This is a genomic window from Sphingobium sp. LMA1-1-1.1 (assembly GCF_040676365.1).
In the GTDB taxonomy this organism is placed as follows: domain Bacteria; phylum Pseudomonadota; class Alphaproteobacteria; order Sphingomonadales; family Sphingomonadaceae; genus Sphingobium.
In genome coordinates this window covers 225,116-334,961 of the sequence record NZ_JBEGHS010000045.1, presented here as the reverse complement: position 1 = coordinate 334,961, position 109,846 = coordinate 225,116, and the positions used below count along the sequence as shown (strand labels likewise).

Genomic DNA, 109,846 nt, shown 5'->3' with positions numbered 1-109,846 from the left:
CTTCGGGGTCAAGGCCGTGGTGAAGCGAAAGCTGGGCGACGGGAATGTCGGCCTGCGGCAACGCCACCTTCATCGGGATGAAGACGCCATGGTCCCAGCCGCGCGCTTCCTCCGTGCCGGTCTGGAAACCCGCCTGTTCCAGCAGATCGGCTGCGCGGCGGGCCAATGCGGGCGCGCCCGGCGCATCCCAGTGGAGCGTATAGGTGTGCGGCGGGAAGCCGTAATAGTCGAACAGCAGGCCGGGCCTTTCCCCGTCATGGACCGTGAAGCGGCTTTCCTCCCAATGGCCGGAGACCAGCAGGATCGCGCGAGGACGTTCCGGCAGGTTGGCGATGATGCCCGCCAGATAATCCTGCATCGGCTGCCACATCGGGTCGCAATGCGGCGTTTCAGGGTCGGCGGGGTCCATGAAGAAGCAGGGGCCGCCGCCATGGGGAATGAACAATGTTGGTTGTCTCATCCCCGATAGATCGGATGGACGCAGCCGCGACGCAAGCGGAACCGGGGAAACGCATTGTTTCGGGCGGATGCCAGGGCAGCCTCTGTACGAAACGGTTAAAGGACGGGGGCGATGGCCTGGGCCAGGGTCGCGCCGGAATAGGGCTTTTTGAGCAGCGTCACGTCGTCGAAGCGATCGGGCAGCTCCAGCCCATCGCCATAGCCGGTGGCGAAGAGGAAGGAGATGCCCTTTTCCGCCAGCAGTTCCGCCACGGGAAGGCTGGTTTCATTGCCCAGGTTGAAGTCCAGCACGGCCAGGTCGACCTCATGGTTCGCGATCGCCTCCCGCGCGCGGCTCACGCTGGCGGCGGTGATCACCTCGGCCCCCAGGTCGCGCAACGCATCCTCGCCGTCCATGGCGATGATCATATTGTCTTCGACGAGCAGCACATTGCGGCCCTTGAGCAGGGTCGGCGCGGGCGCGTGAACAATGCCGGCGCGTTCGGCGCCGATGACGTCGGGCAGGACCGAGGCGACATGGGCGGAGGGGATGCAGAAGTGCGCCTCCAGCCCGGAAAGGCGGTAATGCACCTCCACCCGGCCATCGAGATCATAGGGGATGGACCGTTCGATCACGGTCGATCCGAAACCCCGGCGCGTGGGCGCGAGCACGGCGGGCCCGCCGCTTTCCCGCCAATCGAGCAGCAGGCTGCCATCGGCATCGACGGTCCAGTCGATGGTGACGCTGCCATTGTCCGACAGCGCGCCATATTTGGCGGCGTTGGTCAGCAATTCGTGAATCACCAGCGCCAGCACCGTGAAGGCGGCAGGCGTCAGCAGGACGTTGGGGCCGGTCAGCGTCACCCGGTCGCGCCGCGCACCCAGATAGGCTGCCGATTCCACCTCGATAAGATCGTAAAGCCGGGCGGGCGCCCAGCGGTCCGCAGTGATCTGGTCGTGCGCCCGGGCCAGGGCATGGACGCGGCTTTCCAGCGTGTCGATGAACTGGTCGATCGACTGGGCGCTGTCGCGGGTCTGGGACAGCAGGCCCCGAATCAGCGAGAGGATGTTGCGCACGCGATGGTTGAGTTCCGCGATCAGCAATTCCTGCTTTTCATGCGCCTTCCGCCGATCCTCATGCGCGGAATCGGACAGGCGCAATATGACCTCCAGCAGCGCGGTACGCAGAGCCTCCGCGACGCGCAGTTCGGCGGCGGTGAAGGGCGTCGCCGTGCCGCGCACCAGTTCCGACCACTCCTCGAAGCTCTTGCGCGGCGTCAGGCGCGGGCCGTTGGGGCCATATTCGACATGCTTTTCAGGACTGCCCGCCCAGCGTACCGAGCGAAGCTGTTCCGCCCGGAAAAGCACCACATAGTCGCGCGGGCGGCGCGAAAGCGGGATGGCGAGCAGGCCGGCCGCACGATCGGCATGGGCAGCCGCTTCAGGCAACAGGCGCGACAGATTTTCGGTGGCGAAGACCTGGCCAGCCGCCGCCCGGTTCAGCATGGCGACGATGGCGGCGAAGCTCCGCTGGTCGGGGGCAAGGCCGGAAAAGGCCATCTGGCCGTCGATATATACGCCCACGCCGTCCGCCGGGATGGTGTCGAAGATCACGTCGCCCAACCAGCGGGCGTTGGAGAGCAGGTCATGGTCCTGCGCCACCGCCGACATCAGCCTGTCAGCGACCTGCCGCGCCTTGCCCTCATAGGCGGCGGTTTCGCTCCGTTCCCGATTTTCGAGCATCATCGAGAAAATCTGGCCGAACAATTCGGCCGCGCTGCGCTGCGCGAAACTGGGCAGGCGGGGACCATAATGGTGGCAGGCGAAAAGACCCCAGAGCCGCCCTTCGACGACGATCGAGATGGAGAGCGAGGCCCCCACCCCCATATTGCCGAGATATTCGATATGAATCGGCGAAACCGCCCGCGTCAGGCAGAGCGACATGTCCAGCGCCGCGCCCGACGGATCGAGCTGCGGCACGATGGGAACCGGCTTTGCCCGGACGTCCGCGATTACCCGGAAGATGTTGCGCAGGTAGAGCGCCCGCGCCTGCGCTGGTATGTCGGACGCGGGATAATGCAGGCCGAAAAAGCTCTCGACGCCCGGACGCAGAGCTTCGGCGACCACTTCCCCATCGCCACCGTCCGCGAAGCGATAGACCATGACCCGGTCGAAGCCGGTCAGCGCCCGCACCTGGCGCGCGCCGTCCCGCAGGAAGGCCGCCATGCCCTGCGTCTGGCCAAGCCGCGACACCATGGAGCGGACCGTGCTGCTCGCCTCCATCTCGTCGCGGGACGCCGGTTCCGCCTCGATCACGACCAGCGAGCCGGAGAAATGGACGGCCACGTCGAAGGGCGCGATGCCGTCTATCAGCGTGAGCGAGAAGATGCGCTCGACCGCGTCGGGACCGCGCAACAGGGTGATTCGGTTGCGCAGGGAGTGGACCGCCTCCCCGCTGAAGATCGCGCTGATCGGCTGGCCCAGCATCTGCTCTGGCGAAAGGCCGATATGGTCGGCGCTGTTGGCGGATACGCGCGACACCAGCCAGTCGGCGGTCAGCGCGATCAGGAAACCGAAGGGCTGGACCGTACCGAGCACATGGATCGGTTCCCGGTCGCAATTGTCGAGGTCGACGGCGAAATCCTGAGCCAGAATATCGCCATCAGCCATGAAGCGGCGCCATTTCGAGGGCCGCCGCCGCGAACAGATCGAATGCCGCACTGGCACCGCGAATCGCCTCGTCGATCCATGTCCTGCCGCCCTTGGCAGCGGCGGCGTCCAGCCGGCGCTGGAAGGCCGCCCAGCCGCCCTTTTCATGCGCCGCGCTCAGATAGGCGCGGGGCAGGCCGGAGCCGACGCGGCGGGCGAGCATGGCCCCGCCTAGCCGTGATCCTTCCAGCGTATAGCGGACGCCCCAGCGATAGGCATCGGAAGGGGGTGTCGGCGCAGCAAGCGGCGCGGGCAGCGTTTCGTTCAGAGTCGCAAGATCCTGCGCCAGTTGCGGCAGGCGCGGCGCGTCCGGCCGGATCATGGCCTCCAGTGGGGCCAGCGCGCGGGCATGCGCCCTCAAAAAAGCGGCATAGCCGGGCTGGTCGTCCAGCGAAAAGCGCGAGAACAGATCATCGACTCGCTGATGGCTTTCCATCGTCGCTTGACGCAGGGCCTGTCGAGCGCTGCCGGCAGTGGGCGTTATCGTCACCCCGCATCCCTAAGGGGGTTTATCGAGCACCGCACTGATCTGGATCAGCTTTCCTTATAACATTGGTTATATTTCCCGGCAGTTCGGCGCAGAGTGCGTCCCGCCGCAGGCTGCGGATTCTTTCAGATCGCTGACAGTCAAGTTCAGCATCACGACATCGCCCCCCGTTTAAAAGCGGATTATGAGGGGCGAATGGCCCCGCAAGATGAAGGCGAACGGCATGTTGAGGAAAATGATGCTGGCGGGCTTGATGACCGCGACGGTTCTGGGCGGGATCGCCCCGGCCTATGCCCAACGGGGCGATGATGGCGGCTGGCGCGGCCGCGGCGGCGAACGGGCGGGACGCCCGGAAGGCGGCCGTGGCGGATCCGGCAATGGACAGGCGCAGCGCCAGTGGCAAGGTGGCGGCGAGATGCGGCAGCAGCGCTGGCAGCAACAGCAGGCGCCGGCCGCCCCGTCGCCGGCACCGGCCGCGCAGCCGCAATGGCGTGGCAACAATGCGCGGCCGAACGCGCAAGGGCCGGCCACGGTCACCCGCTGGAACCGCGACCAGCAGCGGTTCGAGACATCCCCGCGCGGCGACGACAGGAACGGCCGCGACTGGAACGACCGCGATCGGCGCAACGGGCAGGACGGTCGGCGGGATTGGGACCGGAATGATCGGGACCGGAATGATCGGGACCGGCGCGACGACCGGCGCTGGAACAATGGCGACCGGCGTTGGAACGGCGGCAACCCGGGCTGGAACAGCGGGGCGCGCTTTGACGACCGTACACGGTGGCAGGGGCAGAGGCGCTGGGACAATGGCTGGCGCAACAACCGCCGCTATGACTGGTACAGCTATCGCTCCCGCTATGGCGACCGTTACCGGATCGGCCGCTATTATGCGCCAAGCGGCTGGGGCTATGGCTATTCGCGCTTTTCGATCGGGATCTACCTGAACAGCCTGCTCTATTCGAACAGCTACTGGATCGACGATCCCTATTATTACCGCCTGCCGCCTGCCTACGGCTCGCTGCGCTGGGTCCGCTATTATGACGATGCGCTGCTGGTCGACATACGCGACGGCTATGTGGTCGACGTGATCCACGATTTCTTCTGGTAACGCCGGAAGACAGGCGCTCCTGAACTGGCCTTCAGGAAACACTGGGTCCGGAGCCGGGAGGTTCCGGGCCCTTTTCATTTGCGCCGAACGCCCGCACGGTGGCAGGAGAGCGGCATGAGCGAGATTGTTGACGATGGCGGGGTCGCCTCCGCAGCACGGGCGCGGATCGGAGAGATGGTGCGGGCGCGGCTGGACCGTAATCCGATGGTCAGCCGGATCGATACGCCAAGACTCGAAATCTATGGACGGCAGGAATTTCTGAGCGCGGAGGAATGCGCCGGCCTGCGGGAACTGATCGATGCGGGCGCGCAGCCCTCCACCCTGTTTTCAGGCAGCGCCAATGCCGATTACCGCACCAGCGCAAGCTGCCATCTCAGCCCCTGGAGCCCGCTGGTCAGCGGGATCAGCGACCGGATCTGCGCGCTGATGGGCCTGGCCGGAGAGCATGGCGAAACCCTGCAGGGGCAACGCTATCAGCCCGGGCAGGAATATAAGGCGCATTGCGACTATTTCCCGGTGACCGCCAGTTACTGGCCGGCCATGATGAAATCCGGCGGGCAGCGGAGCTGGACGGCGATGATCTACCTGTCGCCGGTGGAGGCGGGCGGGGAAACGCATTTCCCCCATTGCGAATTCATGGTCCCGCCTGTCGAGGGCATGCTGCTGATGTGGAACAATATGGAGCGGGATGGATCGCCCAACCTCCTCAGCCTGCACGCCGCGCGTCCGGTGGAGCGAGGCGTCAAATATGTCGCCACCAAATGGTTTCGCGAGCGTCCCTGGAAGCCCTGAGTGCCACGGATGCTGATACAAAGTGCGACATAAATGACTGATTCCTGACCGTTTCATTCCCGACATGTTCAGGTGACCGGGTGCATATCTGTCTTCGTGGTCGGCGGAACCGGCGGGGCGCGGGAAAGTTACCCTCTCCCCACCGGACTTCAGCCACCAGGCAATGGGAGAAGACCTATGCGTAAATTCATTATCTTGGGCCTGATGGCCGCAACAGTGATGCCGGGCGCCGCCATGGCCCAGTCTCGCGCCGAGGTGCGCGACAGCGCCCGTGATCTGCGCCACGAACAGCGCGACCTGCGCGATGCCGAGCGCTATGGCAGCCGGCACGACGTGCGGGAAGAGCGGCGCGACGTGCGCGAGGCGCGGCAGGAATTGCGGGAGGATTGGCGCGACTACCGCCGTTCGCACCGTGACGTCTATCGCGGCGGCAACTGGCGCGCTCCGTTCCGCTACAACCGCTGGGAGGTCGGCGCGCGGCTTCGGCCGACCTATTACAGCTCGCGGTACTATATCGCCGATCCCTATCGCTATCGCCTGCCGCGCCCCGGCGTGAACCTGCGGTGGGTGAGGCATTATAACGACGTGCTGCTGGTCAATGTGCGGACCGGCAGGGTGATGGAAGTGCATCGCGGCTTCTTCTGGTAAGCAGCAGAGCGGTTTCCAGGCACGCGAACTGATCGCTGATCAGGAACCGCGGAAAGCAGGGAAGCTGGAGCGGCGATCTGGATCGATCAGATCGCCGCTCCAAAGCTCAATCCGAGCCTGCCCAATCCAAGCCTGAATGACGAAACGGCCCCCGACGAATGTCGAGAGGCCGTTTCCTTTGGCGCCAAGGCGCCGATGGTCCAGCCTGCACCCCTTGGCCGCGCCGCTCGTTTCCGGGCGGGCGCGGCCGATGGCACGCGCCAGGCGCGCCATCAGTCCGAAAGGGGGTGGACCATATGCCGAAACGCCCGGCGCCCCGTTATGTTCCGCCGTCCCCCGTTCAGGCGGCCAGCGCCTCCCCGATCAGCCGGCGGCTGTTTTCCACGCCGTATAGCGCGATGAAGCTGCCCATGCGCGGCCCCTGGTCGGCACCCAGCAGTGTCTGGTATAGCGCCTTGAACCAGTCGCGCAGCTCGGCAAAGCCATAGGCTTCGTCCTTGCCGATAGCATAGACGATATTCTGGATATCCTCCGCCGTGGCGCCTTCGGGCAGGGCGGCGAGTTCCGCGTCCAGCTTGCGCAGGGCGGCGGCTTCGCTCTGGGTGGGCGCGCGGCGCTTGAGCGTCGGGGCGACGAAATCCCGGTGATAGGCCAGCGCGTGGCCGATCAGCGCGTCCAGCTCCGGATAGCTTTCGGCATTGGCATCCGCGACATAATTCTGGAGATAGCCCCAGACCTGTTCGCGGCTGGCGTCGCCCATCACGCCGACCAGGTTCAGCAGCAGGCCGAAGGTCACCGGCAGGCGACCCTGCGGCAGCTTGCCATCATGGATATGGTGGACCGGATTGCCGAGCTGCTGCTCCACCGGCTGGCCCGGATAATTGCCGCGGAACTGCCAATATTCGTCGACCGCGCGGGGGATGACGCCCATGTGGAGCTGCTTCGCCTTCTTCGGCTCGCGATAGGCGTAGAAGGCCAGGCTCTCCTGCGGGCCATAGGTCAGCCATTGCTCGAGGCTGAGGCCGTTGCCCTTGGACTTGGAGATTTTCTCGCCCTTTTCGTCGAGGAACATCTCGTAATTGAAGCCTTCGGGCGGGCGGGCACCCAGGGCGCGGCAGATCTTCGAGCTTTGCGTGACGGAATCGATCAGATCCTTGCCCGCCATCTCATAATCGACGCCCAGTGCGACCCAACGCATCGCCCAGTCGACCTTCCATTGCAGCTTGGCGGCGCCGGACAGGATCGACTGCTCGATCACCTCGCCCCCCGGAACAGAGTTGTCCTCGAAGCGGACCAAGCCCTTGTCGGCATCGATCACCTCGACCGGCACCTGAAGCACGATGCCGCTGCTGGGCGAGATCGGCAGGACCGGCGAATAGGTCGCCTGCCGTTCCTTGCGCAGCGTCGGCAGCATGATGTCCATGATATCCTGATAATGGCGCAGGACATTCTTCAGTGCGTCGTCAAAAACCCCGGACCTGTAGCGCTCCGTCGCGGAGACGAATTCATAGTCGAAGCCGAAGCGGTCGAGAAATTCCCGCAACATCGCATTGTTGTGATGCGCGAAGCTTTCATATTTCCCGAACGGATCGGGCACCTGCGTCAGCGGCTTGCCCAGATGCTGCGCCAGCATCGCCTGGTTGGGCACATTGTCCGGAACCTTGCGCAGGCCGTCCATATCGTCGCTGAACGCAATCAGGCGGGTCGGCACGTCCGACAGCGCATGAAAGGCGTTGCGCACCATGGTGGTGCGCAGCACTTCGTTGAACGTGCCGATATGCGGCAGGCCCGAGGGGCCATACCCCGTTTCGAACAGCACATGGCCTTTTTCAGGCGCGCCGTTCTGATAGCGCTTCAGGAGCTTGCGGGCTTCCTCATAGGGCCAGGCCTTGGACGCCTGCGCGGCGGTGCGGATGTTTTCGGACACGGTCATGATGCGTCCCCCTAAGCATTTTCGCGGCCGTTGGAAACATCTGACGAATCGGAAAACAACATGATGGAAAGCAGGTCGGCAAAGCCGGCGTTAACGTCGATCAATGTCCAGACCGGATGCAAGGCAGCGGTTCCAGGTGCCGAAATGGAGATGAACGGCGCTTTTCGAGACCCGATGTTTAACTTTGATTAACCCTGATGACCTATATTTATCGGGAGCTTAGAGCTGGTGTGACCATGACGCGGTTGCGGAACGGCAAGGCTTGTCGGGTACTGGCCAGGTCGCGACAGACCGCCCGACCGATCCGCCTCATGGTCAGGCCAGCCCTTCACACAGCTCAGGAGGGACCATGCAGCCGCGCAGCCGTCAAAGAATAGCCGTCGATATACCCGTCGTCGTGACGACCGTGCTCGACAGCCTTGAAGGAACCATCGTCGACCTGAGCGAAGGCGGCGCCCAGATTGCGGGCTGCGGCTTGCCGGTGCGCAGCCAGTGCCAGATCGACTATGACGGCCATATCGTTTTCGCCACGGTGCAATGGTCCGAAGAGGATCGTATGGGCATCCGCTTTCCCTATGAGCTGACGGACGGACCGCTGTTCGACCGGCTGGAGATTGCACGGGCGGCGCGGCTTGCCCCGACGGCCTTTGCGCCGCGTTCGCCGGCACCGCGACCGGCGGGCGGTTTTGGCCGTCGCTTCAGCTGAATTCCGCGCTTTTCAGGTTTCCCTTTTGTTCCCGTTGTCCTAAGCGGGACGGGTGATCGATCCCGCCGCCCTGCCCGCCCTGCATGCCAGCCATGGCGGCATCTGGATCAGGGAGGGGGATCGGACCGCGGCCGTTCCCAAGGGCACGGCCATTGCGCGGACGGCCGAGACGCCGACGCTGCTGCTGAACGCGCCGCTGACCGGACAACGGCTGGGTTATCCCGATCTCAATGGCCTGGACCTGCTGGAACTATGGGCCTTCATCCATCCCGCGCGCTTTCTGGTGCCGACGCCCAAGGGACTCGCGGAAGCGTTGAACCTGCCTCGTCCGGCCAGTGAATCGGATATTCCCGCATTGTTGCAGGCGGCGACCGGCGCGCTGCTGGCGATGCTGGAATCCCCGGCATGGATCGAGCGCGAGGGCGGCTGGACGGCGGCGCAATCGCTGCACCGGCTGCGCTGGCCCTGGGCGCCGCTGGTGGCGCCGCGCATTGCCCGGCCGAAGGAAGCGGAGCGCTGGCTCTTTTCCAAGCTGCCCGAATGGGAGGAAAGCCCGCCCCGCCCCGCCCCGCGCACCATATCGCTGCAATCCGATGCAGTGGTGGCGCGGTTGCAGCAATTGACCGGCACTGGCGCCGAGGCGCGGCCGGGGCAACAGGCCTATGCCGCCGCAGCGGTGGAGGTGTTCCACCCCAGGGCGCATCGCGACCAGCCCAACATGCTGCTGGCGGAAGCCGGAACGGGGATCGGCAAGACGCTGGGCTATCTCGCCCCTGCATCGCTCTGGGCCGGGGAAGCGCAGGGCACGGTATGGATTTCAACCTATACCAAGGCCTTGCAGCGGCAACTGGACCGGGAAAGCCTGCGCCTGTTCCCCGATCCCGCCGTGGCGGCGAAGCGGGTGGTGGTGCGCAAGGGGCGGGAAAATTATCTTTGCCTGCTGAACCTGGAGGATGCGCTGCAGGGCGGCTTTGCGGGGCGGGCGGCGATATTGGCGCATCTGGTCGCGCGCTGGGCGGCGTTCACCAAGGATGGCGACATGATCGGCGGCGACCTGCCGGGATGGTTGCCGACGCTGTTCCGGCGCAACGGATCGACGGCGCTGACCGACCGGCGCGGCGAGTGCATCTATGCGGGCTGCCCCCATTATCGGAAATGCTTCATCGAGCGATCGGCGCGGGCATCGGCGGATGCCGACATCGTGATCGCCAATCATGCGCTGGTGATGATCAATGCGGCGCGAGGGCGCGAGACCGGACAGGCGCCGCAGCGCATCGTGTTCGACGAGGGCCATCATCTGTTCGATGCGGCTGATTCGACCTTCTCCGTCGCGCTTTCCGGGCAGGAGGCGATCGAACTGCGCCGCTGGGTCATGGGGCCGGAGGGTAATTCGCGCGGGCGGCGGCGCGGACTGGCGGCGCGCCTGTCCGACCTTGCCAGCTATGACGAACAGGGCGGCGAGGCGATCAGGGCGGCGGCGGACGCGGCACGGGCGCTCCCGGCCGATGAATGGCTGAAACGGGTCGTCGCCGGGGAACCCTTCGGGCCGGTCGAGGCGCTGCTCGCTGCGGTGCGCGGCACTGTCTATGCGCGGGCGGCCGACGGCGGCGAGGCGGATGCCGGCTATGGGCTGGAGACGGAACTGGCCGAACCGGACGGGACGCTGGTCGAGGCAGCACAGGAGGCGGCTCGGGCGCTCGACAGTCTGCTGCGCCCCCTGACCCATCTGGGCAAGCGGATGGAGGCGGTGATCGAGGAAGCGCCCGACTGGCTGGACGGCGCGGCGCGGGCGCGGGTCGAGGGGGCGATCGCCTCGCTTGGCTGGCGGCGCGATCTGGTGACGGCCTGGCTGGCGCTGCTGGCGCGGATCGGTGGACCGGCGGACGCGGATTATGTCGACTGGCTGGCGGTGGAGCGGATCGAGGGTCGCGAATATGACATCGGCATCCATCGCCACTGGCTGGACCCGACCCGCCCGCTGGCGCAGGCGGTGCTGAAGCCGGCGCAGGGCGTGCTGATCACCTCGGCCACGCTGAAGGGCGGCGGCGACTGGGACAATGCGATGAGCCGGAGCGGCGCCAACCACCTGCCGCGAGGGGCCGGGCGGTTCGAGGCGAACAGCCCCTTCGATTATCCGGGCCGGTCGGAAGTGCTGATCGTCACCGATATCAAGCGCGGCGACATTGCGGCGCTGTCCGGCGCCTATGCCCGGCTGATCGAGGCGGCGGGCGGCGGAACGCTTGGCCTGTTCACCGCGATCCGGCGGCTGCGCGCCGTGCATGCGCGGATCGCGGACCGGCTGGCGCGGGCGGGGTTGCCGCTTTACGCGCAGCATGTGGACCCGATGGATACGGGCACGCTGATCGACATTTTCCGCGACGATCCCCGCGCCTCCCTGCTTGGTACCGACGCGCTGCGCGACGGCGTGGATGTGCCCGGCCATTCGCTGCGGCTGGTGGTGATGGAGGGGGTGCCCTGGTCCAAGCCGACCGTCCTGCATGCCGCGCGCAAGCTGGCGGCCAGCAATCAGGGCGGCGGCGGCAGCGCCTATGACGATCGGCTGATCCGGGCGCGAATGGCGCAGGCCTTCGGCCGGCTGATCCGGCGGGCGGAGGACCGGGGAAGCTTCGTCATCCTGTCCGCGGCCATGCCCAGCCGATTGTTGAGCGCCTTCCCCCCCGGCACGCCGATCCGCCGCCTGACGCTGGACGAGGCCATCATATCCGTCAGCGGCCAATCCCGCGCTGGTCTTAACGGGAATGCAACGCTAGGGCTTCAGGGACTCGACGCCGGCACCCACGACCTGGAGCAAAAATGAAGCGGTTGATCCTGTTCCGTCACGCCAAGTCCGATTGGGACGATCCGGTTGCGCGGGATTTCGACCGGCCGCTGAACAGCCGGGGGGAAAAGGCGGCCCTGGTGATGGGCCAATTCGCCAGGGCGCAGAATATCCGTTTCGACATGGTGGTCGCTTCCCCGGCGGTGCGGGTGGTGGAAACGCTCAATGTCTTCTTCACCGGCTATGGCGAGGTGATCGATCCGCATTGGGACCGGCGCATCTATCTTGCCTCCACCCCCACCCTGTTCGACGTGATCCGCGACCTGCCGGACGATGTCGACAGCGTGCTGATGTCGGGGCATAATCCGGGGCTGGAGGAACTGGTCCTCGACCTTGTCCCCGATGATGGCGCCAGCCCGCTGCGCGAGGATGTGGAGGTGAAGTTCCCGACCGCCTCCATCGCCGTCATGGACCTGCCCATCGCGCATTGGAGCGAGGCAAAGCCCAACATCGCCACCCTGGCCCGCTTCACGCGGCCGCGCGACCTGGACCCGGCACTGGGGCCGGGGTCGCGCTGAGCAGCGCCGATGACGCCGATCCACTGGCGATGGGCGGAGCCGCGCGATGCCGCGGCGCTGTCGCTGCTGGGCGGCGCAACCTTCCTCGCCAGCTTTGCCTATGATCATCCGGGCGACGCCCTGATTGCCCATGTCCGGACCGCCCATGGGGAGGATTTCTATGCCGCGGCGCTGGCCGATGCGGATCAGGCGGTGCTGATTGGGGAAACCCCGCTGGGCGCGCCGGTGGGCTATGCGCTGCTGGCGCCGCCCAGGCTGCCGATCGAAACGCGGCAGGACGATCTCGAACTCAAGCGCATCTATCTCCTCTCCGGCTGGCAGGGCGGCGGCAATGGCGATGCTCTTCTGGCACGGGTGATGGAGGAAGCGCGGCAACGCGGCGCAAGGCGCATGTTGCTCGCGGTCTATACCGACAATGCGCGGGCGCAGCGCTTCTATGCCCGGCATGGATTCGTGGAGATAGGCGAGACCGTCTTCATGGTCGGCAACGTGCCGTTTCGCGACCTGATCTACGCAGCGCCGGTGGTTTGATCACCACCGGCATAGAGCTATTCGCCTATCGCCCTGGCCAGCGTTGCGCGGATGGCCTCCAACCGGGGAAGCAGATCGGCGCCCCGGGTCGATTCGGCATGGCCTGCCCGGGGCGGCGCGGATGATGTCCGCACCGAATCGCCGCCGCCTTCGCCCAGCGCCTTTTGCGCACCCTTCACGGTGAAGCCCTCGACATTCAGCAGATGGTTGATGCGCCGCACCAAGGCCACGTCGGCGGGCCGGTAATAGCGGCGATTGCCCGATCGCTGGAGCGGGCGCAACTGGGTGAAGCGGGTTTCCCAATAGCGCAATATATGCTGCGGCAGATCAAGTTCGCTTGCCAGCTCGCTGATCGTCAGAAATGCGCCCTCTGCCTTTTCCATGGTCATGATGTTGCACCCTTAGCGGCGCAAAGGTCAACCTTCGGGAAAATAGCCGTTTTGGCGGGCCGTTTTCAGGCCGAGGCGACGCGGTCCCGCATCGTCTGGCTGGCGCGGAAGGTCAGCACCCGGCGCGGTTCGATCGGCACTTCGACACCCGTCTTCGGGTTGCGGCCCATGCGTTGCGTCTTGTCGCGCAGGACAAAGGTGCCGAAGCTGGAAATCTTCACATTTTCCCCGCGTTCCAGCGCGGCGGACATATGCTCCAAAATGGATTCGATCAGGGTTGCCGCTTCTGCCCGCGAAAGGCCAATATGACGGTTCACGCTCTCCGCGAGATCCGCGCGCGTCAGAGTTCCGTTACCGCTCATCCTATGTCCCCACCATGACACCCGTCGAGCCTAAACGCGGGTGATCACTCGATAATGTGCGCGATTCCTAATGATTCGGCAAGATGATCGATCGCCGAAATCCTTAAAAAACCGTGAAAAATCGACATGGTAACGGTCCCAAAAGGGAGCTTGGCGGAATGGGGGACGCAGATGCGGTCCATCGGGGGCGGAATCAGGCACGTGGCGGTCGTTGCGGCAGTGATCGGCAGGTGGATCGGGACAAAGGAACGAAGCTTTTCCATCCCCTTATCCGCGACATGGCAACGCGGTGCCAGGCGGCCCTTTACACCCGCAGGACGCAGGCGCCCCAGGTGAAGCCGCCGCCCATCGCCTCCAGCACCAGCAGCTGGCCGGGCTGGATGCGGCCATCGCGCATGGCAAGGTCCAGCGCCAGGGGTACCGACGCGGCGGAGGTGTTCGCATGGCGATCGACCGTCATCACCACCCTTTCCGGCGAGAGCTTCAGCTTGCGCGCGGTCGCGTCAAGGATGCGGGCATTGGCCTGATGCGGCACCAGCCAGTCGATCTCCGACGTTGCAAGGCCGGCAGCCTCCATCACTTCGGTCAGGACCGAGGCAAGATTGGTGACGGCGTGGCGGAACACCTCCTGCCCCTTCATCCGCAGCTTGCCGACGGTCTGCGTCGTCGAGGGGCCGCCATCGACATAGAGAAGCTGGTTGTGCCGGCCATCGGCATGGAGTTTCGAGGCTAGGATGCCGCGCTTGCCGTCGGCGCTTTCCTCCGCGCCCAGCACCACCGCCCCCGCTCCGTCGCCGAAGAGCACGCAGGTGGTGCGATCTTCCCAGTCCAGGATGCGACTGAAGGTTTCCGAGCCGATGACGATCGCGTTCCGGGCCGTGCCCGACCGGATCATGCTGTCCGCGACGGTGATGGCATAGAGGAAGCCGGAGCAGACCGCCGCCACGTCGAACGCGACGCAGTCATCGATGCCGAGCGCCGCCTGCACGATGGTGGCCGTGGCCGGGAAGGTCTGATCGGGCGTGGCCGTCGCCAGGACGATGAGGTCGATGTCCTGCGCCGACAGGCGGGCAGCCTCCAGCGCCGCCTTCGCCGCGTCGGTGGCAAGGCTGGCGGTGGTTTCGCCCTCTCCCGCGATGTAGCGCATGCGGATGCCGGTGCGCTCCACGATCCATTCGTCGCTCGTGTCCACGGTCCTGGCCAGTTCGGCATTGCTGACGGAGCGGACCGGCAGGGCGGAACCCGTGCCCAGGAGAACGGATCGGCGAATCACTTTGCGGGCAGCTCCATCCTGGATGCGGGGGCAGTCAACCCCTCGATCCCGTGCATGTCGGCGGCGATGCGCCGGGTGATGTCTTCCTCCAGCAGCCGGGCGGCGACATGGACGGCATTGGCGACGCCCTTGTCATTGGCGCTGCCATGGCTTTTCACGACCACGCCATTGAGGCCGAGGAAAACCGCGCCATTATGGTTGTTCGGGTCGAGATGATGGCGCAGCAGGTGCATTGCGGGCTTGGATATCAGGAAGCCGAGCTTCGAGCGAATCGAACTGGTGAAGGCCGTGCGCAGCAGGTCGGTGACGAAGCGGGCGGTGCCCTCCGCCGTCTTGAGCGCCACATTGCCGGAAAAGCCGTCCGACACGATGACGTCGACATCGCCCCGGCCGATCTTGTCGCCTTCGGTGAAGCCCTCGAATGACAGCGGCAGGCTGGTCGCGGCGCGCAGGATCGCGGCGGCGTCGCGGATCTCCTCCGTGCCCTTCATCTCTTCCGTGCCGATGTTCATCAGGCGAACGCGAGGACGCTCAAGGTCGAGGGCGATGCGAGCGTAGGCGGCGCCCATCACCGCGAACTGGACGAGATTGCGGGCGTCGCATTCGGTGTTGGCGCCCAGGTCCAGCATGACCACGTCATTGTCGCCCAGCGTCGGCAGCATGGCGGCCAGCGCAGGCCGGTCCACGCCCTTCATGGTACGGAGCGCCAGCTTCGCCATCGCCATCAGCGCGCCGGTATTGCCCGAAGAGACGGCCGCGCCGCAGGTTCCCGCCTTCACCGCCGCGATCGCCATGCTCATGGAGCTGGTCTTCTTTCGGATGGCGACGCTGGGTTTGTCCCCTGCATCCACGACATCGGGCGCGTGGACGATTTCCGACGCGGCGCGCAGATTGGGATGACTGTCAAGCGCAGACTTGATCCGCACCTCGTCTCCGAAAAGGGTGAAGCGCAGCCCTTCGTGACGGCGACGGGCGAGCGCCACGCCCGCCATCATCACGCGCACGCCTTCATCCCCGCCCATCGCGTCTATTGCGATTCGCGGCTGGCTGGACAAGTTAACGCACCCTTTTCAGGAGAAATGCTTGAGCGTCAGGCCCCGACCGCGACAACTTCACGGCCGTTATAATGGCCGCAGGCGTCGCAGAGATTGTGCGGGCGCTTGAGTTCGCCGCAGTTCGAGCATTCCTGATAGGCCTCGACGCGCAGCGAGTCATGGCTGCGGCGCATGCCGCGGCGGGACGGGGACGTTTTCCTCTTGGGGACAGCCATGTCGGCACCTTATTCCATAAATTGATCTGTTAGTGCGACTGGCCGTATCCGATGGATGTCGACGCCAACGGCGCCGCAGACCCATGCGGCCCGGATGATCGCGAAGCCCTGCGCCTATAGCGTTTTTTGGCCCATGCGCAAGTCCTTCTTGCCCCGGCGGGCCGCCGCCCTATTCTGGCGGGCGTCTCGACAAAAGGGGGTAAATCCGATGTTGCTGCCGATAACGCTGACGCTGGCCGCGGCCTGCGCGCTGCTCAACATGTGGCTGGGCGTGCGCTGCGCGCGAATCCGGATTTCCGACCGGGTGATGCATGGCGACGGCGGCAGTGGGCTGCTGGCCAAGCGGATGCGGGCGCATGCCAATTTCATCGAATATGTGCCGGTGACGCTGATCCTCTTCGGCCTGGTGGAACTGGCGGTCGGGGCGTCGATCTGGCTTTGGATCGCGGCGCTGGTGCTGGTGCTGGCGCGAATCGCCCATGGATTTGGGATGGATGCGGACAAGCCCACCGTCTGGCGTGCGGGCGGGGCGCTGCTGACCTGGGCGGTGATGGTCGGCATGGCGGTGACGGCACTCTATGTCGCCTATGGCGCGACCCGCGCAATGCCGGCGCCGCCCGCCATGGCGATGATCCGGTAGGGATCAGGCCAGCACGGCATCCCCGACAAAGGGGTTGGTGCGTCGTTCATGGGCGAAGTTGCTCATCGGCCCATGTCCGGGGACGAAAGCCGTGTCGTTGCCCAGCGGCCATAGCTTGCCCGTGATCGCGTCGATCAGATCCTGATGATTGCCCATCGGAAAGTCCGTGCGCCCGATCGAACCCTGGAACAGCACGTCGCCGACGATGGCGAGCTTGCTGGGGGCGTGGTGGAAGACGACGTGCCCCGGCGTATGGCCGGGACAGTGATAGACGTCGAGCGTGAGATTGCCGACCGTGACGCGGTCACCATCCTTCAGCCAGCGATCAGGTTCGAAACTCTCGCCATTGATGCCATATTTGCGACCGTCCTCATCGAGCCGGTCGATCCAGAAACGGTCGGCCTCATGCGGACCTTCGATCGGCACGCCCAGGTCGCGAGCCAGCATGCCCGCCTGACCGCAATGGTCGATATGGCCATGGGTGACGAGGATCTTCTCTATGGTGACGCCTTGCTGCTCGGCCGCCCTCTTGAGCACCGGCAGGTCGCCGCCAGGATCGACGAAGGCGCCGCGATTGGTCGCCGTGCACCAAAACAGCGTGCAATTCTGCTGGAGCGGAGTGACCGGGATCAGGGTGGCTTTGAGGGGTGGAGTCGTCATGGCGTTGATGTGGCGAAGCTGCGCGTCCGGCGCAAGGCTTTGGGCAGGAGCCGGGCATTCGCATCCGGCGGGAGGAACGGAAATGGCTCGGATCGAGCCTCTTACCCCATTTCCTCCGTCGCGAAGGGTTCGGCCAGGCTGATGCTGTCCAGCACCTTGGCGGTCTCGTCGCGTACGCGAAGCATCACGCGGTGCAGGCGGCATTCCGATTCGGGCAGGCAGTTGGTGCAGGTTTCATGCGCGAAGCGGCTGGCGCAGGGCGTGAGCGCGAGCGATCCGCGCGTCAGCCGGACGATGTCGCCATAGCTGATGTCGACCGGGGCCAGCGCCAGCCAGTAGCCGCCATCGCGCCCCCGCTGCGTGGCGACCAACCCTTCGCGCGACAGTTCCGACAGGATCACGGTCAGGAATTTGGAGGGGATATTCTGGCGCGTGGCAATCTCACCCAAGGGCACCGGACCCTGGCGATAGCGGTCTGCGAGATGTTGGAGAGCGCGGATAGCGTAACGGGTCTTCTGCGAAAGCATAAGGCTGTTATTCGCTTCCGCCGCAGGTTTGACAAGTCATCAGCGAGAATGAACCATCAGGGCGCGGGCTTCAGCGCCTCGCGTGCCTGCCTGGGAAAATCGCTGAACATGCCGTCGACGCCCGTGCCGGCGACTGCCCTTGCATAGCCGGCAAAATCGCCCCGGCCCTGCGGATCGTCGGGACGCTGGAAGGCCGTGGGCAGGAAGCTGTTTTCCATGCGCAGCGTCCACACATGGACCTGCAGCCCGGCCTGATGGGCGCGATCGACAAGGCCGGTCGGCCCCTCCGGCGCCAGCACCATGGCTGTGGGCGGGCCGATGCCGTCGGCATAGTCGGCGATCTGCTCCAACCCCCTGGTCGTCATCATGTCGGCATAGGTCGTGCCCGGCGCATCGGCCGGACCACCCTCCCCATCCACAAGCTGGATCAGGCGCAGGCGGGTCGCTGCGCGCAGGGCCTTGAGGTTCCCGACCTCAAAGGACTGGATGAAGACCGGATCGGCCTCCGTCTGATAGCCATATTGGCTGAGCAGAGCGAGCAAGGGCGCCTGATGGGGCAGGCCGATGCCGGCGAAATAGCTCGGATGCTTGGTTTCGGGATAGACGCCGATGCGGCGGCCGGTCTCCGCCTCCTTGGCTCGCACCAGCTTCAATATCTCCTCGAAGGTCGGTATCGGATAGAGGTCATTGAAGCGGCTGTTGGCGGGACGGAGCGCGGCCAGGCGCTCGCGGGCGCGCAGCGTGCGCAATTCCGCCAGCGTGAAATCCTCGGTGAACCAGCCGGTCACCTGTTGCCCGTCGATCGTCCTGGTGGCCTTGCGGGCGGCGAATTCCGGATGGTCCGCGACGTCGGTCGTGCCGCCTATCTCATTTTCATGCCGGGCGACGAGGACGCCATCCCGCGTCAGCACCAGGTCCGGCTCGATATAGTCGGCGCCCTGATCGATCGCGCGCTCATAGGCGGCGAGCGTATGTTCGGGCCGCTCGCCGCTGGCGCCGCGATGGGCGATGATGAGGGGTTCTGCCCCGGTCTCTGCCATCACAGGCGCCGCCATCAACAGGGTGAGGAGGAGGATGGCGGTCCGATGGATGACCGGCCGCAGCATCCTCCCCAGGATCATGCCTTCACGCCCTCCAGCGCATCCTCATAGGTGGTCGCCTTGAAGCCGACGACGGTGCGGTCGCCCAGGTCCAGGATCGGTCGCTTGATCATAGAGGGGTTGCTCATCATCAGCAGCACCGCCTTTTCCGCGTCGATATGCGCCTTGTCACCCGCATCCAGCGCCTTGAAGGTGGTGCCGGAACGGTTGAGGATGGTTTCCCATCCATGCTCCATCACCCATTCCTCCAGCTTTGCCTTGTCGACGCCCGACACCTTGTAGTCGTGGAAGCCGTAGGCCTTGCCGCTATTGTCGAGGAAATTGCGCGCCTTCTTGATCGTGTCGCAATTCTTGATGCCGTACATGGTCAGCATGGCCATTATCCCCCAAATTACCCGCGATATGCGGTGACTTCGATCTCGATCTTCATCTCCGGCTTGATGAGGCCGGTGACGATGCAGCTCGCGGCGGGGCGGAGGTCGCCGAAGACCGGCGCGGTCGCCTCCCCCAGCACGTCCCAATAGGCCGGGTCCGTGATGTAATAGGTGACGCGTACCACGTCCGCGAAGGAAAAGCCCGCCTCCTCCAGCGCCCGGCCGATGACCTTCAGCGCGTTCCGGCCCTGGTCGACGACGGATTCGGGCATGGCCCTGGTTTCGGGATCGGTGCCGGTAGTGCCGGCGACGAAGCACCAGTCGCCCTGTACGACGGCGCGCGAATAGCCGACCTGCGCCTCGAAAGGCGAGCCGGAGGAAATGAGCTGGCGGGGCATGGAAGTTCCTTGTGCAGAACGAGGCGAAAAGGATCGTGGCGGCTCTTGCCCCGTTCGCAGGATGCTGTCCAGCGCCTTTTGCCGGGCGGGAACGGGGCGGGCCGCCGGCCGTTGGAGCGGGGAAGGAGACAGAGCATGAACCGACCCGACAACAGCCCCTTCCCCGATACGGGCGAGGAGAATGGCGAACAGGACGAAGCGGGTTCGCAGGCGCAGGACGTGGCCCATGAGGCGCGGGCGCGATCGACGGATCTGGCCGAGGACAGTGAGCGCGGCGGCCGGCCCAATCCGGCCCAGATCCTGCCCGACGACACGCCCGATCTGGTCGAGAGGATGGAGGAGATGAACCAATCCGGCCGGATCGACAATGACGCCTTCGCCGGCGAACCGCAGATGGACGATGAGGAGGATATATTGGGGCCAACCGAAGACGAGGATTAGGGTTCGGTTCGGGATGCGGCATAGGCGGGGTCAGCAAGGGTCCTGCTGATCAGGCCAACGGTTTGCGCGAATGATCTTTGATCCCGGTCGGATCGGACGATTTTCGCACGAGACGGGAAGCGCGCTCCCCGTTATGGGCGCGTCATGGGTAAAAGGTCGGGGAAGGCGCGCGGGGAGCGAATCTGGCTGGCGGAGGCTGGCCGCGCTGGTCGAGGGCGCCTGCGACCCAGGAAGCGGGGATATCCGTCCATTGCCGTCCTGGTCGTCGGCGGGGTGCTGGTCGGCGCGGCGCTGGGCTGGTTCGGGCCGGATCTGCTGCAACGCGTCCAGCAGCATTGGCATGAACCCGCCTCGCCTGCCTCAAGGGACAGCCTGTCGGCGCAATTCGGTTTCTGCCATGTCGGCGGCGGCGTCAATTGCGTTGTCGATGGGGACACCTTCTGGTTCCATGGCGAAAAGGTGCGGGTCATGGACATCGATGCGCCGGAAACGCACGGGCCGCGCTGTGCCGAGGAAGCCGCGCTAGGTGTGCGGGCAACGCAGAGACTGCAACAGTTGATGAATGCCGGCCCTTTTTCTCTGGAGAGTGGAGACCGGGAGACCGACCGCTATGGGCGCGCATTGCGGGTAGTGACGCGGGGCGGTCAATCGATCGGCGAGGTGCTGGTGGCCGAAGGGCTGGCGCGCGAATGGGACGGTGCGCGGCATCCATGGTGTTGAGGGCCTGATGTTGACGGCCTGATTTCGGGCGGTTCGTTGAGGGAGGGCCTTCGCCCTCCCCCGCGGTTTAGCGGCAGTTCAGATTGCCGCGATCGACTTCCCGACCCAGTAGCGCGCCAGCGCCTGCACCGATCAGGATGCCTGCCGTGTTCGAACGGCCGCGGTCGAGCTGACCACCAAGCAGGCCGCCCAGCGCCGCGCCGACGATCAGGCCGGTGGTGCCGTCCGAACGGCGGCAATAATAGCGGTCGTCATAGCCGCGATAGATGCGGGTGGAACGGGTCACGCGGATCGGCTCATAGCCGTCGCGATAATAGCGATCGGGCCGATAATAGCGGCCATAGCGCGGGTCCGGCCGGTTCCAGTCATAGCTGTAGATCACGCCGCCAGGACGGCGCCAGCCTTCGTGCCGGCCATTGTCGTGACGCCCTCCATGCTTCCAGTCGTCGCGGCCATGACCGCGCTCCCCACCGCGACCATGCCCCGCCCATGGCGGCGGATCAGCGGCTGCCGGAGCAGCGCTCAAGGTTACCGCGCCAAGCGACAGGGCGGCGAAAGCGGCTTTCAGGTTGAATCTCATCTCTGGTTCCCACGGTCCAATTATCGATGGGAGCACAACAAACCAAGGCGGATAAATGTTTCATGAACGGAACAAAACGCAGCGTTCATATAGGGGTCAGTTTGCCGGCCGGCGGCTGTCAGGAAAGCATTCCCTTGGTCGAAGGGCGACACCGCTGTCGCGGCGCCGCCTTTCCCGTTTCGCGATTACTCCGCCGCGATTCCCGCCGCCTTGAACATGTCCGGATCGCCCGCCTCGTCGGCATTGGCGGCAGTGCCGCCCTTGAGCTTCGTGCGGCGGTCGAAGGCATCCCATACGTCGTTCCACTGGCCGCGGGTCGCCGCCTTCGAATATTCCGTCGCGCGGGTTTCGAAGAAATTGGCATGCTCCACGCCGTTGAGCAGCGGGGTCAACCAGGGGAGCGGGTGCTCGTCGATCATGTAGATGGGCTTGAGGCCCAGCTGCCCCAGCCGCCAATCCGCGATGTAGCGGACATATTTCTTGATGTCCTTGGGCGTCATGCCGGGGACCGGGCCCATTTCGAAGACCAGGTCGACGAAGGCGTCCTCGATGCGGACGGTCTTCTGGCACATGTCCATGATGTCGTCCTTGACCGACGCGGTCAGGCAGTCGCGTTCCTTCACGAAGGCATGGAAGAGGCGGACAATGCCCTCGCAATGCAGCGTCTCGTCCCGGACGGACCAGCTTACGATCTGGCCCATGCCCTTCATCTTGTTGAAGCGCGGGAAGTTCATCAGCATCGCGAAGGAGGCGAAGAGCTGGAGCCCCTCTGTAAAGCCGCCGAACATGGCCAGCGTCTTGGCGATATCCTCGTCCGTGTCGACGCCGAACTGCTGGAGATAGTCGTGTTTGTCCTTCATCTCCTTATATTGCATGAAGGCGCTATATTCGCTTTCGGGCATGCCGATGGTGTCGAGCAGGTGCGAATAGGCGGCGATGTGGACCGTTTCCATGTTGCTGAAGGCGGTCAGCATCATCTTGACTTCGGTCGGCTTGAACACGCGGCCATATTTTTCGTGGTAGCAGTCCTGCACCTCCACGTCGGCCTGGGTGAAGAAGCGGAAGATCTGCGTCAGCAGATTGCGCTCATGGTCGGAAAGCTTCTGCGCCCAATCACGGCAATCCTCGCCCAGCGGCACTTCCTCCGGCAGCCAGTGAAGCTGCTGCTGGCGCTTCCAGAACTCATAGGCCCAGGGATATTCGAAGGGCTTGTAGACCTTGCTGGCTTGAAGAAGAGGCATGGTGGTTACTCCGGGCGATCAGGTGAGCGCAGCGGCAAGGCCAATCAGCGCAATAATAAATCCAATTACGGTCAGAAGCCACGCATGAACGCGGTTCATGATCCGATCAAACGCGGTCAATGGAAGCGGCTCGGTTCCGGCCGCTTTGAGGATCGCAGCTTCAGCCAATGAAATGCTTTCATCAGGCTTCCGTCGCAAACTGGAAATGCCCAGGAGAAGCATTCCCATCCCTATGGCAGCCATGACGACCAACTGCGTCACCACGATCCTCCTGCTCGGTCAAAGTACCACTTTGACCGAAAATCATCACTGGCAGGCGAGGCACTCGTCATAGTCGGTGGTCTCGCCAATTTCGAATTTCGGGGCGTCGATGGTGTTGTCGGCCTCCACGCCGCCTGCGAAGCCAGCGCGTTGGACCGACTTGGAGCGCAGATAATAAAGCGACTTGATGCCCAGTTCCCACGCTCGGTAGTGGAGCATGAGGAGGTCCCATTTTTCCACGTCCGCCGGGATGAACAGGTTCAGCGACTGGGCCTGGTCGATATAGGGCGTGCGGTCGGCGGCCAGTTCGAGCAGCCAGCGCTGGTCGATCTCGAAGCTGGTCTTGAACGTGTCCTTTTCTTCCTGGCTGAGGAAGTCGAGATGCTGGACGCTGCCGCCCTTTTCCAGGATCGAATTCCAGACGGCGGTCGAATCCTTCGCCTTTTCGACCAGCAGCTTTTCCAGATAGGGATTCTTGACCGAGAAGCTGCCGGACAGCGTCTTGTGCGTGTAGATGTTCGCCGGAATAGGCTCGATACAGGCGGACACGCCGCCGCAGATGATGCTGATCGACGCCGTGGGCGCGATCGCCATCTTGCAGCTGAACCGCTCCATCACGCCCATGTCGGCGGCGTCCGGGCACGGGCCGCGCTCGACCGCGAGCTGCATCGAGGCCTCGTTCACCTTCTCGTTGATATGCTTGAAGATGCGCAGGTTCCAGCTTTTCGCCATGGCGCCTTCAAAGGGAAGCCCCCGGGCCTGGAGGAAGGAGTGGAACCCCATCACCCCCAGGCCCACTGACCGTTCACGGCTCGCACTATATTTCGCCCGCGCCATTTCCGGCGGCGCGCGGTCAATATAGTCCTGCAGCACATTGTCGAGGAAGCGCATGACATCCTCGACAAAGCGCCCGTCGTCCTTCCACTCATCCCATGTTTCGAGATTGAGCGAGGAGAGACAGCAGACAGCCGTGCGGTCATTGCCGATATGGTCGCGACCCGTCGGCAAAGTGATTTCGGAACACAGGTTCGATGTCGACACCTTGAGGCCCAGATCGCGATGATGCTTGGGCATCGTGCGATTCACGGTGTCGTTGAAGACGATATAGGGTTCGCCGGTGGCGAGGCGGACCTCCACCAGTTTCTGGAACAGCGCACGGGCGTTGACGCTGCCACGCACCGACTGGTCCTTCGGGCTGCGCAGGGCGAAATCCTTGCCGTCGCGCACCGCTTCCATGAACTCGTCGGTCAGGAGGACGCCGTGGTGCAGGTTCAGCGCCTTGCGGTTGAAGTCGCCGCTGGTCTTGCGGATTTCCAGGAACTCCTCGATCTCCGGATGGGAGATGTCGAGATAGCAGGCGGCCGAACCGCGGCGCAGGCTGCCCTGGCTGATGGCGAGGGTGAGCGAGTCCATCACCCGGACGAAGGGAATGATGCCGCTGGTCTTGCCGTTGAGGCCGACCGGCTCGCCAATGCCGCGCACATTGCCCCAATAGGTACCGATGCCGCCGCCGCGCGAGGCGAGCCAGACATTCTCGTTCCAGGTGTTGACGATACCTTCCAGGCTGTCGTCGACGCTGTTCAGATAGCAACTGATGGGCAGGCCGCGGCCGGTGCCGCCGTTGGAGAGGACAGGCGTGGCGGGCATGAACCAGAGGCGCGAGATATAGTCGTAGACGCGCTGGGCATGGTCGGCATCGTCGGCATAGGCGGCCGCGACGCGGGCGAACAGATCCTGATAGGACTCGCCGGGCAGCAGATAGCGGTCCTGCAGCGTATCCTTGCCGAATTCGGTCAGCAGAGCGTCGCGGCCAGCATCGGTCACGACATGGAAACGCCGCTCCAGCACGGTGGACGAGCCGGGCGTGGGATCGGCCTTGGGCGCCGGCGCCTGATCCACCGGTGCCTGTTCCGAAGGAACTGGGGCCTTCTTCTTGTCCGCCACGGTTTCGACCACTTCGTCAATCACGGTTGCCACGTCGCCTGCACTCACCTGTTCGCTGTCTCGAAAATCCATGACCAACTCCCCCGAATGTTCCTGTTTCGTTCGATTCGGTCAAGCCGGTGCCGGCCGGGCCGAACGAATGTAGCATTATCGACCCGGTCAGGCACGGAGATGGGGCCAGCAGAGCGGATCGCAAGGCAAAAACAGCCTCCCTCCGGGAAGGAGCCCGGCCGGTGCAATCACAATCTGTTGGGTAACCCCCGTTAACCCGATACAAGGGATAGTGCCACAGCTTCATTTCCTTTCAAGGGGGTAAATGACAGTTCGGGGACTCAGCTCATCGACGCCGGGAGTCATCTCGTCGACGGTTCGGCACGTCGCAGCGCAGCGACGCGCCGACTTTCCTCGGCTTTGCAAAAGACAAGAGGGACAATTGGGGGACGAAAATAAATTTGGCTTGCCACGCAATTGCGCGGGCCGGCCGATTCTGCCCATGGCGCTTCATGACGGACGCATGACAGGTTATGGCGGAGGGGGCGGCAAAAGCATTGCGACATGAGAGGAGCCAACATGATTCTCTACTATCACCCCCTCTCCTCCTGCAGCTGGAAGGTGCTGATAGCGCTTTACGAAAACGGCACGGCCTTCGAACCGCGCGCACTCGACGATGCGGCGGCGGCGCAGTCCTGGCTGGCGCTGTGGCCGCTTGGCAAGTTCCCCGTGCTGCGCGACGAGGCGCGGGACAGGACGATCGCCGAAACCAGCATCATCGTCGAATATCTGGGGCAGCATCATCCAGGGCCGTTCCGCCCGATCCCGCAGGAAGGCGATGCGGCGCTGGAGGTGCGGCTGACGGACCGGCTGTTCGACATCTATGTCATGACGCCGATGCAGGCGATCGTCGCGGACAAGATCCGGCCGGAGGGCGTTGCCCATGACACCCACGGCGTCGGGGAAGCGCGGCGGATGCTGGGCAAGGCCTATGCCCTGCTGGAGGACAGGATGGCGGGGCGGCGATGGGCGGCGGGGGACGACTTCACCCTCGCCGACTGCGCGGCGGCGCCTGCGCTCTTCTATGCGGACAGGATCGAGCCCATGCGGGGCGGCTTTCCCCGACTGCGCGCCTATCTGGAACGGCTGGAGGCGCGGGAGAGCTTTGCGCGGGTGCTGCGCGAAAAGGAACCATGGTGGCATATGTTCCCCTTTGCCGATTAGGGATTGCCAGGCGACCGGAACCGATCGCTGGTCAGGAAGTCGCGGAAAGCAGGGAATCCAGCGCATCGGCGCCGTGAGTCTTCGCCTGCCCAGGCCTTGAGCGGCCGCTCATAGCGCCTGGCGGCCGGCAGTCAGCGCCGGATCGGTCACGACCTCCACTGCGCCGCAGGCGAAGAAACCGGCATCGGCGCCCCACGCCTTCAGGGCGGCCGCCCGTTCCCTGCCGCTACTGGACTCGGGCGCGATTCCCTACTAGCCGCTCCCCTGCATGGACCCGCCGTGCAGGGCGGGCCTTAGACTAGGGACCAGGGTAGATGACCGTCATCAAGACCGCCGATCTGATCGAGAGCGTTGCCGACGCGCTTCAGTTCATCAGTTACTATCATCCGATGGATTATATCCGCGCGCTGGGCAAAGCCTATGAAGCGGAGGCCAATCCGGCGGCCAAGGACGCCATCGCCCAGATCCTTACCAACAGCCGCATGTGCGCCGAAGGCCATCGCCCGATCTGCCAGGACACCGGCATCGTCAATGTGTTTATCAAATGGGGCATGGACTGCCGCCTGGACGACAATAGCCGATCCATGCAGGACGTGGTCGATGAAGGCGTGCGCCGCGCCTATCTCAACCCTGAAAACCGCTTGCGCGCCTCGATCCTGAAGGATCCCGCCTTCAGCCGCGTCAACACGAAGGACAATACGCCCTGCGTGCTGAACGTCGAGATGGTGCCCGGCGACAAGGTGATCGTCGATGTCGCGGCCAAGGGCGGCGGGTCGGAGAACAAGACCAAGTTCAAGATGATGAACCCCAGCGATTCGATCGTCGACTGGGTACTGGAAATGGTGCCGCAGATGGGCGCGGGCTGGTGCCCGCCCGGCATGCTGGGCATCGGCATCGGCGGCACCGCGGAAAAGGCGGTGGCGTTGGCCAAGGAATCGCTGATGGACCCCATCGACATGGGCGAATTGAAGGCGCGCGGACCACAGAACGAGATCGAAAAGCTGCGCATCGAGATTTTCGACAAGGTCAATGCGCTGGGCATCGGCGCGCAGGGCCTGGGCGGCTTGGCGACCGTGCTGGACATCAAGATCTACGACTATCCCTGCCATGCGGCGGGCAAGCCGGTGGCGATGATCCCGAACTGCGCGGCCACCCGGCATGCGCATTTCACGCTGGACGGTTCAGGCCCGGCCTATCTGGAAGCGCCGAAGATCAGCGAATGGCCGCAGGTCGACTGGAAACCGAGCAAGGAAGCGATCCGCGTCGATCTGGATAGGCTGACGCCGGAAGTGGTGCAGAGCTGGAAGCATGGCGACCGCCTGCTGCTCAACGGCAAGATGCTGACCGGACGCGACGCGGCGCACAAGCGCATCCAGGACATGTTGAGCCGTGGCGAGGAGCTGCCGGTCGATTTCAAGGGCCGCGTCATCTATTATGTCGGTCCGGTCGATCCGGTGCGCGACGAGGTGGTCGGCCCCGCCGGTCCCACGACCGCGACCCGCATGGACAAGTTCATGGACATGATGCTGGAACAGGGCCTCGCCGCCTGCGTCGGCAAGGCCGAGCGTGGTCCCGCCGCGACGGACTCGATCGCCAGGCACAAGAGCGCCTATCTGATGGCGGTCGGCGGCGCCGCCTATCTGGTCGCCCGCGCGATCAAGGCGGCCAAGGTGGTCGGCTTTGAGGATCTGGGCATGGAGGCGATCTACGAGTTCGAGGTGCAGGACATGCCCGTCACGGTCGCCGTCGACAGCGAAGGCCAGAATGTCCACCGCCTCGCTCCGCTGGTGTGGCAGGAGAAGATCAGGAAGGAAGGCCTTCTCGAAGGGGCATGAGCTTCGCCTTGTCCTCCCCGTCACAGGACGGGGACGGGGGGAAGGATAGATGATCTGGCTTCCGGCGACATTGCTGGCGGGCGCGATCCAGGCGTGGCGGACCGCGGTGCAGCGCCGCGTGAGCAGGGAGATGTCCGTCAACGCGGCGGGACTGGTGCGCTATCTCTATGGCCTGCCGTTCACGATGCTGCTGCTGGCGGGTCATCGACTGATCTTTCCCGGGCCCCTCCCCTCGCCCGATCCGTCCTTCCTGCTGTTCTGCCTGGGCGGCGGGCTGGCGCAGATCATCGCGACCAATCTGCTGATCATGGCCTTTGCCCATCGCAATTTCGTCGTCGGCACCGCTTATTCCAAAACGGAGGCGGTGCAGGGGGCCATCCTGTCCTTCCTGCTGATGGGGGAGCGCCTGCCCCCCCTGGCCTGGGTGGGGATAGGCTGCGGCGTGGCGGGCATCATGCTGTTGTCGATCGGAGGTGAAAGACCCGGCTTCATCAGCGCTTTGGGACAGCCGGCGGCCCTGTGCGGGATCGCATCCGGCTTCTTCTTCGCCCTGACCGCGATCGCCATCCGGCGGGCGACGCAGGAAGTGGGGGGCAGCGCGGACGCGGACCCGATCCTGGCCGCGCTGATCGTGCTGGTCGTCACCGTGGCGATGCAGACGATGATGCAGGGCGGCTTCCTGCTGCTGCGCGAACCTGGCGAAATGCGCAAGGTGCTGCGCGGCTGGCGCATTTCCGGACAGGTGGGGCTGTTGTCCGCGCTGGGTTCGGCCTGCTGGTTCACCGGCTTTGCCACGGCGCCGGTCGCGCTGGTGCGGATCGTCGGGCAGGTGGAGGTCGCCTTCACGCTGGGCTTCGGCCATTTCTATCTGGGCGAGCGGATGAAGCGCAGCGAGGCGATGGGACTGATCCTGGTGGCCACCGGCGTCGTGCTGGCGCTGGCGGGCGCGCTGTAACGGCCCGCCGCATCGCTAACGGATATTTTACCAACGTCCGATAGCTCGACCGGCGTGGAAAACCAGGCAAGAAACCGGAATATCGAGCAGGCGGTGATGAAGGTGGCCAGGCTGTCGGGCGACCTGGGCATCCGTACGCTCGACCTGCAGGCAGACATCAGCGAACTGGCGGAGCGCGTCACCAACCAGGCGCGCACCATAGAGGCGATCAGCGGCGCGGCGGCGCAGCTTTCCCGCGACGGCGAAAGCGTGTCGTTGGCAGGGCAGGATGCGCGCGAAAAGGCCGTGGCCGCGCGCAGCATCATCCAGGATTCCGGACGCCAATTGTCGGACGCCAACGGCAATTTCGTCGACCTGATCGAGCGGGTGAGCAGCGTTCATGCCCAGCTGGACGGTTTTCGCGAGGCGCTGAAGACCGTCGCCCATGTCACCAGCGTGATCAGCGGCATTGCCAGCCAGACCAATTTGCTGGCGCTGAACGCCACCATAGAAGCGGCGCGCGCGGGCGACGCCGGGCGCGGCTTTGCCGTGGTGGCGGCGGAGGTCAAGAAACTGGCGCAGGAAACCGCGACCGCCACCCAGACGATCGATCGGTCGATCGGCGCGTTGACCGGCGAGGCGGGCAAGATGCTGGAAGGCATTGTCCACAGCGCGGAAACGGCGCGTACCGCTCTCAACGACACCAAGAATATCGAACTGCTGGTCGAACGGCTCGGCGCGTTGATGCAGGATCTTTCCAGCAACAGCGAGACCGTGGCCGAACGCATCACCTCCATCGTCGCGTCGGCAGGCGAGATTCGCGGCGGGCTGGCGGCGCTGGCAAGCACATCGACCGACAATGCGGGCGGCCTGCAGAGGCTGTCCTCCCGTATCTCGATCGCCAGCGAGGACACCAACCAACTGCTGCAACTAATGGCGGAAAGCGGGGTCGAGATTGCCGACACGCCCTATATCGACTTCTGCCTGGGCGCGGCGCAGGCGGTAAGCGACGCGCTGGAACTGGCCATTGTGGAAGGCCGCCTGACGGAAGGCGAACTGTTCAGCGAAACCTATATGCCCATCCCCGAAACGCAGCCGGTGCAATATAGCCATCCGGTGCAGCCGGTGCTGATCCCTGCGGCACGGGCGCAGCAGGAACGAGCGCGCGCCTTTCCGGGGCTGTTCGGCATGACCTTCACCGACCGCAACAGCTTCGGCGCGGTCGCCATGCCGGAACGATCGCATCCGCAGCGGTCGGGCGACGACAACTGGAATTTCGAATATTCGCGCCAGGGGCTGATCTTCGACTTTCCCGACACGCGCGAACAGTGCCGGATCACACAACCCTTCTGCATCAAGGCCTATCGGCGGCTGAACGCGGCGGGCGAGGTCATCTTGCTGAAGCAGGTCATCGCTTCCATCCACGTGCGCGGACGGCATTGGGGGATTTTGCAGATGGCCTATCAGGACCAGGACAGGTGAGATTCCCCGGCTGTGGCATGGGCATGCCCGACTGGAAAAACGCTTCAGGACATCAGCCGCTGTTCCTCAGCGCCGTCGCAATCGCGTTGATCGACAATTCTATGCCCTCCTTGATGCGCGGGTCGTCCTCACCGCTGCGGTGGCGCTTCATCAGTTCGACCTGCAGCAGGTTCAGCGGCTCGATATAGGGCAGGCGCAGGCGGATCGACGTGTCCAGCTTGGCATTCTTCTCCAGCAGGCGGGTCTGGCCAGTGGCGGCGAGCAGGCCGTCATGCGCCTTGTCCCAGCCGTCGCGGATGCGGCCGAAAATCTCCACGCCTCGCACCTGATCCTCCACCAGCGGCAGATAATGGGCGGCGATGCCGAGATCGGACTTAGCAAGCACCATTTCCAGATTGGCGAGCGCCGATTGCAGGAACGACCAGTGCTGCGCCATGTCCGCCAGCAGCGCCTTGTCCTCGAAGGCGGCAAGCGCGTGGCCGACGCCGTACCAGCCCGGCAACATCACCCGTGCCTGCGCCCAGCTGAACACCCAGGGAATGGCCCTCAGATCCTCGATCCGCGTACTTTTGGTACGACTGGCGGGGCGGGAGCCGATCTTGAGGCCGGAGATTTCCTGGATAGGGGTCAACTGCCGAAAGAATTCCTTGAAGCCGTCGGTGCCGTAGACAAGGTCGCGATAGGCGGCGAAGGCGGTCTTCGACAGTTCGTCCATGGCCGCGGCAAAGCGGGCCGCGTCACGATCCGACAGGATTTCGGGTTCCAGGCTGGCGAGCAGGGTCGCGCTGGTCATCGCCTCCAAATTGGTCATGGCGACGTCGCGGGTGCCGAATTTGGCGGCGATCACCTCACCCTGTTCGGTGATGCGGATGCGGCCCTGGACCGTGCCCTTGGGCTGCGCCTGGATCGCCGCGAAGGAGGAACCGCCGCCGCGGCCGACCGCGCCGCCGCGGCCGTGGAAAAGCTGCATCGCCGTGCCCGCCTCGGCAAAGACGGGGGCCAATGCCTTGCTAGCCTGGAACAACCCCCAGGTGGAGGTGATGTAGCCGCCATCCTTGTTGCTGTCGGAATAGCCGATCATCACTTCCTGATGACCCCGCGCCCGGACCACGCCGCCTATTTCGGGCAGGCCGAAATAGGCGCCCATGATCTTGGGCGCGGCCTCCAGGTCAGCGATGGTTTCGAACAGGGGAACGGCCATGATCGCCGCCTGCGGCGGGGCACCATCGGTCCCCGCGCGCCAGAGGCCCGCTTCCTTGAGGATGATGTTGACTTCGAGCAGGTCGGAAACGCTCTCCGCCTTGGAGATGATATAGTGGGTGATGCATTGCGGGCCGTAGATGCGGTGCGCCTCCGCCGCGGCCTGCACGATGGCGAGTTCGGACGCGGTCCTTTCCGAATATTCGAAAAAAGGCGTGCCGAGCGGCCGGTTGTTCGCCAGTTCCCGCCGGAGCAGCGCGATGCGGGCATATTCGTCGAGGCTGGCATAATCCGCCTCGACGCCCGCGACCTTCAGCAGTTCGGCCACCACGCCTTCATGAACATCGCTGTTCTGCCGCATGTCGAGCGTGGCAAGGTGGAAGCCGAAGGTTTCCAGTGCCCGGATCAGGCGACCGAGCGCGCCGCCGGTCGCCAGCGCGCCATTGCCCTCGCTCGCCAGGCCCTGCGCCACCGTCACCAGATCGCGGCGCAGGTCCGAAGGGCTGGCATAGGGTTCGCCCTTGAGTGCCGAGGGGCGCGCTGGCGCCTTGCCCACCAGCGACCGGTGCGTTGCGGCCAGGCGGGCATAGATGCCGGAAAGCGCCCGGCGATAGGGTTCGTCCTGACGGCTGGGGGACATGTCGCCGCTGGCGTCGGCCAGGTCGAGCACCGCCTGAGACACATGGGCCAGTTCGGTGGACAGCGACAGTTCCGCGCCCAGCGCGTGGAGCGCGTCCATATAGAAGCCCAGCGCAGCCTCACAGCCCTTGACCAGCGCCAGTCGGAGCTGGGGCGCCTGGACGAACGGATTGCCGTCGCGATCACCGCCGATCCAGTTGCCCACGCGCAGGAAACTCTGGGGACGCGCGCCCAGCACCCGTTCCCACCGGGCATAGAGCGCGGGCAAGACAGGGAGGAACACGTCGCGGAAATAAGCGAGGACATTTTCGATCTCGTCCGCGACGAACAGCTTTTCGCGGCGCAGCGGCCGCGTCTGCCACAATAGCGCGATCTGGCGGAAGATCGCCTCGTCCAGATTCTCGCCCTCATCGGTTTCCGTCCGCCCCGCATCCTTGAGCGCCATCAGGTCGGCGATGCGGTTCTTGTGGTCGATCATGCTCTTGCGCCGCACCTCGGTCGGGTGGGCAGTCAGCACCGGCACGATCAGGGCGTGGGACAGAAGGTCGAGCACGGCTTCGCGTTCTATGCCGTGCGACTCCAGCTTCGCGACCACCGACGCGACGTCGGCCCCCGGTTCGGCGGCAACGCCCTGGCGATCTTCGGCGAGGTTGGCGAGCATCGAGAACAGCATGAAGCCACGCACGAAGCTGAGCGTATCGTCGAGGCTCAGCGCGTCGAGGCCGGTATCGACCACGTCGGCGCCATGCAGGCCGCGCGCCCGGTCGACCGAGGCAGAGCGGATATATTCGGTCTGTTTGTAGATCTTCTCCCCGCCATAGGCGCGGATCACATCGCCCAGCAGACGGCCGAGATAGCGGATGTCGGGATTCTGCGTGATCGCAGGAGCGGAGGAGGATGCAGGAGTCGCCATGGAGGAACGATGCTGCATCGCAACAATGCAATGGTCAAGCGCTTCCCCCGATCCGCAGTGCCCGATCGCGCAACCAGAGCATGCCGGAGGTCGTCGTGCGGGGTTGCGCAAGGGCCACCGGCTGGGCCAAAGGACATGCGTGACCGCCAGCATCAGCATAGGAACCGACAGCAACGGCAACGCCGTTCTGGTCGATGTCGAGGAATTGCTTGCCACCCGGCTGCTCGTCCAGGGCAATTCGGGATCGGGCAAGTCGCATCTGCTGCGCCGGTTGCTGGAGGAAAGCGCCGCGTTGGTTCAGCAGGTGGTGATCGATCCGGAAGGCGATTTCGTCACGCTGGCGGATGAATATGGCCATGTGGTGATCGACGCGGGCGACTATAATGAGCGCGAGATCGTCAAGATGGCGATGCGCATCCGCGAACACCGCGCATCCGTGGTGCTGAGCCTCGAATCGCTGGAACTGGAGGCGCAGATGAAATGCGCCGCATCCTTCCTGTCGACGCTGTTCGATGCGCCCCGCGACCATTGGTATCCGGCGCTGGTCGTGGTGGACGAGGCGCAGATGTTCGCGCCCGTCGCGGCAGGGGACGTGTCGGATGAGGCGCGCCGCCTCAGCCTGGCGGCGATGACGAACCTGATGTGCCGGGGACGCAAGCGCGGCCTTGCCGGGGTGATCGCGACGCAGCGGCTGGCGAAGCTCGCAAAGAATGTCGCGGCCGAGGCGTCGAATTTCCTGATGGGGCGCACATTCCTGGACATCGATATGGCGCGGGCGGCGGACCTGTTGGGCATGGAGCGGCGGCAGGCGGAGCAGATCCGCGATCTGGAGCGCGGGCGCTTCCTGGCTTTGGGGCCGGCCATCTGCCGGCGGCCGGTGGCGGTGAAGATCGGATCGGTCAAGACCAGCACCCGTGGCGGCACGCACAAGCTGATGCCGCCGCCGGTCGCGGCGACGGAGGATTTGCAGGAATTGCTGTTCGCGGGCGCGGGCGAGGAAGAGGTCATGCCCCCGCCGCCGCCGCGTGCCGAACCACCGCCCCTGCCCGCCGAGGAACTGATGCGCGCCCTCGCCGCCGCGCCGTCGGCCAAGCCGGCCGCGCCCGAGCTGGATTTCGGACAGAATGAGCCGATCGTGATCGCCGTGCTGGAGGAGATCGTCGCCGATCTGGGGGAAGCGCAGCCGAGCGTATCGACGCTCTACCAGGATTTCGGCGTCCGGTGCCGGATGAAGGGATTGCGCCAGCCGCCGCTCGACCTGCCGGCCTTTCGCAAACGCTTCGCCATGGCGCAGGCCGGGATGTTCGACGCCGGTGATCCGCGCTGGACCGATGCGATGAAGGCGGCGGAAGCCTTGCCGGAGGACATGCTCGCGCCCTTCCTCCTCATCGCGCGCGCGGCGATGCAGGGACTGCCCTGCCCCGACGATGTGGCGTTGGCGCGCGCCTATGGCACCAGTTCGCCGGGGCGCGTGCGGCGGCTGATCGACTATATGGAGAAGCTGGGCGTGATCGTGGCGCGCACCGATTTCGGCGGACGGCGGTCGATCGGCGTGCCACATCTCGGGCTCAGCACGGCAGCGGCGGAAGGATGAGCGCTTCGGTCCTGTTCGTGTGCCTGGGGAATATCTGCCGCTCGCCGCTGGCGGAGGCGGCGCTTCGGGCGGAGGCGCAGCGGGCCGGCCTTCCGCTGACGGTGGATTCGGCCGGGACCGGCGACTGGCATGTCGGATCGCCGCCCGACCGGCGGGCGCAGGCCGTGGCGCTGCAACATGGGATCGACATTTCCGGCTATCGCGGGCGGCAGGTGACGGCGGCGGATTTCCGGCGGTTCGATCATGTCTTCGCGCTGGACGCGGAGAACCTTCGCAACCTCAGGCGGATTCGGCCGTCAGACGGGACGGCGGAACTGCGGCTGCTGATGGACATGGTGCCAGGACGCGAGGGGAGCGGCGTGACCGATCCCTATTTCGGCGACGATGCGGGCTTCGACGTGACCTGGGATGATGTCACGCGGGCCGCGCGGGCGATTGTGGAGCGGTTGCGACCCTGAACTGTTGCACCTCAGCTTGCGAAGCGGAACCCGATCCACAGGGTCCGCGGCGTGCCGAGGTCGATGGATCCCGCAGCATTGCGGGTGACCACCTCCTCATCGAAGAGATTCTCGCCGCGCGCGACCAGGGTCACGCCATGGCCCAGCGGGAGGCGCGCCACCGCGTCGACGGTCAGCGCATGGGGCAACACGTCCTTCTGGAGGTCATCCTCATATTGCTTGCTGACATAACGGAGCGTGGCGGAGAGCGCAGGTCCCTCCTTCGGCTCCCACGCCAGCGTGGCGCTCGCCGCATGGCGGGGGCTTTGCGCCGGTGTCAGGCCGTCAAAGCCCATGCCCGGCGCATGCACCATGCTGTGGCTGTAGGCGTAGGATGCCGAAAGCAGGAAATCGCTCACGCGGCCGATGGCGGTCAGTTCGACGCCCTTGGCGGTGATATGGTCGACATTCTGCCGCTCCCGCGTGTTGGCGACATTGATGAGGGTGACATTGGCGATGGCGTCGTCCAGCCGGTTGATGAATCCGGTGACGGAAAGGGTGAGGCCCTGAACGGGGGTGACGTCGACACCCGCCTCTGCGCCCTTCAGCTTTTCAGGCGTCAGCGCGGCATTGGCACGGGTCGTGATCGGGAAGACCACGAACGGCCGGTAGAGTTCGTTGAGTGTCGGCAGGCGGAAACCGCTATAGGCCGCGCCACGCAGGGCGACCGCATCGCTGATCCGGTAGAGCGCGCCAGCCCTTCCGGAAAACTGCCAATCGGAGCGGTCGGCAAAGCTGTTGTTCGCCGCGCCGGCGCCAGTGGCGCGATAGAAACCGTTGCTGATCGTCCAGCGATCCGCCCGCGCGCCCCCGGTCAGGACCAGGCGGCCCAGCGTCCAGTCATCCTCGGCGAAGACGCCGGTGGTCATCTGCTCGCCGCCCGCGTGACGGCGGGAGGTCACGGGGTTGGCCGCGATATTGGCGTTATAGGCGTCCTCGAACATATCGCCGGTGGCGAAGCGGGTATCCGCGCCGACGCGCAGCACATGGTCGGGGCCGACTGGCGGGCGCAGCTCGATCTTGCCGCCGATGCCGGTCGAAGGCGTGTTCCGCTGGTCCAGCGACTTGCGGAAGGTGGACGCCGAAATCACGATGTTGGAGAAGTTGCGCGCCTGGATATAGGCGAGCGCATCAACCTGCCACGCGCCGCGGGAGATGAAGCGGATGCTGGCGTCCTGCCCTTCGCTCATGCTGTCGGCGCCCTTGAAGCGCAACGTCCGTTCGTCGTGGAAGATGGTGCCGCGAAACTGGATTTCCGACGTCGCGGAAAGCGGCGCGACAGCGCGCAAATTGGTCGACCATCCGTCATAGGCGGCGGGCGCGGTGGCGGCGACGCGCTGGTCCTTCGGCGTGGTCTGGAAGCCGTCGCCCCGGTCCCAGCGACCCGACAGCGAGACATAGCCGCCGCCCAGGTCGGGCGTCAGGCTGGCGGTCAGTTCGGTCGCGTCCTTGCTGCCGTAGAAGGCGCTCGCGGCCAAGGTCGGAAGCTGGTCACGGGTGGCGCTGGCGAGTTCGATGGTCCCGGCGACCGCGCCCGCGCCGAAGGCCCCTATGCCACCGCCGCGCGTGACCCGCACCACCGACAGGCGGTCCGGCACCAGCGCGCTGAACGGAATATAGCCGAAAAAGGGATCCGCCATCGGCACGCCATCGAGCAGCACCAATGTCCGGCTGGAGGCATTGCCGCCCAGGGCGCGCAGCGTCGCCCCCTGCGCCGAGGGATTGGCCGAGCGGCTGTCGGAGCGGCGGAACTGCTGGAACCCCGCCACGTCGCCCAGCACGCTTTCGATCCGCCCGGAGGCGCTGTTGGTCAGGCGGTCCCGGTCGATGATCACCGATCCATAGGCGGGCGTGCCCGGCGGCAGGGACAGCCCCTCTCCCGTCACGACGATACGGTCGGGATCAGGAGCCTCCCCCGCCGTCGCGATCGTCGGAATTACGGCCAGAACCAGCGACAGCGTAAGATATTTCATGGGCGCCCCTTTCCTCTCTTTGGGACAGGGACTAGGGGCGCCGCGTAGGAAGTTCAAGCGACCCTATTTCCGGTTGACGCCGCGAGAATCCTGTCAATCGTCAGTGGATAGTCGCGCAGGCGAACCCCCGTGGCATTGTAGATCGCATTGGCGACCGCGGCCCCTGCCCCGCAAATGCCCAGCTCTCCGACACCCTTGGCCTTCATCGGGGAACTCTTGTCGTCCAGTTCCTCGACGAACAGCACATCCTGATGCGGGATGTCTGCATGCACGGGCACCAGATATTCGGCCATGTCATGGTTGACGAAAAAGCCGAACCGCGTGTCGACGCTGAGCTCCTCCATGAGGGCGGCGCCCACGCCCATGGTCATCGCGCCGATCACCTGGCTGCGCGCCGATTTGGGGTTGAGGATACGCCCGGCGGCAAAGGCCCCGCCCATGCGGCGGATGCGCACCTCGGCCGTGTCGATGTCGACGCCCACTTCGCAGAAATGCGCCCCGAACGTCGCCTGCGCATAGCGCTTTGTAAGGTCGCCATAATCCATGCTGTCCTCGGCCCAGAGGCCCTGGCCTCCCGCCAGCGTTCCGAGCGGCTGGGACTGGTTGCCCAGCCGCACCAGACCATCCTCGAACAGCGCCTTTCCCGCGGGAAAGCCCGCCTTTTCCGCCAGCATGGCGCGCAGAGCCATGGCGGCGGCATAGACGCCCGCCGTGACGCTGTTGGCGCCCCATTGCCCGCCCGACCCGGCCGAGGCGGGAAAGCGGCTGTCGCCCAGCCGCACCGTCACGGACTCCAGCGGCACGCCCAGCATTTCCGCCGCCGTCTGGCCGATGATGGTGTAGCTGCCGGTGCCGATGTCTGTCATGTCGGTTTCGACCGTCACATGCCCCTTGGCATCGACGCCGATACGCGCGCCCGACTTGACCACCAGATTGTTGCGGAAAGCGGAGGCGACACCCATGCCGACCAGCCAGCGGCCGTCGCGCACCTGCGCCGGCTTGGGATTGCGGCGGTTCCAGCCGAAACGGGCAGCCCCCTCACGCAGGCATTCGACCAGTTTCCGGCTGGAAAAGGGACGCTGCGGCCCAGCTTCGGGATCATATTGCACATCGTTTCGGATGCGCAGTTCCACCGGATCGACACCGCAGGCTTCCGCCAGTTCGTCCATCGCGACCTCCAGCGCCAGAAGGCCGACGGCCTCGCCCGGCGCCCGCATGGCGTTGCCCTCTGGCAGGTCGAGCGTGGCCAGGTGATGCGCCGTCATCCGGTTGGCGCCGCGATAGAGCAAGCGCGTCTGCTGCGCAGCCATTTCCGGCTCGCCGCCCGGCAGGTCGCCCGACCACACCTCATGGGCGATGGCGTCGATCACCCCCTGCCGGTCGGCGCCGATGCGGATACGCTGAATGGTGGCGGGCCGATGGGTGGTGTTGTTGGGGATTTGCGGCCGCGCGATCGCCACCTTGACCGGCCGCCCGACCAGGCGCGCGCCCAGCGACGCCAGCAATGCATCGGCGCGCAGAAACAGCTTCGCACCGAAGCCGCCACCGATATAGGGCGAGACAAGGCGGATATTCTCCTTGGGAATCTTCAGCGTCCTTGCCAGATCTCCCACGCTCCACGCGATCATCTGGTTCGATGTCCAGAGCGTCAGCCGGTCGCCGTTCCAGGCAGCGATCGTCGCATGCGGCTCCATCATCGCGTGACTCTGGTCGGGCGTGGTGTAGTGCTGGTCGATCTTCACCGCAGCCTTGGCAAAGCCGGCCTCGAAATCGCCCGTCCTGGTATCGGAAGTTCCGTCGCCGTCCTGCGGGGCTGAGCCCTTGTCCCGTTCCACCGCCAGATCGAAACGCCCCTGTTCCGGCGCATAGTCGATGCGGACGAGCCGCGCGGCGTCGCGCGCATTTTCCAGCGTGTCGGCGATCACCAGCGCCACCGCCTGTTCATAATGTTCGATCTGCGGACCGCCGAGCAGATGGGCCGTGTTATGATTGCCCTTGCCAAGCGGTCCGGCATTCTGGTGCGTGACGATGCCCAGCACCCCGGGCGCGGCTTCGGCGGCGCGCAGGTCCATGGCGCTGATCCGCCCCTTGGCGATGGCCGATCCGACCATCCAGCCATAGGCGGCATTGGGCGCGGCATCATGCCGCTCATAGGCATAGGGTGCGGTTCCGGTGACCTTGGCGGCGCCATCAATGCGGTCATGGGGAATGCCGATGACGCGGCCCCGGTCGATCGGGTTGGTGGTGGCGGGCGTGTCGAACTTCATGGCTCAGGCCCCCTTCTGACGGTAGATCGAAGCAAGCGTGCGGGCGGTCAGTTGCTGCTTGAACGCATTATGCGCCGTGGGACGCGCGCCGGTGAGCGCAGCCTCTGCCACGGCCGCCGCGCCGGATGGAGCCGCCGCATCGGCGGCATCGGTGCGCCAGGGCCTGGCCCCTATGCCGCCGAAGGCGAAGCGCGCCTGCCCGTCCTTCGCGAACACCGCCGCGACGGAGACCAGCGCGAAGGCATAGGAGGCCCGGTCGCGCACCTTGCGATAGACATGGGTGCCGCCCAGGGGCGTGGGCAGCGTGACGGACGTGATGAGTTCGCCGGGTTTCAACGCATTTTCGATATGCGGCGTTTCGCCGGGCAGCAGGTGGAAATCGGCGATCGGGATGGACCGGCGGCTGCCGTCGGCCCCCACGGCGTCGACCTGCGCGTCAAGCAGGCGAAGCGCCACCGCCATGTCGGAAGGGTGCTGGGCGATGCAGGCATCGCTGGTCCCCAATATGGCGAGGCTGCGGCTCATCCCCTTGAGCGCGCCGCAGCCGCTGCCCGGAACACGCTTGTTGCAGGGCATGCGCGTGTCATAGAAATAGGGGCAGCGGGTGCGCTGGAGCAGATTTCCGCCCGTCGTCGCCTTGTTGCGCAGCTGCCCCGAAGCGCCCGCCAGCAGGGCCCGGCTCAATACCGCATAATCGCGGCGGACGACCTTGTCGGCGGCCAGATCGGTATTGCGGACCATCGCCCCGATCCTGAGGCCGCCTTCCGCCGTCGGCTCGATACGATCAAGGCCGAGGTGGTTGACGTCGATCAGATGGGTGGGCGTCTCGATCTGAAGCTTCATCAGGTCGAGCAGATTGGTGCCGCCCGCGATGAAGCGCGCGCCCTGGGTGGCGGCAGCGGTGCTTGCCGCCTCCTCGACGCTGGCGGCGCGGCTGTAGGTGAAGGGCCTCATGCCTTGTCCTTCCCCGTTCCTTGGCCGGCGACTTCGCTGATCGCCGCGACGATATTGGGATAGGCGGCGCAGCGGCAGATATTGCCGCTCATCCGCTCGCGCACTTCGCTCTCGGAAAAGGCCACCCGGTCCAACTCCTCGGTAACATGGCTGGGTATGCCAGCCTCGATCTCCGCCAGCACAGCCACCGCGGAACAGATCTGGCCGGGCGTGCAATAGCCGCATTGATAGCCGTCATGGGTGATGAAGGCGCGCTGCATGGGGTGAAGCTTCTCCGGCGTGCCGAGACCCTCGATAGTGGTCACATGGTCGCCCTCATGCATCACGGCCAAGGTGAGGCAGCTGTTGATCCGCCGCCCCTCCACGATCACGGTGCAGGCGCCGCACTGCCCGTGGTCGCAGCCCTTTTTCGTGCCGGTCAGGTGCAGATGTTCGCGCAGCGCGTCGAGCAGGGTCGTGCGGGGATCGAGTTGCAGATGCACCTCGCGGCCGTTCACGGTCAGTCCTACTGCGCTCATGCGGGCTTGCTCCTTCTGGCTTTGCGGGCGGCCGGACGCTGCGGCCTGCGCCTCGCCCAGCACGGGGATGGCAGCGGCCGCCGCCGCGCTGCCCTGAAGCAGGCCACGGCGGGTCAATGGTTCTGGCATGCGTGCTCCTCCTCCGGCGCTCCGCCTCCAGGGCGAAGAGCGATCATATCCGTCGTTGCTCAATGATTTAACGGGCAAAATGGTAGCATAGGTTGGATCACCGCCAGGCCGCAAGCCGGATAAAGTCGTGAGGGCGTGGGGGCAAATCGGGCCTGAGCGGAAAAAAATGACTTTATGCAGATTCTCCCTTGCCGAGGTGGGAAGCCGCTGCTAGTTGCCCCCCACCCGCCGAGAGGGACACTTCCTCCGGCCGCCAGAGCGGGCGTAGCTCAGGGGTAGAGCACAACCTTGCCAAGGTTGGGGTCGAGGGTTCGAATCCCTTCGCCCGCTCCAGATTTCCTGCCTTTTTGAGGGCAGCGCAGCCCGAATTTAGCCGAAAATCGAAAAACGCGCGCCAGTCGATCACCTTTGATTGGCCGGGTGCGCTGTCAACACCTTGGCTGTGCTGGCGGGCTCGGCCGGGACAAGTCCGGCTTTACGCGCCCTGTTGCGGCACGGCCTCTGCCGGAGCGCCAGTCAGGAGAGGACCGCCCCCGACCAGCGTCCCGGTCAATCACGCCTGGCCAGAGGCAGCCGCGCGCTCAGTCATGCTCGCGGCCGCCGGCACCCATATAGAGTTCGCCGCCGGTTTCGCGGAAGACCTGGCTCATTTCCTTCATGCCCTTTTCCGCATCCTCGGCCGCGATGAAGCTGTCTGCCGGCTGGTTCTGCTTCGCCGCGAAATCCCGGACTTCCTGCGTGATCTTCATCGAGCAGAATTTGGGGCCGCACATGGAGCAGAAATGGGCGGTCTTGGCGCCTTCCGCCGGGAGCGTCTGGTCGTGATATTTCTCGGCCGTGTCGGGATCGAGCGACAGGTTGAACTGGTCGCGCCAGCGGAACTCGAAGCGGGCGCGGCTCAAGGCATCGTCGCGGACCTTGGCGGCGGGGTGGCCCTTGGCCAGATCGGCGGCGTGGGCGGCGAGCTTGTAGGTGACGACACCGACCTTCACGTCGTCGCGGTCGGGCAGGCCCAGATGCTCCTTGGGCGTGACGTAGCAGAGCATCGCCGTGCCGTACCAGCCGATCATCGCCGCGCCGATGCCCGATGTGATATGGTCATAGCCCGGTGCGATGTCGGTGGTGAGCGGCCCCAATGTGTAGAAGGGCGCCTCGCCGCAGGCCTCAAGCTGCTTGTCCATATTCTGCTTGATCTTGTGCATGGGCACATGGCCCGGCCCTTCGATCATCACCTGCACATCCTGTTCCCAGGCGCGCTTGGTCAGTTCGCCCAGCGTGTAGAGTTCGGCGAACTGCGCTTCGTCATTGGCGTCCGCGATCGATCCGGGGCGCAGGCCGTCGCCAAGGCTGTAGGCGATGTCATAGGCCTTCATGATCTCGGTGATCTCGTCGAAATGCTCGTAGAGGAAGCTTTCCTTGTGATGGGCGAGGCACCATTTCGCCATGATCGACCCACCGCGCGAGACGATGCCGGTGACGCGCTTCGCCGTCATCGGGATATAGGGCAGGCGCACGCCCGCATGGATGGTGAAATAGTCGACGCCCTGCTCGGCCTGCTCGATCAGCGTGTCGCGGAAGATTTCCCAGGTCAGTTCCTCGGCAATACCACCGACCTTTTCCAGTGCCTGGTAGATCGGCACGGTGCCGATCGGCACGGGCGAGTTGCGCATGATCCATTCGCGCGTGTCATGGATGTTGCGGCCGGTGGAGAGGTCCATGACCGTGTCGGCGCCCCAGCGGATCGACCAGACCAGCTTGTCGACTTCGCTCGCCACGTCGGAGGCGACGGCGCTGTTGCCGATATTGGCGTTGATCTTCACCAGGAAGTTGCGGCCGATCGCCATCGGCTCCGATTCCGGGTGGTTGATGTTGCTGGGGATGATGGCGCGGCCGCGGGCGACTTCATCGCGGACGAACTCCGGCGTCACATAGTCGGGGATCGACGCCCCCCAATCCTGTCCGTCGCGGACATATTCGGCGAGGCGGGCGCGGCCCAGATTCTCGCGCTCGGCGACATATTCCATCTCCGGCGTGATGATGCCGCGGCGGGCATAGTGCATCTGGGAAACGTTCATGCCGGGCTTGGCGCGCAGCGGACGCTTGACCGTGTTGGGGAAGGGCTGAACGCCACCGCTGCGGTCCGGACCCTTCAGACCATTATCCTCAGGCAGGATGGCGCGAGCGTCATATTCCTCGACATCACCCCGGCCGATGATCCAGTCGCGGCGCAATTGCGGCAGGCCCGCCATGATGTCGATCCGGGCATCGGGATCGGTATAAGGGCCGGAGGTGTCGTAGACGCGGACGGGCGGCTCCCCGCTGCCGGGTTCCAGGTCGATCTCCCGCATGGCGACCTTCAGGGGGCCGACATGAATCTTGCGCGATCCGCGAATGGGTCCGGTGGTGACGCGCATTTCGGTGCGAGCTGGGACGTCGGCCATATGCTTTCCTTTCAGGCGATGACGGTGGCGCGGCCGGTAAGGCCGGCGAGGAAGAGGAGAATGCCAAGAACGATGCTGGCGATCGCCCAGGCTCGTGTGGAATTGAGCGACCAGCGGCCGATCTTCAGCAGCGGGTCGGGAATGGCGAGCAGCAGCGCCCCTTCGATCAGCGCGACATAGCCAATGGCCGAAACGACGATCGAGAGCGGATCGCGCCAGATGCTGTGGATAAGGACGAGCGCCGCGCCGACCGCGAAAACCGGAAAGGCGAGGGCCATCACCAGTCCCGGCGAGCGTTCCAGATCGTCCATCATCTGCCGCCAGCGTTGCGGCGCGACGAGGCCGCCTATGCCGATGACGATCATGTAGAGGCCGATGGCTTCGGCCAGACGCAGGGTCAGGACGGAAATGCTGTCCATGGCTTGCCGTCCTCTTCTTCGCATCGGGGCGGAGGGCGGGCGCGGGTTGCTGCAAGCGAACAAGCCGTTCCCTCCCTACGCCGGTCTTATCCGGATCAGGTTCAGCGGGTCGCGGCCACGTCAGCCGCCTCTCAACCGCCTGTGGACGGTCCCCCGGGGATAGCCCGCATGTAGCCCAAGCGGAGAGCGAACGAAAGCCCCGTTCTGACGCTGGACAGCAGGTCGCCTTTTCCGCTTTAGTGGTCCGCGATGAAGCATCCCGATCTGTCGACCAAGGAAGGGCGCAAGGCGCACCGGCACGAGATGCGCATGATCGCGGTCAGGCCGCGCCGCTGGGGATTATGGTTGCTGACGGCGGGCTTCCTGCTGGTACTGGCGCCATCCGCGTTGAACATGCACAGCCTGTTCGGGCTTTGGCCGCCGATGCTGGGCGCGATCTGCATCATGCTGGGCGTGCCGCTGCTGGTGGCGAGCGTGCTGTTGAAGCGGCGCTATCTGCGGCAGCGTGTGGCCGGGCAGGCAATGGTGGGGCGGATAAAAGGCTGAGATTTCCGCCGTTTTCCGTCGAAGTTCACACCATATGCGCGCGCGTGCCTGGGCGCGCGTAGGCCGGGTGACAATGTGTCGGACGTTTCAAAGAGGGCTGCGGCTTAGGCCGGGCCGGGCTGAATAGGACAGGCTGAATCTGCCGCCGGTTCGAGGAAATAGGATGGTTTTTCAGGAGCCTGTTACCTTTGGGACACAGGGGATGCCGATGATGGCGGGATATCCCCGTCCTGGCGGATTTTGAGGCTGTCCGGTTTGTCGGTGGGCCGAGATAGCTGCGGTCTGCATTTGCGTATTGGCATGCTTCGACTTCATGAAAGCCGCCGGTCTGCGGGCGACCAGAATTTGCCGCTCCAACCTTCTAAGATCGGGGCTGGAAGCGGACGTTCCGCGCCTTTAATTATGTTCCTCAACGGATGGTTTGCGACTTCGCAATATGGCGGGATGCATGACAGCTTTACTCGCAATAACACTAGGTTTCTTGTCTCATTCCAATATGCCGAATGAGATACCGCTCATGGCGGTCGGGTTCGGACTCCGCTATTCTCCTGATACGCCGGTGCCAGTGTCGCCCGATCATCCACTCTACAACCGCGTGTTGATCGACCCAATTGAAGAAATGCCCGGCTCGGTTCGTTTGAGCATTGCTCGCCCTTCAACCATAAACGAAGGCTTGAAACTGACATTGGAGCATCTGCACATGCTCGCACCGACCAGCGCAGAGGCAAAAGTGCGACTGACGGCGCGGTGGGTTTCTTATGACGGCGGCGGGATGCTTTTTGGCGGAAAGAACGCGACCGTCACATTGCACTACAGGCTGACGCGGATCGACAGTGGGGCAGTGATCTTCGACCGCGAGATTATTACAAAGGCGATGGCTGACAACAAAGCGGGCGGCCCAATGCCCACCTTACGCGCCGCTACCGCCGTCAATTTCGCTTCCATAGCGGGATGCTTAGACAAGGCCGCCTTTGGTCGGGCGCCAAGTGATTGCGCGCTTACGCCGCAATTCCACGTCACGACGAGGCGCAGGTAAGAGCATGTAGAGTCGGATCGGCGGGAAACGACCACTTATTGCGGTTCGAAAATACGTATCAGTTGGCAGATAGCCCAACAGCGTCGAACATCAGCTTCATGCCCGTCCTTGGCCGGATCGTCGGGCGGCTGATCGGTTCGGCTCCGCCTGCTCGCGATACATTTGGTGGTAGAAGCGCACGCCGCGCGGATCGAAACCGGTGAGGTGGAAGACTTTACGCTTGAACTTTTCCCTGGCCCCTGTCCACATCGGGCCATGACGACAGCCGAACGCAATTACTGCTATTTCCTGGACCATCGCAGATACAGCCGAAACGCCGGCTGGTTCTGCTGGAATTATCATCCCGGCAAGGGGCTGTGGCGCGGCCGGCTCTTGCGTCGTTTCGTCAAAGCGCCGAAGTGAGCGCCATGATGACAGCCAAGCATGTTTCGATCGGGCCGGTTACCGTCGGCAACGACCTGCCCTTCGTCCTGATTTCCGGTCCCTGCCAGATCGAGAGCCGCGATCACGCGATGATGATGGCGGAACGGCTGTCGGGCATCGCCGCGCAGAAGGGCGTGCCGTTCATCTTCAAATCCTCCTTCGACAAGGCGAACCGGACATCCGTGTCGGGGCAGCGTGGCGTCGGGATCGATGCGGGGCTGGCGATCCTGGCGGAGGTGAAGGCGGCTTTCGGCTGCCCCGTGCTGACCGATGTGCATGAGGCCGGACAGGTGGAGACGGCGGCGCAGGCGGTGGACATACTCCAGATCCCCGCCTTTCTGTGCCGCCAGACCGATCTGCTGCTGGCGGCCGGGCGGACCGGCGCCGTCGTCAATGTGAAGAAGGGGCAGTTCCTTGCGCCCTGGGACATGGCGGCCGTGGCGCAGAAGGTCGCCTCGACCGGAAACGAACGGATCCTGCTGACCGAGCGGGGAGCGAGCTTTGGCTATAACACGCTGGTCAGCGACATGCGCGCGTTGCCGGTCATGGCGCAGACGGGCTATCCGGTGGTGTTCGACGCGACCCATTCGGTGCAGCAGCCGGGCGGGCTGGGCTCGGCATCGGGCGGGCAGCGGGAATTTGCGCCGGTGCTGGCGCGCAGCGCCGTGGCGGCGGGGGTCGCCGCGATCTTTGCCGAGGCGCATGATGACCCGGACCATGCCCCTTCGGACGGGCCGGTGATGCTGCCGATCGAGTGGGTCGGGCCGATGCTGGAGACGCTGAAGGCGATCGACGGCGCCGTGAAGGGCTGAGCCCCAAGCACGATGCGCTCCTGCGGAGGCAGGAGATCAATTCAGGCCGTCCGATAATCCACGGAGGGCGGGACTGGGCTCCTGCCTTCGCAGGAGCACGACACTTATTACGGCCGGGTCTGGCCGGTTCCGCGCACCAGCCATTTATAGGTGGTGAGACCTTCCAGCGCGACCGGACCCCTTGCATGGAGCCGCCCGGTCGAAATGCCGATTTCCGCGCCCAAGCCGAATTCGCCGCCGTCCGCGAACTGGGTGGAGGCGTTCCACATCACGATCGCGCTGTCGACCGCGTTCAGGAAGCGCTCGGCCCTTTCGGCATCCTGCGTGATGATGGCGTCGGTATGGTGGCTGGCATGGGCGGCGATATGGGCGAGCGCCTCATCGAGCCCGTCCACCACCCGCACCGAGACGATGGCGTCGAGATATTCGGTGTCCCAATCCTCGTCCGCGGCCGCCGCAACCCGGCTGTCCATCGCCTGCACGGCTTCGTCGCCGCGTACTTCACATTTGGCGTCGAGCAGCGCCTTCACGATGGCGGGCGCCTGGGCATAGGCCCTGTCGATCAGCACCGTCTCGGTCGCGCCGCAAATGCCGGTGCGGCGCATCTTGGCGTTCACCACCAGTTTCTGCGCCATGTCCGGATCGGCCGCGCCGTCGACATAGCTGTGGTTGATGCCGTCGAGATGGGCGAGCACGGGCACGCGCGCCTCCTCCTGCACGCGGGCGACCAGGCTCTTGCCGCCACGGGGGACGATCAGGTCGATGAACTCCGCGGCTTTCAGCAGCGCACCCACGGCGGCGCGATCCGTGGTGGGGACCAGTTGCACGGCATCGGCGGACAGGCCGGCAGCGGCGATCCCCTCGACCATCGCGGCGTGGATGGCGCGGTTGCTTTCCTTCGCCTCGCTACCGCCGCGCAGGATCACGGCATTGCCGGCCCGCAGGCAGAGCGCGGCGGCATCCGCGGTCACATTGGGGCGGCTTTCATAGATGATGCCGATCACGCCCAGCGGCACGCGGACGCGCGAAAGTTCCATGCCATTGGGGCGAACCTGCCTGTCGATCACGCTGCCGAGCGGATTGTCCAGCGTTGCCACCTGTTCCACGCCGGCCGCGGTCGCAAGGACGCGATCCTCGTCCAGTTTCAGCCGGTCGAGCATGGCGGGCGACAGGCCGTTGGCGGCGGCATTTTCCATGTCGCGGGCATTGGCGGCGATGATCTGCGGCGCCTGGTCCCGCAGGGCCTGCGCAGCGCGGCGCAGCGCGTCGATCTTCTGCGCGTCGCTGGCGGTGGAAAGCTGAGCCGCCGCCACGCGGGCGCGGGCGCCCATCATCGCGATCAGCATTTCGGGGGTCTGGGTCAGGTCGTTCATGAACTATCTCGCCGTGTTATGCGCCGGGCCTTATCATGAAAGCCGGTCGAAGCGAAACCATCGTTGCACGCAAAGCGGAGAGCGCTTCATCACGTGGAGGGGCGAACCCTGTGCTGTGACGATGCGACAACAATCGGGCGCGCATAGCCGGCAACCGGGCCACGGGTCGCAATATGACCCGGCCGCCGGAGGCAGAAGGTCTGCCTGTGCCGGCGCTTAGTGATCAACTCCGCGAGGCGCATACCCCAAATAGGGGATCAAACCTGCCGGACGAGAAAAATCCCGATGCAGATTCAACAGGATGACAGGGAAATCAGGCCACCTGCGCCAGGATTTCGCGCTTCACTGCCGTGAACATCCGGCAAGGCGGAATGTTGCGCCACTCCACCCGGTCGACGGTCTCATCGAACAGCGGCGACAGCAGCCGCCGCATATAGCCGGAATATTGATAGACCAGAAAAGCCCCTCCGGTTTTCAGCACCGATCGGGTTTCGGCGCAGATCGCCTCCCCCACGCCTTCGGGCAGGGTAGAGAAGGGAATGCCGGACAGGACATAGTCCGCCTGGGCATAGCCCGCCTCCTTGATGAAGCGACGGACGTCAGCGGCCGAGCCATGGACGATGCGCAGCCGGGGATCGTCGATCTCCGCCTCCAGATAGGCGACGAAGTCGAGGTTGAGGTCGATCGCCAGCAGGGTCGCGTCCGGATGCAACCGGTCGAGAATGGGACGCGTGAACGTCCCGACGCCCGGACCATATTCCACGAACAGCCGTGTCCGTTGCCAGTCCACGCCCTCCAGCATGCTGTCGACCAGCATCCGCGAAGACGGGATGACCGATCCGATCATGCCGGGATGCTTGATGAACTGCCGGAGGAACATGCTCCATTGACCCAGGAAGGTGGAGGATGGTTTTCCGGAAACGGCCCGGTTCTTTTTCTTCAAAGGGATGGAGGCCATTCATTCTCGCCTGTCTGCCTTGCCTGTCCGACTCGCAAAAATCGCACGGCCATGCAAGCGACTTCGCCGGGGAAAGACAAATAGGCCAGAGGGTAAGGCAGGCGGCCGGGCCAAAAACATGACTTGACCTGGCGCGACAATATGTTCCCGGACCGGCCGTCGCGGGAACATATTGCACCTCTCAATCCCTGGTTCGCGTCCGCAACATGCCGGGCGATACGAAGCCGATGGGATCGATCTGCATCACGCTCTGCTTCAGCGTCGCCTGGATCTGCTCATATTCGCGTTCCATTTCGGGCGTGACGGAGGCGCGGGTGTCCTCCAGCGCGGCCTCGAAATGCGCCTGGGTGACCCGGTCGACCGACAGGGACTGGCGCAAGGCGACCAGGCCGGCGCGGCGGACCAGATCTTCCAGATCGGCCCCGGTGAAGCGCTCCGTGCGCTCCGCCAGCACATCCAGGTCGACATCGTCGGCAAGCGGCATCTTGCCCGTGTGGATGGACAGGATGCGCTTGCGGCCTGCCTTGTCGGGCACGGGAACATAGATCAGTTCGTCGAACCGGCCCGGCCGCAGCAGCGCTGGATCGATCAGCGTCGGCCGATTGGTCGCGCCGATGACGACGACGGACTGCAATTCCTCCAGCCCGTCCATCTCGGCCAGGATGGTGTTCACCACCCGCTCCGTCACCTGCGGTTCGCCCAGGCCGCCGCCGCGGGCGGGAACCAGGCTGTCCAGTTCGTCGATGAAGATGACCGTCGGCGCCACCTGCCGCGCGCGGGCGAAGAGGCGGGCGATCTGCTGTTCGCTCTCCCCATACCATTTGCTGAGCAGGTCGGAGGATTTGGTGGCGATGAAATTGGCCTGCGCTTCCCGCGCCACCGCCTTCGCCAGCAGGGTCTTGCCGGTGCCGGGCGGGCCGTAGAGCAGGAAGCCCTTGGCCGGGCGGATGCCGATGCGGCGGAAGGCGTCGGGATCCTTGAGCGGCAGCTCCACCCCTTCCTTGAGGCGCATCTGCGCATCGTCCAGGCCACCAATGTCGGCCCAGCCGATATTGGGCGCCTGCACCATCACCTCGCGCATGGCGGAAGGCTGGACCCGCTTGATCGCGGCCATGAAGTCGTCGCGCGCGACGGACAATTCCTCCAGCACGTCGGGGGGGATCGTGCCTTCCTCCAGATTGAGCCGGGGCATGAAGCGGCGCACGGTCTCGATCGCCGCCTCGCGGGTCAGCGCCGCCAGGTCCGCGCCGACAAAGCCATAGGTCATGCGCGCCAGTTCGCCCAGGTCGACGCCGTCGGCAAGCGGCATGCCGCGGGTGTGGATGCCCAGAATCTCCCGCCGTCCGCGCTCGTCCGGCACGCCGACGATGATCTCCCGGTCGAAACGGCCGGGCCGGCGCAGCGCCTCATCTATCGCTTCGGGCCGGTTGGTGGCGGCGATGACGACCAGATTGGTGCGCGGTTCCAGCCCGTCCATCAAGGTCAGCAACTGGGCGACGAGGCGCTTTTCCGTTTCCCCGGTCACACTGCCGCGCTTGGGCGCGATGGAATCGATCTCATCGATGAACAGGATCGACGGCACCGACTTGGCGGCCGCCTCGAAAATCTCGCGAAGCTGCTTTTCGGACTCGCCATAGGCCGAACCCATGATCTCCGGCCCGTTGATCAGGAAGAATTCAGCCTCCGATTCATTGGCGACGGCGCGGGCAAGACGCGTCTTGCCAGTGCCCGGCGGACCATGGAGCAGCACGCCCTTGGGCGGATCGACGCCCAGTCGCTCGAACAGTTCGGGATAGCGCAGCGGCAGCTCCACCATCTCGCGCAGCTGGTCGATCGCCTCGGCCATGCCGCCGACATCGTCATAGGTGACGTCGGCGCGCCGCGATTCGCGCGGTTCCTCATATTCGGCGCGCAGCTCCACCTCCGTATCGGCGTCGATATGGACGATGCCCTTGGGGACGGTCGACACCACGACCAGGCGGATTTCCTGCAAGGCATAGGCCGGCGCGGCCAGCATCTGGCGCAACTGGGGCGGCATGTCGCCGGGCGGCACTTGCTGCTGCCCCGACGTCGCGACGATATCGCCGGAGGTCAGCGGGCGCTGGAAGAAGACGCGCTTCAAAGCCTCCGGATTGCCCTGCAGTCGCAGATTATTTTGTGCAGGCGCGAACACGACGCGCTGGGCAGGCCGGGGATCGATCTTGCCGATGACGACGAAATCACCCGATCCGACGCCGGCATTGGCGCGCTGAAGCCCGTCGAGGCGCAGGACGTCCAGCCCCTCATCCTCCTTATAGGGCCGCACCACCCGCGCAGGGGTGGAACGCTTGCCGGCGATCTCGATCACATCGCCTTCCGCAAGGTGGAGTTCCGTCATCACCGCCAGCGGAAGGCGCGCAAGGCCCCTTCCCGCGTCCTCGGGCCGGGCGTTGGCCACCTGTATCCTACGTCCTGCGGTTTCTTCGTCGGCCACTTCGACTTCCCCGTTCTGTTCGCTGGCAAACGAGATAGGGAACGTCAGGGCGGAGGGAAAGGGGCCATGGAGAACCCCGGAACGAATAAAAAAAGGGCCAGCCCGAAGGCCAGCCCGGAAAGTTTTTAGGAGAGGATGCCTGAAAGGCCTTTCCTATGTGCAGTGCGGCAGGTATTTTTGCAAGTGCGAAAAGAATCGAGGAGTTGCAATTTTTGCATCTTGTCAAAAGTCCTTTTTTACTGCTCATTGAAATGAGGATGCTTGGAGCCGGTTTGCGCGCCGCTAAAGAATAAGCAATGACGCGTCGCAGCGGACAGGCCGGATGAACATGACGATTTATGCGTAGATTGCCGCCCCTTACGGCCCTGGAGGCCTTTGTTCAGGTTGCCCGCCTTGGATCGGTCAAGGCAGCGGCGGAGGAGCTTGCGCTTTCGACCCCCGCGCTCAGCCGCCGTGTCCAGGCGCTGGAACGCTTCATCGGTCGGCCGCTGTTCGACCGCAAGCATCAGGCGCTGGAAATCAACGCCGATGGTCAGCGCCTGCTGGACGACATCGCCCCGGCGCTTGATTCGCTGAGCCAGGCGCTGGAGAATATCCAGAGCGGCGGCAACCAGCTGCGACTGCGACTGGCCGTCATGCCGCTGTTCGCGACACAGCGGCTGTTCCCGCATCTGGGCGCCCTGCGGCAGCGGCATCCGCAGCTTCACATCGACATCGAGACCACGCCCTATGCCGTCGCCCGTCTGGGCGAGGGGCTGGACGCGGCGATCGTGCTGGCGAAGGACATTGATCCGGCGCTTTATGCCCATGAGCTCGACCATGACGAAGTCTATCTGATCGGCCGCAAGGCGTTGCTGGAAACGCCCAACGCGCTGACCGCCCCGCAGGAGCTGGCCAATCACACGGTCCTGCTGCATCGCGACATGGCGCTGGCGTTCGATGCGTGGAAGGAGGCGGTGCACCTGCCCGACCTGCAGCCGCTGGCGATCGACAATTATGATTCCGGCCAGTTGATGCTGGAGGCTGCGGCACAGGGGCTGGGCATCGCCGTCATGCATGCCAGCCATTATAATGAAGCGCAGGATTCCCGGCTGGTCCGGCTGTTTCCGGAACATCGGGTGGAAAGCCCCTATCGCTATTTCTTCGTCTGCCGGCCCCGCGCGCTGCAAACCCGCGCGGTGCGGATTTTCCGCGACTGGTTGATCGGCGCGGACATATAATCGAGGTCAGCCAGCGCCTTGCGCTTTTTCGCTTGGCGCGTCCTTAACCTTGTTTGCGCCCTGCCGTTCTGGTGAGCATGACTGGGGCATCATCTTCCGCAAACGCGCAACATGGCCTGACGGATCGCCTGGCCCGCTGGGCTCGCGGCCTGTCCGGCAAGACCGACGACGAAGCCATGGACGTCCCGGAGGAGCCGCAGCGCGCCCGGCATGGCAGCGCTTCCAGCCGGGAAGCCATCCGGCGGCGCAAGCTGTACGAGGACATAGGCGATTTCCTGTTCGCCCATGATCTGGACCTGACGCCGCTGAATTTCGGCGTGGCGCATGACTATCTGACCGGATCCCATATCGGCGTGGAGAAGGCCGTGAAGGCCGTGCTGGCCGAACAGGGCAAGATCTCCAATGGCTGGGTCGAAAATGTCGCCGCCGAACAGCGCACCGACGAGGTCACGGCGGAAGCGCTTGCCTCCATGCTCGACAGGGTCGAGGAGAATCTGTCGCAATTCACCGGCCTGATGACCGAATCGCGCAATTCGGCCAAGGATTATGGCGCCGCGCTGCAGGAAGAGGTCAAGGGGCTCTCGGCCGGTTCGGAGAGCCAGCCGGTGCTGGCCCGTCTGGTGGCGCTCACCCGGTCGATGGTCGAAAAGACCCGGCAGGTCGAAAGCCAGCTTCGCGACAACCAGAAGCAGACGCAGCTTCTGAAATCCAATCTGGAAAGCGCGCGCCGTGCCGCCGAACATGACCATCTGACCGGCCTGCCCAATCGCCGCGCCTTTGAAGGGACGCTGCGCGAGGAACTGGCGCAGGCGCAGAAGGAAAGGCAGCCGTTGGCCGTCGCCTTTTGCGACATCGATCATTTCAAGCTGATCAACGACAGCCATGGCCATGACACCGGCGACCGGGTGCTGAAGTTCGTGGCCGGATTGCTGTCGAAGGTGAGCAACGAACAATGCCATGTCGCGCGTCACGGCGGCGAGGAATTCGTCATGCTCTTCCGCGGCAAGACGGCGGCCGAGGCGTGCGAGGCGGTGGACAATGTGCGGCAGGACCTGTCCACCCGCAGCCTGGTCAACCGCGCCAATGGCGAACGGATGGAGCGCGTCAGCTTTTCCGCCGGGGTCGCCAATGTGCTGGCCTATGACGATCCTCGCGCTGCGCTGAAAGCCGCGGACCGGGCGCTCTATCTGGCCAAGGAACATGGCCGCAACCGGGTATATCTGGCCGCTGAAATGGATTGACCATCATCCCCTCCCCTGCGGGAGGGGCGTTGCGGGTTCAGAAATCCGGCTTTTCATAATGGGGCGGCGGGGTGATCACCTCCATCCGTTCGGACAGCAGGGGCCGGAAGGACGGGCGCGACTTGAAGCCGGCATACCAGCGCTTCACCGTCTCATGCCCGGCCCAGTCGATGCCGCCCAGATAATCGGCCACCGAAAGATGCGCGGCGGCGGCGATGTCGGCCAGACTCAGCGTGCCGCCCGCCATCCAGGCGCGGTGGTCGAGCAGATAGTCCATATAATCCATGTGGACATTGGCCCGCTTCATCGCCTCCCGCAGGACGCGGGCATCGGGCGGCGCGCGTTCGATCAGCCGCTTCTTCATCCGTTCATGCAGCAGCGGGCCAACCACGTCGCCGTAGAAATTCTGGTCGAAAAAGGCGGTCAGCCGCCGCACCTCCGCCCGGCCGGCGGCCGTGCCGGAGATCAGCGGGAATTTTTCCACCGTCTCCTCGAAAAATTCGCAGATCGCCTGGCTGTCGATCAGGGTGACGCCCTTTTCCTGATCCACCATCACCGGCGTCGTGCCGGCCGGATTGAGGTCCAGAAACTCGTCGCGCGCCTCCCAGGGGGATTCGCGCGCCAGATCGTAGCCCACCCCCTTTTCACCGAGCAGCAGGCGGACCTTGCGGGAAAAGGGGCAGAGCGGAAATTGGAAAAGTTGCCACATATGCCCTTCCTGTTAGGCCCGGCGGGCGCGCGCGAAAAGCGGCAAAATAGCATCATCCTGCTTAAATCCCGACCGACAAAGGTGGAAACTGTGGCGAGCGCAGAACGATCCCATCTTCCTGTCGTCGCGCCTTGGCTCTAGAGCGGGTTTCGATCCGATTGAATCGGATCGCCGCTCTGGATTCCTGGTTTTCCGCGATTTCTTGACCAGCGATCGGCTCCGGTCGCTTGGCAATCGCTCCAGGACCTCCAAAGCGAGAATTTCGCAGAGGAAGGATGCCCGCATGTCTGACGATTATTTCCCGGTTCCTGCAGAGTGGGCGGCGTCCGCGCTGTTCGACCGGGAGGGCCGCGCGGCCGATTATGCGCGGTCGGTCGAGGATGCCGATGCCTATTGGCTGGAACAGGCCGGGCGGCTGGATTGGGTGAACTTTCCCACCAAAGCCGATGAGAGCAGCTTCGATGAGGCCGATTTCGGGGTGAAATGGTTTGCCGACGGCGTGCTGAACGTCAGCGTCAACTGCATCGACCGGCATCTGGCCGAACGCGGCGATCAGACCGCGATCATCTGGGAACCGGATTCGCCGGACGCGCTGCCGCGCCGCTTCACCTATGCCGAGGTGCATGAGGCGGTGTGCCGCTTCGCCAATGCGCTGAAGACGGCCGGCGCGAAGAAGGGCGACCGGATCACCGTCTATATGCCGATGATCCCGGAGGCCGCCTTCGCCCTGCTCGCCTGCGCCCGCATCGGCGCGGTCCACAGCGTCGTGTTCGGCGGCTTTTCGCCCGAGGCGCTGGCGGGACGGATCACCGATTGCGACTCGACGCTGGTGATCACTGCAGACGAGGGCTGCCGCGCCGGCAGGAAGGTGCCGCTCAAGGCCAATGTTGACGCCGCGCTGACGCTGTGCACCAGCGTCCGCAAGGTGATCGTGGTCCAGGCGACCGGCGGCGCCATCGAAATGAAGGAAGGCCGCGACCTGTGGCTGCATGAGGAAACGGCCAGGGTGTCGGCCGACTGCCCGCCCGAACCCATGAACGCGGAGGATCCGCTGTTCATCCTCTACACCTCCGGATCGACGGGCAAGCCCAAGGGCGTGCTGCACACGACCGGCGGCTATCTGCTTTGGGCCAGCCTGACGCATGAGCTGTGCTTCGACTATCGGCCCGGCGACATCTACTGGTGCGCGGCGGACATCGGCTGGGTCACGGGGCACAGCTATATCGTCTATGGCCCGCTGGCGAACGGGGCGACGACGCTGATCTATGAGGGCGTGCCGAACTGGCCGACGCCGAGCCGCATCTGGGAAGTCATCGACCGGCATCAGGTGCAGATCGTTTTCACCGCCCCCACGGCGCTGCGGTCGTTGATGAAGGAAGGCGACGATTTCGTGACCCGCACCAGCCGCAAGTCGCTGCGCGTGCTGGGGACGGTCGGCGAGCCGATCAATCCCGAGGCGTGGCGCTGGTACCATCATGTCGTGGGCGAGGACCGCTGCCCGATCATCGACACATGGTGGCAGACCGAGACCGGCGGGGCGATGATCGCGCCGATGCCGGGCGCAACGGACCTGAAGCCCGGCTCCGCAACCCTGCCCATGCCGGGCGTGGTGCCGCAGATCGTCGACGCGGAGGGGCATGTGCTGGACGGCGCGACGGAGGGCAATCTCGTCATCGCGCAGAGCTGGCCGGGGCAGATGCGCACCGTCTGGGGCGATCATGAGCGCTTCTTCCAGACCTATTTCACGACCTTCCCCGGCAAATATACGACCGGCGACGGGGCGCGGCGCGACGCGGACGGCTATTATTGGATCACGGGCCGGGTGGACGACGTCATCAACGTGTCCGGGCACCGCATGGGCACGGCGGAGGTCGAGAGCGCGCTGGTGCTGCACGAAGCGGTGGCCGAGGCGGCGGTCGTGGGCTTTCCGCACGACATCAAGGGCCAGGGCATCTACGCCTATGTGACGCTCAACAGCGGCGAGGAAGCGAGCGACGCGCTGCGCCAGACGCTGGTCAAATGGGTGCGCAGCGAGATCGGGCCGATCGCGACGCCCGACGTCATCCAGTTCGCCCCCGGCCTGCCCAAGACCCGGTCGGGCAAGATCATGCGCCGCATCCTGCGCAAGATCGCGGAGGGCGAAGTCTCCCCCCAGGCGCTGGGAGACATTAGTACACTTGCCGATCCTTCGGTGGTGGATAATCTGGTCGCCAATCGTCAGGGTTAAAGGTCAGGCAGGAGTATTGGATGGATCGCTACAGTCCCGTTGCCCGCGCATTGCACTGGATCATGGCGATCCTCATCCTCTTCAACCTCTTCCTGGGTTTCGCGCATGATGCGCTGCCCAGGGAATGGAAAGTGATGCCCGTCCATAAATCGATCGGGCTGACGGTTCTCGCATTGACCGTCGCGCGCATATTGTGGCGCCTCACCCGCAGGTCGCCGCCGCTGCCCGCCGAAATGCCGGCGTGGGAGAAGGGAACCGCGCGCGTCACGCATTTCGCCTTTTACGCGTTCATGCTGATCGTGCCGTTGAGCGGATGGATCATGACCTCCGCCGGCGACCGACCCCTGAACTGGTTCTTCCTGTTCGACGTGCCGAAATTCGCGGTGGCGAAGGGCGACGCGATCGTCGGGATTTCAGGCGAGGCGCATGAGCTTCTGGCCTTTGCCTGGGCGGCACTGCTGATCCTGCATGTGCTGGCGGCCGTGCGCCATCATGTCATTTTGAAGGATGGCGTGCTGCGGCGGATGATCTGACCCCCTGATACCGCATTTCCCGCGCCGTTGGCCGTAAACGGTCAACTTGAAAAGCTCTAGCGTCCGAACTTCTTCTGCACCTTTCCATAGCGCAATTTGCGCGTTCCCGGCTTGCCCTCGGTGGCGCGTCCCCGAGGCGCGGCCACCTGCTGATCGGCGGGGAGGCCGAGCTCCTCCGCCTCCAGCTTGCGGATCTCGTCGCGGATACGCCCGGCCTCCTCGAATTCCAGGTCGGCCGCCGCGGCGCGCATCTTCTTTTCCAGATCCTCGATATAGGCGCGCAGATTGTGGCCGACGAGATGAGGGCGGTCCTCCAGCCCGGTATCCACCGTCACCTGATCCTTCGACGCGACATGGGCGATGATGTCGCCGATGTTGCGCTTGATCGTGGTCGGCGTGATGCCATGTTCCCGATTATAGGCCATCTGCTTCTCGCGACGGCGCGAGGTTTCGTTGAGCGCCCGCTCCATCGACCCTGTGACCCTGTCCGCATAAAGGATCACCCGCCCATCGACATTGCGCGCCGCACGCCCGATCGTCTGGATCAGCGAGGTTTCCGACCGCAGAAAGCCCTCCTTGTCGGCATCGAGGATCGCCACCAGGCCGCATTCGGGAATGTCCAGCCCCTCGCGCAGCAGGTTGATCCCCACCAGCACGTCATAGACGCCCAGTCGCAGGTCGCGGATCAGTTCGATGCGCTCCAGCGTCTCGACGTCGCTGTGCATGTAGCGGACCTTTATCCCCGCCTCGTGCATGAATTCGGTCAGGTCTTCGGCCATCCGCTTGGTGAGCGTCGTCACCAGCGTGCGATAGCCCCTCTTCGCCGTCTCCTTCGCCTCATGGATCAGGTCGTCCACCTGATCCTCCACCGGCTTGATTTCGACCGGCGGGTCGATGAGGCCGGTCGGGCGAATCACCTGTTCGGCGAAGGTGCCGCCGGTCTGCTCCATCTCCCACGAGCCTGGCGTTGCGGAGACGCTGACCGTCTGCGGCCGCATCGCGTCCCATTCGTTGAAGCGGAGCGGCCGGTTGTCGATGCAGCTCGGCAGGCGAAAGCCATATTCGGCCAGCGTGATCTTCCGCCGATGGTCGCCCCGTGCCATCGCCCCGATCTGGGGCACGGTCTGGTGGCTTTCGTCGACGAACAGCAGCGCGTTCTCCGGCAGATATTCGAACAGGGTCGGCGGCGGCTCGCCCGGCAGGCGGCCGGTCAGAAAGCGGGAATAATTCTCGATCCCCGCGCAGGAACCGGTGGCGGCGATCATCTCCAGATCGAAATGGGTCCGCTGCTCCAGCCGCTGCGCCTCCAGCAGCTTGCCCTCGGCCTGCAGTTCCTTCAGCCGCTCGGCAAGTTCGAAACGGATCGCCTCCATCGCCTGCTTGAGCGTCGGGCCCGGCGTGACGTGGTGCGAATTGGGGAAGACCTTCACATAATCGAGGCTGGCGACCTTCTTCCCCGTCAGCGGGTCGAATTCGACGATGTCCTCTATCTCATTGCCGAAGAAGCTGACGCGCCAGGCGGTATCCTCATAGTGCGACGGGAAAATTTCCAGATTGTCGCCCTTCACGCGAAAATTGCCGCGCGCGAAGGCCGCATCGTTGCGCTTGTACTGGAGCGCCACCAGCTTGCGGATGATCTCCCGCTGGTCCTCGATCTGGCCCTTCTTCATCGAAAAGGTCATGGCGGAATAGGTTTCGACCGAGCCGATGCCATAGAGGCAGGAGACCGACGCGACGATCAGCACATCGTCCCGCTCCAGCAGCGCGCGGGTCGCCGAATGGCGCATCCGGTCGATCGCCTCGTTCACGCTCGACTCCTTTTCGATATAGGTGTCGGAGCGCGGCACATAGGCTTCGGGCTGGTAATAGTCATAATAGCTGACGAAATATTCGACGGCATTGTCCGGGAAGAAGCTCTTGAACTCGCCATAAAGCTGCGCGGCCAGGATCTTGTTCGGCGCCAGCACCAGGGCGGGCCGCTGCAATGCCTCGATCACCTTCGCCATGGTGAAGGTCTTGCCCGATCCAGTCACGCCCAGCAGCACCTGGTCCTTCTCGCCCTGCAGCGCCGTTTCAACCAGTTCGGCTATGGCGGTCGGCTGGTCGCCCGACGGTTCATAATCGGAAACCAGCCTGAACGCCCGTCCGCCCTCGCTCTTTTCCGGGCGCGCGGGGCGGTGGGGGACGAAGCCTTCGCCAGTCTGGGGCTCGTCCAGCGTGGTGCGGATTTGAATTGTCATCGCCGCTTGATATGGTCCCGCCATCAGCGGGGTGCAACAGGGAGGATTTTCAATGCGTAAAACTGTGTGGTTCCTGATGGGAGCGGCCGCTCTGCTGTCGGCCTGCGGCGAGAAGAAGGCGAGCGAGCCGCAGACTCGCGAGGAGGTCCGCCAGGAGGTGCAGAAGGTTCAGCTCAAGCCCGGCCAGTGGGAGGGCAGCTATGAGCTGGAGGACATCGACATGCCGAACATGCCCGGCGGCGCCGACCAGATGAAAGAACAGATGAAGAAGATGATGAGCCGCACCTCGATCAAATATTGCGTCTCGCCGGAGGAAGCCGCCAATCCCAGCGGCAAGATGTTCTCAGGGCAGGAGAACAAGGACTGCACCTATAAGGGGTTCGACGCCAGCGGCGGGTCCGTGAAGGGGGAGATAAGCTGCAAGTCGCAGGGCGGCACGATGAACGCCGTCATGTCCGGCAACTATGCGCCCGAAAGCTATGAAATGAACATGGACATGAAGATGACCGGCGCACCCAACGGCATGAACATGAGCATGAAGGCCAAGACCAGCGGCAAATGGATCGGCGCGACCTGCTCAGCCAAATAAGAGCGGGACATGGGCGAGGCGCCTGCCTGCTGGTTGTGTGAGCGACCGCTGGGCAGGCGCGTCGAATGGCATCATCCCGTGCCCAGGAGCAAGGGCGGGCGGGACATGGTGCCCGTCCATCCGATCTGCCACCGCGCCATCCATGCGAATTTCGCCAATGCGGAACTGGCCCGCGCCTATTCCGACGCCGACGCGCTGCGCGCTCATCCCGCGATGACGCGCTTTCTGGCCTGGGTGGCGAACAAGCCACCCGATTTCCACGCCCCGACCCGCGCCAGACGATAGCAGATTCCTCTTGCGCTTTGCGCGGCTTGGCGCGAGCCTGCCCCGGTTCCAACAGAGAACAGGGGAGAGGATATGCAGAAATTCGCGCTGGCGGCCCTGCCGCTTGGGCTTGGGCTTGCTCTTGGCTTGGCCGCCTGTGGCAGCAAGCCGGAACCCGCGCCCGAAACGACCGAAGCGCCGATCGTCATGAAAGCGGGCGAATGGGCGCTGACGCGAAAGACGACCGGCTACAACACGCCCACGGTGACCCCCGCCGAATATCAGGCCGCATTGAAAGAGGTCAGCGAGGACAGGATATGCATCGCCGTCGATGCCGCCGGCGTGCCGGATGCCAATGCGCTCGCTGGAAATGAGGGCAAGGACTGCACCTACAAGGACAAGCTGCTCCGCAAGGGCCGCCTGATCGCGACGTTGAGCTGCACGTCCGGCAAGGGCACGTCCGAAGTGGCGCTGGAGGGCAATTTCACCGCCGACACGCTGACGCTGGGCAGCACCATGACGAAGACCGAAGGCGGCCAGCCGGTGCTGCGCACCACGCATGACGTCACGGGCAAGCGCGTCGGGGAATGCACCAAGGCGTGAGATGACAAAAAAAGCCGGAGCGCGCGACCTGCGTCAGCTTTGACGCGGCGCGCTCCATTGAAACCGGGCGCATTCCGGGCCTTGTCCGGCATGGCAAGCTGTCCGTGCGCCCTCTATTTCGACTGCGCGACAATGGCTGCCGGCAATCGACCATCGCTCACCCCGGCGGCGCGGTAAGTTTCTTTCAATCTCTTGCCGTTACGCGGCATATATGACTTCCATGCGGGCAAATCTGGCAGAATTGCATTCGCGGCGGCCCAATCTTGTCGCGGCGCTCGGCCTGGTGGAAAGCGATGTCTCCATCAATGCTTCCTGGATATCCGGCGCGTTCGTTCATATCGCGCGGATGTGGCCCCTCATCCTGCTGGGAAAGCTCTGCGTTACCGCCCTGCTGCACGTTCCCTTCTACCGGCAGGGCGATGCCGGCCACGCCGCCGCCATGGCGGCCATGCTGCTGATCGACGGCGTCGCCATTGTCGTGCCGCGCGGGGCGCAGTTCCAGCAGCTGCGGCCGCATCACCAGAAATGGCTGATGCTGCCCATGGTGCTGCTGTCGGGCCTGAGTTTCAGCCTGCTGCTGGGGCCCTCGCTGATCGTGGGAGAGCCTTCGCGCAATTTGACGGCGGAAATGGCGGTCGCACTGATGGCGGTGTCGATCTTCGGCGACCGGCGCCTGCTTGGCGCCAGCTATTTCTGCGGCTTGCTGATCGCCGCCATGCTGCACCGGAGCGAATTCATGCAGATCGGCTTGCTGATCAGCTGTATCGCGGTGATATTGGTAGCCGCGCTGCGCCAGGCGCAGGCCGACATGAACCGGGCCATCGCCGTCCACCAGCGCGACCTCAGGGCGCAGCGTTCCGACCGGCTGCTGCATGAATATGAACAATCGGGCCGCGGCTGGTTCTGGGAAACCGACCGCCATGGCTGCATCGCCTATATTTCCGACACATTGGCCCGGACGATCGGCCTGGGCAGCGATGCGCTGATCGGCCGCCCGATCACGGAGATCATTCGCCCCGGCGACCGGCAGGATGGCGATGGCGAGCGCACCCTGGGCTTCCACCTGTCGGCGCGGACGGGCTTTGCCGAAATCCCGGTGCGCGCCGCCATGGCGAAGGACGAGCGCTGGTGGTCGATTTCGGGCCAGCCCGTGTTCAACGAATTCGGTCAGTTCCACGGCTTCCGGGGCAGCGGCACCGACCTTACCGAAATGCGCCGCAGCCAGGCGGAGGTGACGCGGCTTGCGCAATATGACTCGCTGACCGGGCTCGCCAACCGGGTGCAGATGATGCGCTCTCTGGAGCAGGCGGTCGCGGGCAAGAAGGGGCAGCCGCGCGACTGCACGCTGATGATGCTGGACCTGGACAGGTTCAAGATCGTCAACGACACGCTGGGCCATCCGGCTGGCGACGCGCTGCTGCGCCAGGTCAGCGAACGCATCCAGCGCGTGGTCGGCAACAAGGGGCTGGTCGGCCGGCAGGGCGGCGACGAGTTCAAGATCCTGCTACCCGGCCGGTCCGACAAGATATCGCTGGACGATCTGGCGCGGGCGATCATCACCGACGTGTCCCAGCCTTACAAGGTGGAGGGAACGGCGGTCGTCATCGGCGTGTCGATCGGCATCTCCTTCTGCCCGCAGGATGGCGTGACGGCGGAAGAACTCATCCGCAATGCCGACCTCGCTCTCTATGCCGCCAAGGGCGACGGGCGCGGCATCCATCGCTTCTACTCCCCGGAAATGCACGCCGATGCGGAGGATCGCCGCCAGTTGGAGGAGGACCTGCGCAAGGCGCTGGTCGAAGATGCCCTGCACCTTGTCTACCAGCCTGTGGTCTCTTCCCGTACCGAGCAGATCACCGGCTATGAAGCGCTGCTGCGCTGGCACCATCCGGTGCGCGGCGCGATTTCCCCGGCCCTGTTCATCCCCATTGCGGAAGAAAGCGGCCTGATCGGCCCGATCGGCGAATGGGTGTTGCGCACCGCCTGCCGCGATGCGGCGCAATGGGCGGAGGACGTGCGGGTCGCGGTGAACGTCTCGCCCATCCAGTTCACCAATCAGGGCCTGCCCTCCATCGTCATGAATGCGCTGGCCGCTTCGGGCCTGGCGCCGGACCGGCTGGAGCTGGAGATCACCGAAAGCGTCTTCCTGAACGACGACGACGGCACCGACTCGATGTTTTCGCGGCTCAAGAGCATAGGCGTGCGACTGGCGCTCGACGATTTCGGCACGGGTTATTCCTCGCTCGGCTATCTCAAGAAAGCGCCGTTCGACAAGATCAAGATCGATCAGAGCTTCGTGCGCGGCGCGGCGATCAAGGGCAGCCCCAACAGCGCGATCATCAAGGCGATCGTCAGCCTGGCCGAAGCGCTGGGCATGGACACGACGGCCGAAGGCGCCGAAACGCAGGATGAGCTCGCGCTGATCCGCAATCTGGGGTGCAGCCATATCCAGGGCTATGTCTATGGTCGCCCGCTGCCGGCGGCGGACGTGCTGGTCCAGCAACACCGTCCTTGCGGCGTCGTATTGCCGCAGGGATTCCAGTTGAGCCGGCCGGAACGCCGGACCATGCTCCGCACGGTCGCCGTGCAGCATGAGGGCCATGTCTACGCTGGACGCATCCGCAACATTTCCGCCACGGGCGCGCAGTTGGAAGGCTTGTGGAACGTGCCGGAAGGCACGCGGTTCACGATCGATCTGGGCGACAATCAGACGGTCGACGCCATCGCGCGCTGGTCCCGCGAGGATCGGCTGGGCGTGGAATTTGTCCAGGCGATCAACCTGTCCCCACCGCGCGCCGCGCCGCGTTCCGCAGCGTCCTGAACGGCGAACGGCCAGCTTGTCCTGCAAGGGCAGCTTTTCCCTCTGGTCCTGATCCCCTTTGCCGATCAGGATGGCGGGAAAGGAGAGTCCGGGATGAGTGGAAAGATAAGGGTCGGGATCGGCGGCTGGATCTTTGAACCATGGCGCGGCACCTTCTATCCAGAAGGGCTGCGACAGAAGGACGAACTGGCCTATGTCGGCCAGCATCTGACCGCGACGGAAATCAACGCCACTTATTATAGCACGCAGAAACCGGCGACCTTTGCCGGTTGGGCAAAGGCCGTTCCCGATGGCTTCCAGTTCGCGGTCAAGGCCTCGCGTTTCTGCACCAATCGGCGCGTGCTGGCGGAAGCGGGCGAGTCCATCGCCAAATTCACGCAGCAGGGACTGGTCGAACTGGGCGATCGGCTGGGCCCCATCCTCTGGCAGTTCATGCCGACCAAGACATTCAATGCCGATGATTTCGCCGCTTTCCTGAAGTTGCTGCCGGACAGCATGGATGGCGTGCCGCTTCGCCACGCGCTGGAGGTACGGCATGAGAGTTTCGACGATCCGGCCTTTTTCGATCTGGCCAAAAGGGCGGGTGCAGCCGTGGTCCATGCCGACCATCCGGAATATCCTGCGCTGCAAGGCCATGATGTCGGCTTTTCCTATGCCCGGCTGATGCGCACGCGGGAGGAGGAACCGACCGGCTATTCTGCGTCCGAAATCCGGCGATGGGCAGACGAGGCGCGCGAACAGGCCGCAAGGGGCGATGTCTATGCCTTCTTCATCAGCGGGGCGAAGGTTCGGGCGCCCGCCGCGGCGCAGGCCATGATTGTGGCTTTGCAGTAACAACGACTGTTGCATTTGCTGCAACCGCGAAGTCGTCCTTTGCGATTGTTACATTATCCAGCGGGGCGCATAGGCCTGTTCGCCCTTGAGGCGATAAAGAATAATGATTTGCAGGACGAATGATATGCGACACACTGTTCAGGGCGTTGCCCTTATGGTTGCGGTCGGTGCACAGATGCTGACCTTCTATTCGGTGTTGTTTGCCTGAGCGCAACACGACCCGATCCAAGCAGTCCGTCATGGACGTAGAAAGAGCCGCCCTGGATATTACCATGGGCGGCTCTTTCATTATCGCTGGACTTGATCAGCCCTGCGCCAGCCAGCCGGCCAGCAGATAGGCGACGACGCCGACCGGACCCAGCGCGCACAGCGTCAGCAGCACGAGCGCGATCCGGATCAACGTAACATCCATGCCGGTGCGGTTGGAAAGCCCGGCACACACGCCCATGATCTTTCCATTGCGGCGGTCGAGGGTGAAGCTGTTGTTCATGAATCTGGCCTTTTTTTGAGCGATTTCCAAGCGATCGGCACCGATCGCTGATTAAGAAATTGCGGAAAACAAAGAATTGAGAGCGGCGATCTGATTCAATCAGATCGAAACCCGCTCAAGAGATGCGGCGGGATCAGGCGATCGGTGTGACCGGGACGGCGGCGCCGATGAACAGCGCGGAAACCAGCAGCGCGCCGGTAAGGGCGAAAGCGACATTTTGCAGCTTGGCGAACATGATATACTCCCTGACATGCGATGGGCCGAACCATCCGGCCTCGATGCCGGGAAGATTGCAGGAGCCGTGCCAATTCCCATTTCGGCCGCGATTTCCGGGGTTTTCGCCAGCCCACGCCTGATTTTTTGCGGGAAAATTTCCGTTATTTGGGTAAATTTCCTGCAAGTCAGGAATATTTGCGGGGTTTAGACCTGAACGAGACGCTCCTCTTTGTCTATGGCACGCTTCGACCGGGCTGCGACGATCCGATGGCGCGTTGGTTGCGCAACGCGGCCCGACATGTCGGGCCCGCGATCGCGCAGGGCCTGCTCTATCGCGTGGGGACCTATCCGGGCTTTGTGCCCGATGGATCCGGCGTGGTGACGGGCGACCTGTTCGCGCTTTCCGATCCGGAGCCGGTACTCGCCGCACTCGACGACTATGAGGAATGCGCCGCCCATTTTCCGCCGCCCCATGAATATCGGCGCGAACGACTGACCGTCCGCTGCGAACATGGGCAGGTCGAGGCATGGACCTATATCTACATGCCCGACAGCAGCGGGTTGAAGCGGATCAAGAGCGGTGATTTCCTCGCCCGGGAATAGGTGCGCCGGGCGCGGTCAGGGAAGGGCCGAACGAACCGGACGCCGGTAAGAAAACCAGCGTACCCGCCATCGCTGGAGCGTGGGGCGGAAAGGTCGGAACCGGCTTTCCGCTTGCAATGTGTGGTGCGCGCGGCCTGCGCCTGATCGGACCCGGCGCGCTCCAGGGCGGCGGCCTGGGCCGATCAGATCGGAACCAGGATTAGAGCGATTTCCAAGCGATCGGAACCGATCGCTGGTCAAGAAATCGCGGCAAACAAGGAATCCAGAGCGGCGATCTGATTCAATCAGATCGAAACCTGCTCTAGTGGGCGGGCATGCCCTGCGGCATGCCGCCCTGCTGCATCATCTGCTGCATGCGCATGATGTCCGCCTTGGACTTGAAGTCATGCAACTGGACATCGAAGACAAGCACCGAATTGGCCGGGATCGGGCCCGCCGCCTGCTCGCCATAGCCAAGCTGCGGCGGAATCCACAGGCGGTACTTGCCGCCCTTCTTCATCTTCTGCAGGCCTTCGGAAAAACCGGGGACCACGCCGTCCACCGGCATGGCGGTCTGCGGATTTTCGTCGAACACCGTGCCGTCGAGCAGCGTGCCCTTATAGCCCACCAGCGCCACGTCGGCCGGCGTGGGGCTGGGACCGCTGCCTTCTTCCAGCACCTTGTACTGCAGGCCCGATTCGGTCGTGACCACGCCGTCCGCGCCACGATTATGCGCCAGGAAGCTGGCTGGCGAAGCCTCCACGCCCCGCTGCCCCGCCCAAGCCAGGCCGCCGGCGGCAAGCGCCACCGCAGCGACACCGATCCAGAGCCGCGTCAGCGATCCCTTGGCGATAGGACGAAGGGGAACGGCTGTGGTCGACATGCGCTATGCCTCGCAAATTGGTGCGGGTGATCTGTCAGCAGAGGGAAGGGACGATCAGGCGACCGCCCCGATGACGACGGTCCTTACCGGACGCCGTCACGCTCGGCGCGCTTGCGCTCCAGCTTGCGGGCGCGGCGAACGGCGGCAGCCTTTTCGCGGGCGCGCTTTTCCGAGGGCTTCTCATAGTGACGGCGCAACTTCATCTCGCGATACACGCCCTCACGCTGCAGCTTCTTCTTGAGCGCGCGCAGGGCCTGGTCGACATTGTTGTCGCGAACGATGATTTGCATAAGCCAGTCAAACTCCAGTCGAAAAACAGACGGGCCGCCAGGAAACATAACCCTTCCCGACGGGCCACCCGAATGAAATAGCAGTGAGTCGCCGCAGGTCACCCTGCGCCGTGTGGGGCGCGCCCTACCAGCAGAGTCGCGCAAATTCAACCCAAAAGCCGTTTTTCTCGACAGCGCCGGAGGACTGGCGGATAGTCCCCCGATAAACAAGAAGGAGGATCGCCATGGCAACCATCGCCAGGAGCATGGGCAAACATCCCGACATGCCGGCCGCAGAATGGACCGCGCGCCAGCAACTCGCCGCCTGTTACCGCATTTTCGACCATCTGGGCTGGTCGGAACTGATCTACAACCACATCACCCTGCGCGTGCCGGGGGAAGAAAATGCCTTCCTCATCAATCCCTTCGGTCTGCTGTACAGCGAAGTGACCGCATCCAGCCTCGTCAAGATCGACATTGACGGCCATGTGCTGGACGGCAACCCCTATCCGGTAAACCGCGCCGGCTTTACCCAGCACAGCGTCTTCCACCGCCACCTGCCCGATGCGCATTGCATCGTCCATACCCACACCACCGCGGGCATGGCCGTCAGCGCGACGCGGGAGGGACTGACACCGACCAATTTCTATGCGGCGGCGTTCATCGGCCGAATCGCCTATCACGACTTCGAAGGCATCACGATCCGGCCGGAGGAAGGCGAGAGGCTGATCGCCCATCTGGGCGAGAGGCGCATCATGATGCTGCGCAACCATGGTACGCTGGTCATGGCCAAGTCCTTGCCGGAAGCCTTCCTGACCCAGTGGATGCTGCAACGCGCCTGCGAGGTCCAGGTCGCGACCGGCGCGGCCGGCACGCCGATGGACATCCCGGCGGAGGTCATCGCGGTGCATCAGCGCGACCTGAGCGGCGTGCAACTGCCGGCCGGCCCCGGCGTGCCGGATTTCGAGGCCATGGTGCGCAAGATCGACCGGATCGATCCAGGCTGGCGGGAGTAGAGCGGGAAGAGCCGGGGATCGGCGCGCTCGCGGCACTTTCCACAGGTGCTAAAGCGTCGATTTCCCTGCCATAATCCTTTTGGCTGGATATCCTTTCCCGGCTTGCCCCCCTCGCCTTTTTTCCGCATCTTCCGCCGCCATGCCCGCAATCCGCCCTGAACGATCGATCTTCCTGCTGCTGCTTGCCCTCCTTGTCGGTGCGCTCGCGGTAGGCAGCACCTATTGGATCTACGCGGTGCAGCAGCGGGTCAATATCTGGGTCCAGCACACATTGCGGATCGAGAACCAGCTCTCGACCCTGCTGCTTCACGCGCAGGAAGCGGAAAGCGCGCAGCGCGGTTTCATGCTGACGCGCAAGAAGTCCTTCCTTGGTCCCTATGAGAGTTTTCGCAGCGAATGGCGGCAGGAACTGGCCACGCTGCGCGTGGAGATGCGCGACAATAGGCTGCAGGCCCGATCGCTGGAGGAACTGGAGGAACTGCTCGACGACCGCCTGTTCCTGATGCGGGCGGGCATAGAGCGGCGACAGCGTGGGGAGGTGTTCGAGGCGGACGATTACGATGCGGGGATGATAACGATGACCCGCATCCGCGCATTGGTCGCGACGATGCGGGCGCGTGAGGCGCAATTGCTGAAGAACCGGACCGCCAACGACAATCGGCTGAGCACGATGGTTTCAGTCGGGCTCACGCTATCCGCCGTGCTGATCACCCTGTTGGGAGCGCTGGCGCTGCGCACCGCCTATCGCCGCGTGGCCGAAGCGACCGAAAGCCAGCAGGCGCTCGCTCACATCAACCAGCGCCTGATCGAAGAGGCGCAGGATCGCGAGGCGGCCGAAGGGCAGTTGCGCCAGATCCAGAAGATGGAATCGATCGGGCAACTGACCGGTGGCATCGCCCATGACTTCAACAATATGCTCGCCATCGTCATCGGCTCTCTCGACATCGCAAGGCGGCGGCTGACGCCGGATTCGGACCCCCGGATCATCAAAGGCATCGACAATGCGGCAGAGGGCGCCCAGCGCGCCGCCCAGCTCACCGCGCGCCTGCTCGCCTTCTCCCGCCAGCAGCCGCTGGATCCGCAGCCGATCGACGTGAACAAGCTGGTCGGCGGCATGTCGGAGCTGCTGCGCAGGACCATCGGCGAAGCCATTCGGGTGGAAACCGTGCTGGCCGGCGGGCTGTGGCGCGCCAGCATCGACGCCAGCCAGCTCGAAGCAGCCATCATCAACCTTTGCGTCAATTCGCGCGATGCCATGCCCATGGGTGGCAGGCTGACGATAGAGACGGCCAACGCGCATCTCGACGATGCCTATGCCGCGACCCACAGCGACGTCACCGCCGGCCAATATGTGATGGTATCCGTCAGCGACAGCGGCACCGGCATGCCGCCCGAGGTGGTGGAACGCGCCTTCGAACCCTTCTTCACGACCAAGGGGGTCGGCAAGGGCACCGGGCTCGGCCTCAGCCAGGTGTTCGGCTTCATCAAGCAGTCGCGCGGCCATGTGAAGATCTATTCCGAACCCGGCGAGGGCACGATCATCAAGATCTACCTGCCGCGATATTATGGGCCGGAGTCGGTCGGCGGGACCGTGACGGTGACGCCCGCCGAACTGCCCCGTGCCAAAGGGGAAGAGATCATCCTGGTCGTGGAGGATGAGGAGCGCGTCCGCCACATGTCGGTCGATTCGCTGCGCGAGCTGGGCTACACTATCGTCCAGGCTTCCGATGGGGAGCAGGCGCTGGAAATGCTGACGATCCAGCCGCGCATCGACATGCTGTTCACCGATGTCGTCATGCCCGGCATCAACGGGCGCATCCTGGCCGATCGCGCGCGGGAGAGCCATCCCGGCCTCAAGATCCTCTACACGACCGGCTATACCCGCAACGCCATCGTCCACAACGGCATGCTCGACCCCGGCGTCTCCTTTCTCGCCAAGCCCTTCACGCTAGACCAGCTGGCGGTGAAGGTCCGCCAGGTGCTGGATGCGGACTCCCCACCGGCCTGACTGATCGAGATTATGGACAGTGGGGGATAGGGAACATATGATGAACAATCATGACCGCCCTCTCCATCCGGCAAAAGCTGGAAATCCTTGCCGACGCCGCCAAATATGATGCGTCCTGCGCGTCGTCCGGGACGGCGAAACGGGACAGCGCATCGGGACGCAAGGGCGGCATCGGTTCGACCGAGGGCATGGGCATCTGCCATGCCTATGCGCCCGACGGCCGCTGCATTTCGCTGCTCAAGATCCTGCTGACCAACAGTTGCATCTTCGACTGTCACTATTGCATCAACCGCCGATCGAGCGATGTGCGGCGCGCCCGCTTCACCGTGAGGGAGGTGGTCGACCTGACGCTGAGCTTCTACCGCCGCAACTATATAGAGGGCCTGTTCCTCTCCTCCGGCATCATCCGTTCGTCCGATTATACGATGGAGCAGTTGGTGGCGGTCGCGCGCAGCCTGCGCGAAGAACATGATTTCCGCGGCTATATCCACCTCAAGACCATCCCCGACGCCGACCCCGAACTGGCCCGTCAGGCGGGCCTCCATGCCGACCGGCTGTCGATCAATGTCGAACTGCCCACCGAACAGGGCCTGCGCAGGCTGGCGCCGGAGAAGGACAAGGGGCAGATCGAAAGCGCCATGGCGGGGATGCGCGACGCCATTGAGGAAGGCGCCGACGCCAGCCGCCGCTACACCCATGCGCCGCGCTTCGCCCCGGCGGGCCAGTCGACCCAGATGATCGTCGGCGCGGACCAGGCGGACGACAGGGCCATCATCCAGCGGGCAAGTTCGCTCTACAGCCGGCACAAGCTGCGCCGCGTCTATTACAGTGCCTTCTCGCCCATCCCCTCGCCCAGCAGCGTGCTGCCGTTGAAGCGTCCGCCGCTGATGCGCGAACATCGGCTCTACCAATCCGACTGGATGATGCGCTTCTACGGCTATTCGGCGCAGGATCTGGAAAGCGCGACCGATCCCGCCACCGGCTGCCTGCCGCTCGACATCGATCCCAAGCTCGCCTGGGCGCTGCGCCATCGGGAGGTCTTTCCGGTCGACGTCAACCATGCCCCGCGCGACGCGTTGCTGCGGGTCCCGGGGCTGGGCGCGAAGGCGGTGGACCGGATCGTCGCGAGCCGACGCCACCGCCGGTTGCGGCTGGACGATGTCGCCCGCCTGACGCGGAGCATCGCCAAATTACGGCCCTTCCTGATCGCGGCCGACTGGCGGCCGGTCCAACTGGCCGATCGGCTCACCCTGCACGTGGCGCCGCCGCCGTCACAATATGAGCTTTTTGAATGAGTCGCCCTCATTTTGCCGTTGATCGGAAAGGCGGTTCATGTTTTTCTTGCCCGACGCAAGGAAAGGGCCGGATTTTTGGCGACGAAGTGGAACGATGGTATAACGCGCCGCACGGGCCATGCCCAGCGGATGAGTTCCCATCTCGCCGCTGCGCTTGTCATTTTCTGCCTGCTCCAGATTTTCATTGTCGCCAAAATGGGCGGATCGCTGCTGCTGCATCTGGGCATCATCGTGGCGATCGGCGGCTTTGCCGTTGCCGCGCGGGGGCTGGAGCGGCGCTGGGAGCTGCTGGATCGCAGTGGCCTGCCCGCGCACGGCCTGGATCTTCGCTTCCGCCGCGATCTGGTGCAGCTCTGGGCGGCCAGCATTGGCGGCGGCCTGCTCTGGATTCCTGTCGCGATCATCTTTCGCGCGCTGTTCGGCTGAACCCAAAGGCCGGCTCCATCGTTGTTCCTTCCGCAAGAGAAGGAGCATCCCCCATGGCCAACCGCAGCATTTTCGACCGATTGAAGCAGGATCATGACGCCCACCGGCAGCTGTTCGACAAGATGGCTGACGCGAAGGACGAGCCCGATCGGCTGGAAAAGCTGTTCGAACAGTTCAAGGTGGAAGTGACCGCCCATGCGGCGGCGGAGGAGGAAACGCTCTACGCCACCATGCTGGCGCGCCCCGACCTGCGCGAGGACGCGCAGCACAGCGTGTCGGAGCACAAGGAGATCGACGACTATCTGGAGGAGCTGGAAGAGCTGTCCTTCAACGGCGAGGAATGGAACCACGTCTTCGCCCAGCTCAAGAAGCGCTACCTCCACCATATCGAAGAGGAAGAGGAGGAGATGTTCCCCGACGCCGCCAAGGAACTGACCGCCGAGGAGGAGGCGAAGCTGGCGGCCCGGTTCGCCCAGCGCAAGCCGGCGGAATTGCAGCGCGCAGAGGCGAATGACTAAGGGGCGATGCATCGGGCGCGGCTGAACGGAGCGGATGATTTCGATGGTTGGCGCCAGGCCGCGCGCGCCTTTGCCCTTGCCGGCACGGAGCCGGCCGACATTGTCTGGCAAACGGGCGATGAAGGAGATCTGTTCGCGGCGGACGAACCCCCTCCAGCGACTGACGGCGCCATATTTTCCGTCCCTCGCGCCTTTGTCGAGCTGGCTGAAACGGCAATCCTGCACAGCGATCCGGAACGTTTTGCCCTGCTCTACGCCCTGCTCGTGCAATTGCGCGGGCGCCCCGCCAGTCTGGACGATCGCGCCGACCCGCTGGTCCGCCGGGTGGAGGCGCTGGCCAAGGCGGTCCGGCGCGACATGCACAAGATGCGCGCCTTCGTCCGCTTCCGCGAACTGGCCGATGCGGACGGCGCGCGCTTCATCGCCTGGTTCGAGCCGGAACATCATATCGTCCGCGCCAATGCGGGTTTTTTCGTGCGCCGCTTCGCCTCCATGCGCTGGTCGATCCTGACGCCGGAGATCAGCATCCATTGGGATGGCGAGACGTTGACCGAAGGGCCGGGCGCCACGCGCAACGATGCGCCCGCGCAAGATCCCGTCGAGGATATCTGGAAGGGCTATTATGCGTCGATCTTCAATCCGGCACGGCTCAAGGTCGGGGCGATGCTGTCCGAAATGCCCCGAAAATATTGGCGCAACCTGCCGGAAGCCGCGCTCATTCCCGAACTGGTGGCAGGTGCCCAGTCACGGGAGGCAGCCATGATCGCAACGCCGCCCAAACCCTCCACCCGGCAGGGAAATGCCGACGCGGCCTGGAGCGCGCTGCGCGAGGAGGCGATGGGTTGCACCCGCTGCCCGCTCTACCGCGACACGACCCAGACAGTGTTCGGGGAGGGACCAGTCGATGCCCCGCTGATGTTCATCGGAGAACAGCCGGGCGATCAGGAGGATCTGGCCGGACATCCCTTTGTCGGGCCGGCCGGGCAATTGTTCGACCACGCGCTGGAGGAGGCGGGGATCGACCGCAGGCGCGCCTACGTCACCAATGCCGTCAAGCATTTCAAGCATGAGCGACGGGGCAAGAGGCGCATCCACCAGACGCCGGAAACGCCCGAAATCCAGGCTTGCCGCTGGTGGCTGACGCAGGAGCTGGAGCTGGTCCGGCCACGGATCATCGTCGCCCTGGGCGCCACGGCGGGGCGCGCTCTGCTGGGGAAGGCCGTGACCATCAGCCGGGTCCGGGGCGCGCCCCTGGCTTTGGAGGGCGGCGCGCAGGGATGGATAACGGTTCATCCAAGCTATTTGCTGCGGGTACCGGACGCGGCACGCAAAGCCGAGGAGAGAAAGCGCTTCATTGCGGAATTGCGGGAGGTCGGCGCGCAGGTGAAGGCGCTTGCCTGAAAAAGACCCCGCCCCCGCGAAGGCAGGACGGGATGATGTGAGACCTTAGAGCAACCCGAGCCGCGACAACTCCCCCAGCAACCGCGTCGGCATCGCATCCAGATCATTCGCCTCGCCTGCGCCCAGATCGGCCGGGGCGTCCTTCTCCTCCAGATAGCGCCAGCCTTGATGCGCCCGCTTGGGCACGGCGCGCACCGGGATCAGCCGTGGCTCCAGCCTGATCCAGTAACGGCCCTGTCCGGTTTCCTGAAAGCCCAGCAGCGGACTGCGCCCGACAAGCTGATGCCCATGAATCCAGAAGAGCGAACCGCCCTCCAGCTCCTCGACCCGCTTGGGCAGATAACGCGTCGTCAGCCTTGCCTCCTCCGCATGGCTTTCCAGCCAGGCGCGGAGCGTTGCAGGGCTTTCGCTCTGAAAGGCGATCTTGGTCAGGTGAAGCGGCATGGCAGGAAGATGGGCGCTGACCGGCCGATTACAAACCCCATATCGTGGCAAGGCCGAGGAAGGAGAAAAAGCCCATCACGTCCGTCATCGTCGTCACGAACACGGCGGAGGAAACGGCGGGATCGACATTCACCCTGTCCAGCGCGACCGGGATCAATATGCCCGATAGCCCCGCCACCAGATTGTTGATCAGCATCGCCAGCCCGATAACGATCCCCAGATCATGATTGCCGTAGATCAATCCCACCGACAGGCCGATCAATATGCCGAGCGCGGTGCCATTGGCGCTGGCGATGCGGAATTCGCGGACGATCTGGCGCATGGTGTTGGAACTGGTGAGCTGGTTGGTGGCGAGCGCGCGCACGGCGACCGCCATGGTCTGCGTCCCCGCATTGCCGCCCATGCCCGACACGATCGGCATCAGCACGGCCAGCACGACATATTTGGAGATGGTCGCCTGGAACAACCCGACCACGGAGGCCGCCAATATGGCCGTGCCCAGATTGACCACGAGCCATTGCAGGCGTGTGCGCACGGTTTGCAGGATGGGCTGGTTGATGTCGCCCTCACCCGCGCCCGACAGGCGAAGAATGTCTTCTCCCGCTTCCTCGGAGATGATGTGGACGATATCGTCGACCGTTATCATGCCGACCAGCCGACCGCTGCCGTCCACCACGGCCGCGGAAATCAGCGCATATTTCTGGAAGCGCAGCGCCACCTCTTCCTGGTCCATGTCGACCGGGATCAGCGTCTGTTCGCGCTTCATGAGGTCCGCCATGGCGACGCTGCGCGGGCAGGTCAGCACCCAGCTGAGCTGGCAGGTACCGATCGGCCTGTGCGCTTCGTCGACCACGAAGATTTCCCAGAAGTCGGTCGTCAGGTCGCGGTTGTCGCGCAGATAGTCGATCACCTGCCCGACCGTCATATGTTCCGGCACCGCGACCAGATCGCGCTGCATCAGGCGGCCGGCGGACTCCTCCGGATAGGACAGCGCGCTTTCGATGGCGGCACGATCTTCGGGATCAAGCGCGTCGAGGACAGCCTGCTGGTCGGCCTCCTCCATATCCTCGATGATGGCGACGGCGTCGTCGGTGTCCAGTTCGGCGGCGAACTCCGCCACCTGTTCGGGCAGCAGCGCGTCGAGCAGGTCGTCGCGGACATAGTCGTTGAGTTCGGACAGAACCTCCGCGCCGACCAGATCGCCCAGCGCCGCGGCCACCTCGCCCCGCCGTTCGGACGGGGTGAGTTCGAGAAGGTCGGCAATATCGGCCGGATGCAGCGGCGACACCAGTTCGCGGGCACGCTCCCGGTCATCCGCCTCTACCGCATCCAGAACGGCATCGACGAATTCGCCCTTCAGCCGATCATCCTCGTCATGGCGGGATTCGACCTGCCCGGCGGCAATGTCCTCAAAATCGTCCGGCCGGGGTTCGGCCAAATCGGCTCGCTCGCTCATCGCGTCCCCTACTGTCCGGTTCCTGTAGCATTTCGCTGCTTTTGCCCATGCCCGTCATAATTGCAATGGCTTCCATCCCCGTCTCAGGGTCTAAACTCAATTACGGCGAGGATCGAGACAGGCTTGTCCGGGATGCTGTGGGAGAAGAAGCGCGAGAAGCGGGCGCGCTTTGCCCGGTCGAGCGCTTCGACGCTCCACAGCGCCCGGACAAACCTGCTCCGAAGGAGTAGGACGAAAAAGCCCGCTGGCGCGGTCGGCCGCTTGCCGGATAGCCCCGCTATCTGGCGGCGCGCCCTCCCTCCCAGCGGGCTTTTTCGTCTCCATCTCGACCTCACCGTAATTGAGTTTAGACCCTAACGCTCTATATGGTCCATCTCCCCAATTTTCCCCGGAAGAGGATTTTTCATGGCCGACGACACCCTGACCCTTACCCTCGACAGCGGCGGCGACGTCGTCATCAAGCTGCGCCCTGACCTGGCGCCCGGCCATGTCGAGCGCATCACCCAGCTTACCCAGGACGGCTTCTACGACGGCGTCGTCTTCCACCGCGTCATCCCCGGCTTCATGGCGCAGGGCGGCGACCCGACGGGCACCGGCATGGGCGGATCGAAGCTGCCCGACCTCAAGGCCGAATTCAGCCGCGAGCCGCATGTCCGGGGCGTCTGCTCCATGGCCCGCGCGATGAACCCGAACAGCGCCAACAGCCAGTTCTTCATCTGCTTCGACGACGCCACCTTCCTCGACGGCCAGTACACCGTCTGGGGCGAAGTCACGTCGGGCATGGAACATGTCGACGCCCTGCCCAAGGGTGAGCCGCCCAAGACCCCGGGCAAGATCGTGAAGGCGACCATTTCCTAAGGCATTTCCTGCGGCATCATTTTGGCCCGTCAGTGGCGGAGGCGGCGTTGCCCGCCGTCTCCGTCGCTTCTCCAGCCGGTGGCTGATAGGGGCCGACGCTCTCTATATGCCAGCGGCGATCCGCCTCGCTGGTGCCGGGGACGTCATTGGCCCGCCGCAAGGTAACCTGCCGCAGCCGGTACCAGGGCTTGCCGTTCGCGGCCAGACGCCCATAGACCTGCACCGGCACCGTCACGAACAACGATCCCGCCGCACCTTCGATCACGCCCGGCGCGCCCACCTGGGCATGGATTTCGCTGAACCCGCGAAAGCGGGCAGCAAAGCGCGCATCGTCTTCCGCTCCCATGGCGCTGCTGTCGTTCCACAGGTCCTGCGCGTCATTATAGCGCTTTTCCTCCAGCAGGCCGTAATAGCCCTGCACCACCTGGGCGGCTCCCTGCGCGCCCTTGGGATCGATGGAGTCTTCCTCCACCACCGGCTGCGGGTTGACCGGCAGGCCGCCGGGCATGCCGGGCGCGGGAGGATTCAGCGGCTCCAGCACCGCCTGCGCCTCCGCCCGGACGCCGTTTTCGACCTGCGTCGCATTGGCGCCATTGGCCAGATTGTCGATTGCGCTCTCCTCCCGGCCATCGCAGGCCGCGAGCAGCAGCAGGCCGAGAACCACAGTGGACCCAAGCCGCATCAGTTGCGCCGGCCCCGCCAGCCATCGCGTCCGGACCGGCCGCCGGATCGCGCGCCGCCGTCCCCGCGCGTGCGCGGCGCGCCCCAATTGCGGTCAGCCCGTGATGTCGTCATATCGCCTGATCCCCTTCCTGTCGCCTGCGCGCCCGCAGCGGGATTGCCCTGCGGGGCATTCCTCCAGCTGCCATTCCATCGATTGCCGTCGCCGCCGGAACGCTCCCGCCAGCTCTGTCGCGGCACGCCACTGTTCCAGTCGCCGCGCGAACCCCCGTCGCGGCGCGCATCCCTGCGTCCTTCCCAATAGCGGCGCTGACCGTCATTCCAACGCTGGCGATGGCCGCTGCGATTGTACACATAATAGCCGCTTCCGGGATAGTAGTAGCCGTCATACCAGCCGCCATAATATCCTGGACGATAATAGCCGGGGCCCCAATAATCATCATAATAGCCGCCGCCATAATAGCCGCTGCCCACGCTCACGCCGCCATAATAGCCGTCGTCATAAGCGCAACCGCCAAGGGCCAGCGAGCCGGCAAGGCCGATCGCGGCAAGCAACCTTCGTCCGGTCCAGGCCATTGCCTTTCTCCTTCGTCCTGCATCCATGCCATGCATAACGCGGGCTGCTTGAATTGGTTGTGAATGGCGAGCATGGGGAGGCCGGTCCAGCGCGTGAAATCGGCTTCGGCCGCGCAGCCGCGTCGCTCAGGCCTGGCTCGGCGTGCCTTCGACGGGCACAGCCCTTTGCCGATGCCCCCGCCACCAGCCCATGATCGCTTCCCCGGCGGGCCGCTCCACCAACCGGTTGATCAGCGTCCCCAGGGTCAGGGCCACGGCAAAGGCCGTCGCAAAAGCTGTCCAGGGACCATATCCCGCCTGCGCCATCTTCAGCATCACGACGAAGCCGACATGCTGGTGGATGAGGTAGAAGGAATAGCTGATCCCCCCCAGCCAGACGAGCGGACGAAGCCGGACGAAACGCAGCCCCCCCGCGATCAGCGTGGCGAACGCCGCCAGCAACAGGACGCCCGCCAACAGGATGTCCGGACTGTCGACCGTTGCGATCGAGAGCAGCGCAAGCGCCGCATAGGGCGCCTGCTGGCGCCAGCTCCGCTGCCCTGCCCATACGCGATAGGACAGCATGCCGATGATGAAGAAGGGAACGTAACGCAGCACCAGCAGCATCACGATCCGTTCCGGCATGCCTGGCCAGAGCGCGTAGAGCCAGCGCAGGATCAGCCAGCCGATCAGCACGGGCTCCAGCCGCTTGAGGCCCTTGCATTTCCAGATCGACACCATGCAGGCGTAAAAGGCGATCTCGACCGTCAGCGTCCAATAGGCGCCGTCCACCTCCGGCAGGAAGGCGAAGCCCTGCAACATGGTGAAATTGGCGAGGACGGCACCCGGTCCGACCAGCAGTTGCGAAACCCGTGCCAGGGATTCGATGCCCAGGGTCAGCAGCATCGCGACGAGATAGGCGGGATAGAGCCGGGCGAAACGGTTGACCAGGAAATCGGCGACCGTGTGGATGCGATCAAGCGTGAAGAATATCGCGAAGCCGGAAATGGCGAAGAACAGCAGCACCCGGTAATTGCCGCCCAGGAAGCTGAAGGGCACATGGGCCGCCTGCGGGAACAGTTCGTGAAATCGCGTCGAATAATGGAAGATGAGCACGCACAATGCACCCAGCCCCCGCAAGGCGTCCAGTTCCGTCAGGCGGCGATTGGAAGGACGCGACCCCGTCATGCGGCGGACATAGCAACATTACGGCAATCATTCCGTTAATATCGTGGTTAACATAGGGGCCGATGGCATTGCCGGAACTCAGCACCTGTACCGTTTTGGGAGGAGCGCAGCCGGGACCATCAATGGGGAAGCATCTTCAGGGTTGTCCTGATTCGGCGGCGCGTTTCAGCCCTTGCAACTGCTCGGCCAGTACCCGGTCGACGACAGGCGCCATGCCCGCCGCGCCCGTGCGGAGATAGCCGCCAACGGCATAGCTCATCCTGACCTGGACGCCCTTGGCGTTCGGTACGATGTCAAAGGTCAGCGTCCCGGTCGCCGCCTCGGCCTGCAATGGCCCCAGCGCTCCGGAGAGGCGCAGCAGGCGGTCCGGCGCTGCATGGATCACGCGCGCATGTTCGACGCTGCCGGGCTGGCCGGGCTTTCCCGGCACTTTTTCGCAAAAGCAACCGCCGGCCACGGGATCAAGGGAGAGATTGGCGGCGTCGCCGCTATAGCTGTGCTGCCCGTTCCACCAACGGGCAGGTTGAGCCAGGAGCTGGTAGACTGTGGCCGCATCAGCCGAAACATCGACGCTGTTTTCGACGGCGAAGCCCTGTTCGTTGCTGCCCGTGACAGCAGAATGGGCGGGCACGGCCATCGCCATACCCGCCCATATTCCGATCCGATGCTTTCCCATCGCGGTCCCCCTCCCTGATCAGGAGGACGAGCCTAGAGCGATTTCCAAGCGATGGGAACCGATCGCTGGCTAAGAAATCGCGACAAACAAGGAATCCAGAGCGGCGATCTGATTCAATCAGATCGAAACCCGCTCCAGTTCCGATTGCCGCATTTGCCGAAGGGGCAGATGTGATGATCGAGTGCGAAAAATGAAGTTCAGGCGCTCTTGCCGTCCAATATGGCGGCAATCGCGACCGTCACCTCGCCCATGTCGGCCATGCCGTCGACACGGGAAACAATGCCCCGCGCTTCGTAGATCGGCAGGATCGGCGCGGTCTTGGCCCGATATTCGGCCATGCGCGTGCGGACGGTTTCCTCATTGTCGTCCGGGCGGCGCTTGAACTCATGCCCGTGGCATTTGTCACACTCGCCCTCGATCTTCGGCTGCTTGAAGCTGTCATGATAGCCCTCGCCGCAGGTCGCGCAGGTGAAACGGCCGGTGATGCGCTCCACCAGGGCGTCCTCATCCACTTCCAGCTCGATCACATGATCAAGCGTCCGGTTGCGGTCGGCCAATATGCCGTCCAGCGAATGCGCCTGCGCCTCGGTCCGCGGATAACCGTCGAAGATCACGCCGGTTTCAGACGCCAGGGCATCCAGCGCCTCCCCGATGATGCCCGACACGATCTCGTCCGACACGAGTTCGCCGGCCTCCATCACCGCCTTGGCCTTGAGCCCGATGGGCGTTCCCGCCTTCACCGCCGCGCGCAGCATGTCGCCCGTCGACAGTTGCACCATGCCCCGGCTGTCCACCAGACGCGTCGCCTGCGTTCCCTTGCCGGCGCCCGGCGGGCCGAGCAGAATGATATTCATGTCGCGCATTCTCCCCTGTTCTTCGCGCTTTTTTCCGTTCCGCGCCGCCTAGCGCAGACGTCCCTTCAACTTCGCCTTCTTGATCAGATCCCCATATTGATGGGCGAGCAGGTGGCTCTGGATCTGGGTCACGGTATCGACCGTAACATTGACAACGATCAACAGGCTAGTCCCACCAAGGTAGAAGGGAATGCCCGCCCGCGCGATCACGAATTCCGGGACCAGGCAGATGAACGCCAGATAGGCCGCGCCGATCACCGTGATGCGGGTGAGCACATAGTCGAGATAATTTTCGGTGTTCTTGCCCGGACGGATGCCGGGAATGAAGCCGCCGTTGCGCTTCAGATTGTCGGCAGTTTCCTCCGGGTTGAACACCACGGCGGTGTAGAAGAAGCAGAAGAAGACGATGCCGAGGCCGTAAAGCCCCATATAGACCGGGCTGCCGTGCGACAGATATTGGTTCAGCGTCAGCACGAAATCGCCAAGCTTGCTCTCGCCTGCCACGGTCTGTCCGGCGAACTGCGAGACGGTGAGCGGCATCAGCAGCAGCGAACTGGCGAAGATCGGCGGGATCACGCCTGCGGTATTGACCTTCAGCGGCAGATGGCTGCGGTCGGCCTGCATCAGGCCCTGCCGCGTCTGGCGCTTGGGATATTGGATCAGCACCCGGCGCTGCGCCCGTTCCATGAAGCAGATGAAGGCGATGAGGCCAAAGCCCAGCACGATCACCAGGAAGATGACAAGGCCCGAGATCGCACCCGTGCTGCTCGACTTGAACAGATTGCTGAGCGTCACCGGTAATTGTGCGACGATGCCCGCCATGATGATGAGCGACACGCCATTGCCGATCCCGCGGGAGGTGATCTGCTCGCCCAGCCACATCAGGAACATGGTGCCGCCGATCAGCGAGATCACAGCCGCGACGCGGAACAGATAGCCCGGATCGACCACGGCCTGCACACCCGACTGGGCGCCGAAGCTTTCCAGGCCGACGGCGATGAAATAGCCCTGCACGGCGGTCAGGCCGACCGTGCCGTAACGGGTATATTGGTTCAGCTTCTTGCGGCCGCTCTCGCCTTCCTTCTTGATCGCTGCAAGCTGCGGCGAGAGGGAGGCGGCAAGCTGCACCACGATCGAAGCGGTGATATAGGGCATCACGCCGAGCGCGATCAGGCTCATGCGCGAGAGCGAACCGCCCGAGAAGGTGTTGAAGATGTCGAGAATGCCGCCATTGGTCTGCTTGTAAAGCTGCGACAAGGCGGTCGGATCGACGCCCGGCAACGGCACGAAGCTCAGGAAGCGGAAGACGATCAGCGCGCCCAGCGTGAACCACAGGCGCTTCTTGAGGTCGGTCGCCTGGCTGAACTTCGCCAGGCTGAGATTGGATGCGAGCTGGTCGGCTCTCGATGCCATCTTGGCTGCCCTTCAAAACATCTTGCCGGATTGGAAAACCCGGAGCGGAATCGCTAACCCCTTAGCGGGGTGATGAGGCACTGTCGAACCGGGAATTGCACTCCGTCCATTCCAAATGGCCTTTGCGCCCGTCGCCAGGCCCAGCCTCAACTCGATATGGACGGCGCGGGTTCTGGAGTCCCCAAAACACATGGCCCCGCTCACCCATATCGGGCAGCGGGGCCATGCTTGCAAGCCTTACGGCCTAATTCACGCCTTCTTCGCAGCCTTGGCGCTGCCCTTCTTGGCAGCGGCCTTTTCAGCGGCCGGAACGACGGCGATCACTTCGACCTTGCCGCCAGCCTTCTCGACGGCTTCGACAGCGCCCTTCGACGCGCCGGCGACGAGCAGATTGACCTTGGCGGTGAGTTCGCCCTTGCCCAGCAGGCGCACGCCATCCTTGCCGCCACGGGCAAGGGCGGCAGCCTTCAGCGCCGCGTGATCGATGGTGGCGTTGGCGTCCAGCTTGCCGGCGTCGATCGCCTTCTGCACCGCGCCCAGGTTCACGATCGCGTAATCCTTGGCGAAGATGTTGTTGAAGCCGCGCTTCGGCAGCCGCATGTGGAGCGGCATCTGGCCGCCCTCGAAGCCGTTGATGCTGACACCCGAACGCGCCTTCGCACCCTTCTGGCCGCGACCGGCGGTCTTGCCCTTGCCCGAGCCGATACCACGGCCGACGCGCATCCGGCCCTTGCGGGCACCGGCATTGTCATTGAGTTCGTTGAGCTTCGTCATTTCGTGCACTCGCTTTCGCTTTTGTCGCGCTGCTCCCAGTCGGGAGCCACCAAAGAGGACGCGCCATTAGCGCCCTTTCTCAAAAAACGAAAGAGGGGTTTCCCCCTCTCCCGCTTCATTCGTCATGATCGAAAGGACTCAGCCTTCGACCACCGCCACCATATGGGGCAGCTTCGCGATGGCACCGCGGACTTCCGCCGTGTCTTCCAGCTCCACCACACGGTGCATCTTGCCAAGGCCCAGGCCGACCAGAATCTTCTTCTGGGCTTCCGGGCGGCGGATCGGCGAACCGATCTGCTTGATCTTGATTTTCGCCATGCTGTCTTACTCCGCAATCGCTTCGGCGTCGGCCTGGGCGACTTCGGCCGAGGCGCCGCCGCGACGAAGCAGGTCGGCGACCTTCTTGCCGCGACGCTGCGCCACCGCCTTGGGGCTGACCTGCTCACCCAGCGCCGCGAACGTCGCCCGGATCATGTTGTAGGGGTTCGACGTGCCGTTCGACTTGGTCACGACGTCAGCGACGCCGAGGCTTTCGAACACGGCGCGCATCGGACCGCCGGCGATGATGCCCGTACCGGCCGGAGCCGAGCGAACCGTCACCTTGCCCGCGCCGAAGTGGCCGAGGCCATCATGGTGCAGGGTGCGGCCTTCCTTCAGCGGAACGCGAACCATCGCCTTCTTGGCCGAAGCGGTCGCCTTGCTGATGGCCTCCGGCACTTCGCGCGCCTTGCCATGGCCGAAGCCCGCACGGCCCTTGCCATCGCCGACAACGACGAGAGCTGCGAAGCCGAAGCGCTTGCCGCCCTTGACGGTCTTCGAGACGCGGTTGATGTGAACCAGCTTCTCGATCAGCTCTTCACCCTGTTCCTCGTCACGGTTGCCGCGACGGTCGTCGCGACGGCCGCGGCCGCCACGCTCGCCGCGGTTGCGGTCGCCGCCACGACCCCGGCCGCGACGGCCTTCGGTCTGCTCGCCGCCCTCGACAGCAGCGGGAGCGCCCGCCTGTGCCTGGATATCGTTTTCGTCAGCCATGATCAGAACTCCAGCCCGGCTTCACGGGCCGCATCGGCCAGCGCCTTGACGCGGCCATGGAACAGGAAACCACCGCGGTCGAACACGACCTGGGTGACGCCGGCAGCGGTTGCCGCAGCGGCAACGCGCTTGCCGACATCCGCAGCGGCATCGGCAGTGGCGCCGGTCTTGCTGCGCACGTCCTTGTCCAGGGTCGACGCGGCGGCCAGGGTCTTGCCCTGCGCATCGTCAATGACCTGGGCGTAGATGTGACGGCCCGAACGGTGGACGCTGAGGCGCGGACGGGTGCCCGAAACAGCCTTGAGCGCGGTGCGAACGCGACGACGACGCCGCGCGAAGAGGGAAAGCTTTGCCATCTTACTTCTTCTTCCCTTCCTTGCGGAAGATGAACTCGCCGGCGTATTTGATACCCTTGCCCTTATAGGGTTCGGGCTTGCGCCAGCGGCGGATCTCGGCGGCAACCTGACCCACCTTCTGCTTGTCGATGCCGCTGATCTCGACCGTGGTGTTATCCGGGGTCTTGATCTCGATCCCTTCGGGGATCTCGAAATCGACGTCATGCGAATAGCCGAGCTGCAGCTTCAGGGTCTTGCCCTGCGAGTTGGCGCGGTAGCCGACACCGGTGATCAGCAGCTTCTTGGTGTAACCCTCGGTCACGCCAGTGATCAGGTTGGCGACCAGCGTGCGCTGCATGCCCCAGAAAGCGCGGGCGCGCTTGCTGTCATTGGCAGGCTTCACGGCGATCGTGCCGTCTTCGATGCTGTAGGTCACTTCGTCGGCCAGCGGCATGGCGAGGGTACCCTTGGGTCCCTTCACCGACAGCTGACCGTCGGCGATGGCGGCGGTCACGCCCGCGGGGACAGCGACCGGCTTCTTACCAGTACGGCTCATCAGAACACCTCCGCCAGCACTTCGCCGCCGACATTCTGCTCGCGCGCCTCGGCGTCGGACAGAACGCCCTTGGGCGTCGAGACAATGGTGATGCCAAGGCCGTTGCGCACGACGGGCAGTTCCTTGGAACCCGAATAGACGCGGCGGCCAGGCTTCGAGACGCGGGCGACATGCTTGATCGCCGGCTGGCCCTCGAAATATTTGAGCTCAATGCGAAGGCCGGCATGCTTGCCGAGCAGTTCCTCGGAATAGCCGCGGATATAGCCTTCGCGCTGCAGCACGTCGAGCACGCGGGCGCGAAGCTTCGAAGCGGGGGACACGACGCTGTCCTTCTTCGCCTGCTGCCCGTTGCGGATGCGGGTGAGCATATCACCCAGGGGATCGGTCAATGCCATCTCAAATGATCCTTACCAGCTCGACTTGGTGACGCCGGGGATCAGGCCCTTGTTGGCCAGATCACGCAGCTGCACGCGGCAGAGGCGGAATTTGCGGTAATAAGCGCGGGGACGCCCCGTCAGTTCGCAGCGGTTCCGAACGCGGGTCGGGTTGCCGTTGCGGGGGATCTCCGCCATCTTCAGACGCGCGATCAGGCGATCGCTGTCATCGGCCGCGGTATCATTCGCGATCGCCTTGAGCTTCGCATAGCGGCCGGCATATTTCTTCACCAGCTTCTTGCGGCGCTCATTCTTGTTGATCGAACTCAGTTTCGCCATGACTTAAGTTCTCTTTCCTTGGGTGTCTTTGGAAAGAGAAGCGGGGCCCTGTCAGGCCGCCTGCTTCTCTTCGATCGGGAAGGGAAAGCCGAAGAGACGCAGCAGTTCGCGCGCTTCATCGTCCGTCTTCGCCGTGGTGGTCACGATGATGTCCATGCCGCGCACCTTGTCGATGCGGTCATAGTTGATCTCGGGGAAGATGATCTGCTCCTTGATGCCGAAGGCATAGTTGCCACGGCCGTCGAAGCTCTTCGGGTTGAGACCACGGAAGTCGCGCACGCGGGGCAGAGCAACGTTGATCAGGCGATCAAGGAACTCGTACATGCGCTCGCGGCGCAGCGTGACCTTGGCGCCGATCGGCATGCCTTCACGCAGCTTGAACTGCGCGATCGACTTGCGGGCCTTGGTGATGACCGGCTTCTGGCCGGCGATCAGTTCCATTTCCTCGGCCGCCGAAGTCACCTTCTTCTTGTCCTGGGTGGCTTCGCCAACGCCCATGTTGAGCGTGATCTTCTCGATCTTCGGCACTTCCATGACGTTCTTGTAACCGAACTTCTCGGTCATCGCCTTGGCGATCTCGGCGTCATAGAGCGCCTTCGAACGGGGGATGTACTTGTCGCTCATTACAGCACCTCACCGGACTTGACGGCGACGCGGACCTTCTTGCCGTCGCGATCCTCGAAACGGACGCGGGTCGGCTTGCCATCCTTGTCGGCGACAGCGACGTTCGAAATATGGAGCGGCGCGGGCTTGCGCTCGATGCCGCCCTGCGGGTTCGCCTGGTCGGGCTTGCGGTGACGCGCATGCACGTTGATGCCCTCGACGAGGACGCGGTCCTCCTTCGGCATCACCTGCAGCACCGCGCCGGTGCGGCCCTTGTCCTTGCCGGCCAGGATGACGACCTTGTCGCCCTTCTTGATCTTGGCAGCGCTCATTACAGCACCTCGGGGGCGAGCGAGATGATCTTCATGTGCTTCTTGGCGCGCAGTTCGCGAACGACCGGGCCAAAGATACGGGTGCCGATCGGCTCCTCGTTCTTGTTGATGAGCACAGCGGCATTGCCGTCGAAGCGAATCACGCTGCCGTCAGCGCGACGCACGTCCTTGGCGGTGCGCACGATGACGGCGCGATGCACGTCACCCTTCTTCACCTTGCCACGAGGCGCAGCTTCCTTGATCGAGACGACGATGATGTCGCCCACGCTCGCGAAGCGACGCTTCGATCCGCCCAGCACCTTGATGCACTGGACGCGCTTGGCGCCGCTGTTGTCAGCGACGTCAAGATTGGATTGCATCTGGATCATGGATCCGGTTCCTTCTTATTTGGCCTACCGGGACAATTCCCGGCGGTTCCGAATTTCACTGCCTAGAGCCTTTGGGCGACTCATCTGACTCGCCCTGGAGGAGCCATCTGACTCTACGCGAAGCGCGGGCCTGTACCCTTTCCAGGCGGAAAAGGCCAGCCCCGCGCGACACTTTTATTCAAAGGCCCAGCGAGCCTCCCTCAGGCCGCCGTCTCCGGCGACTTGTGGGTGTCCACGCGCTCGATGACCTTCCAGGTCTTGAGCTTGGAAATCGGAGCGGTCTCCTCGATGCGGACCGTTTCGCCTTCCTTGTAGACATTGCCCTCGTCATGGGCATGATATTTCTTCGAGCGGCGAATGATCTTGCCGTAGAGCGCATGCTTAACCTTGCGCTCTACGCGAACCACCACCGTCTTGTCGGTCTTGTCGGAAACCACCGTTCCCGTCAGCACGCGCTTGGGCATCGTGTGTTTCCTTTACTTCGCGGCCGAGCGCGAACGCTCGGTCTGCAGGGTCTTGATCTGCGCGATCGACCGGCGGACTTCACGCACCCGGCTGGGCTTTTCCAGCTGGTTGGTGGCCGCCTGGAAACGCAGGTTGAACTGCTCGCGCTTCAGGTTGTTGAGTTCGGTCGACAGCTCGTCGTCCGTCTTGGTCTTGAGGTCGGCAACGTTCGCCACGGCTTAGCCCTCCAGGTGCGAGGTGTCGCCGAGGCGGGCAACGACCTTGGTCTTGATGGGCAGCTTCATCGCGGCGCGCGAGAAGGCCTCTGCTGCGAGCGGGCCGGGAACGCCGTCCAGTTCGAACAGGATGCGGCCGGGCTTGACGCGGGCCGCCCAATATTCGACCGAACCCTTGCCCTTGCCCTGACGGACTTCGGCAGGCTTCTTCGACACCGGAACGTCGGGGAACACGCGGATCCACAGACGGCCCTGACGGCGAAGGTGACGCTGGATCGCGCGGCGGGCCGCCTCGATCTGGCGGGCCGTGACGCGCTCGGGTTCCAGGGCCTTCAGACCATAGGCGCCGAAGTTCAGAGCCGATCCGCCCTTGGCGTCGCCCTTGATCCGGCCCTTGAAGGTCTTGCGGAACTTCATTTTTTTCGGTTGCAGCATGACGCTATTACCTTCTTATCTTCAGCGCGCCGGGCGCACGCCGGAGGTCTGAGCCTCCAGCATCAGCCGGTCGGTAGCCATCGGATCGTGACCAAGGATTTCGCCCTTGAAGATCCAGACCTTGATGCCGCAGACGCCATAAGCGGTGTGCGCTTCGGCTTCGGCATAGTCGACGTTCGCGCGCAGCGTGTGCAGCGGAACGCGGCCTTCGCGATACCATTCCACGCGGGCGATCTCCGCGCCGCCCAGACGGCCGCCGCAGGTGATCTTGATGCCTTCAGCGCCCAGACGCAGGGCCGACTGCACCGCACGCTTCATCGCACGGCGGAACGCCACGCGACGCTCCAGCTGGTCGGCAATGCCCTGCGCAACAAGCTTGGAGTCGATTTCCGGCTTGCGGATCTCGACGATGTTCAGGCTGACGTCCGAAGAGGTCAGGCTGCCCAGCTTCTTGCGCAGCTTTTCGATGTCCGCGCCCTTCTTGCCGATGATGACACCGGGACGGGCAGCGTAGATCGATACGCGGCACAGCTTGGCGGGACGCTCGATCACGACCTTGGAGATCGCGGCCTGCGGCAGGTTCTTCATGATGTACTGGCGGATCTTCAGATCCTCCAGCAGCAGGCGGCCATAGTCGGCGCCTTCGGCGAACCAGCGGCTGTCCCAGGTACGGTTGATCTGCAGGCGCAGACCGATCGGATTGCTCTTGTGACCCATGTCTCTTACGCCTCCGCTTCTTCAGCTGCTTCGCGAACGACGATGCGCACGCGGCTGAAGGGCTTCAGGATCCGGGTCGACTTGCCGCGGCCGCGAGCGTGGAAGCGCTTCATGGTGAAGCTCTTGCCCACCGATGCTTCCGCGACGACCAAGCTGTCGACGTCCAGATTGTGGTTGTTTTCCGCGTTGGCGATGGCCGAAGCCAGCACCTTGCGCACGTCGACCGCCATCGCCTTCTTCGAGAAGGCGAGGATGTTCAACGCATCCTCGACCTTCCGGCCGCGGATGAGCGTGGCGACCAGGTTCAGCTTCTGGGCAGAACCGCGGATCTGCGTGCCAACGGCCAGCGCCTCATTCTCGGCGACGCGACGGGGAGCCTTTTCCTTGCTCATTAGCGCTTGCCCTTCTTGTCGGCAGCGTGGCCGGGGAAGTAGCGGGTCGGGGCGAATTCGCCCAGCTTGTGACCCACCATGTCCTCGTTCACCGAAACCGGCACATGCTTGCGGCCGTTATAGACGTTGAACGTCAGGCCGACGAACTGCGGCAGGATGGTGGAGCGGCGCGACCAGGTCTTGATCGGACCCGAACGGCCACCGGCGTCCTGCGCCACTTCCGCCTTCTTCAGAAGGCTGAGGTCCACGAACGGACCTTTCCAGACGGAACGAGCCATCTCGCTTACCTCTTCTTCTTCGCGTGGCGGCTACGGATGATGAACTTGTCCGTCGCCTTGTTGTGGCGGGTGCGCGCACCCTTGGTCGGCTTGCCCCAGGGCGTGACCGGATGACGGCCGCCCGAGGTCCGGCCTTCACCACCGCCATGCGGGTGATCGACCGGGTTCTTCGCCACACCGCGCGTCAGCGGGCGCTTGCCCAGCCAGCGGTTGCGGCCGGCCTTGGCGAGGTTGGTGTTGGCATTGTCCGGGTTCGACACGGCACCGACGGTGCCCATGCAATCCGAACGGATGTAGCGCTGCTCGCCCGAGGACAGGCGAACCATCACCATGCCACGATCGCGACCGACCAGCTGGGCGTAGGTGCCCGCCGAACGGCAGAGCTGACCGCCCTTGCCGGGCTTCATCTCGATATTGTGGATGATGGTGCCGACCGGCATCTGGCCCAGTTCCATCGCATTGCCCGGCTTCACGTCGGTCTTCTTGCCGGCGATGACCTTGTCACCGGGCGCCAGACGCTGCGGCGCCAGGATATAGGCCTGGGTGCCGTCGGGATAGTTGACCAGCGCGATGAAGGCGGTGCGGTTGGGGTCATATTCCAGACGCTCGACCGTGCCTTCCACGTCCCAGAGGCGACGCTTGAAGTCGATGATGCGGTAACGCTGCTTGTGGCCGCCGGCGATGCCGCGCGAGGTCACGTGACCCTTGTTGTTGCGGCCGCCGGTCTTGCGCTTGCCTTCGGTCAGCGCCTTGACGGGCTTACCCTTGTGCAGGCCGCTGCGGTCGACGAGGATCAGGCCGCGCTGGGCCGGGCTCGTCGGGTTGTAGCTCTTAAGCGCCATGGTCAGCGCACTCCTTCGGTGATGTCGATCGACTGGCCGTCAGCCAGACGAACGATCGCCTTCTTCACATCCGAACGGGTGTAGGGCTTGCCCTTCCACTTCTTCGTCTTGCCCTTGGCGACCAGCGTGTTGACGCTCTTGACGGTCACGCCCCAGAGCGCTTCGACGGCGGCCTTGATCTCCGGCTTGGTCGCGTCATTGGCGACCTTGAAGACCACGGCGTTGTTTTCGGAGAGAAGGGTCGACTTCTCGGTGATGACCGGGGCGACGACGACGTCATAATGACGGTTGTCAACCTTCGTGGCTTCTTTCTTAGCCATTGAAACGCGCCTCCAGCTTTTCGACCGCGGCGCGCGTCAGCACCAGCGAATCCGCCCTAAGGATGTCGTAGACATTGGCGCCGACGGCCGGCAGCAGGTCCACGCCGACGATGTTCGCCGAAGCCTTCGCGAAGCTGACGTTCACCGCGTCGCCGTCGATGAACAGCGCCTTGTTGAGGTTCAGCTTGGCGAGGTGCGCGACCAGAGCCTTGGTCTTGCCTTCCGCCACGTCGAGATTGTCGAGAACGATCAGCGAGCCGTTCTTCGCCTTCGTCGACAGGGCCATTTTCAGGCCGAGCGCACGAACCTTCTTGTTGAGGTCGTGGCCGAAGGTACGGGCACGGGCACCGTGCGCCTTACCACCGCCGATGAACACGGGCGCCTTGCGATCGCCGTGACGGGCCGTGCCGCCGCCCTTCTGGCGACCGAACTTCTTGCCGGTGCGGGCGACATCCGAACGCTCGCGAGTGGCGCGAGCTGGCGCACGACGCTTTTCGAGCTGCCAGAGGACGACGCGGTGCAGAATGTCGGTGCGGGGCTCGATGCCGAACACGGCATCGTTGAGCTCCAGATCACCGGCAGCCTGCGCGTCGAGGGTCTGTACATTGACCTTCATGATTAGCCCTCCTGGCCTTCGGTCGCTTCGGGAGCGGCCGCTGCTTCAGCGGGCGTCTCAGCCGGAGCGTTGTTGCTGTTGGCGGCAGCCTTGAGGCTCGCCGGATAAGGCGCGTCGGCGGGGCGCTTCACCTTGACGGCGTCGCTGACGGTCAGCCAGGTGCCCTTGGCGCCCGGAACCGAACCCTTGACGAACAGCAGGCCGCGCTCGACGTCGGTGCGGACGATTTCGAGATTCTGCTGCGTGCGCTCGCGGTCACCCATGTGGCCCGCCATCTTCTTGTTCTTGAAGACGCGACCCGGATCCTGACGGTTACCGGTCGAACCATGGGCACGGTGGCTGATCGACACGCCGTGGGTAGCGCGCATACCGCCGAAGCCCCAGCGCTTCATTGCGCCGGCGAAACCCTTACCCTGGGTGTGACCGGCGACGTCGACCAGCTGGCCGGCAATGAAATGATCGGCCGCGATCTCGGCGCCGACATCGAGGAGCGCGTCCTCGGCGACACGGAATTCGACCAAGCGCGCCTTGGGCTCCACTTCCGCCTTGGCGAAGTGGCCGCGCTGCGGCTTGGCGACATTCTTGACCTTCGCGACGCCCGCGCCGAGCTGAACCGCGACATAACCGTCGCGATCGACTTCCTTGCGGGCCACGACCTGGTTGCCCTCAAGGGCCAGAACCGTAACCGGAATATGACGTCCGTCCTCCTGGAACAGACGGGTCATCCCGACCTTCTTAGCGATCACGCCTGTGCGCATCACTGATTACTCCCATAGAGGCCCGCCTTAGCAGCGGGCGTATCCAACGAAAAAACCGCTCAGGATCTCTCCCTCGCGGCCCAACCCAATAGCATGATCACCCCGTCCGGGTTGGATGCCGACCCCTGCTCGGGGAAGGCGACGGGGGACCAGGACCACGAGCCATTCCGGTTCACCGGAGGGGCCGTGCGGTATCCCTTGTGTCCTTTGAGCTTCCGGCAAGCCGGAATGCCCGATACCCTGCCCTCATAATCGAGAGCAGGGACTTGCCAGCTTACGCCAGCTTGATTTCGACGTTCACGCCGGCAGCCAGATCCAGCTTCATCAGCGCGTCGACCGTCTGGGGCGTCGGCTGCACAATGTCAAGCATGCGCTTGTAGGTGCGGACTTCGAACTGCTCGCGCGACTTCTTGTCGATGTGCGGGCCACGGTTGACCGTGAACTTTTCGATGCGCGTCGGAAGGGGAATCGGACCGCGAATGAGGGCGCCGGTGCGGCGGGCGGTGTCGGCGATGTCGCCGGTCGCCTGATCGAGCACGCGATGATCGAACGCCTTGAGGCGAATGCGGATGTTGCTGTCCATTGTTCCTGTACCGATGCGAAAGAGCCAAAAACCCGGAGCATTTTCAAAAATCAGCCGGAGCAGCCGATGATTTATGAAAATGCGCCAACCAAAAAATATCCGCCCCGTTTCTTGCCCTTCTAGCTCTATCGAGCCGGAGAAAGGCGATCCGGGGCGGTAAAAAACTCAGCGGCGCGAATCAGGCGATTCGCGCCGCTGCGGTCCTATATTACTTCGAGATCGTGCCGACAACCCCTGCGCCGACGGTCCGGCCGCCTTCGCGGATCGCGAAGCGCAGACCCTGGTCCATGGCGATCGGAGCGATCAGCTTGACGCCGAGCTTCACATTGTCGCCAGGCATGACCATCTCGGTACCCTCGGGGAGGATCACTTCGCCGGTCACGTCGGTGGTGCGGAAGTAGAACTGCGGACGATAGTTCGCGAAGAACGGCGTGTGACGACCGCCTTCTTCCTTCGACAGGACGTAGACTTCTGCGTCGAACTCGGTGTGCGGGGTGATCGTGCCGGGCTTGGCCAGAACCTGGCCGCGCTCGACTTCTTCACGGCCCACGCCACGGATCAGCGCGCCGATGTTGTCGCCCGCACGACCTTCGTCGAGCAGCTTGCGGAACATTTCGACGCCGGTGACGGTGGTCTTGCGGGTGTCCTTGATGCCGACGATCTCGACTTCTTCACCAACCTTGACGATACCGGTTTCGACACGGCCGGTCACGACGGTGCCGCGGCCCGAGATCGAGAACACGTCTTCGATCGGCATCAGGAAGGGCTTGTCGATCGGACGCTCCGGCTGCGGGATGAAGGTGTCGACCGCTTCCATCAGCTTCAGAACGGCGTTCTTGCCGATTTCGTCGTTCGAACCGTCCAGAGCCTTGACGGCCGAGCCGGGGATGACGGGGATGTTATCGCCGTCGAAGTCGTAGGACGACAGCAGCTCGCGGATTTCCAGCTCGACCAGCTCGAGGATTTCAGCGTCGTCGACGAGGTCAACCTTGTTCATGAACACGACGAGCTGCGGCACGCCGACCTGGCGGGCGAGCAGGATGTGCTCGCGGGTCTGCGGCATCGGGCCGTCGGTGGCCGAAACGACGAGGATCGCGCCGTCCATCTGGGCCGCACCGGTGATCATGTTCTTGACGTAGTCGGCGTGACCCGGGCAGTCGACGTGCGCGTAGTGACGGGCTTCGGTCTCATATTCGACGTGGGCGGTCGAGATGGTGATGCCGCGCTCGCGCTCTTCGGGAGCCTTGTCGATGTTGGCATAGTCAACGAAGGTCGCGCCGCCGGTTTCGGCAAGCACCTTGGTGATCGCCGCGGTCAGCGAGGTCTTGCCATGGTCGACGTGACCGATGGTGCCGATGTTGCAGTGCGGCTTGTTCCGCTCAAACTTAGCCTTAGCCATTTTATCCTACCTTCTAATCAAATCAGCTTTGGTCTGACCGCTCGGCCGCGCCTCGCGAAGGCGCGTCCATAGCAGCAAATTTACAGAATGCCAGCCCAAAACCGAGCCGCTTGCGCGGCCCGGCCAGGGAAACTCATCAGGCCATCTTCGCCTTGACCTCGTCCGCCACATTCTGCGGCACTTCATCATAGTGCGAGAAGATCATCGAGTAGTTCGCGCGCCCCTGGGTGAAGGAACGCAACGAATTCACATAGCCAAACATGTTGGCCAGCGGCACCATGGCCTCGACCACCTGCGCGTTGCCGCGCGTGTCGGTGCCCTGGATCTGACCGCGACGGCTGTTCATGTCGCCAATGACGTCGCCCAGATATTCTTCCGGGGTGACGACCTCGACCTTCATGACCGGCTCAAGCAGGGTGATGCCCGACTTCTGCGCAGCTTCGCGCATCGCGGCGCGGCCGGTGATTTCGAACGCCAGCGCCGACGAGTCGACGTCGTGATAGGCGCCGTCGTAGAGCAGGATTTCGAAGTCGATGATCGGGAAGCCGATGAGCGAACCGGTGGCCGCCGTCTCGCGCATGCCCTTTTCGATCGCGGGGATATATTCCTTGGGAATGTTACCGCCCTTGATCTCATCCTTGAAGATGATGCCCGCGCCACGTTCGCCCGGGGTCAGCTTGACCTTGATGCGACCGAACTGGCCGGTGCCGCCCGACTGCTTCTTGTGGGTGTAGTCGATATCGACCGGCTTCTTGAGATATTCGCGGTAAGCCACCTGCGGCGCACCGACATTCGCCTCGACCTTGAACTCGCGCTTCATGCGGTCGACCAGGATTTCGAGGTGAAGTTCGCCCATGCCCTTGATGATGGTCTGGCCCGATTCGTGATCGGTCGTGACACGGAAGGACGGATCCTCGGCGGCCAGACGATTGAGCGCGACGCCCATCTTTTCCTGGTCGGCCTTGGTCTTGGGCTCGACCGACAGCTCGATCACCGGCTCGGGGAATTCCATCCGCTCCAGGATGATCGGCTGGCGCTCGGCGCACAGCGTATCGCCGGTGGTGGTTTCCTTCATGCCGGCCAGAGCGACGATGTCGCCGGCATAAGCCGCTTCGACGTCTTCACGGCTGTTGGCATGCATCAGCAGCATGCGGCCGATCTTTTCCTTCTTGTCCTTGACCGAGTTCAGATAGGTGCCCTTGGTCAGGGTGCCCGAATAAACGCGCAGGAAGGTCAGCGAACCGACGAACGGATCGTTCATGATCTTGAACGCCAGGCCCGCGAAGGGCGCGTCGTCCGCCGTCTTGCGGCTGTCGGGCTCCTCGGTGTCGGGGTTGATGCCCTGCACGTCGGGGATGTCGAGCGGCGAGGGCAGATAGTCGACGACCGCGTCGAGCAGCGGCTGCACGCCCTTGTTCTTGAATGCCGAGCCGCACAGGACCGGCGTGAACGCCTGGCCCAGCGTGCCCTTGCGGATCAGCTTCTTGAGCGTGGCGGTGTCAGGCAGGTTGCCTTCCAGATAGGCTTCCATCGCGTCGTCGTCCTGCTCGACGGCGAGTTCGATCAGCTTTTCGCGATATTCGGCCGCCTTGTCGGCGAGATCAGCCGGAATTTCCTCATAGGAGAATTCAGCGCCGAGATTCTCGTCCTTCCAGATGATCGCGCGGTTCTCGACCAGGTCGACCAGGCCCTTGAAGTCCGATTCCGTGCCGATGGGCAGATAGAGGACGGCCGGGGTCGCGCCGAGACGGTCGATGATCGTCTGCACGCAATAATAGAAATCGGCGCCGGTGCGGTCGAGCTTGTTGATGAAGCACATCCGCGGCACCTTGTACTTGTCCGCCTGGCGCCACACGGTTTCCGACTGCGGCTCAACGCCCGCGACACCGTCGAACGCGGCGACCGCGCCGTCGAGCACACGCAGCGAACGCTCGACCTCGATGGTGAAGTCGACGTGGCCGGGGGTGTCGATGATGTTCAGGCGGTGGTCGTTCCAGAAACAGGTCGTCGCAGCCGACGTGATGGTGATGCCACGCTCCTGCTCCTGCTCCATCCAGTCCATGGTAGCGGCGCCGTCATGGACTTCGCCGATCTTGTAGGACTTGCCGGTATAGTAAAGGATACGCTCCGTCGTGGTGGTCTTGCCGGCGTCGATATGCGCCATGATACCGAAATTGCGATAGCGTTCGAGCGGATGGCTGCGGGCCATGATGCTTCTCCGTTGCCGGTGCGCCGGCGGTTGGGGATTCGTTAAATCTGCGCGTGGCCCCTAAACCAATCCGTCCGCCATGGGTAGCCACCCGTGGCGAACGGACCGATTTTTTGAAACCATGAGAGGAAGCGAGCGATATGGGTGCCCGCTTCGCCTTTTTCCAGCGCCGGATTACCAGCGATAGTGCGAGAAGGCGCGGTTCGCTTCCGCCATGCGGTGCGTGTCTTCGCGCTTCTTGACGGCATTGCCGCGATTGTTGGCGGCATCCAGCAGCTCGCCCGACAGACGGGCAGCCATGGTGGTTTCGCTGCGGTTGCGCGAAGCCGTGATCAGCCAGCGGATCGCCAGCGCCTGGGCGCGCTCGGGGCGCACTTCGACGGGAACCTGGTAGGTCGCACCGCCGACGCGGCGGCTGCGGACTTCGATGCCGGGCTTCACATTGTTCAGCGCATCGTGGAACATCGCGATCGGATCCTTCTTGGACTTCGTCTCGACAGTGTCGAGAGCGCCGTACACGATGGATTCGGCGACGGCCTTCTTGCCGTCCTGCATGATGCTGTTCATGAACTTCGACAGCACGACATCACCGAACTTGGGATCCGGCAGGATGACGCGCTTTTCGGGGCGACGACGACGTGACATATTACTGGTCTCCCCTTACTTCGGACGCTTGGCGCCGTACTTCGAACGGCTCTGCTTGCGGTCCTTGACGCCCTGGGTATCCAGAACGCCGCGCAGCACGTGATAGCGCACACCTGGAAGGTCGCGCACGCGGCCGCCACGGATCAGCACAACGCTGTGCTCCTGAAGGTTGTGGCCTTCACCCGGAATATAGGTGATGACTTCGCGCTGGTTGACCAGGCGCACCTTCGCCACCTTACGGAGAGCCGAGTTCGGCTTCTTCGGGGTCGTCGTGTAAACACGGGTGCAAACGCCGCGCTTCTGCGGGTTCGCTTCCATGGCAGGGACCTTCGACTTGGTCTTCTGCAGCTCGCGGCCCTTGCGGACCAGCTGGTTGATTGTTGGCATGAAGCCCTTCACCTTTTTCAGTTACTTTACCGCATGCATTTCCCGCGTTCCTTGCGGTCTGGAAAGCAATCGCCCCCAAACAGCAAAGGCCCCGGCGGAAACCCGCCCGGAGCCGCAAGAGCACCGGCAATGTTCAGCTCTGACGCCCCCAGAACCGGGAACTGGCGCGAACGAATCCGTCCAGCCGGGCCTTTGGGCAGGCGCGCCTATATCCATGTGGGGGACGCGGGTCAAGAACCGGCCGAAAGATCGGGCGCTGCCCTCCGGCGCAGGCGGCCCGCCGATCAGTCATAGGTCATCAGGCAATCGCCCGGAAAAAAATCCGGCGGATCGGAACCAATGGCACGGATCCACGTTTCACCCCGTTCATCCTTCGACTCGTCACGAGTCCGTTTTGGCGGATTCGCGCGACTCGGATTGTTTTGTTAGCGCCCCGTTCACTTAAAAAGAAATGCGGGGTCGCAATTGTCGCAACGGAGCAAGGTGAGGGTGCCTGCCCTCTGGGCCAGCATGGCTGCCCACTGTTCGAAGCTGTGCCCGGAACGGGAAATTTTCCTGCACTCGGGCGGCCAGATGAAGTTCATCCGCATTTCGCGCCGGACGCAGCTTGTCGCGCTCGGGCTGCTTTCCTGTGCCCTGGTCGGGGGCGCAGGGCTTACTTTGTCCATGATCTCCCGCAGCGCGGAGATCGAGCAGGAACGTGACGCCCTCACCGCAAAGGGCAAGGCCGTCGCGAGCACCGCCAGCCAGGTCGAGCGCTATCGCAAGTCGGTCGACCAACTCGCGCAGGAGCTGAAAGAGCGCCAGGATTTCATGGACGACCTCTACCGCACCCATTTCGGCCAGGAGGACGCCGTTTCCGCCAGCGATGTGGTCGGCAAGGCCGACGGCGGGGCCAAGCACGGCACGTCCAAACTGGACACGAAGATCAGCGTCGCGCCCGAAGCCGCCACGCTGTTCCAGATCGATGCGCGGCAGCGCCGTTTTGCCGCCTTGCTGACCAGCGCAGTCCAGCATCGCGCCGACAAGGCCGCCGCCGCTATCCGCAGCTTCGGCCTCAACCCCAATGGCCTCGCCCGCACCGCCGCGCGCGCGCAGGGCGGACCCTTCGTTCCCTGGGAAGGCCAGGACGCCCTGCCGGGCGAGTTCGAAAAGCTCGCCAGTGCGCTGTCGCGGATGGAATTTCTGGAAGCCAGCCTGCTCGCCATCCCCTCCGGCAAGCCCACGGCAACGCCGATGCTGAGCAGTAGCTATGGCTATCGCAGCGATCCGTTCAACGGCCATGCGGCCTTTCACGCGGGGCTGGATTTTCCCGGCAGCATGGGTCAGCCGATCCTGGCCGCCGCATCGGGCAAGGTCAGCTTCGTGGGCCAGCGCAGCGGCTATGGCAATGTGGTCGAGGTCACCCATGGCAACGGCATCCTGACCCGCTATGCCCATCTTTCCGGCTTCAACGCGCGGGTCGGCCAGCCGGTAGCCCGTGGCGACACCATTGCGCGCATGGGCTCGACCGGCCGCTCCACAGGTCCGCATCTCCATTTTGAAGTGCGGGTGAACGGCAACGCCATCAATCCCCGCCGCTTCCTGGAAGCCCGCCAGGACGTCCTCCAGATCCAGCAGATCGCGACGGCGCGCCTGGCTGATGTCGGCGATCGCGGCTAAGGCGGTTTCCACACGATCGGCCGTGATCGCCGGTTAGGAGATCGCGGCTTTTTCGTCCGATCGAACCGGTTCGGCCATTCCGGATCCCGTCAATGCCTCCCCGATTGCGAGGAAGACGGCGGACTCTTGCCATGCCCGACCGCGAGGGCCCCATCTGCCCGAAAAGAAAAGGGGCCGGAAAACCGGCCCCTTTGCATTGCTGTCGATCGAACCGATCAGCGCTTCGAGAACTGGAAGCTCCGGCGGGCCTTGGCCTTGCCGTACTTCTTGCGCTCGACGGCGCGGCTGTCGCGGGTCAGGAAGCCTTCGGCCTTGACCGCGCTGCGCAGCGCCGGCTCATATTTGGCGAGTGCCTGGGCGATGCCGTGCTTGACCGCGCCGGCCTGACCCGAGAGGCCGCCGCCCTTGACGGTGGCGATCACGTCATACTGACCTTCGCGCTCGGTGACGCCGAAGGGCTGGTTGATCACCAGACGCAGGGTCGGGCGAGCGAAGTAGATTTCCTGATCGCGGCCATTGACCGTGATCTTGCCGGTGCCGGGCTTTACCCAGACGCGGGCGACGGCGTCCTTGCGGCGGCCGGTCGCATAGGCGCGGCCGAGGCTGTCGATTTCCTGGGCGCGCAGCGGAGCGGCAGGCTGAACCGGCGCGATCGGGGCGTCGGCGGCGGGCGCGGCAGCGGCAGCCGGCGCGTTGGCGGTCAGCGACGCGAGGTCGGACAGGGACTGGCGGTTATCGGTCATTATGCACCCACCTTGTTCTTGCGGTTGCGCGACGCGAAGTCGAGCACTTCGGGGTTCTGCGCGGCGTGCGGATGTTCGGCGCCGGCGAAGATGCGCAGGTTGCGCATCTGCTGACGGCCCAGCGGGCCGCGGGGGATCATGCGCTCAACGGCCTTTTCCAGGACGCGCTCGGGGAAACGGCCTTCCAGAACCTTCTGGGGGGTGGTTTCCTTGATGCCGCCGGCATAGCCGGTGTGCTTGTAATAGACCTTGTCGGTCAGCTTGCGGCCGGTGAACTTCACCTTTTCCGCGTTGATGATGATGACATTGTCACCGCAATCAACGTGGGGGGTGAAGCTCGGCTTGTGCTTGCCGCGCAGGATGTTCGCGACGGTCGAGGCGAGGCGGCCGACGACGAGGCCTTCCGCGTCGATCAGAACCCATTTCTTTTCGACCGTGGCCGGGGTTGCCGGCTTGGTGGTCTTCATCAGCGCCTTCATGGTGCCAATACTCCAAGAATGAAACAGTGAATTGAACGCTGTTGCCAGCTTTCAGAAGATGGCGGCTAATGACGGGTAGGGCCGCGCAAGTCAAGCGATTCGGCGGCTTTGCTGACGGGTAAAATAATACCCGTCAAGCCGACACGGCGCGGCGGCGCCTATCCCCGGCGTTCCCCCAGGGCATGGGCGCCCCAGGTGGCCGATGCGACCACCAGCGCGCCGACCGCCTGGTGCAGCACCGCCAGCGGCAGCGCGATGCCGCTGACGACCGTCGCGATGCCCAGCGCGATCTGCGTGCCGACGGCGGCATTGATCGCGATCGATGGGCCGCGCTGTCCCGCCTGCTTCGCCATCCTGGCGAGCATGATCAGCATGAACGCCGCCACCCAGGCCCACCAGCGGTGGATGAAATGCACCAGATAGGGGTCGCTGGAGACGGTCGCCCAGAACGAGCCGAGCCATTCGATTCCCTGCGGCACGAGATGGTCGTTCATCAGCGGCCAGGTGTTGGAGACATAGCCTGCGTCCAGCCCGGCCGTGAACGCGCCGAACAGCAATTGCACCATGAGCGCCAGCAGCGCGGCCACGGCGAAGGGGTGCAGCATGGCCGGCTTCGCGAAGGGCGTCCTGGCACGTGTCAGCAGGTCGAGGGCGGTCCAGATCAGGCCGCCCATGATGAACAGCGCCGTCAGCAGGTGCACCGCCAGCCGGTAATGGCTGACATCGGTACGGACCGACAGGCCCGATTCCACCATCCACCAGCCGATCGCGCCCTGAAGCCCGCCAAGCGCGAGCAACGCGACGAGGCGCGGGCCGTAGCCCTGGGGGATCGTCCGTTTCCACGCGAACCAGAGCAGCGGCAGCGCGAAGGCGACGCCGATCAGCCGCCCCAGCAGCCGATGCACCCATTCCCAGAAGAAGATGAACTGGAAATCGCCCAGCGTCATGTCCTGCCGCAATTGCCGATATTCGGGGATCTTCTGATAATCGCGGAAGGCGTCCATCCACTGGTCGTGGGTCAGCGGCGGAATGGCGCCGCTGATCGGTTTCCACTGGGTGATCGACAGGCCGGATTCGGTCAGGCGGGTGATCCCGCCGACCACGACCATGCAGAAGACGAGGGCGGCGACCATCAGCAGCCAGCGCGCGATCGGCGCGGGGCGTGGGACGGCGTTGGCGGGTCGGCTCAAGGTCATCGCAGTCATGGACCCGATCCATGCGCGCTTGTCCCGCGGGTTGCAAGGATAACCCTGAACCATGAACAAAAGGTCATAACGCCTTGTGCATGAAGGGATACAAAGCGCGGGAGGGGCGTATCTCGTCCCATGAGCATATTGATCGAGGATAATCAATGAGCGGCGCGCGGGGCATAGGGGAGATGATCGCCGCCCAGGGCGCGCTGGGCGCGCTGACCGCGCGCATCGACGCCGGGTCGCCGCTGGGACCGGTTGACGGCTGGTCCCCGGCGCTGGTGTCGGCGGTCCGGCTGATGCTGTCGTCGCAGGCGGAGATCGTGCTGTTCTGGGGTCCGGAGCTCTGCGCGCTCTATAATGAAGCCTATGCGCCCACGATCGGGGACAAGCATCCCCGCGTGCTCGGCCGCCCGGCGCGGGAGGGGTGGACGGAGCTTTGGGACGATCTGGAGCCGCTGCTGCGCTCCGTCGTCGAACAGGGGCAGCCGGTGCATGCCAAGGACCGGCCCTTCTATATCGAGCGGGCCGGCGGGCTGGGCGAACAGGTGTTCTTCGACATCAACTATTCGCCGGTCTACGAGGCGGACGGCTCCATCGGCGGCGCGCTCTGCATCGTCAGCGAGACCACCAAGAGGGTGATAGCGGAAAAGGAGATGCGCGCCGATCGCGCCCGTCTCTGGGCATTGGCGCGCGACCCCTTCCTGGTCGCTGACCGGGACGGCACGTGGCTGGCCGCCAGCCCGGCCTGGACCGACATATTGGGTTGGAGCGAGGCCGAGCTGATCGGCCGCACGTCCGAATGGATGGAGCATCCCGACGATCTGGCGAAGACCAGGGGCGAAATCGCCGCCCTGGCGCAAGGCATGCCGACGGCGCGGTTCGAGAACCGTTTCCGGGCAAAGGACGGCAGCTACCGCAATTTCAGCTGGACGGCGGTGCCCGAAAACAACCTCGTCTATTGCGTCGCCCGCGACGTGACCGAGCAGCGCGCCCGTGCGCGGGCCCTCGCGGACGCCGAGGATGCGCTGCGACAGGCGCAGAAGATGGAGACGCTGGGCCAGTTGACCGGCGGCGTGGCGCATGATTTCAACAATCTGCTGCAGATCGTCACCGGCAATCTGGAACTGCTGCAACGCGACCTTCCCGAGGATCAGGCGCGGCTGCGGCGCGCGGCGGACAATGCGATGGCGGGCGCGGAGCGCGCGGCGCTGCTGACGCAAAGGCTGCTCGCCTTCTCTCGCCGCCAGCCTCTGGCGCCCGAACGAATCGATCCCAACCGGCTGGTGAGCGGCATGTCCGACCTGCTCAACCGCACATTGGGCGAGACGATCGAGGTGGAGACGATCCAGAGCGCGCGGATCTGGCCGGTCGAGATCGACGTCAACCAGATGGAGAATGCGTTGCTGAGCCTGGCGGTGAACGCGCGCGACGCCATGCCGGACGGCGGCAAGCTGACCATAGAGGTCGCCAACACCCATATCGACGAGGCTTACGCCGCGCAGGAGGCGGAAGTGTCGCCCGGCCAATATGTGCTGATCAGCGTATCCGACACGGGCCAGGGCATGGACGAGGACGTGCTGAGCCACGCGATCGAACCCTTCTTCACCACCAAGGAGGTCGGGCGCGGCACCGGGCTGGGCCTGTCGATGGTCTATGGTTTCATCAAGCAGTCGGGCGGCCATATCCGCGTCTATTCCGAACGCGGCCATGGCACGACGGTCAAGATATACCTGCCGCGCTTCTACGGCCCTCTGCCCGACAATGACACGGGCACGGTCAGCCGGGCCACGCCGGTATGCGGCGGCGACGAGACGGTGCTGGTCTGCGAGGATGACGACAAGGTGCGCGCCTATACCGTCGATGTGCTGAAGGAACTGGGCTATCGGGTGATGGAGGCGGACAACGGCGCGGCGGCGCTGAAGGCGCTGGAAATGGCGTCGGAGCCCATCGACCTGCTGTTCACCGACGTCATCCTGCCCGGCGGCATGACCGGCGCCGACATCGCGCAGCAGGCGCGGGCGCAGCAGCCGGGGCTGAGGATATTGTTCGCCACCGGCTATGCGCGCAACGCCATCATTCATCACGGCCGGCTCGATCCGGGCGTAGAACTGCTGACCAAGCCTTTCACCTATGCCGAACTGGCCGCCAAGGTTCGCGACATGCTGGACCGCGACGACGCGCGGCAGGCGGGATGAAGCCTCCCGGCGGTCAGAGCGACCGCCGCCAGGCGGCGACCAGTTCGACCGCCCGGTCCCGCACCGAGGCGCCGCCGTCGCCCGGCCGGTAGAGCGCACCGCCGACGCCGATGCCTTCGCAGCCGGCGGCCAGCCATTCCCCGATCGAATCCGCGCCGGTGCCGCCGACCGCCCAGATGCCGACATGGCCGGGCAGCACGTCCTTCAGCGCCCTTACATAAGCGGGGCCGAGACGGGCGGCGGGAAACAGCTTGATCCGGCGCGCGCCGGCCTGCACCGCGGCGAAGGCCTCGCTGGGCGTCATGAAGCCGGGGAGAAGCTCCAGTCCCAGTTCCGCCCCGCGCGCGATCACCTGCATGTCGCTATTGGGCGTCACCATGATCCGTCCGCCAGCGCCATGCAGTTCCTCCACCGCCGTCACGGACAGTACCGTGCCGCCGCCGATCAGCGCGCGGTCGCCATATTCGGCCTGCATTGCAGCGATGCTGCGAAGCGGATCGGGGGAGTTGAAGGGCACTTCGAGAATGCGGATGCCGGATTCGATCAGGACGGCGCCGATCTCCAGCGCTTCTTCCGGCCGGAGACCGCGCAGGATCGCGCAAATAGGCGGCGCGCCGTCGGCCAGCAGATCATCGAGGGTCATGGTGGGACTCCGTTGGAATAGGGCAGATGCGCCGGGGACGCCGAATGCTCCCGCCAGCAGGAGGTGGGGGAATGAAATGGTCCCCATCCCTCATCAGGAAAGGCCGAGGCCGGCGAGCGCGCAGGCATCGCCCTCCAGCACCTGCGTCGCCAGCCCCCGCCTGCCCAGCGCCTGGGCATAGAGCATCGAGAGGCGGCCGTCGCCGATCAGCAGGATATCGTCATCCTGTTCCAGCATGTCCGCGACTTCCGCGATCTCCGCCCCGATCAGCAGGCCGGACAGATAGCCCGCCGCCCACTGGGCCGATCGCCCCGCCCGCAGCCGCATGCTCCGCGCGGCGAACAGGGAGGAGAGCAGCCGCCCTCCCTCCGCACGCGCCAGGCCTTCGGCAAAGCCCTGCGCCTCCTGCGCGGGATCGGGCTGGTCGGTCTGGGCGCCGAGGGTGGAATGGTCCCGCAGCAGCGCGAAAAGCTCTCCCGTCGGCATGGTGCGGAAGGTGGTGACATGGCCATCCTCCACCACCGCCCATTTATTGTGCGTGCCGGGCAGGACGACCAGCCGGCGGCCCTGGCCCAGCGCGGGATCGCGCGCGATGGCGCCGAAGATCTGCGTCTCCTCCCCGCGCATCACGTCGGGCGCGCCGTTCGGGTTCGTGCAGGCAAGGCCGGCCATGATCGCGACGGGCACGCCACGCCATTCGAACCGGGCCGACGCCATGCGCCAGGCGACGGCGTCGGCCGGGCAGTCCGCATAGGGTGCCTCCACCCAGCCGTCGCGGGCGCCGGCCATGCCGCACAGGCGGATCTGCGCGGGTGCGGCCTGGTCCAGCCAGGGGCCGATGGTGGCAGTGAAGACCGCCTCCGACTGTCCCCGCGCCGCGGCGATGCCGGGGCCGTCATGACGCGCCGTCACGCGGCCCTGCTCCACCCGGAACAGCCTCAGGCGGCTGGTGCCCCAGTCCCCGACAACCTCATAGCGGCCCATCAAATCCATCACTTTGTCCGAAGCATCCTTGATATTCTATTTGTATGAGTATATCGGAGAGGCAAGCGGGTCAACTTGCCCGGAATAAAATGGTCATTTTCTTCGACAGGTGCCTTTTCCATGAATGATTCGTCCAAGCCCGTTAACAAGCTTCGCAGCCGCGCCTGGTTCGACAATCCAGACAATATCGACATGACCGCGCTCTATCTGGAGCGTTACCTGAATTTCGGCCTCAGCCTGGAAGAACTGCGCAGCGGCAAGCCGATCATCGGCATCGCCCAGACCGGCAGCGACCTCAGCCCGTGCAATCGCCATCATATGGTGCTGGCCGAGCGCGTGCGCGAGGGCATTCGCGAAATGGGCGGCATTGCGCTGGAATTTCCCGTCCACCCGATCCAGGAAACCGGCAAGCGGCCGACGGCGGGGCTGGACCGCAACCTGGCCTATCTGGGACTGGTCGAGGCGATGTACGGCTATCCGCTGGACGGGGTGGTGCTCACCACGGGCTGCGACAAGACGACGCCCGCGCTGCTGATGGCGGCGGCGACGGTCAACATCCCCGCCATCGCGCTGTCGGTCGGGCCGATGCTGAACGGTTGGTTCAAGGGCGAGCGGACGGGTTCGGGCACGATCGTGTGGCATGCGCGGCAATTGCTGGCGGCGGGCAAGATCGACGATGAGGGCTTCATCAAGCTGGTGGCGTCGTCGGCACCCTCCACCGGCTATTGCAACACCATGGGCACGGCGACGACAATGAACTCGCTGGCCGAGGCGCTGGGCATGATGCTGCCGGGTTCGGCGGCGATCCCCGCGCCCTATCGCGACCGGCAGGAGGTCGCCTATCGGACCGGCAAGCGGATCGTCGAGATGGTGGCGGAGGACCTGAAGCCCTCCGACATCCTGACGCTGGACGCCTTCCACAACGCCATAGTGGTGAACTCGGCCATTGGCGGGTCGACCAATGCGCCGATCCACCTGACCGCGATCGCGCGCCATGTCGGCGTCGACCTGCCGCTCAAGGATTGGGAGACGGTGGGGCACAGGGTGCCGTTGCTGGTGAACCTCCAGCCCGCGGGCGAATATCTGGGCGAGGATTATTATCGCGCCGGCGGCGTTCCGGCCGTGGTCGGCCAGTTGATCGGGCAGGGACTGATCCGCGAGGGCGCCATGACCGTCAACGGCAAGACGATGGGCGAGAATTGCAGGGGCGCGGAGATCGAGGATGAAAAGGTCATCCGTCCCTTCGCCCAGCCATTGAAGGAAGAAGCCGGCTTCCTCGTCCTGTCGGGCAATCTGTTCGACGCGGCGGTGATGAAGACCAGCGTGATTTCGGACGAGTTCCGCCAGCGCTATCTGTCCAATCCCGAAGATCCCAATGCCTTTGAAGGACCGGCGGTCGTGTTCGACGGACCGGAGGACTATCATGCGCGGATCGACGATCCCGCCGTCGGCCTCACGCCCGACACGCTGCTGTTCATGCGCGGCGCGGGTCCGGTCGGCTATCCGGGCGCGGCGGAGGTGGTGAACATGCGGCCGCCCGCCTATCTCATCACCGAGGGCGTGTCCGCCCTGCCCTGCATCGGGGACGGGCGCCAGTCGGGCACGAGCGGGAGTCCCTCCATCCTCAACGCCTCGCCCGAAGCGGCGGCGATGGGCGGCCTTGCGCTGCTCCAGACCGGCGACCGGGTGCGGATGGACCTGAACAAGGGTGTGGTGAACGTCCTCATTTCCGACGAGGAACTCGCGAGCCGCCGGGCGAAGCTGGTGGCCGAGGGCGGCTATCCCTATCCCGCCTCGCAGACGCCCTGGCAGGAAATCCAGCGCTCCGTGGTCGGCCAGCTCAATACCGGCGCGATCCTGGAGGGCGCGGAAAAATATCAGCGCATCGCCCAGACCATGGGTCTGCCGCGCGATAATCATTGATCCCCTTTTCGGCATTGATCCCCTTTCGGCACTGATCCCCTTTTCGGAGTTTTCCCCATGTTCAACGGAGCCATCCTTGTCGGCGCGAGCGAGCGCCAGGGCGGCGCACCCTTCTTCGCCATCGACCCGTCGACCGGCGCGAAGGGCGAGGTCGCCTTCCACAACGCCTCGGCCGCCGATGTCGCGGACGCCTGCGCGCTGGCCGATGCCGCGTTCGAGAGCTTCTCGACCCTGACGCCGGACGCCCGCGCCGCCTTTCTGGAGGCGGTGGCGGACGGCATCATGGCGATTGGCGACCTGCTGATCACCACGGCCATGAGCGAAACCGGCCTGCCGCGCGGCCGGCTGGAGGGCGAACGGGGCCGCACCGTCGGCCAGCTTCGCCTGTTCGCCGGCTATGTGCGCCAGGGCGACTGGCTGGACGCGACCATCGACAAGGCCCTGCCGGAGCGCCAGCCGCTGCCGCGCAGCGACCTGCGTCGCGTCAATCAGTCGGTCGGCCCCGTCGCCGTGTTCGGCGCGTCCAACTTCCCGCTCGCCTTCTCCGTTGCGGGCGGCGACACGGCGTCGGCGTTCGCGGCGGGTTGCCCAGTCGTGGTGAAGGGCCACCCGGCCCATCCCGGCACCGGCGAACTGGTCGCCCGCGCCATCGCGACGGCGGTCAGGGAAAGCGGCCTGCATGAGGGCGTATTTTCCTACCTGCCCGGCACGACCAACGACCTTGGCGGCGCGCTGGTGGCCGATCCGCGCATCAAGGCGGTGGGCTTTACCGGGTCGCGCGGCGGCGGCCTGGCCCTCATGAAGATCGCCGCCGAGCGCGCCGAACCGATCCCGGTCTATGCCGAAATGTCGAGCATCAACCCGGTCGTGCTGCTGCCCGGCGCGCTGGCCGCCCGCGCCGAGGCGCTGGGCACTGCCTTCGTCGGATCGCTGACCCTGTTTTCGGGCCAGTTCTGCACCAATCCGGGCCTGGTGATCGCGCTCGACAGCCCCGACCTCGACCGCTTCGTCGCTTCGGCCGCAGAAGCGCTGTCGGGCAATGCGGCGCAGGTCATGCTGACGCCCGGCATCCATGCCGCCTATGAAAAGGGCGTCGCCGCCCTGTCCGGCGCGGAGGGCGTCACCACGGTCGCGCGCGGCGTCGCGGGAGACGGCGTCAATCGCGGGCAGCATGCGCTGTTCGCCACCAGCGGCGATCGCTTCCGCGCCAATCCCGCGCTGGCGCATGAGGTGTTCGGTTCCTCTTCCATCCTCGTCAAATGCGCGACCGTCGAGGAGATGATCGCCACCATCGCCGATCTGGAGGGCCAGTTGACCGCGACGCTGCAGATGGAGGAGAGCGATCAGGCCGATGCCGCCCGGCTGCTGCCCACGCTGTCGCGCAAGGTCGGCCGCGTGCTCGCCAATGGCTGGCCGACCGGCGTCGAGGTGACCCATGCCATGGTCCATGGCGGTCCCTTCCCGTCGACCTCCGACGGGCGCTCCACATCCGTGGGCACGCTCGCCATGATGCGCTTCCTGCGCCCGGTCTGCTATCAGGATGTGGCCGACGCCGTGCTGCCGCCCGCCCTGCAGGCCGCCAATCCCTGGCAGCTCAACCGCCGTGTCGAGGGCAGGCTGGAGATCGCCCGGTGACCCTGTCCCCTGATCAGTCCCCCGATCAGTCCGCCATCCGTTCGCTGGTGCAGTTCGAGGAAGGCGGCCGTCGCGGCGTCGCCGCCCTCGACGCCAGCGGCGCGGCCCGGCGCGTGGAGGGCGCAAGCTCCACCCGAGCGCTGGCGCTGGAGGCGATTGCGGCCGGAACGGCCCTCGCCGCCATGGCGCAAGCGCGCCTGGGCGGAGCGGTGGACCTTTCCACCGTCCGGCTGCTCTGCCCCATCGATCATGAGGATGCCGCGCATCTGCTGGTCGCGGGCACCGGCCTTACCCATCTTGGCTCGGCCGAAGGGCGCGACAAGATGCACAAGGCGGCCGCGGCGGGTGAACTGACCGACAGCATGCGCATGTTCCTGATGGGCGTGGAGGGCGGCAAGCCCGCCGACGGTGGCATCGGCGCGCAGCCCGAATGGTTCTACAAGGGCGACGGCCAGAGCCTGATCCATCCCGGCGAGGATTTCGCCATGCCCGCCTTCGCGGAGGATGGCGGGGAGGAGCCGGAGGTCGCCGGCATCTACCTGATCGACGCGGACGGCACGCCGGTCCGGCTGGGCTTTGCCCTGGGCAATGAATTTTCCGATCACGTCACCGAACGGGGCAATTATCTGTGGCTGGCGCACAGCAAGCTGCGTCAGGCGTCCCTGGGGCCGGAACTGCTGCTGGGCGACCTGCCCGACGATCTGCGCGGCACCAGCCGCATCGTCCGCAACGGCGAGACAGTCTGGGAAAGGCCGTTCCTGTCGGGCGAAACCAACATGTCCCACCGCATCGACAATCTGGAACATCATCATTTCAAATATGGTCTGTTCCGTCGTCCGGGCGACATCCACGTCCACTTCTTCGGCACGGCCACTCTCTCCTTTTCGGACGGCTTCGCGACGCAGGAAGGCGACGTGTTCGAGGTGGAGGCCGCGCCCTTCATCCTGCCCGTGCGCAACGGCCTGCGCCGGGCGGCCGATGAAGGCCAGACAAGGGTGAAAGTGCTATGACCATCCGGGCAGGCCTTGTCGGCCTGGGCAAGATCGCCCGCGACCAGCATCTTCCCGCCATCGCGATGACCGAGGGCATAGAGCTGGTCGCGGTCGCCAGCCGCAATGCGCAGGCGGAGGGCGTGAACAACTATCCCGATCTGGACGCGATGCTGGCCGGGGAGCGGGACATGGACGCCGTCATCCTCTGCCAGCCGCCGCAGGTCCGATACCAGGCGGCGCGGCAGGCGCTGCTGGCGGGCAAGCATGTCTTCCTGGAAAAGCCGCCCGGCGCCACGGTGTCGGAAGTGGAGGCGCTGACCGCCCTTGCCCGCGCGCAGGGCGTCACCCTCTATGCAAGCTGGCACAGCCGCTATGCCGCGGCGGTCGCCCAGG

General features: G+C 64.6%; 114 protein-coding genes, 1 tRNA gene, 1 pseudogene and 1 riboswitch (2 of these 117 cut by a window edge). Of the genes and pseudogenes, 43 read left to right on the top strand and 73 right to left on the bottom strand.

The window, feature by feature from the left end; all coding sequences use genetic code 11:
• From MRBLMA1_RS18400 to MRBLMA1_RS18390, 3 genes are all read right to left on the bottom strand, one after another.
• Positions 1-460, bottom strand: the 5' portion of a protein-coding gene (locus MRBLMA1_RS18400; RefSeq protein WP_363738739.1) for a DODA-type extradiol aromatic ring-opening family dioxygenase. Its footprint begins 350 nt before the window's first position; the window shows 460 of its 810 coding nt (coding positions 1-460); its start codon is at positions 458-460; the stop codon falls past the left edge of the window.
• A gap of 95 nt (positions 461-555) precedes the next feature.
• Positions 556-3,108, bottom strand: a complete 2,553-nt coding sequence (locus MRBLMA1_RS18395) for an HWE histidine kinase domain-containing protein (RefSeq protein WP_363738737.1) — start codon at positions 3,106-3,108, stop codon at positions 556-558.
• Complete coding sequence (locus MRBLMA1_RS18390) at positions 3,101-3,631, bottom strand: biliverdin-producing heme oxygenase (protein WP_363738964.1); 531 nt, start codon at positions 3,629-3,631, stop codon at positions 3,101-3,103. The genes MRBLMA1_RS18395 and MRBLMA1_RS18390 overlap by 8 nt, the downstream gene beginning before the upstream one ends.
• A gap of 226 nt (positions 3,632-3,857) precedes the next feature.
• On the opposite strand from MRBLMA1_RS18390, the gene MRBLMA1_RS18385 reads away from it, so the two are divergent.
• From MRBLMA1_RS18385 to MRBLMA1_RS18375, 3 genes are all read left to right on the top strand, one after another.
• A complete protein-coding gene (locus MRBLMA1_RS18385) occupies positions 3,858-4,742 on the top strand; it encodes an RcnB family protein (RefSeq protein ID WP_363738735.1) in 885 nt (294 codons plus the stop codon).
• Between the two features lie 114 nt (positions 4,743-4,856).
• On the top strand, positions 4,857-5,534 hold the full coding sequence (locus tag MRBLMA1_RS18380; protein WP_363738733.1) for a prolyl hydroxylase family protein: 678 nt from the start codon (positions 4,857-4,859) through the stop codon (positions 5,532-5,534).
• Positions 5,535-5,711: 177 nt separating this feature from the next.
• On the top strand, positions 5,712-6,182 hold the full coding sequence (locus tag MRBLMA1_RS18375) for an RcnB family protein (RefSeq protein ID WP_363738731.1): 471 nt from the start codon (positions 5,712-5,714) through the stop codon (positions 6,180-6,182).
• Between the two features lie 340 nt (positions 6,183-6,522).
• Here the strand turns inward: MRBLMA1_RS18375 and MRBLMA1_RS18370 are convergent, their stop codons facing one another.
• Positions 6,523-8,115 (bottom strand): lysine--tRNA ligase, encoded by a 1,593-nt coding sequence (locus MRBLMA1_RS18370; RefSeq protein WP_363738729.1) that lies wholly within the window; start codon positions 8,113-8,115, stop codon positions 6,523-6,525.
• 349 nt (positions 8,116-8,464) lie between these two features.
• On the opposite strand from MRBLMA1_RS18370, the gene MRBLMA1_RS18365 reads away from it, so the two are divergent.
• The 4 genes from MRBLMA1_RS18365 to MRBLMA1_RS18350 are packed head-to-tail and all read left to right on the top strand — an operon-like array spanning position 8,465 to position 12,709.
• Positions 8,465-8,821 carry a PilZ domain-containing protein gene (locus MRBLMA1_RS18365; protein WP_133653539.1) on the top strand — a complete coding sequence of 119 codons (357 nt, stop codon included), beginning with the start codon at positions 8,465-8,467 and terminating at the stop codon, positions 8,819-8,821.
• A gap of 52 nt (positions 8,822-8,873) precedes the next feature.
• The gene (locus MRBLMA1_RS18360) at positions 8,874-11,639 is read left to right on the top strand and encodes an ATP-dependent DNA helicase (RefSeq protein WP_363738727.1); all 2,766 of its coding nucleotides are present in this window, start codon (positions 8,874-8,876) and stop codon (positions 11,637-11,639) included.
• The gene (locus tag MRBLMA1_RS18355; RefSeq protein WP_363738726.1) at positions 11,636-12,178 is read left to right on the top strand and encodes a SixA phosphatase family protein; all 543 of its coding nucleotides are present in this window, start codon (positions 11,636-11,638) and stop codon (positions 12,176-12,178) included. Before MRBLMA1_RS18360 ends, MRBLMA1_RS18355 begins: the two co-directional genes overlap by 4 nt.
• Positions 12,179-12,187: 9 nt before the next feature.
• Positions 12,188-12,709 carry a GNAT family N-acetyltransferase gene (locus MRBLMA1_RS18350; protein ID WP_363738724.1) on the top strand — a complete coding sequence of 174 codons (522 nt, stop codon included), beginning with the start codon at positions 12,188-12,190 and terminating at the stop codon, positions 12,707-12,709.
• Positions 12,710-12,726: 17 nt separating this feature from the next.
• Here MRBLMA1_RS18350 and MRBLMA1_RS18345 read toward each other — a convergent pair whose 3' ends face one another.
• The 6 genes from MRBLMA1_RS18345 to rpmF form a co-directional block, all read right to left on the bottom strand.
• Entirely contained in the window at positions 12,727-13,092 is a 366-nt protein-coding gene (locus MRBLMA1_RS18345; protein WP_363738962.1) for a MerR family transcriptional regulator, read from the bottom strand.
• 71 nt (positions 13,093-13,163) lie between these two features.
• Positions 13,164-13,460: an integration host factor subunit alpha gene (gene ihfA, locus MRBLMA1_RS18340; protein ID WP_007687990.1), complete on the bottom strand. Its 297-nt coding sequence runs from the start codon at positions 13,458-13,460 to the stop codon at positions 13,164-13,166.
• A 44-nt stretch (positions 13,461-13,504) separates the two neighbouring features.
• Positions 13,505-13,723, bottom strand: coding sequence for a hypothetical protein (locus tag MRBLMA1_RS18335; protein ID WP_363738722.1), 219 nt, complete (start codon positions 13,721-13,723; stop codon positions 13,505-13,507).
• A 41-nt stretch (positions 13,724-13,764) separates the two neighbouring features.
• Entirely contained in the window at positions 13,765-14,733 is a 969-nt protein-coding gene (locus MRBLMA1_RS18330; protein ID WP_363738720.1) for a beta-ketoacyl-ACP synthase III, read from the bottom strand.
• Positions 14,730-15,755, bottom strand: a complete 1,026-nt coding sequence (gene plsX / locus MRBLMA1_RS18325; protein ID WP_363738961.1) for a phosphate acyltransferase PlsX — start codon at positions 15,753-15,755, stop codon at positions 14,730-14,732. The genes MRBLMA1_RS18330 and plsX overlap by 4 nt, the downstream gene beginning before the upstream one ends.
• Before the next feature lie 68 nt (positions 15,756-15,823).
• The gene (rpmF, locus tag MRBLMA1_RS18320) at positions 15,824-16,003 is read right to left on the bottom strand and encodes a 50S ribosomal protein L32 (RefSeq protein WP_013848214.1); all 180 of its coding nucleotides are present in this window, start codon (positions 16,001-16,003) and stop codon (positions 15,824-15,826) included.
• Between the two features lie 208 nt (positions 16,004-16,211).
• On the opposite strand from rpmF, the gene MRBLMA1_RS18315 reads away from it, so the two are divergent.
• Positions 16,212-16,643 carry an MAPEG family protein gene (locus MRBLMA1_RS18315; protein WP_363738717.1) on the top strand — a complete coding sequence of 144 codons (432 nt, stop codon included), beginning with the start codon at positions 16,212-16,214 and terminating at the stop codon, positions 16,641-16,643.
• Between the two features lie 3 nt (positions 16,644-16,646).
• On the opposite strand, the gene MRBLMA1_RS18310 is transcribed toward MRBLMA1_RS18315, so the two are convergent.
• The 5 genes from MRBLMA1_RS18310 to MRBLMA1_RS18290 all read right to left on the bottom strand — a co-directional run bounded on the left by MRBLMA1_RS18310 (position 16,647) and on the right by MRBLMA1_RS18290 (position 19,702).
• Complete coding sequence (locus tag MRBLMA1_RS18310; protein WP_363738715.1) at positions 16,647-17,303, bottom strand: MBL fold metallo-hydrolase; 657 nt, start codon at positions 17,301-17,303, stop codon at positions 16,647-16,649.
• Between the two features lie 101 nt (positions 17,304-17,404).
• Positions 17,405-17,830, bottom strand: coding sequence for an RrF2 family transcriptional regulator (locus MRBLMA1_RS18305; protein ID WP_363738713.1), 426 nt, complete (start codon positions 17,828-17,830; stop codon positions 17,405-17,407).
• Positions 17,831-17,886: 56 nt separating this feature from the next.
• The gene (locus MRBLMA1_RS18300) at positions 17,887-18,951 is read right to left on the bottom strand and encodes a glycerophosphodiester phosphodiesterase (RefSeq protein WP_414714775.1); all 1,065 of its coding nucleotides are present in this window, start codon (positions 18,949-18,951) and stop codon (positions 17,887-17,889) included.
• Positions 18,948-19,304: an ArsC family reductase gene (locus MRBLMA1_RS18295; RefSeq protein ID WP_363738711.1), complete on the bottom strand. Its 357-nt coding sequence runs from the start codon at positions 19,302-19,304 to the stop codon at positions 18,948-18,950. Before MRBLMA1_RS18295 ends, MRBLMA1_RS18300 begins: the two co-directional genes overlap by 4 nt.
• A gap of 17 nt (positions 19,305-19,321) precedes the next feature.
• Positions 19,322-19,702, bottom strand: coding sequence for a RidA family protein (locus MRBLMA1_RS18290; protein WP_133653550.1), 381 nt, complete (start codon positions 19,700-19,702; stop codon positions 19,322-19,324).
• 135 nt (positions 19,703-19,837) lie between these two features.
• Between MRBLMA1_RS18290 and MRBLMA1_RS18285 the strand changes: the two genes are divergently transcribed.
• A complete protein-coding gene (locus MRBLMA1_RS18285; RefSeq protein WP_363738708.1) occupies positions 19,838-20,143 on the top strand; it encodes a hypothetical protein in 306 nt (101 codons plus the stop codon).
• A gap of 144 nt (positions 20,144-20,287) precedes the next feature.
• The gene (locus MRBLMA1_RS18280) at positions 20,288-20,863 is read left to right on the top strand and encodes a thermonuclease family protein (RefSeq protein ID WP_363738706.1); all 576 of its coding nucleotides are present in this window, start codon (positions 20,288-20,290) and stop codon (positions 20,861-20,863) included.
• 67 nt (positions 20,864-20,930) lie between these two features.
• Here MRBLMA1_RS18280 and MRBLMA1_RS18275 read toward each other — a convergent pair whose 3' ends face one another.
• The 4 genes from MRBLMA1_RS18275 to MRBLMA1_RS18260 all read right to left on the bottom strand — a co-directional run bounded on the left by MRBLMA1_RS18275 (position 20,931) and on the right by MRBLMA1_RS18260 (position 24,961).
• Entirely contained in the window at positions 20,931-21,443 is a 513-nt protein-coding gene (locus tag MRBLMA1_RS18275; protein ID WP_363738704.1) for a glycine zipper 2TM domain-containing protein, read from the bottom strand.
• 185 nt (positions 21,444-21,628) lie between these two features.
• Positions 21,629-22,684, bottom strand: coding sequence for a ribonucleotide-diphosphate reductase subunit beta (locus MRBLMA1_RS18270; protein WP_363738702.1), 1,056 nt, complete (start codon positions 22,682-22,684; stop codon positions 21,629-21,631).
• An 18-nt stretch (positions 22,685-22,702) separates the two neighbouring features.
• Positions 22,703-22,945: a hypothetical protein gene (locus MRBLMA1_RS18265; RefSeq protein WP_363738700.1), complete on the bottom strand. Its 243-nt coding sequence runs from the start codon at positions 22,943-22,945 to the stop codon at positions 22,703-22,705.
• 45 nt (positions 22,946-22,990) lie between these two features.
• On the bottom strand, positions 22,991-24,961 hold the full coding sequence (locus MRBLMA1_RS18260) for a ribonucleoside-diphosphate reductase subunit alpha (protein ID WP_363738698.1): 1,971 nt from the start codon (positions 24,959-24,961) through the stop codon (positions 22,991-22,993).
• A gap of 498 nt (positions 24,962-25,459) precedes the next feature.
• Between MRBLMA1_RS18260 and MRBLMA1_RS18255 the strand changes: the two genes are divergently transcribed.
• From MRBLMA1_RS18255 to MRBLMA1_RS18240, 4 genes are all read left to right on the top strand, one after another.
• The gene (locus MRBLMA1_RS18255) at positions 25,460-26,104 is read left to right on the top strand and encodes a glutathione S-transferase family protein (RefSeq protein WP_363738696.1); all 645 of its coding nucleotides are present in this window, start codon (positions 25,460-25,462) and stop codon (positions 26,102-26,104) included.
• A gap of 314 nt (positions 26,105-26,418) precedes the next feature.
• A complete protein-coding gene (locus MRBLMA1_RS18250; RefSeq protein ID WP_363738694.1) occupies positions 26,419-27,939 on the top strand; it encodes a fumarate hydratase in 1,521 nt (506 codons plus the stop codon).
• Between the two features lie 49 nt (positions 27,940-27,988).
• The gene (locus MRBLMA1_RS18245) at positions 27,989-28,894 is read left to right on the top strand and encodes a DMT family transporter (protein WP_363738692.1); all 906 of its coding nucleotides are present in this window, start codon (positions 27,989-27,991) and stop codon (positions 28,892-28,894) included.
• 96 nt (positions 28,895-28,990) lie between these two features.
• Complete coding sequence (locus MRBLMA1_RS18240) at positions 28,991-30,355, top strand: methyl-accepting chemotaxis protein (protein WP_363738689.1); 1,365 nt, start codon at positions 28,991-28,993, stop codon at positions 30,353-30,355.
• Positions 30,356-30,407: 52 nt separating this feature from the next.
• On the opposite strand, the gene ppc is transcribed toward MRBLMA1_RS18240, so the two are convergent.
• Positions 30,408-33,107: a phosphoenolpyruvate carboxylase gene (gene ppc, locus MRBLMA1_RS18235; RefSeq protein ID WP_363738687.1), complete on the bottom strand. Its 2,700-nt coding sequence runs from the start codon at positions 33,105-33,107 to the stop codon at positions 30,408-30,410.
• Between the two features lie 139 nt (positions 33,108-33,246).
• Between ppc and MRBLMA1_RS18230 the strand changes: the two genes are divergently transcribed.
• Positions 33,247-34,701, top strand: a complete 1,455-nt coding sequence (locus MRBLMA1_RS18230) for an ATP-binding protein (protein ID WP_363738685.1) — start codon at positions 33,247-33,249, stop codon at positions 34,699-34,701.
• Complete coding sequence (locus MRBLMA1_RS18225) at positions 34,698-35,159, top strand: low molecular weight protein-tyrosine-phosphatase (protein ID WP_363738683.1); 462 nt, start codon at positions 34,698-34,700, stop codon at positions 35,157-35,159. Before MRBLMA1_RS18230 ends, MRBLMA1_RS18225 begins: the two co-directional genes overlap by 4 nt.
• Positions 35,160-35,170: 11 nt before the next feature.
• Here the strand turns inward: MRBLMA1_RS18225 and MRBLMA1_RS18220 are convergent, their stop codons facing one another.
• Genes MRBLMA1_RS18220 through paoA form a run of 4 tightly spaced genes read right to left on the bottom strand, consistent with a single transcriptional unit; the run spans position 35,171 to position 41,039 of the window.
• Positions 35,171-37,171 (bottom strand): TonB-dependent receptor plug domain-containing protein, encoded by a 2,001-nt coding sequence (locus MRBLMA1_RS18220; RefSeq protein ID WP_363738681.1) that lies wholly within the window; start codon positions 37,169-37,171, stop codon positions 35,171-35,173.
• A 53-nt stretch (positions 37,172-37,224) separates the two neighbouring features.
• Positions 37,225-39,438 (bottom strand): aldehyde oxidoreductase molybdenum-binding subunit PaoC, encoded by a 2,214-nt coding sequence (paoC, locus tag MRBLMA1_RS18215; protein WP_363738679.1) that lies wholly within the window; start codon positions 39,436-39,438, stop codon positions 37,225-37,227.
• Between the two features lie 3 nt (positions 39,439-39,441).
• Complete coding sequence (locus MRBLMA1_RS18210) at positions 39,442-40,392, bottom strand: FAD binding domain-containing protein (RefSeq protein WP_363738676.1); 951 nt, start codon at positions 40,390-40,392, stop codon at positions 39,442-39,444.
• The gene (paoA, locus tag MRBLMA1_RS18205) at positions 40,389-41,039 is read right to left on the bottom strand and encodes an aldehyde dehydrogenase iron-sulfur subunit PaoA (protein WP_363738674.1); all 651 of its coding nucleotides are present in this window, start codon (positions 41,037-41,039) and stop codon (positions 40,389-40,391) included. Before paoA ends, MRBLMA1_RS18210 begins: the two co-directional genes overlap by 4 nt.
• Positions 41,040-41,297: 258 nt before the next feature.
• Here paoA and MRBLMA1_RS18200 point away from each other — a divergent pair.
• Positions 41,298-41,372 (top strand) — tRNA-Gly (locus MRBLMA1_RS18200).
• Between the two features lie 248 nt (positions 41,373-41,620).
• Here the strand turns inward: MRBLMA1_RS18200 and thiC are convergent.
• Together thiC and MRBLMA1_RS18190 are read right to left on the bottom strand one after the other, a co-directional pair.
• Positions 41,621-43,480, bottom strand: coding sequence for a phosphomethylpyrimidine synthase ThiC (gene thiC / locus MRBLMA1_RS18195; protein WP_363738672.1), 1,860 nt, complete (start codon positions 43,478-43,480; stop codon positions 41,621-41,623).
• Positions 43,481-43,491: 11 nt separating this feature from the next.
• Complete coding sequence (locus tag MRBLMA1_RS18190) at positions 43,492-43,899, bottom strand: DUF2065 family protein (protein WP_363738669.1); 408 nt, start codon at positions 43,897-43,899, stop codon at positions 43,492-43,494.
• Between the two features lie 55 nt (positions 43,900-43,954).
• Positions 43,955-44,065, bottom strand: a riboswitch (TPP riboswitch).
• Positions 44,066-44,148: 83 nt separating this feature from the next.
• Between MRBLMA1_RS18190 and MRBLMA1_RS18185 the strand changes: the two genes are divergently transcribed.
• Both MRBLMA1_RS18185 and MRBLMA1_RS18180 read left to right on the top strand, forming a co-directional pair.
• On the top strand, positions 44,149-44,445 hold the full coding sequence (locus MRBLMA1_RS18185) for a hypothetical protein (protein WP_363738667.1): 297 nt from the start codon (positions 44,149-44,151) through the stop codon (positions 44,443-44,445).
• A 448-nt stretch (positions 44,446-44,893) separates the two neighbouring features.
• On the top strand, positions 44,894-45,481 hold the full coding sequence (locus MRBLMA1_RS18180; protein WP_363738665.1) for a hypothetical protein: 588 nt from the start codon (positions 44,894-44,896) through the stop codon (positions 45,479-45,481).
• A 111-nt stretch (positions 45,482-45,592) separates the two neighbouring features.
• On the opposite strand, the pseudogene MRBLMA1_RS18175 reads toward MRBLMA1_RS18180, so the two are convergent.
• Positions 45,593-45,823: pseudogene (locus MRBLMA1_RS18175) on the bottom strand (hypothetical protein); the annotation flags it as partial.
• A gap of 65 nt (positions 45,824-45,888) precedes the next feature.
• Between MRBLMA1_RS18175 and kdsA the strand changes: the two are divergent.
• Positions 45,889-46,716, top strand: coding sequence for a 3-deoxy-8-phosphooctulonate synthase (gene kdsA / locus MRBLMA1_RS18170; protein ID WP_363738664.1), 828 nt, complete (start codon positions 45,889-45,891; stop codon positions 46,714-46,716).
• Positions 46,717-46,823: 107 nt separating this feature from the next.
• Here kdsA and MRBLMA1_RS18165 read toward each other — a convergent pair whose 3' ends face one another.
• The 3 genes from MRBLMA1_RS18165 to MRBLMA1_RS18155 form a co-directional block, all read right to left on the bottom strand.
• The gene (locus tag MRBLMA1_RS18165) at positions 46,824-48,089 is read right to left on the bottom strand and encodes a glutamate-5-semialdehyde dehydrogenase (protein WP_363738662.1); all 1,266 of its coding nucleotides are present in this window, start codon (positions 48,087-48,089) and stop codon (positions 46,824-46,826) included.
• 313 nt (positions 48,090-48,402) lie between these two features.
• Positions 48,403-49,047, bottom strand: a complete 645-nt coding sequence (locus tag MRBLMA1_RS18160) for a class I SAM-dependent methyltransferase (protein WP_363738660.1) — start codon at positions 49,045-49,047, stop codon at positions 48,403-48,405.
• A gap of 181 nt (positions 49,048-49,228) precedes the next feature.
• On the bottom strand, positions 49,229-51,520 hold the full coding sequence (locus tag MRBLMA1_RS18155) for a CDC48 family AAA ATPase (protein ID WP_363738659.1): 2,292 nt from the start codon (positions 51,518-51,520) through the stop codon (positions 49,229-49,231).
• 338 nt (positions 51,521-51,858) lie between these two features.
• Between MRBLMA1_RS18155 and MRBLMA1_RS18150 the strand changes: the two genes are divergently transcribed.
• Positions 51,859-52,740, top strand: coding sequence for a LysR substrate-binding domain-containing protein (locus MRBLMA1_RS18150; protein ID WP_363738657.1), 882 nt, complete (start codon positions 51,859-51,861; stop codon positions 52,738-52,740).
• A gap of 77 nt (positions 52,741-52,817) precedes the next feature.
• Positions 52,818-53,981: a GGDEF domain-containing protein gene (locus MRBLMA1_RS18145; protein ID WP_363738957.1), complete on the top strand. Its 1,164-nt coding sequence runs from the start codon at positions 52,818-52,820 to the stop codon at positions 53,979-53,981.
• 37 nt (positions 53,982-54,018) lie between these two features.
• On the opposite strand, the gene MRBLMA1_RS18140 is transcribed toward MRBLMA1_RS18145, so the two are convergent.
• Positions 54,019-54,690: a glutathione S-transferase family protein gene (locus tag MRBLMA1_RS18140; protein ID WP_133652694.1), complete on the bottom strand. Its 672-nt coding sequence runs from the start codon at positions 54,688-54,690 to the stop codon at positions 54,019-54,021.
• A gap of 283 nt (positions 54,691-54,973) precedes the next feature.
• Here MRBLMA1_RS18140 and acs point away from each other — a divergent pair, with 283 nt between their 5' ends.
• Together acs and MRBLMA1_RS18130 are read left to right on the top strand one after the other, a co-directional pair.
• Positions 54,974-56,917: an acetate--CoA ligase gene (acs, locus tag MRBLMA1_RS18135; RefSeq protein WP_363738655.1), complete on the top strand. Its 1,944-nt coding sequence runs from the start codon at positions 54,974-54,976 to the stop codon at positions 56,915-56,917.
• Between the two features lie 20 nt (positions 56,918-56,937).
• Entirely contained in the window at positions 56,938-57,450 is a 513-nt protein-coding gene (locus MRBLMA1_RS18130) for a cytochrome b (protein ID WP_363738653.1), read from the top strand.
• Between the two features lie 56 nt (positions 57,451-57,506).
• Here MRBLMA1_RS18130 and uvrB read toward each other — a convergent pair whose 3' ends face one another.
• Complete coding sequence (gene uvrB / locus MRBLMA1_RS18125; protein ID WP_363738651.1) at positions 57,507-59,690, bottom strand: excinuclease ABC subunit UvrB; 2,184 nt, start codon at positions 59,688-59,690, stop codon at positions 57,507-57,509.
• 52 nt (positions 59,691-59,742) lie between these two features.
• Here uvrB and MRBLMA1_RS18120 point away from each other — a divergent pair, with 52 nt between their 5' ends.
• The 5 genes from MRBLMA1_RS18120 (at position 59,743) to MRBLMA1_RS18100 (ending at position 64,801) form a co-directional block, all read left to right on the top strand.
• Complete coding sequence (locus tag MRBLMA1_RS18120) at positions 59,743-60,279, top strand: DUF3617 domain-containing protein (RefSeq protein WP_363738649.1); 537 nt, start codon at positions 59,743-59,745, stop codon at positions 60,277-60,279.
• A 9-nt stretch (positions 60,280-60,288) separates the two neighbouring features.
• A complete protein-coding gene (locus MRBLMA1_RS18115; RefSeq protein WP_133652689.1) occupies positions 60,289-60,564 on the top strand; it encodes an HNH endonuclease in 276 nt (91 codons plus the stop codon).
• A gap of 72 nt (positions 60,565-60,636) precedes the next feature.
• Positions 60,637-61,146 carry a DUF3617 domain-containing protein gene (locus MRBLMA1_RS18110; RefSeq protein ID WP_363738647.1) on the top strand — a complete coding sequence of 170 codons (510 nt, stop codon included), beginning with the start codon at positions 60,637-60,639 and terminating at the stop codon, positions 61,144-61,146.
• 211 nt (positions 61,147-61,357) lie between these two features.
• Positions 61,358-63,967, top strand: coding sequence for an EAL domain-containing protein (locus MRBLMA1_RS18105; protein ID WP_363738645.1), 2,610 nt, complete (start codon positions 61,358-61,360; stop codon positions 63,965-63,967).
• A 93-nt stretch (positions 63,968-64,060) separates the two neighbouring features.
• The gene (locus tag MRBLMA1_RS18100; RefSeq protein WP_363738643.1) at positions 64,061-64,801 is read left to right on the top strand and encodes a DUF72 domain-containing protein; all 741 of its coding nucleotides are present in this window, start codon (positions 64,061-64,063) and stop codon (positions 64,799-64,801) included.
• 304 nt (positions 64,802-65,105) lie between these two features.
• Here MRBLMA1_RS18100 and MRBLMA1_RS18095 read toward each other — a convergent pair whose 3' ends face one another.
• Positions 65,106-65,291, bottom strand: coding sequence for a PspC domain-containing protein (locus tag MRBLMA1_RS18095; RefSeq protein WP_133652685.1), 186 nt, complete (start codon positions 65,289-65,291; stop codon positions 65,106-65,108).
• Between the two features lie 426 nt (positions 65,292-65,717).
• Between MRBLMA1_RS18095 and MRBLMA1_RS18090 the strand changes: the two genes are divergently transcribed.
• Entirely contained in the window at positions 65,718-66,110 is a 393-nt protein-coding gene (locus MRBLMA1_RS18090; RefSeq protein WP_414714778.1) for a gamma-glutamylcyclotransferase family protein, read from the top strand.
• A gap of 301 nt (positions 66,111-66,411) precedes the next feature.
• Here MRBLMA1_RS18090 and MRBLMA1_RS18085 read toward each other — a convergent pair whose 3' ends face one another.
• Entirely contained in the window at positions 66,412-66,972 is a 561-nt protein-coding gene (locus MRBLMA1_RS18085; protein WP_133652683.1) for an FKBP-type peptidyl-prolyl cis-trans isomerase, read from the bottom strand.
• A gap of 83 nt (positions 66,973-67,055) precedes the next feature.
• A complete protein-coding gene (rpsU, locus tag MRBLMA1_RS18080; protein ID WP_004208618.1) occupies positions 67,056-67,262 on the bottom strand; it encodes a 30S ribosomal protein S21 in 207 nt (68 codons plus the stop codon).
• 224 nt (positions 67,263-67,486) lie between these two features.
• On the opposite strand from rpsU, the gene MRBLMA1_RS18075 reads away from it, so the two are divergent.
• From MRBLMA1_RS18075 to MRBLMA1_RS18050, 6 genes are all read left to right on the top strand, one after another.
• Positions 67,487-68,257, top strand: a complete 771-nt coding sequence (locus tag MRBLMA1_RS18075) for a class II aldolase/adducin family protein (RefSeq protein WP_363738638.1) — start codon at positions 67,487-67,489, stop codon at positions 68,255-68,257.
• A gap of 139 nt (positions 68,258-68,396) precedes the next feature.
• The gene (locus tag MRBLMA1_RS18070; protein WP_363738637.1) at positions 68,397-70,265 is read left to right on the top strand and encodes a CHASE3 domain-containing protein; all 1,869 of its coding nucleotides are present in this window, start codon (positions 68,397-68,399) and stop codon (positions 70,263-70,265) included.
• Positions 70,266-70,315: 50 nt separating this feature from the next.
• Positions 70,316-71,560 (top strand): putative DNA modification/repair radical SAM protein, encoded by a 1,245-nt coding sequence (locus MRBLMA1_RS18065; RefSeq protein ID WP_363738635.1) that lies wholly within the window; start codon positions 70,316-70,318, stop codon positions 71,558-71,560.
• A gap of 129 nt (positions 71,561-71,689) precedes the next feature.
• Positions 71,690-71,986 (top strand): hypothetical protein, encoded by a 297-nt coding sequence (locus MRBLMA1_RS18060; protein WP_363738955.1) that lies wholly within the window; start codon positions 71,690-71,692, stop codon positions 71,984-71,986.
• Between the two features lie 53 nt (positions 71,987-72,039).
• Positions 72,040-72,504 (top strand): hemerythrin domain-containing protein, encoded by a 465-nt coding sequence (locus MRBLMA1_RS18055; RefSeq protein ID WP_363738633.1) that lies wholly within the window; start codon positions 72,040-72,042, stop codon positions 72,502-72,504.
• 6 nt (positions 72,505-72,510) lie between these two features.
• Positions 72,511-73,905 (top strand): UdgX family uracil-DNA binding protein, encoded by a 1,395-nt coding sequence (locus MRBLMA1_RS18050; RefSeq protein ID WP_363738631.1) that lies wholly within the window; start codon positions 72,511-72,513, stop codon positions 73,903-73,905.
• Between the two features lie 45 nt (positions 73,906-73,950).
• Here MRBLMA1_RS18050 and MRBLMA1_RS18045 read toward each other — a convergent pair whose 3' ends face one another.
• Positions 73,951-74,349, bottom strand: coding sequence for a DUF1489 family protein (locus tag MRBLMA1_RS18045; RefSeq protein ID WP_363738629.1), 399 nt, complete (start codon positions 74,347-74,349; stop codon positions 73,951-73,953).
• Between the two features lie 28 nt (positions 74,350-74,377).
• On the bottom strand, positions 74,378-75,805 hold the full coding sequence (gene mgtE / locus MRBLMA1_RS18040; RefSeq protein ID WP_363738627.1) for a magnesium transporter: 1,428 nt from the start codon (positions 75,803-75,805) through the stop codon (positions 74,378-74,380).
• Positions 75,806-76,210: 405 nt separating this feature from the next.
• Here mgtE and MRBLMA1_RS18035 point away from each other — a divergent pair, with 405 nt between their 5' ends.
• Positions 76,211-76,663, top strand: a complete 453-nt coding sequence (locus tag MRBLMA1_RS18035; protein ID WP_363738625.1) for a peptidylprolyl isomerase — start codon at positions 76,211-76,213, stop codon at positions 76,661-76,663.
• A 16-nt stretch (positions 76,664-76,679) separates the two neighbouring features.
• Here MRBLMA1_RS18035 and MRBLMA1_RS18030 read toward each other — a convergent pair whose 3' ends face one another.
• From MRBLMA1_RS18030 to rpsL, 31 genes are all read right to left on the bottom strand, one after another.
• A complete protein-coding gene (locus MRBLMA1_RS18030) occupies positions 76,680-77,345 on the bottom strand; it encodes a hypothetical protein (protein ID WP_363738623.1) in 666 nt (221 codons plus the stop codon).
• Positions 77,345-77,920, bottom strand: coding sequence for a hypothetical protein (locus MRBLMA1_RS18025; protein WP_363738622.1), 576 nt, complete (start codon positions 77,918-77,920; stop codon positions 77,345-77,347). Before MRBLMA1_RS18025 ends, MRBLMA1_RS18030 begins: the two co-directional genes overlap by 1 nt.
• A 126-nt stretch (positions 77,921-78,046) precedes the next feature.
• A complete protein-coding gene (locus MRBLMA1_RS18020) occupies positions 78,047-79,087 on the bottom strand; it encodes an acyltransferase family protein (RefSeq protein ID WP_363738620.1) in 1,041 nt (346 codons plus the stop codon).
• Between the two features lie 136 nt (positions 79,088-79,223).
• Positions 79,224-79,763, bottom strand: a complete 540-nt coding sequence (locus MRBLMA1_RS18015) for an SRPBCC family protein (protein ID WP_363738618.1) — start codon at positions 79,761-79,763, stop codon at positions 79,224-79,226.
• Positions 79,764-79,960: 197 nt separating this feature from the next.
• Positions 79,961-80,617, bottom strand: coding sequence for an adenylate kinase (locus tag MRBLMA1_RS18010; RefSeq protein ID WP_363738616.1), 657 nt, complete (start codon positions 80,615-80,617; stop codon positions 79,961-79,963).
• Between the two features lie 48 nt (positions 80,618-80,665).
• On the bottom strand, positions 80,666-82,030 hold the full coding sequence (gene secY, locus MRBLMA1_RS18005) for a preprotein translocase subunit SecY (RefSeq protein WP_363738614.1): 1,365 nt from the start codon (positions 82,028-82,030) through the stop codon (positions 80,666-80,668).
• Positions 82,031-82,279: 249 nt separating this feature from the next.
• Positions 82,280-82,804: a 50S ribosomal protein L15 gene (rplO, locus tag MRBLMA1_RS18000; protein ID WP_025547286.1), complete on the bottom strand. Its 525-nt coding sequence runs from the start codon at positions 82,802-82,804 to the stop codon at positions 82,280-82,282.
• Between the two features lie 138 nt (positions 82,805-82,942).
• Positions 82,943-83,122: a 50S ribosomal protein L30 gene (gene rpmD / locus MRBLMA1_RS17995; RefSeq protein WP_133652666.1), complete on the bottom strand. Its 180-nt coding sequence runs from the start codon at positions 83,120-83,122 to the stop codon at positions 82,943-82,945.
• A 6-nt stretch (positions 83,123-83,128) separates the two neighbouring features.
• Positions 83,129-83,836: a 30S ribosomal protein S5 gene (rpsE, locus tag MRBLMA1_RS17990; RefSeq protein ID WP_133652665.1), complete on the bottom strand. Its 708-nt coding sequence runs from the start codon at positions 83,834-83,836 to the stop codon at positions 83,129-83,131.
• Between the two features lie 2 nt (positions 83,837-83,838).
• Entirely contained in the window at positions 83,839-84,192 is a 354-nt protein-coding gene (gene rplR, locus MRBLMA1_RS17985) for a 50S ribosomal protein L18 (RefSeq protein WP_133652664.1), read from the bottom strand.
• A gap of 1 nt (position 84,193) precedes the next feature.
• Positions 84,194-84,727, bottom strand: coding sequence for a 50S ribosomal protein L6 (gene rplF / locus MRBLMA1_RS17980; protein WP_133652663.1), 534 nt, complete (start codon positions 84,725-84,727; stop codon positions 84,194-84,196).
• Positions 84,727-85,122, bottom strand: coding sequence for a 30S ribosomal protein S8 (gene rpsH / locus MRBLMA1_RS17975; RefSeq protein WP_025547278.1), 396 nt, complete (start codon positions 85,120-85,122; stop codon positions 84,727-84,729). Before rpsH ends, rplF begins: the two co-directional genes overlap by 1 nt.
• Positions 85,123-85,134: 12 nt before the next feature.
• Complete coding sequence (rpsN, locus tag MRBLMA1_RS17970) at positions 85,135-85,440, bottom strand: 30S ribosomal protein S14 (RefSeq protein WP_007707881.1); 306 nt, start codon at positions 85,438-85,440, stop codon at positions 85,135-85,137.
• Positions 85,441-85,491: 51 nt separating this feature from the next.
• Complete coding sequence (rplE, locus tag MRBLMA1_RS17965) at positions 85,492-86,064, bottom strand: 50S ribosomal protein L5 (protein WP_133652661.1); 573 nt, start codon at positions 86,062-86,064, stop codon at positions 85,492-85,494.
• Entirely contained in the window at positions 86,064-86,375 is a 312-nt protein-coding gene (gene rplX, locus MRBLMA1_RS17960; RefSeq protein WP_133652660.1) for a 50S ribosomal protein L24, read from the bottom strand. Before rplX ends, rplE begins: the two co-directional genes overlap by 1 nt.
• A complete protein-coding gene (rplN, locus tag MRBLMA1_RS17955; RefSeq protein ID WP_007686569.1) occupies positions 86,375-86,743 on the bottom strand; it encodes a 50S ribosomal protein L14 in 369 nt (122 codons plus the stop codon). The genes rplX and rplN overlap by 1 nt, the downstream gene beginning before the upstream one ends.
• 200 nt (positions 86,744-86,943) lie before the next feature.
• Entirely contained in the window at positions 86,944-87,207 is a 264-nt protein-coding gene (rpsQ, locus tag MRBLMA1_RS17950; RefSeq protein ID WP_006960320.1) for a 30S ribosomal protein S17, read from the bottom strand.
• A 12-nt stretch (positions 87,208-87,219) separates the two neighbouring features.
• Positions 87,220-87,423 carry a 50S ribosomal protein L29 gene (rpmC, locus tag MRBLMA1_RS17945; RefSeq protein ID WP_066700948.1) on the bottom strand — a complete coding sequence of 68 codons (204 nt, stop codon included), beginning with the start codon at positions 87,421-87,423 and terminating at the stop codon, positions 87,220-87,222.
• A 3-nt stretch (positions 87,424-87,426) separates the two neighbouring features.
• Complete coding sequence (gene rplP, locus MRBLMA1_RS17940; protein ID WP_007686573.1) at positions 87,427-87,858, bottom strand: 50S ribosomal protein L16; 432 nt, start codon at positions 87,856-87,858, stop codon at positions 87,427-87,429.
• Between the two features lie 21 nt (positions 87,859-87,879).
• Entirely contained in the window at positions 87,880-88,575 is a 696-nt protein-coding gene (gene rpsC / locus MRBLMA1_RS17935; protein ID WP_021239758.1) for a 30S ribosomal protein S3, read from the bottom strand.
• 5 nt (positions 88,576-88,580) lie between these two features.
• On the bottom strand, positions 88,581-88,967 hold the full coding sequence (rplV, locus tag MRBLMA1_RS17930; protein WP_363738609.1) for a 50S ribosomal protein L22: 387 nt from the start codon (positions 88,965-88,967) through the stop codon (positions 88,581-88,583).
• Complete coding sequence (gene rpsS, locus MRBLMA1_RS17925; protein WP_007686576.1) at positions 88,967-89,245, bottom strand: 30S ribosomal protein S19; 279 nt, start codon at positions 89,243-89,245, stop codon at positions 88,967-88,969. The genes rplV and rpsS overlap by 1 nt, the downstream gene beginning before the upstream one ends.
• 5 nt (positions 89,246-89,250) lie before the next feature.
• Positions 89,251-90,087 carry a 50S ribosomal protein L2 gene (rplB, locus tag MRBLMA1_RS17920; RefSeq protein WP_022682112.1) on the bottom strand — a complete coding sequence of 279 codons (837 nt, stop codon included), beginning with the start codon at positions 90,085-90,087 and terminating at the stop codon, positions 89,251-89,253.
• 2 nt (positions 90,088-90,089) lie between these two features.
• The gene (locus MRBLMA1_RS17915; RefSeq protein ID WP_030538851.1) at positions 90,090-90,407 is read right to left on the bottom strand and encodes a 50S ribosomal protein L23; all 318 of its coding nucleotides are present in this window, start codon (positions 90,405-90,407) and stop codon (positions 90,090-90,092) included.
• On the bottom strand, positions 90,400-91,023 hold the full coding sequence (rplD, locus tag MRBLMA1_RS17910) for a 50S ribosomal protein L4 (RefSeq protein ID WP_363738606.1): 624 nt from the start codon (positions 91,021-91,023) through the stop codon (positions 90,400-90,402). The genes MRBLMA1_RS17915 and rplD overlap by 8 nt, the downstream gene beginning before the upstream one ends.
• A 2-nt stretch (positions 91,024-91,025) precedes the next feature.
• Entirely contained in the window at positions 91,026-91,781 is a 756-nt protein-coding gene (gene rplC / locus MRBLMA1_RS17905; protein WP_133652657.1) for a 50S ribosomal protein L3, read from the bottom strand.
• A gap of 274 nt (positions 91,782-92,055) precedes the next feature.
• Entirely contained in the window at positions 92,056-92,364 is a 309-nt protein-coding gene (gene rpsJ, locus MRBLMA1_RS17900) for a 30S ribosomal protein S10 (RefSeq protein ID WP_007686587.1), read from the bottom strand.
• Between the two features lie 208 nt (positions 92,365-92,572).
• A complete protein-coding gene (gene tuf / locus MRBLMA1_RS17895; protein WP_133652656.1) occupies positions 92,573-93,763 on the bottom strand; it encodes an elongation factor Tu in 1,191 nt (396 codons plus the stop codon).
• 136 nt (positions 93,764-93,899) lie between these two features.
• The gene (fusA, locus tag MRBLMA1_RS17890; protein ID WP_133652655.1) at positions 93,900-95,972 is read right to left on the bottom strand and encodes an elongation factor G; all 2,073 of its coding nucleotides are present in this window, start codon (positions 95,970-95,972) and stop codon (positions 93,900-93,902) included.
• A 174-nt stretch (positions 95,973-96,146) separates the two neighbouring features.
• Positions 96,147-96,617, bottom strand: coding sequence for a 30S ribosomal protein S7 (rpsG, locus tag MRBLMA1_RS17885; RefSeq protein WP_363738602.1), 471 nt, complete (start codon positions 96,615-96,617; stop codon positions 96,147-96,149).
• A 15-nt stretch (positions 96,618-96,632) separates the two neighbouring features.
• Positions 96,633-97,004, bottom strand: coding sequence for a 30S ribosomal protein S12 (gene rpsL, locus MRBLMA1_RS17880; RefSeq protein WP_007686591.1), 372 nt, complete (start codon positions 97,002-97,004; stop codon positions 96,633-96,635).
• Between the two features lie 483 nt (positions 97,005-97,487).
• Here rpsL and MRBLMA1_RS17875 point away from each other — a divergent pair, with 483 nt between their 5' ends.
• A complete protein-coding gene (locus tag MRBLMA1_RS17875) occupies positions 97,488-98,666 on the top strand; it encodes a M23 family metallopeptidase (protein ID WP_363738600.1) in 1,179 nt (392 codons plus the stop codon).
• Positions 98,667-98,881: 215 nt separating this feature from the next.
• On the opposite strand, the gene rpsI is transcribed toward MRBLMA1_RS17875, so the two are convergent.
• From rpsI to MRBLMA1_RS17860, 3 genes are all read right to left on the bottom strand, one after another.
• A complete protein-coding gene (gene rpsI, locus MRBLMA1_RS17870; protein ID WP_363738599.1) occupies positions 98,882-99,409 on the bottom strand; it encodes a 30S ribosomal protein S9 in 528 nt (175 codons plus the stop codon).
• Complete coding sequence (rplM, locus tag MRBLMA1_RS17865; protein WP_007686594.1) at positions 99,409-99,888, bottom strand: 50S ribosomal protein L13; 480 nt, start codon at positions 99,886-99,888, stop codon at positions 99,409-99,411. Before rplM ends, rpsI begins: the two co-directional genes overlap by 1 nt.
• Before the next feature lie 158 nt (positions 99,889-100,046).
• Positions 100,047-101,093, bottom strand: a complete 1,047-nt coding sequence (locus tag MRBLMA1_RS17860; protein WP_363738597.1) for a COX15/CtaA family protein — start codon at positions 101,091-101,093, stop codon at positions 100,047-100,049.
• Positions 101,094-101,239: 146 nt separating this feature from the next.
• Here MRBLMA1_RS17860 and MRBLMA1_RS17855 point away from each other — a divergent pair, with 146 nt between their 5' ends.
• Entirely contained in the window at positions 101,240-103,276 is a 2,037-nt protein-coding gene (locus MRBLMA1_RS17855; RefSeq protein WP_363738595.1) for a hybrid sensor histidine kinase/response regulator, read from the top strand.
• A 13-nt stretch (positions 103,277-103,289) separates the two neighbouring features.
• Here the strand turns inward: MRBLMA1_RS17855 and MRBLMA1_RS17850 are convergent, their stop codons facing one another.
• A complete protein-coding gene (locus tag MRBLMA1_RS17850) occupies positions 103,290-103,919 on the bottom strand; it encodes a 2-dehydro-3-deoxy-6-phosphogalactonate aldolase (RefSeq protein WP_363738593.1) in 630 nt (209 codons plus the stop codon).
• A 93-nt stretch (positions 103,920-104,012) separates the two neighbouring features.
• Entirely contained in the window at positions 104,013-104,912 is a 900-nt protein-coding gene (locus tag MRBLMA1_RS17845; RefSeq protein WP_363738953.1) for a 2-dehydro-3-deoxygalactonokinase, read from the bottom strand.
• 111 nt (positions 104,913-105,023) lie between these two features.
• On the opposite strand from MRBLMA1_RS17845, the gene MRBLMA1_RS17840 reads away from it, so the two are divergent.
• The 4 genes in view from MRBLMA1_RS17840 to MRBLMA1_RS17825 are tightly spaced (at most 57 nt apart) and all read left to right on the top strand, a layout consistent with a single transcriptional unit that may run on beyond the window.
• Entirely contained in the window at positions 105,024-106,826 is a 1,803-nt protein-coding gene (locus MRBLMA1_RS17840) for an IlvD/Edd family dehydratase (protein ID WP_363738591.1), read from the top strand.
• 57 nt (positions 106,827-106,883) lie between these two features.
• Positions 106,884-108,461 carry an aldehyde dehydrogenase (NADP(+)) gene (locus MRBLMA1_RS17835; protein ID WP_363738589.1) on the top strand — a complete coding sequence of 526 codons (1,578 nt, stop codon included), beginning with the start codon at positions 106,884-106,886 and terminating at the stop codon, positions 108,459-108,461.
• On the top strand, positions 108,458-109,471 hold the full coding sequence (araD1, locus tag MRBLMA1_RS17830) for an AraD1 family protein (RefSeq protein ID WP_363738587.1): 1,014 nt from the start codon (positions 108,458-108,460) through the stop codon (positions 109,469-109,471). The genes MRBLMA1_RS17835 and araD1 overlap by 4 nt, the downstream gene beginning before the upstream one ends.
• On the top strand, positions 109,468-109,846 hold the 5' end (the start) of the coding sequence (locus MRBLMA1_RS17825) for a Gfo/Idh/MocA family protein (RefSeq protein ID WP_363738585.1). Its footprint extends 545 nt past the window's final position; only the first 379 of its 924 coding nucleotides appear in the window; the start codon lies at positions 109,468-109,470; its stop codon lies off the right edge, out of view. The genes araD1 and MRBLMA1_RS17825 overlap by 4 nt, the downstream gene beginning before the upstream one ends.

Bases quoted from the DNA above. Each gene is read 5' to 3' on its own strand.
- MRBLMA1_RS18395 (WP_363738737.1), bottom strand. From the start codon at position 3,108: ATGGCTGATGGCGATATTCTGGCTCAGGATTTCGCCGTCGACCTCGAC.
- MRBLMA1_RS18385 (WP_363738735.1), top strand. From the start codon at position 3,858: ATGTTGAGGAAAATGATGCTGGCGGGCTTGATGACCGCGACGGTTCTG.
- MRBLMA1_RS18380 (WP_363738733.1), top strand. From the start codon at position 4,857: ATGAGCGAGATTGTTGACGATGGCGGGGTCGCCTCCGCAGCACGGGCG.
- MRBLMA1_RS18375 (WP_363738731.1), top strand. From the start codon at position 5,712: ATGCGTAAATTCATTATCTTGGGCCTGATGGCCGCAACAGTGATGCCG.
- MRBLMA1_RS18370 (WP_363738729.1), bottom strand. From the start codon at position 8,115: ATGACCGTGTCCGAAAACATCCGCACCGCCGCGCAGGCGTCCAAGGCC.
- MRBLMA1_RS18365 (WP_133653539.1), top strand. From the start codon at position 8,465: ATGCAGCCGCGCAGCCGTCAAAGAATAGCCGTCGATATACCCGTCGTC.
- MRBLMA1_RS18355 (WP_363738726.1), top strand. From the start codon at position 11,636: ATGAAGCGGTTGATCCTGTTCCGTCACGCCAAGTCCGATTGGGACGAT.
- MRBLMA1_RS18350 (WP_363738724.1), top strand. From the start codon at position 12,188: ATGACGCCGATCCACTGGCGATGGGCGGAGCCGCGCGATGCCGCGGCG.
- MRBLMA1_RS18345 (WP_363738962.1), bottom strand. From the start codon at position 13,092: ATGGAAAAGGCAGAGGGCGCATTTCTGACGATCAGCGAGCTGGCAAGC.
- ihfA (WP_007687990.1), bottom strand. From the start codon at position 13,460: ATGAGCGGTAACGGAACTCTGACGCGCGCGGATCTCGCGGAGAGCGTG.
- MRBLMA1_RS18335 (WP_363738722.1), bottom strand. From the start codon at position 13,723: ATGGAAAAGCTTCGTTCCTTTGTCCCGATCCACCTGCCGATCACTGCC.
- plsX (WP_363738961.1), bottom strand. From the start codon at position 15,755: ATGGGCGGGGATGAAGGCGTGCGCGTGATGATGGCGGGCGTGGCGCTC.
- rpmF (WP_013848214.1), bottom strand. From the start codon at position 16,003: ATGGCTGTCCCCAAGAGGAAAACGTCCCCGTCCCGCCGCGGCATGCGC.
- MRBLMA1_RS18315 (WP_363738717.1), top strand. From the start codon at position 16,212: ATGTTGCTGCCGATAACGCTGACGCTGGCCGCGGCCTGCGCGCTGCTC.
- MRBLMA1_RS18310 (WP_363738715.1), bottom strand. From the start codon at position 17,303: ATGACGACTCCACCCCTCAAAGCCACCCTGATCCCGGTCACTCCGCTC.
- MRBLMA1_RS18305 (WP_363738713.1), bottom strand. From the start codon at position 17,830: ATGCTTTCGCAGAAGACCCGTTACGCTATCCGCGCTCTCCAACATCTC.
- MRBLMA1_RS18300 (WP_414714775.1), bottom strand. From the start codon at position 18,951: ATGATCCTGGGGAGGATGCTGCGGCCGGTCATCCATCGGACCGCCATC.
- MRBLMA1_RS18295 (WP_363738711.1), bottom strand. From the start codon at position 19,304: ATGCTGACCATGTACGGCATCAAGAATTGCGACACGATCAAGAAGGCG.
- MRBLMA1_RS18290 (WP_133653550.1), bottom strand. From the start codon at position 19,702: ATGCCCCGCCAGCTCATTTCCTCCGGCTCGCCTTTCGAGGCGCAGGTC.
- MRBLMA1_RS18285 (WP_363738708.1), top strand. From the start codon at position 19,838: ATGAACCGACCCGACAACAGCCCCTTCCCCGATACGGGCGAGGAGAAT.
- MRBLMA1_RS18280 (WP_363738706.1), top strand. From the start codon at position 20,288: ATGGGTAAAAGGTCGGGGAAGGCGCGCGGGGAGCGAATCTGGCTGGCG.
- MRBLMA1_RS18275 (WP_363738704.1), bottom strand. From the start codon at position 21,443: ATGAGATTCAACCTGAAAGCCGCTTTCGCCGCCCTGTCGCTTGGCGCG.
- MRBLMA1_RS18270 (WP_363738702.1), bottom strand. From the start codon at position 22,684: ATGCCTCTTCTTCAAGCCAGCAAGGTCTACAAGCCCTTCGAATATCCC.
- MRBLMA1_RS18260 (WP_363738698.1), bottom strand. From the start codon at position 24,961: ATGGATTTTCGAGACAGCGAACAGGTGAGTGCAGGCGACGTGGCAACC.
- MRBLMA1_RS18255 (WP_363738696.1), top strand. From the start codon at position 25,460: ATGATTCTCTACTATCACCCCCTCTCCTCCTGCAGCTGGAAGGTGCTG.
- MRBLMA1_RS18250 (WP_363738694.1), top strand. From the start codon at position 26,419: ATGACCGTCATCAAGACCGCCGATCTGATCGAGAGCGTTGCCGACGCG.
- MRBLMA1_RS18245 (WP_363738692.1), top strand. From the start codon at position 27,989: ATGATCTGGCTTCCGGCGACATTGCTGGCGGGCGCGATCCAGGCGTGG.
- MRBLMA1_RS18240 (WP_363738689.1), top strand. From the start codon at position 28,991: ATGAAGGTGGCCAGGCTGTCGGGCGACCTGGGCATCCGTACGCTCGAC.
- ppc (WP_363738687.1), bottom strand. From the start codon at position 33,107: ATGGCGACTCCTGCATCCTCCTCCGCTCCTGCGATCACGCAGAATCCC.
- MRBLMA1_RS18225 (WP_363738683.1), top strand. From the start codon at position 34,698: ATGAGCGCTTCGGTCCTGTTCGTGTGCCTGGGGAATATCTGCCGCTCG.
- MRBLMA1_RS18220 (WP_363738681.1), bottom strand. From the start codon at position 37,171: ATGAAATATCTTACGCTGTCGCTGGTTCTGGCCGTAATTCCGACGATC.
- paoC (WP_363738679.1), bottom strand. From the start codon at position 39,438: ATGAAGTTCGACACGCCCGCCACCACCAACCCGATCGACCGGGGCCGC.
- MRBLMA1_RS18210 (WP_363738676.1), bottom strand. From the start codon at position 40,392: ATGAGGCCCTTCACCTACAGCCGCGCCGCCAGCGTCGAGGAGGCGGCA.
- paoA (WP_363738674.1), bottom strand. From the start codon at position 41,039: ATGCCAGAACCATTGACCCGCCGTGGCCTGCTTCAGGGCAGCGCGGCG.
- thiC (WP_363738672.1), bottom strand. From the start codon at position 43,480: ATGGCCGACGTCCCAGCTCGCACCGAAATGCGCGTCACCACCGGACCC.
- MRBLMA1_RS18190 (WP_363738669.1), bottom strand. From the start codon at position 43,899: ATGGACAGCATTTCCGTCCTGACCCTGCGTCTGGCCGAAGCCATCGGC.
- MRBLMA1_RS18185 (WP_363738667.1), top strand. From the start codon at position 44,149: ATGAAGCATCCCGATCTGTCGACCAAGGAAGGGCGCAAGGCGCACCGG.
- MRBLMA1_RS18180 (WP_363738665.1), top strand. From the start codon at position 44,894: ATGACAGCTTTACTCGCAATAACACTAGGTTTCTTGTCTCATTCCAAT.
- kdsA (WP_363738664.1), top strand. From the start codon at position 45,889: ATGATGACAGCCAAGCATGTTTCGATCGGGCCGGTTACCGTCGGCAAC.
- MRBLMA1_RS18165 (WP_363738662.1), bottom strand. From the start codon at position 48,089: ATGAACGACCTGACCCAGACCCCCGAAATGCTGATCGCGATGATGGGC.
- MRBLMA1_RS18160 (WP_363738660.1), bottom strand. From the start codon at position 49,047: ATGGCCTCCATCCCTTTGAAGAAAAAGAACCGGGCCGTTTCCGGAAAA.
- MRBLMA1_RS18150 (WP_363738657.1), top strand. From the start codon at position 51,859: ATGCGTAGATTGCCGCCCCTTACGGCCCTGGAGGCCTTTGTTCAGGTT.
- MRBLMA1_RS18145 (WP_363738957.1), top strand. From the start codon at position 52,818: ATGACTGGGGCATCATCTTCCGCAAACGCGCAACATGGCCTGACGGAT.
- MRBLMA1_RS18140 (WP_133652694.1), bottom strand. From the start codon at position 54,690: ATGTGGCAACTTTTCCAATTTCCGCTCTGCCCCTTTTCCCGCAAGGTC.
- acs (WP_363738655.1), top strand. From the start codon at position 54,974: ATGTCTGACGATTATTTCCCGGTTCCTGCAGAGTGGGCGGCGTCCGCG.
- MRBLMA1_RS18130 (WP_363738653.1), top strand. From the start codon at position 56,938: ATGGATCGCTACAGTCCCGTTGCCCGCGCATTGCACTGGATCATGGCG.
- uvrB (WP_363738651.1), bottom strand. From the start codon at position 59,690: ATGACAATTCAAATCCGCACCACGCTGGACGAGCCCCAGACTGGCGAA.
- MRBLMA1_RS18120 (WP_363738649.1), top strand. From the start codon at position 59,743: ATGCGTAAAACTGTGTGGTTCCTGATGGGAGCGGCCGCTCTGCTGTCG.
- MRBLMA1_RS18115 (WP_133652689.1), top strand. From the start codon at position 60,289: ATGGGCGAGGCGCCTGCCTGCTGGTTGTGTGAGCGACCGCTGGGCAGG.
- MRBLMA1_RS18110 (WP_363738647.1), top strand. From the start codon at position 60,637: ATGCAGAAATTCGCGCTGGCGGCCCTGCCGCTTGGGCTTGGGCTTGCT.
- MRBLMA1_RS18105 (WP_363738645.1), top strand. From the start codon at position 61,358: ATGACTTCCATGCGGGCAAATCTGGCAGAATTGCATTCGCGGCGGCCC.
- MRBLMA1_RS18100 (WP_363738643.1), top strand. From the start codon at position 64,061: ATGAGTGGAAAGATAAGGGTCGGGATCGGCGGCTGGATCTTTGAACCA.
- MRBLMA1_RS18095 (WP_133652685.1), bottom strand. From the start codon at position 65,291: ATGAACAACAGCTTCACCCTCGACCGCCGCAATGGAAAGATCATGGGC.
- MRBLMA1_RS18085 (WP_133652683.1), bottom strand. From the start codon at position 66,972: ATGTCGACCACAGCCGTTCCCCTTCGTCCTATCGCCAAGGGATCGCTG.
- rpsU (WP_004208618.1), bottom strand. From the start codon at position 67,262: ATGCAAATCATCGTTCGCGACAACAATGTCGACCAGGCCCTGCGCGCG.
- MRBLMA1_RS18075 (WP_363738638.1), top strand. From the start codon at position 67,487: ATGGCAACCATCGCCAGGAGCATGGGCAAACATCCCGACATGCCGGCC.
- MRBLMA1_RS18070 (WP_363738637.1), top strand. From the start codon at position 68,397: ATGCCCGCAATCCGCCCTGAACGATCGATCTTCCTGCTGCTGCTTGCC.
- MRBLMA1_RS18065 (WP_363738635.1), top strand. From the start codon at position 70,316: ATGACCGCCCTCTCCATCCGGCAAAAGCTGGAAATCCTTGCCGACGCC.
- MRBLMA1_RS18060 (WP_363738955.1), top strand. From the start codon at position 71,690: ATGAGTTCCCATCTCGCCGCTGCGCTTGTCATTTTCTGCCTGCTCCAG.
- MRBLMA1_RS18055 (WP_363738633.1), top strand. From the start codon at position 72,040: ATGGCCAACCGCAGCATTTTCGACCGATTGAAGCAGGATCATGACGCC.
- MRBLMA1_RS18050 (WP_363738631.1), top strand. From the start codon at position 72,511: ATGCATCGGGCGCGGCTGAACGGAGCGGATGATTTCGATGGTTGGCGC.
- MRBLMA1_RS18045 (WP_363738629.1), bottom strand. From the start codon at position 74,349: ATGCCGCTTCACCTGACCAAGATCGCCTTTCAGAGCGAAAGCCCTGCA.
- mgtE (WP_363738627.1), bottom strand. From the start codon at position 75,805: ATGAGCGAGCGAGCCGATTTGGCCGAACCCCGGCCGGACGATTTTGAG.
- MRBLMA1_RS18035 (WP_363738625.1), top strand. From the start codon at position 76,211: ATGGCCGACGACACCCTGACCCTTACCCTCGACAGCGGCGGCGACGTC.
- MRBLMA1_RS18030 (WP_363738623.1), bottom strand. From the start codon at position 77,345: ATGCGGCTTGGGTCCACTGTGGTTCTCGGCCTGCTGCTGCTCGCGGCC.
- MRBLMA1_RS18025 (WP_363738622.1), bottom strand. From the start codon at position 77,920: ATGGCCTGGACCGGACGAAGGTTGCTTGCCGCGATCGGCCTTGCCGGC.
- MRBLMA1_RS18020 (WP_363738620.1), bottom strand. From the start codon at position 79,087: ATGACGGGGTCGCGTCCTTCCAATCGCCGCCTGACGGAACTGGACGCC.
- MRBLMA1_RS18015 (WP_363738618.1), bottom strand. From the start codon at position 79,763: ATGGGAAAGCATCGGATCGGAATATGGGCGGGTATGGCGATGGCCGTG.
- MRBLMA1_RS18010 (WP_363738616.1), bottom strand. From the start codon at position 80,617: ATGAATATCATTCTGCTCGGCCCGCCGGGCGCCGGCAAGGGAACGCAG.
- secY (WP_363738614.1), bottom strand. From the start codon at position 82,030: ATGGCATCGAGAGCCGACCAGCTCGCATCCAATCTCAGCCTGGCGAAG.
- rplO (WP_025547286.1), bottom strand. From the start codon at position 82,804: ATGACGAAGCTCAACGAACTCAATGACAATGCCGGTGCCCGCAAGGGC.
- rpmD (WP_133652666.1), bottom strand. From the start codon at position 83,122: ATGGCGAAAATCAAGATCAAGCAGATCGGTTCGCCGATCCGCCGCCCG.
- rpsE (WP_133652665.1), bottom strand. From the start codon at position 83,836: ATGGCTGACGAAAACGATATCCAGGCACAGGCGGGCGCTCCCGCTGCT.
- rplR (WP_133652664.1), bottom strand. From the start codon at position 84,192: ATGGCAAAGCTTTCCCTCTTCGCGCGGCGTCGTCGTCGCGTTCGCACC.
- rplF (WP_133652663.1), bottom strand. From the start codon at position 84,727: ATGAGCCGTACTGGTAAGAAGCCGGTCGCTGTCCCCGCGGGCGTGACC.
- rpsH (WP_025547278.1), bottom strand. From the start codon at position 85,122: ATGGCATTGACCGATCCCCTGGGTGATATGCTCACCCGCATCCGCAAC.
- rpsN (WP_007707881.1), bottom strand. From the start codon at position 85,440: ATGGCGAAACTGAGTTCGATCAACAAGAATGAGCGCCGCAAGAAGCTG.
- rplE (WP_133652661.1), bottom strand. From the start codon at position 86,064: ATGAGCGACAAGTACATCCCCCGTTCGAAGGCGCTCTATGACGCCGAG.
- rplX (WP_133652660.1), bottom strand. From the start codon at position 86,375: ATGAGCGCTGCCAAGATCAAGAAGGGCGACAAGGTCGTCATCCTGGCC.
- rplN (WP_007686569.1), bottom strand. From the start codon at position 86,743: ATGATCCAGATGCAATCCAATCTTGACGTCGCTGACAACAGCGGCGCC.
- rpsQ (WP_006960320.1), bottom strand. From the start codon at position 87,207: ATGCCCAAGCGCGTGCTGACGGGAACGGTGGTTTCCGACAAGACCGAC.
- rplP (WP_007686573.1), bottom strand. From the start codon at position 87,858: ATGCTGCAACCGAAAAAAATGAAGTTCCGCAAGACCTTCAAGGGCCGG.
- rpsC (WP_021239758.1), bottom strand. From the start codon at position 88,575: ATGGGTCACAAGAGCAATCCGATCGGTCTGCGCCTGCAGATCAACCGT.
- rplV (WP_363738609.1), bottom strand. From the start codon at position 88,967: ATGAGCAAGGAAAAGGCTCCCCGTCGCGTCGCCGAGAATGAGGCGCTG.
- rpsS (WP_007686576.1), bottom strand. From the start codon at position 89,245: ATGGCTCGTTCCGTCTGGAAAGGTCCGTTCGTGGACCTCAGCCTTCTG.
- rplB (WP_022682112.1), bottom strand. From the start codon at position 90,087: ATGGCGCTTAAGAGCTACAACCCGACGAGCCCGGCCCAGCGCGGCCTG.
- MRBLMA1_RS17915 (WP_030538851.1), bottom strand. From the start codon at position 90,407: ATGGCTAAGAAAGAAGCCACGAAGGTTGACAACCGTCATTATGACGTC.
- rplD (WP_363738606.1), bottom strand. From the start codon at position 91,023: ATGAAGGTCAATGTACAGACCCTCGACGCGCAGGCTGCCGGTGATCTG.
- rplC (WP_133652657.1), bottom strand. From the start codon at position 91,781: ATGCGCACAGGCGTGATCGCTAAGAAGGTCGGGATGACCCGTCTGTTC.
- rpsJ (WP_007686587.1), bottom strand. From the start codon at position 92,364: ATGGACAGCAACATCCGCATTCGCCTCAAGGCGTTCGATCATCGCGTG.
- tuf (WP_133652656.1), bottom strand. From the start codon at position 93,763: ATGGCTAAGGCTAAGTTTGAGCGGAACAAGCCGCACTGCAACATCGGC.
- fusA (WP_133652655.1), bottom strand. From the start codon at position 95,972: ATGGCCCGCAGCCATCCGCTCGAACGCTATCGCAATTTCGGTATCATG.
- rpsG (WP_363738602.1), bottom strand. From the start codon at position 96,617: ATGTCACGTCGTCGTCGCCCCGAAAAGCGCGTCATCCTGCCGGATCCC.
- rpsL (WP_007686591.1), bottom strand. From the start codon at position 97,004: ATGCCAACAATCAACCAGCTGGTCCGCAAGGGCCGCGAGCTGCAGAAG.
- rpsI (WP_363738599.1), bottom strand. From the start codon at position 99,409: ATGACCGATAACCGCCAGTCCCTGTCCGACCTCGCGTCGCTGACCGCC.
- rplM (WP_007686594.1), bottom strand. From the start codon at position 99,888: ATGAAGGCGCTGATGAAGACCACCAAGCCGGCAACCCCGGCCACGGTC.
- MRBLMA1_RS17860 (WP_363738597.1), bottom strand. From the start codon at position 101,093: ATGACTGCGATGACCTTGAGCCGACCCGCCAACGCCGTCCCACGCCCC.
- MRBLMA1_RS17855 (WP_363738595.1), top strand. From the start codon at position 101,240: ATGAGCGGCGCGCGGGGCATAGGGGAGATGATCGCCGCCCAGGGCGCG.
- MRBLMA1_RS17850 (WP_363738593.1), bottom strand. From the start codon at position 103,919: ATGACCCTCGATGATCTGCTGGCCGACGGCGCGCCGCCTATTTGCGCG.
- MRBLMA1_RS17845 (WP_363738953.1), bottom strand. From the start codon at position 104,912: ATGGATTTGATGGGCCGCTATGAGGTTGTCGGGGACTGGGGCACCAGC.
- MRBLMA1_RS17840 (WP_363738591.1), top strand. From the start codon at position 105,024: ATGAATGATTCGTCCAAGCCCGTTAACAAGCTTCGCAGCCGCGCCTGG.
- MRBLMA1_RS17835 (WP_363738589.1), top strand. From the start codon at position 106,884: ATGTTCAACGGAGCCATCCTTGTCGGCGCGAGCGAGCGCCAGGGCGGC.